Origin of the sequence: Herbihabitans rhizosphaerae, assembly GCF_004216555.1 — a bacterium.
In the GTDB taxonomy this organism is placed as follows: domain Bacteria; phylum Actinomycetota; class Actinomycetes; order Mycobacteriales; family Pseudonocardiaceae; genus Herbihabitans; species Herbihabitans rhizosphaerae.
Genome location: NZ_SGWQ01000008.1, coordinates 55,607 through 168,993, shown reverse-complemented (window position 1 = coordinate 168,993; position 113,387 = coordinate 55,607). Strand labels below are relative to the sequence as shown.

Below are 113,387 nucleotides of genomic sequence, written 5' to 3'. Positions count from 1 at the left end.
GGCTGGTGTACCGGGTGTTCGGACTGCTCCAGAAGAAGGGCGCCCGCGTCTGATCACCTGCGGCCGGTGACGTCGGCCAGCATGACCTGCTTCGCGCGCAGCGACACCACGTGCAACACCGAGCCGAGCGCCTCGTCGCGGCTGTCCACCAGCGTCGGGTTGGCGATGTGCACCGTGCGGCCCAGCCGCGTGAGGTCCGCTTCGCCGGCCGCCAGGACGTTGCGCACCCAGTCGGTCTCGCCGTAGTAGAGGACCACGGCGACCTGATCGCCGAACCGGTACGCGTTCACCGGCGTGCGGTACTCGGCGCCGGAGGTCCGTCCTTTGTGGACGATCAGGGCCAGCGGCGGCACGTACGGCGCGACGAGCCGCATCACCTTGTTGGCGTACCGCTTGTTGAATCGGGCGAGCCTGCGGGCCACTGCCATGTGACCCAGTGTCCGGCGTGGCGGCGCCGGCCGCTACTGGTATCCATGTCCGGTGACCGACGAGTTCGACTACACCACTCTGGCGACGTGCACGATGTGGCCCGAGCCCACCGATCCCGGCAGGGGCGCGGCCGCGCTCGCCGAGCACGGGGATCGGGCCGCCGCGTTGGCCGCCACGGGCCTCACGCCCGATCCGCGCCGAGGCTTCGTGCACCGGGTGGTGTGCGGGACGTGCAAGGGCGCCGGCACGGTCGGCGCGTACTCCGGGGACCTGACCGAGTGGGAGGACAACGCGTACACCTGCGGCCACTGTCACTGCTCGGGCGACGAGCCGGACTCCCCGGTGGACGACGTGCCCGACGAGGCGCACGTGATCGCACTGGGCGACCGGGTGGACGCGGTGACCGAGGTCGAGGGGTTCGCCTGGGAGCTCGTGGATCGGCTCGGTGCGCTCGGCTGCGCGGTAACGCGGCTGGCCTGGCAGGTCGGGCGGCCGAGGAACACCGGGTGGTACCTGGTCCCCTATCCGGTGACCGCGGCGACGTCGACCGTTCCGAGCAGGCTGCTGGGCAAGGACGACTTCGAGGTCGTCAAGCCGGTCTACGCGATCAAGGGTGAGGGCGACAGTCCGCTGTCCATGACCGGCCACGGCGGCAACCTGGCCCAGCACGCGCGCTGGCAGGAGGTCACCAGGCGTGGGCTGCGCTATCCGGACGCCGACGAGTTGCCGAAGATCTACAAGACGTTGGCGGGAAACCCGGCGGCGGGCAAACCGTTCACCGAACTGCGCAATCCGTACACGCCGCTGCTGCACATTTGGCGCGCCGGATTCGGCGTGGACTACATCGACGACACGATCAAGCTGCGGGTCCACGCGAAGTAGCCGACCGACCTGGTCCGTTCGAGTGATTCGGTTGTAGGCATCGCAACGTGCTCGCTACCGTCGCTGTTGCACGGTGGGCCGTGCGGTCACTGGGGGTTCACTATGCCGGACGCAGCGGACATGCCGACCAACGCCGAGTTGGAGCACATCAAGCAGCAGGGTGCCCAGTTCAAGGCACTCGCCGAAGCAGGCGGCTTCGGCGTCAACGAGGCCATGGGCAACGCCTACATCGGCGCCATCAACCGCATGCTCGACCGAATCGACCAACGAATCGGAACAGCCGGACGCTCGATGGCCAACGAGCCGCAACTCGGCCACAGCTACGCCGCGCGGGAGGTCCGCAAAGTAGCCGTCGAGGCCGCTACGGACCCCAATGGCCTGGTCACCCGCATGACGCAGGTCCAACAGACGTTGATCGACTTTCGCGCCGCAGTCGAGATCGCCAAACGCCAGTACCACAACATCGAGGAAGAGCAGGCCCGCCAGATGAAGCGCCTGGGACCGCAATGAATCGAACACGCACCCGTTTGGCCGCGACAGCGCTCACCGTGGCTGCGGTCTCCGTCGTGGCGGCAGGATGCTCCTCGGACGCCAACGGACAACCCGGACCGCCTTCGACCTCCGTCACGGCACCGACCGATAACCCCGCGCTGCCACCCGACATCACGGGGCCAACCGAACCCCACAAGCCGCAGCCCGACCCTCGACTCGTTGGCGTCAACCCGTGCACCATCCTGCCGGAGGCTGAACTCGCGGCCATCGGGTTCGACGCTCGCGGCCAGGCGGAGCCACGAAACCATGCGTGCAGTTGGCCAATGACTGGGTACCTCGGAGGATTGCAGATCCTTGAGCGCATAGGCCCGAAGGATCTACCACTCCATTCAATGACCGAGCCCGCTAAACCCTTACCGCAAATAGGGCGACACAATGCGGTTCAATACTTCATCGCCACGAGTTGCCGCGTCAGGATAGAGGTTTCGGAGACGTCCAGCGTCGATACTGACGGCGGCGCGCAGGGAGACAAAGGGCGGGCTTGTGATATTGCGATGAAGTTGGCGCGGGCAGTGGAGCCGAAGCTGCCATGAACGACTGTCTGGGGGCGTGACATGAATCCGGGTGATCCAGTACCCATTCCTGGGGCGATGAACGCGCACGGGATCGTGGTGCGGAAGAGGCCGTACATTCCCGGTAATGACGCTGGGGAGTTGAAGGCGCTCCGCGACGAGTCGAGGCAGACAGGCGTGCCTGTCGAGCAGTTGATCAACGCCGACGGGCAGATGCGGGAGCACCTCGCCGGCCAGACCGTCCGGCCGATCAACACCCCGGGCGCGCTCTACGACCAGCACGGCCACCAGCAGATGTACGACATGGTGCACAACGACGTCAACCCCGCAGCTGTGCGCCAGACAGGCGATGACTGGGTCGGCTTCGGGAACGATCTGATCACCTTCCAGGAGGAGATCTCCCGCGCCATCGGCACCGAAGGCGGCCAGTGGAACGGCAAGGCGGCGAATGGTGCCAGGGATTTCTCCGTCGGGGTCGGGAACTGGTTCGGGCAGACGGGTTCGGGGGCACTGGCGACCGGTATGGCGTTGCAAAAGTCGTCGGACGCGGTCGCGAATGGGCAGAAGAAAATGCCTCCGGTCGTGCAGTACGACCGGGCGGCTTTTCTCGCACGAATGAATGCGGCGCCACCGCAGGACAAGCAGGCGATCGCCGACGAGGCGCAGCGTGTCTACAACCAGGCGAACGAACAACGGCTGATCGCGGCCGGTGTGATGTCGGGAATGGATCAGCAACTGACCGGTACGGCGATGCCGACCTACACGCCACCGCCGACGCTGAACGCCCCGGCGGGCACCTCGACGCCGAGCGGCACCGGAGACGGCACCGGCCGGCCGACGACGCCCGGCGTGCGGCCCGGTGGCGGCCGACCGGCCAGGAGCGGCGACCCCACTGGTGGCACCGGTCAGCAGGTCGCACCGCCACCGCCGATCAGCGGTGACGCCGGCCGACACGATCAGCCCGGCCGGCAGCCCACTCCCGGCCCAGGTTTTGAGCCTGTCCCAGTTCCAGGTGGCCACGGCGGCATCACCAATCCTGGCCAGTGGACACCCGTGCCAACCGACGCTCCGGGCGGTGTGGACCGCTTCGGGCCTACTGGTGGCCAAGGCGGTGGGCAGGGTCCCGGCGGGATGGTGCCGCCCGTCGCCGGCGGGTACGGCGGTGGCTACGGCCCCACGGGCAGCGATGGCGGGCGTGGTGGCACGGGCGGTCGCGCGCCTGGCGCCGGGAATGCCGTGGGCGCCGGCCCGCGTGCGGGCGGGATGCCCGGCGTGGACCCGCACGGCGGCGCGGGGCGGGCCGGTGGTGGAGCACGTCCTGGCATGGCCCCTGGCGGGATGCCGCTCGGTGCGGGCGCGGGCCGTCAAGGCGACGACGACAAGGAACACGACCGGCCGAGTTGGCTCGTGGACGGCGATCCCGACGAGACCTGGTTCGGAGACGACTATCCGGCGCTTCCGCCGACCACTATCGGCGAAGACTGATGCCGGCGACGTTCACCGTTTCCCTCGCGGCGCTGAACATCCTGTCCGAGCATCTGAACACCAGTCTGCGCACCTTCCCGTTCGAACCGCCACTCGTCGGCCAGTTCATCGAGGAGCGCGAGCGGATCGCGGACGCGGTGTGGAACGACCTCGTGCAACGGGACCTCGCCATCCGGCCCGGTGAACTCCACGAGAACGTGGCCCTCGCGCTGCGCCTGCTGACTACCGCCACGACCGGCATCGCCGTGCTCGGCACCGCTCACGACCTGACGATCGCGGCCCGAGCCTGCGGGAAGGGCAAGCACGCCGTGCTCGCCGTGGAACACGACACGCGACTCAGGTTCACGACGATCTTCCCGACCGCGCTGGCACGCGAAGCCGTCGGGCTGCTGCCCCAGTTGCCCGCCGGCCCTGGCAGGTCGATCACCGTGACGAACCGATCGGCGGACCGGAAACCGTTGGAGGACAACGAAGACCGGTCGTTCCTCCGGCAGCCGCGCGCCGCACGGGGCGCGACCAGAGAGGACCGGGAACTCGCCAGCCTGATGAGCCGGCCGTCGACCGGCGGCGGCTTCTTCGCGGTGACCCATCGCGATCAGATGGGCCGGCAACAGACCTCGTCCGAGCTGACCTGGATGGACACCGAGGCAGGTCGCTACCTGATCAGACACCACCCTGAGCAGGACGGCCCGGGACGGACAACGGTGTCACCCGCCGACACCGGGCGTCTTGTCGAGGCGCTGCGATCCCTCGCTTGCCCTACTGCATGAGCCTGGTGGCGATACGGTGCGCGAGCGGTGTCAGCATCGTGATCGCGCTGGCCGGATTGGACTGGCCACCAGGCTTCCATTCCTGCAGGAGCACGACAGTGCGGCCAACGCGAAAGACAAGATTAGGGCTCCTGAGGATCGTATTCACGCATACTAGTCCGTCACCAATTCGTTGCACCACGGGAACCGGCTGGCCACCTGGACGAGGAATCGGAGCCGATGGATCGCAGTTGAGGTATTCGCCCGTCGTAGCCTGCGCCGGATCGCGATAGACATCGAACTGGACCACGAGTCCGCGCGTATCGAGATCGTGCCGTTTCTCGCTACGCTCCCCGCGCGCACACGAAGTCTCCAGCCAGAACGAACGAGGATGCACGGGGTCAGTCGGCTCGTACGTTTCAAGCTCACCGATGTGGTGCCGGGTCACGGTCCGGCCGCTGTCCTCGATTCCGTACACTTCACGGAACATCTCGGGCGTAAACACCTCGCACGGATCAGGCGTAGCGGCCTGAGGCTCACGATAGCTGAATCGCATCGGCGCAGTCGGCGCTCGCAGCAGATTTTCCAGGACTCGATTCGTGATCGCGTCCTCGATCTGTGTCGGATCAGGCAAGCCCGGTCGTGGCGCGAGCGGAACGCCGATCCCGACCACGGCGGTGAAGCGGTCAGCGATGATCGTCGCTTCACGACCATTGCGTACCCGCGCCAGGTAGACCTTCATCCCATGGAAGTCTGGCAGCCGCCGCGCGTCGCGCGCGAGCGCGTTCATGATCCGCTCGCGCCCATGGCTTGGGTCATCGTTGAACGGAGGCTGGGCGATCGTCACGTCGAGCCACCGAATCTGTGTCCCATCACGTACCGGATAAGCGCAACTGCTCCCCTGCGCCCCGAGAAAGTCAATGGGCGCGCGGCTCCCCGTTCCCGGCCGTTCCATGCGACTCGTACGCACGGACTGGGTCGAATCCAACTCGAGGCCAAATTCGGTGAGCAGGCTCATCGGGAGCACCGTGCACGCGTCGATGGCCGGCTCGCCGCCTATGGTCGGCACCGGCCCGGAGCCCGCTGACTGCACGAGCAATGGCACGGGTTTCATCGAAGGCACCGCTGGTCGATCCGATCCCGGCAATGTGGGCAGGGTGTCCGACGAGATCTCTGCGAACGCCGTACCGGCAACATGCCAACCGCGATACCCGACCACCACAGTCACCACTGCGGCGACCGTCACGACAATGCAGGCGACACAGCCGAAACGAACCTGCCTATCCCCACGCAAAAATCTGCCCACCTGATCCCCCAACTCAAGACACCGCCACGCTGACGGGTGGTCACCAAGAGTGACGCGCACGCAGGAGCGCACGCCACCCGCGCTCCCCCACCTGGAGAACCGGCCCGCTCACGTTCTTGGAATCCCGCACCGATACGTCGTCACTCCTGAATGCCACCTCGACACAGCTACCCTCAGGTTCGCTGTAGCTGCTCTTCCGCCATTCGGTCGGGGGCATCGCGGGGGTCCTCCGGTCGGTCGAACTCGCTTGCGAGCGCCGCAAGCACCTCCCGCGATTGTCCCACGGTCAGGGCAACCTCCTTGATCCTGTCCAGCTTCGCCTGGTACGTGGCCACAAAAGGCTTCTCTTCGAGGAAGAGCCCCGGTTCGATATCCACCGACACGAGTGGCCGGTGCCGCTCGTATTCCCACCGGATGAAGGTCGGCCCGAAATGGGATCGTTCACCCAGATCGGCGGGGACGACCCTGATGGATATACCCGCCTGGTCAGTGAGCAATACGAGCTTGAGCAACTGCTCGTTCATCACACGATTCCCGCCGACCCGCAGCCGGAGCGCCTGCTCGTGAACGTAGAAGGTGAATCCGCCGTGGTTGAGCTGGCGTTGCCGTTCCATCCGAATGCCGACGTAGTGGTGCGTCAGCCCTGGGCTGACACCAGCACCCGTGCTCAGCGCCGTGGCGTATTCCTGGGTCTGCAGGATCCCGGGCACGACCAACGAGTCCCAACTCGATGAAGTGATCGCAGTGCTCTCGTAGTACAGCAGCGATCGCAACCGCTGTGTGAGCCAGTAGCCAGGGTTGCGCGCCTCGCGGCACAGCAACTGCAGGATGTCCATGTCGTTGGGCGTAGCGCCGCAGTAGGCGGCATAGCGCACGACCTGCGCCTCAGCGAGGTTCCTGTCACCGGATTCTATGCGTGACACCTTGGACGCCGACCAGCCGAGCCGGTCGGCCAAGTCGTAGGCCGGCAGCCCGGCCTTCTCTCGGAGCGCACGCAGTTTCTGACCCAGTTCCCGCGCCCGCGCGGTGTATTCGCGATCTCCCATGTGAGAACCGTAGTTCGCACCACCCGCAATCTTCGCCACAAACACTGAATGCCACCCGAAGGGCGCACGCCACCCCTTTCGTTGCGAGGGTCGAAACCGAGGTTGCTGGCGCGGCCAGCACATCACTACCCTGGGGTTACGCAATCACTGGGGGTGCTCACGTGGAGCAGCAACCACTCGTTGTCGCCTCGCCGGAGACCTTGACCAAGGTCGGCAGGGCGATGGACGAGACGGCGCACGGTCTGAAACGTGACCTGGTGACTCTGACGAGCGGCTCGGGTACGTCCGAGCCGGTCACGCCAGGGTTCGCGGCGTCGGTGGCGTTGGACGAGTGCGAGAAGTCGTGGGACACCACCCTGCGTGCTGAGGCCGCGCAGTTGGCGGCTCGTGGGGACGACCTGGTGTTGAACGCCAAGACGTACTTCGAGACCGAGATCGCGAACGTCGGCAAGTTCGTCGCCCGGTGAATCGACGATGGTGACTTACCACGAGTTGCGTGCGGTGGACCCGGACGTGTATTCGCGACAGGCGCAGCGGTGGTCCACGTTCGCGCACGCGATCAACAATCGCGGCACCGAGTTGCAGGGGCACATCAACGCCCTGGCCGACTGGCGGGGCCGGCCGCTGATGCCGCCAAGCAGGTGCTTTCCGCACGTCAGAAGGCGCTGTGGGACATGGTTCCCGCGTTGCGGAAGATCCCCAGCGTGTTGACGGACCTGCACGCGACAGTGACCGCGTGCCAGAACGTGATCTTCGCCGAGATCCCGGAGAAACTGCGGAACCTGGGAAAACCAGTCGTGATCGACCCCGACGGCCGAATCCTCGAACCGGTGTCGCTGATGAAGGCGAACGACACCGTCATGGGAGCGGTTCGCCGCGCCACGGAGGCCGATGGAACTGCCGCCGCCGAACTCCGCAAACTCACCGCCGAGGCACAGGGATTCGCTCAGACCGCCGACGACCAGCGACGCACCTGGGAGTCCATGCAGACCGTCCCGGCCGCGGGCGCCCCGCCCGGCGACGTCAAACGCTGGTGGGACGGGTTGACCGACCGGCAACGCGAAACACTGCTTTTCCTGCGCACCGAGCAGATCGGCTCACTCGACGGCGTGCCGGTCGAATGGCGCGACCGCGCCAACAGGATGCAGCTGCCCGGCGAAATGGAACGGATCCGGGAAGACATCGCGCGTATGACCGAACAGCAAGCCACGCGGAACACCCACGGCTCGATGGCGGGAGTCCCTTTCATCAAGCAAGAAGAGATCGAGAAGCTCAAGCAGAAACTCGCCGGCCTGGAAGCAGTCCTCAGCCGGCTGAACAAGCCAGTCGACCCGACCGCGCCACAGGCTCACCTGCTCAAGATCAGCACCGATGGGGCCGGCAAAGCGATCGTCGCCATGGGCAACCCAGATACCGCCACCAATGTCGCCACCTTCGTGCCCGGTACCGGGGCTGGCCTGAACCTCATCGGTACCGACATGAACCGCGCGGACAAGATGGCCGAAGCGGCAAGTGTGTATGGCCAATCACCCTCCACAGCGGTGATCGCCTGGACCGGCTATGACGCGCCTCAGGAGATATTCCCGGGTGGGGCGTCGAAAGACTCCTACGCCGACAACGCGCGGGCGGACCTCGACCGGTTCCAGGACGGCCTGCGCGCGACCCACCAGGGCACGCCGTCACACAACACCCTGATCGGCCACAGCTACGGCTCCACCGTCATCGGCCACGCCGCCCGTGACGGCAGCCTCGCCGTGGACAACATGGTGTTCGTCGGCAGTCCCGGCGTCGGCGTCGATCACGTACGCGATCTCCACCTCGACGGCGTGCCGCCAGACCAGATGTCCCAACGCGTCCACGCGACCACCGCGCTGCACGACATCATTCGCACAACACCACCAGGACTCCACTCGGCACAACCCATCTGGCAGCACTTCGGCGCGCACGTCTTCGAATCCAACCCGGGAACCAACAGCGTGACCGGTTTCTCCACCGAGGCGCACAGCGAATACTGGAACAAGCAAAACAGATCACTGGAGAACATGGGCAGGATCATCGCCGGCCAGCCAACCAAATAGTCGCGAGGAGCGGGAATGCGTGCGACAGCAGTAGTCGCTGCCATCGTGGTCGTTCTGGTCGCGATCGCCTCATGTGGCGAGGAGCCAGGTATGCACAACACCATCACCCAAGACGAAGCAGCCAAACGCGGCGAGGACTACCTGCGTCAAGCCATAATGGCCCTGCCGCCACAGGCGCGACCAGAGCCCTTCGGGCCCATCACATTCGATCCGTGCGACGATCCCACGGACCGCGGCCCACGGGGGCGGGTGGAGGTGTCTCACCGCTACAAGATCAACGGGTTGCCTCCGGCCGAGAATTCACGCCACATCGATCTGGTGAAACAATGGTGGGAATCGCACGGCTGGCGGGTGCTCTCGGATGACCGGCGGACGAACGGCAGGCATTTGTGGGTCGAGAATACGGCCGACAGTTTTCACATGAGCATCACCTCCAACCCTGGCAATGAGTTGTACATCGGGGTGACTTCGCCGTGCGTGTGGCCGAAGGGGACGCCAGAACCCACAGGCACCGCGTTGCCGGAGCCGGCAAGCTCCGGTGATCAGCCCGCGGTGGCACAGCCTCCTCAACCCAAGCCGGTGGCACGGCGACGGCGACCAACCCACGACGAGGACGAAGAAGACCTGTCACTGCGGGAAACCTGGAAGAAGCGGCCGCGCCGGCAACAATGATCGTTCGAGGTCGAAACCCGGTGTTCACGCGGCCGCGGTTGATCACGTTGTGCGCTCCTGGTGACGATGGATCGGATCGTCCGAACCAATGGAGGTCATCCGTGACGAAGACCCGCGGGGCCGCTGTGCGCGGCCTGTCCCTGCTCGCCTTACTGTTCGCACTGTGTGCGGCCACCGTGTCCAGCCCGGCGCCGGCCGCCGCCACCGAGGCGGGCATCAACTCGGTCTACCCGACCTGCACCATGTCCCGCTGTGCCGACGCCAAGAAGGCGTACGACGGCTGGCGCCAGCTCAACTTCCCGACCAGCCGCAACTGGTACAGCTGGCCCTACGGCCAGTACAACTTCGCCGGCGGCCAGTTCTACAACCGCGAGGGCCAGCTTCCCAAGGACCACAAGTTCTACGAGTACGACGTGTACCCCCGCGCGAAGGGCGCCTCGCGCGACGCGCACCGGATCGTGCGCGACACGAACACCGGCACGGTCTGGTACTCCCCCGACCACTACGAGAACTTCTACAAGATCGTCTGATCGTCGGCGCGGCCACGGCGGGTTTCCTTGCGCGGCAAGGAACCCGCCGTTTTATCGCACCTGGTACCGCAGCGAAGCCGCACCGGCCTCGTACTGCTTGACCTCGACCAGTTCCAGCCCGATCGTGCTCTCCGGGAACGGCCGGACACCCGAGCCGAGCACGATCGGCGCGACGATCAGCTGCACCTCGTCCACCAGTCGAGCGGCCAGCAGCGAGCGGCCGAGCGACAGGCTGCCCCACACGATCATGTCGCCGCCGTCGACCTGCTTGAGCGCCGCGACCTCGTCCTCCGCGCGGCCGCGCACCAGCCTGGCCGGCTCCCACGAACCCCACGGCGCACTGTCCAAAGTGGACGAGAACACGACCTTGCCGATCGTGTTCACCCGGTCCGCCACCGGTTCGTCGGCCGCCGTCTGCGAAGGCCAGTACTCGACGAACATCCGGTAGGTGGTCGCGCCGAGCAGCACCGTATCGAACCGCTCCAGGAATTCGACGTTGTCACGGTCCAGCTCGCGATAGTCCCGAATCGCCTCGAAGAAACCCAGCTCACCGTCCGACTCGGCGGCGAACCCGTCGACACTGACCAGCTCTTGCAGCACGACTTTGCGCATGGTCAGACCTTCGCACGGACACTTGCGCATTCGCCAGCGCCAGGTGCGCCGCCGCTCTACGATCCCCGGCATGCACTGGATCTCCCGCCCGTACCCACGGCTCGCGATCGCCGCCGCAGCTCTCGCCGTCGGCACGGTCGCCGCGTGCACCTCGACCGTCGCCGGTCAGCCGAGCGCCGCCGGCGGCGCGCTCAGCAGCGGAAACGCACCGACCACCGGCAGCGCGCCCCAGACGCCGGTCAAGCCGGTCGCCAAGCTGCCGTTCAAGGCCGCTGAAACCGAGGCGGCCTACGTCAGGGTGATGCGCCCGCTGCAACAGTGGGACCTGTGCGCCATCCATGACGTCCAGGCGGCCGAACGCGCCACCGCCGCCAAGGCTCGTTTCGTGAGGCCGGGGGCGCTCAATGAGTGCGAACTCAGCGTGGACACTCCCGACGGCAAGACCAGCTTCTCGGTCAACGTCGAGGTGTCCTACGAAGCCACGGAGCACAGCGCCGCCGAGTTCGGCCGACCAGGACCGAAGGCGCCGAGGTACCAGAAGGGCGATATCAACGGCGTGGTGCTCTACAAGGAACTCCCGCGCCCGGCCCATTTTCCCAAGCTCCCCGAATTCGGCACCTCCTGCCATTTCCTCTTTCCGATCGAGTATCCGCTGGGCGCCAAGGTCGAAGTGCACAGCGCGAGCAATGTCATGCCGTCCAGGGACGCTATGTGCGGCATGGCCGACACCTACATCACCGCACTGCTGCCGACGCTGCAGAAGCCGCCGCTGATCGCGAACAGCGCCACCACGCCGCAGATCTCCTTGTACGGCAAGGATGCGTGCGTTTCCATGGAACCCGTGTTCAGCGCGCCGGGAAGTGGTGCCGGAACAACCAAGTTCCTCACTATCGAGCACCTCTACAAATGCGGGTTCGGCGACGGCTACGGCTCCCCGGCGGTCGAGTTCACGACGGAACGAACCGACATGTTCGAAGGCAAGGAGCCCATCCAGTTCGGCGCCATCCGGGGTTTCGTCGAGCGGCGATCCCGCGAATGCAATTACTTCGCACCGGTCGATCAACCATTCTCGATCGACGCCAAGCTCGCCCCGTTCACGGCGGTCATCCGCTTCGAACCGGGCAACTGCGATGACGAGCTGGCCCGCAAGGTGGTCGCCGCGACCGTCGACCAGCCCGTGGCACCGCGCGGCGGCACCACGGGCAAGCCGGTCAAGCTCGGAGCACTCGGCCGCTGACGGCTATCGCCGGGTGACAGCCACCGTCACCTTCACACCCTCGCCGACCGTGCCGTCGAACCCGGACTCCACCGGGCCGTAGTCGATCGAGTCCGCCAGGGTCTCCCCCGCGACGAACTCCTGGTGCGCCCGCGCGGCCGCGACGACCTCGTCCGGCGCTTGCACGGTGAGCCCGATCCGGTCCGACACCTCCAGGTCGGCGTCCCGCCGCGCCTGCTGCACCACACGCACCAGATCGCGCGCGATCCCTTCGGCCGCAAGGGTTTCCGTGACCTCGGTGTCCAGCACGACGAGCCCCGAGCTGGCCGGCAACTCGGCGGTGGCGCCGGCGTCCACGGCGACCAGCCGCCGGTCGTACTCGCCCTCGCGCAGCTCGATCCCAGCCGCGATGATCACACCGTCCACAGTGGACCATTCGCCCGCCTTGACGGCCTTGATCACCTTCTGCACGTCACCACCGAGCCGTGGCCCGGCCGCCCGCGCGTTCACCGCCAGTTCGAACCGGCCGTGTGCCGCGACCTCCGTGGTCAGCTCGACCGACCTGACGTTCACCTCGTCGCGCACGATGTCCGCGAACGGCGCCAACGCCTCCGCGTCCGACGCGGCCACCAGCAGCTTCGCCAGCGGCAGCCGCACCCGCAGCTTGTTCGCCTTGCGCAGCGACAGCGCCGACGAGCACACCTGGCGCACCCGGTCCATCGCCGCCACAAGCTCGTCGTCGGCCGGCAGCTCGTCGTCGGCCGGCCAGTCCGCCAGGTGCACCGAGCGACCGCCGGTCAGCCCGCGCCACACCTCCTCGGTGGTCAGCGGCAGCAGCGGCGCGGCCAGCCGGGAGACCACCTCCAGCACGGTGTGCAGCGTGTCCACCGCATCCTTGTCACCCGCCCAGAAGCGATCCCGGGAACGGCGCACGTACCAGTTCGTGAGCCCCTCGAGGAACTCGCGCACCGACGAGCACGCACCGGAGATATCGTAGTCGTCCATCGCCGCGGTCACGTCGCGCACGAGCCGGTTCGTCTTGGCGAGCACGTACCGGTCCAGCACGTGCTCGCTGTCGGTGCGCCAGGTGCCCTCGATTCCCTCCGCATTCGCATACAGGGCAAGGAAGTACCACGAGTTCCACAGCGGCAGCACGGCCTGCCGGACGGCGTCGCGGATGCCGCGCTCGGTGACGATCAGGTCGCCGCCGCGCAGGATCGGTGAGGCCATCAGGAACCACCGCATGGCGTCGGACCCGTCGCGGTCGAACACCTCGCTCACCGACGGGTAGTTGCCGCGCGACTTGGACATCTTCTGCCCGTCGTCGCCCAGCACGATGCCGTGGCACACGCAGTTGCGGAACGCGGGACGGTCGAACAGCGCGGTGGCGAGCACGTGCATCGTGTAGAACCAGCCACGGGTCTGCGCGCTGTACTCGACGATGAAGTCGCCTGGGTAGTGGTGCTCGAACCACTCCGCGTTCTCGAACGGGTAGTGCACCTGGGCGAACGACATCGAGCCGGACTCGAACCAGCAGTCCAGCACCTCGGGCACCCTGCGCATGGTCGACTTCCCTGACGGGTCGTCCGGGTTGGGCCGGGTCAGCTCATCGATCACCGGCCGGTGCAGATCCTGTGGCCTGACACCGAAATCGCGCTCAAGGTCGTCAAGCGAGCCGTACACGTCGACGCGCGGGAACTCCGCATCGTCGGACATCCACACGGGGATCGGCGAGCCCCAGAACCGGTTACGTGAGATCGACCAGTCGCGGGCGTTCTCCAGCCACTTGCCGAACTGCCCGTCACGCACATGCGACGGCACCCAGTTGATCTCCTGGTTCAGCTCGACCATGCGGTCGCGGAACTTGGTCACCGCGACGAACCATGAAGACACCGCACGCTGGATCAGCGGGTTGTCGCAGCGCCAGCAGTGCGGGTACGGGTGCAGGTAGGTGTCGTGGCGCAGCAGAAGACCGCTTTCCTTCAGGTCGCGGATGATCTGCTTGTTGGCGTCGAAGACCTGCATTCCTTCATACGGCGGCACTTCCGCGGTGAACTCACCGCGTGCGTCGACCGGAACGACGACCTCGATATCGGCGGCGTCGGTGACGACCTTGTCCTCCTCACCGAAGGCAGGCGCGATGTGCACGAGGCCCGTGCCGTCCTCGGTGGTGACGTAGTCGGCGGCCAGGATCTGGTGGGCGTTGGTACGGCCCTCGAAGAAGTCGAACACCGGCTTGTACCGGGTGCCGACAAGCTCGGATCCCTTGCGGCGCAACAGAACTTCGGGATTCTCGCCCAGTTCCTTCGCGTACGCGCCCAGCCGCGCCTCGGCGAGCAGGTAGCGCTCTTCGCCGGACTTCACCATCACGTAGTCGACATCGGGGTGTACCGCGGCCGCAAGGTTGGACGGTAGCGTCCACGGGGTCGTCGTCCACACCAGAGCCAGCGCACCGTCCACTTCGGACTCGGGCGCGACGAGGCGAAGGCCGACCGTCACGGCGGGGTCCTGCCGGTTCTGGTAGACGTCGTCCATCTTGGTCTCGGTGTTGGACAGCGGCGTCTCGCAGCGCCAGCAGTACCAGAGCACCCGGAAGCCCTCGTAGACCAAACCCTTGTCCCACAAGGTTTTGAAGGCCCACATGACGCTTTCCATGTAGTCCAGGTCAAGCGTCTTGTAGTCGTTGTCGAAGTCGGCCCAGCGGGCCTGACGGGTGACGTACTCCTGCCAGTCGCCGGTATAGCGCAGCACCGAGGTCCGGCACACGTCGTTGAACTCGGCGATGCCCATCGCCTCGATCTCGTTCTTGTGCGTGATGCCGAGCTGCTTCTCGGCGGCCACCTCGGCGGGCAGGCCGTGGCAGTCCCAGCCGAACCGGCGCTCCACGTGCTTGCCGCGCATGGTCTGGTAGCGCGGGACGACGTCCTTCACGTAGCCGGTGAGCAGGTGCCCGTAGTGCGGCAGGCCGTTGGCGAACGGCGGACCGTCGTAGAAGACGAACTCGTTCGCGCCGTTCTCGCCGGCCGGACGGGTGTCCACGCTGGCCTGGAAGGTCCTGTCGGCCGACCAGTAGTCGAGCACGGCCTTCTCGAGAGTGGGGAACGACGGCTGCGAGGGCACGCTCGTGCCGTCAGTGGTGCTCACCTTGGGGTAGCCCATGGGGTCGTGCTCCTCGTGTGTTCAGATCCGCTGATCCACACGGGGACGACTCACGCCGCGGTACCACCCCGCTTGCCGCCGCTGTGTCTGTCCACAGTGGACGGCCACTCATTCGTACGGCTGTGACGGGCCGCACCCGTCCGGTTCTACTAGGGCTCGCGCCCGTTCTTCCGGAAGCTCCCCGGTGATGGCCGGATCAACGCCGTGTACCTCAAGAGTAGCGCCCGCGCGCAAATCGGTTACCGGGCACCACGCTTTGGCCTGCGCCCGGCGCGGTGACGCTCCGCCAGCACCGCGTCCGGCCCGCAGTAGGCGCACGGGGTGAAGCCCAGCGAGCGGGCCTCGTTCACCGGCAGCGGGATGATCTCGCGCGCACCCAGCCAGGTGCAGCGCGCCAGGTGGTAGCGCGGCCGTTCGTCGAGCACGACCACCTCGGCGGACAGATCCGACACCACGAGCAGATCGGCCGCGTCGGTCGGCTCCTCCGGCGGCTCGGCGTCCGGATCGATCGGCGGACGCCTGCTGGTGGCGGTCGCGGCTGTCGTCTCGGCCGCCGTCGGGGGCGGTGGCGGCGCCATCGCCCTGGTCGGCTGCTCGTCCGGTTCCACGGCGGCGTGCGCCCCGGTGGACTCGGCCGGCGGTATGTCGAATACCGGCTCGTCCAGCCGGACCGCCTCCGGCGTGTGCTCCACGGGCACAGCTCCCGGCGGCGGAATCCGCTCACCGGGAGCCTGTGTGGCCTCGTCAGCCTTCTCGTGCCGGCCGTGCTGCGATTCGTCGAACCGGTCGTCGCCTACCGCCGCCCCCTCGTCAGGTTGCGACGCGCGGCGGTTGCGCGACCAGTCGAGCACCAGCAGCCCGGCCGCTGCCACACTCACGATCACCGAGAGCCAGGCCCACAGCGTGTTCGCCGTGGTCAGGGCCGCGATCAGCAGACCGAGGGCGCCAAGCGCCAACACCAGGATGATGTAGAGCAACGATGCCCTCTCCTGTGACCGTGCGTGCTACGCGTCAGCCTGCCTCGGCGGCGCGTGGGCCGAAGGAGTAGCCCTGCTGGCCGGAGGAACGGCCGCCGCCCTCGGACGACGACGAGCCGGCCGGCGCGGCCGAACCACGGTCGCCGAGCTCGCGCAGGCTGGACTCGAGGAAGGTCTTGAGCCGGGTGCGGTACTCACGCTCGAACGTCCGCAGCTCGTCGATCTTCTTCTCCAGCGCCGAACGCTCCTGCTGCGCCTGGCCGATGACCTCGCTGTGCTGGGCCTTGGCTTCGCGCTCCAGGGTGGTGGCCTTCTCCTGCGCCTGCCGCTGCAGCGTCTCGGCACGGGTCCGCGCGTCGTTGAGCATGGTCTCGGCACGGGTGCGCGCCTCGTTCACCATGCTGTCCGACTTCGCACGCGCGTCACTGAGCAGCTGCTCGGACTTGGTGCGTGCCTCGGTGAGCATGCTGTCCGACTCGGACTTGGCCTCGCTGGTCAGCCGGTCGGCCATCTCCTGGGCCAGACCGAGCACCTTCGCTGCCTGCACGTGGTGGTCACCACCACCGGCGGCACCAGGCGAGGTCTGCTCCAGCGCGGTTGGCGGTGGCACCGGGGTGAGCCTGCGCGGCTCCTCCACCGGACGCGTGGAGGTCGACGTGCTGGTCGCGGCGGGCGCCGGACGAGAGCTCTCGCGGTCGGCACGAGCCGACTCGAGCTGCTGGTCCAGCTGCTCCACCTGCTGACGCAGGTCGTTGTTCTCCTCGATCAGGCGGGCGAGCTCAGACTCGACCAGGTCGAGAAAGGCGTCCACCTCGTCCTCGTTGTAGCCCCGCTTGCCGATGGGAGGCTTGCTGAACGCAACGTTATGTACGTCAGCGGGGGTCAACGACATCAGATCACCTCACGCACTCAGGGGCTGCGGTCGCCCAGGTCCCCGTTACCCGGGATACGCCAGTTGCATCAGTATGAACACAACCAGCAACAGCACCATAATCGATAGGTCTAGCCCCACACCGCCAATTCTGATCATCGGGATCAGCCGGCGTGCAAGACGAACCGGTGGGTCCGTCACTGTGTAGATGGTCTCGAGCGTCACCGCAACCCCACCCGCCGGCCGCCACTCGCGCGCGAACGCGCGAACTAACTCGACCACAACACGCGCGGTCAGCAGCAGCCAGAACGCGAACAGGACGTAGTACAGGACGATCAGGACCGGGCTCACTCTTCAACTCTAGCGTCGGGTGAGGAATCCGCCCTCAGCCATTCGTTTCTTGTCCTCCGCGGTCGGGTCGACGTTGGGGGGTGAGATCAAGAACACCTTGTTGGTGACCTTGTCCATCGAGCCGCGCAGGGCGAACGCCAGCCCGGCGGCGAAGTCCACCAGCCGCTTGGCGTCGGCGTCGTCCAGCTCGGTCAGATTGATGATCACCGGTGAACCCTCGCGGTAGCGTTCGCCGATCACCCGAGCCTCGTGGTAGCTGTTCGGATGCAGCGTGACGATCCGGCCGAGCGGATAGCCGGCCTGCGGAGAGGACTGCATCGGAGGCTCGGGCGTGGGACGCAGCCTGGCGACCGGCTCACGCTGGGTTTCCATGGCCAGCGCTCCCCTGGTCGCGGTCTCATTCGACCAGGAAGGACGAACCGGTCCGCGGCTCACCGGAGACAGGTCGTCCACCTCGTCGGCCGGCTCGTCGCGGTAGCGGCGGCGCCCCGAAGCGGGGGCGTAGTCGTAGTCGTCGTCGTACTCCGGGCGGTACCCACGGCGGTACCCGTCGTCCTCAACGGCGTCGTAGTCGTCCAGGTCGTCGGCGGGGACCATGCCGAAGTACGCCTTCAGCTTTTGCAGCGCGCTCATGCCTCTCCTCCGCCCGGTATCACTCAAGGTGAGGCTAACCGCCGTCCGCCTAGCAGAGCGGTTCCGACACGCACGCTTGTAGCCCCGTGAGCGATCGCTTGTTCGAGATCAGCACTCATACCCGAAGAGAGTTCAGCCGCCTCCGGATGATCGTCTCGGACCCGCCGGGCAGCGTCCGCGAGGCGCTCGAAGGCCTCGTTCGGAGCCATCGTCAGAGGTGCCACGGCCATGATCCCGAGGAGATGCAAATCACCCGAAAGGGCTACATGGTCCGCGAGTGTCGCAAGATCAGGAAGAGGGCAACCGCCTCGTTCGGGGTCACCGTCGATGCTCGCCTGGACCATCACGTCCAGCGGTTCGGCGCGCGTGCCGTCCTCCCGCGCGGTGTGCACGGCCTTGGCCAGCGCGTCGGCCAGCCTGGTCGAGTCGACCGACTGCACCTCGGCCGCCCAGCGCACCACCGACTTGGCCTTGTTGCGCTGCAGGCGGCCGACCATGTGCCAGCGGACGGGCGCCTCGGGACGGAGTTCGCGCAGCTCATCGGCCTTGGCCGAGGCCTCCTGCTCGCGGTTCTCGGCCAGGTCGGACTGGCCGAGGTCGATCAGCAGCGCGGCGTCGGAGGCCGGGAAGGTCTTCGTCACGGCGATCAGCCGCACCTCGGACGGGTCGCGGCCGGCGGCGGCGCACGCGGTGGCGAGCCGTTCACGCACGGCGGCCAGCGATTCGGCGATCTCGAGACGTCGCGCTTCGGTCCGATCGCTCACGGTTACTCCGGCTCGATCCAGGTCAGCGCGGCCAATCGCCCAGTGGTCCCATCCCTGCGGTGACTGAACAGTGAGCGGTCTTCCACCGTGCAGCGCGGGTCAACTCCGATCTTCGCGACACCGGCCGTGGCGAGCTGCTGCCACAATCCGGCGCGAAGATCGAGGCCAGGTGTGCCCTTGCGGGTGATACTGGCGCTGCCCGGCAGGTGCTGTTCGACATCGGATTGCATCTGGGCCGGGACCTCGTAGCACTCGCCGCACACCGACGGGCCGAGCAGGACCTCCACCCGCTCCACGTCCGCGCCCGCGTTGACCATCGCCTCCAGCGCGGCGGGCAGCACTCCGATGCGGGCGCCGACCCGGCCGGCGTGCACCGCGGCGGCGACTCCGGCCTCGGGATCGGCGAGCAGCACCGGCACGCAGTCGGCGACCAGGGCGATCACGGCGATGCCCGGCTCGGCGGTGACCAGCGCGTCGGTGGCCTCGGCCGGCTCGGTGCGCGGCTTGTCCACCACGGTCACCGTCCGGCCGTGCACCTGCTCCATCCAGATCAGCCGGTCCCGGTCGAGCCCGAGATCGTCGGCGAGCCTGCGCCGGTTGGCCTCGACCGCCGCCGGGTCGTCGCCGACGTGGTCACCGAGGTTGAACGAGTCGTACGGCGCGGCGGAGCGCCCGCCGGCACGCGTGGTCACTACCCGACGAATCCGCACGGGTCCGAATCTATCGGTGTCACCTACGCATGAACGGAGGCACGTCCACCTCGTCGTCCGGGTCCTCGGTCACCGGAACCGCGCGACCGCTCGGGAACCCGCTGCCGGCCCGCTGGCCGGTCAGCCCCTGCGACCCGGAGCCGCTGGTCGGGCGCGTGCTGCCGTAACCGTTGCCCGCCGAGGTCGTCGCCGGCATCTGCTGGGTGGTCTCCTGCTGGCTCGGCGGCGGAGGCGGCGGCGTGGTCGGCCGCTGCGGCTCGGCCGGCTGCTGGGGGCGTGTGCCACCCACCTGGCCGGCCTGCCCGGACGCCATCCCCGAGCCCATCCTGTTGCGCGATCCGACCGCGGACGGCTCCAACTTCTTGTGCGTCGGCGTGCCGCTGTCGAACCCGGCGGCGATCACGGTCACCCGCACTTCGTCGCCGAGCGAGTCGTCGATCACCGTCCCGAAGATGATGTTCGCCTCGGGGTGCGCGGACTCCTGCACGAGCGAGGCCGCCTCGTTGATCTCGAACAGCCCGAGGTCCGAACCTCCCGCGATGGCAAGGAGAACGCCGTGCGCGCCGTCCATGGACGCCTCCAGCAGCGGCGAGTTGATCGCCTTCTCCGCCGCCTGCACCGATCTCCCCTCGCCGCGCGAGGAGCCGATGCCCATCAGCGCGCTGCCCGCGCCGGACATGACCGACTTCACGTCGGCGAAGTCCAGGTTGATCAGGCCGGGCGTGGTGATCAGATCGGTGATGCCCTGCACACCGGACAGCAGCACCTCGTCGGCCGAGCGGAACGCGTCCATCAGAGACACGCCGACGTCGCCGAGCTGCAGCAGCCGGTCGTTCGGGATCACGATGAGCGTGTCGCACTCGTTGCGCAGCTCGGTGATCCCGTCCTCGGCCTGCTTGGCGCGGCGCTTGCCCTCGAAGTTGAACGGGCGGGTCACCACGCCGATGGTGAGCGCGCCGAGCTTGCGGGCGATCGAGGCGATCACGGGCGCGCCACCGGTACCGGTGCCACCGCCCTCACCCGCGGTCACGAAGACCATGTCGGCGCCCTTGAGCACCTCTTCGATCTCCTCGCGGTGGTCCTCGGCCGCCTTGTGCCCGACCTCCGGATTCGCGCCGGCGCCGAGGCCGCGAGTCAGCTCGCGGCCGATGTCCAGCTTCACATCGGCGTCGGACATGAGTAGTGCCTGCGCGTCGGTGTTCACCGCGATGAACTCGACACCCTTGAGGCCGACCTCGATCATGCGGTTCACGGCGTTCACGCCACCGCCACCGATGCCGACGACCTTGATCACCGCGAGATAATTGTGCGCGGACGTCATCGGTTCCGCCTTCCTGATCGTGGTCTTGCGTCCTGACGCACTGGGCAACTCTCAACCACAGGTTTAGAGTTATGTCAACCCCGCGCGTCAAATGAGGACGGTAGGCAGGAGGACGGCGGGAATCCAGCAGCCACGCCGCGTGTCGCGAATCTGTTTGGCCACAACACAAGGCCGAGTTGGTGAGCCCTCGGTCGATGGGCTTCGTGATCGAGGTGGTTCCTGACAAGGCGGAGGGCAGGTCTCGTACCTGGGTTTGTACTTGGCCTGTCCGACAACGCAGTCAGGGGCCGCCTCGGCACGGAGACCGCGACCACGGGGCTCGCCAGCGCGGCCTCATTCGCCGGTGACGCCGTCCAGCATCTCGCGGAGCAGATCGAGATGGCCGACGTGCCGCGCGGTCTCCTCGATCATGTGCGCGATCACCCACCCCAGGTTCACCCGCTCCTTGCCGCGCGGCACCTCGTGATCGAGGTCGAACTTCGCCGCGACCGCACGGCTGCGCTCGCACTCCCGCTCGTACTCGGCGATCAACTGCTCGACCGGCGTGCGCACGCCGTACCGGAACTCGGCGTCGATGTCGGTCTCGAACGCGTCCTTCCACGGGTCCGGCGCACCGTCGAACAGGATCGCGAACCAGTACTGCTCGTTGTAGGCGAGGTGCGCCAGCAGCCCGGAAACCGTTGTCAGCTCGGAGGTAACGAGCTGCTTGCGGGCCTGCTCGTCGGTCAGGCCGGAGGCCTTCCACACCACGGTGGCGCGCTGGTAGTCGAGAAAACCGGTCAGTTGCTCCCGGATGTCGCCGGTCATCGGCGGGTCGGGGCGATTCGGAGTCGTCATGGCGCACAGTGTGGCGGTGGGGTCCGACAACGCGAACCTGTTTAGAGGTGAACCGGATTACCGCTGCGCGAGCACCTTCACCAGATCCTGCACGAACTTCGCGAGCAGCTCCTCGGACTGCCGCACCGGCGTCGGCACCGCCCTGTTCGTCGGCCCCGGCGCGTGGTACTTCACCTCGAGCACCAGGTTGCGCACCCTGATCGCGTAAGTGATCGACGCGATCACCGGGTCGTCCGGCTTGCGGACGCCCACCTCGTCCGCGCCGGCCACCTGCGCCGGCACGAACCCCGAGGCGGCGTTGCGGGTGAAGCTCTGCGCGAAGTACTCCCGCGCGCGCTCGATGCCGGAGCGACCGATCGCCTTCATCAGCGAGCCGGTGATGTCCAGGTCGTAGGTGACATACCCGACCCCGGGCGGGTTCACCTCCCCCCTGGCACGCCAGGTCACCATGCCGGTCGGGGAAACCCCGCCGCCGGGGACGATCATGACCTTGTCCTTCAGCAGTTCGGTGACCCTGGCCTGGTTGAGGACCGAACTGAGATCGGGCAGCGCCTTGATGTCGTCCTTGCCGGGGTCGTCGCGACTGGTCGTGGTCCGGGGCCGGGAGGTGGTGGTCTGCTCGACTGTCCCGGCCGTGTCAGCAGGCGACGCGGTACCGCTCACCTGCTCGGCGCACCCGGCGAGCAGCAGGCCACCCGCGATGGCGATCACACCGAATCGCTTGTAGGACAACGGGTTCACCTCCGGTAGAGCGCGACGAAGTCGGCCACGAAGCGCGCCATGATCGCCTCGGACTGTGCGGTCGGAGTCGGAACGAGCTTATGGCTGGGCGAGGGCGGGCTGTACTCCAGGTCCAGCAACGCGTTCTTCACGCGCACCGCGTACCGGATGAAGGTGGTGTTCTCCATGACATTCCAGTGCTTCTTCGCCGCGTCCGCGCCCGGCACGGTCACCGGCTCGAAGGCGACCGGCTGGCCGTTGGTGTACCGCAGGTCCATCTGAGCCTGCGCCGCCTCGGCACCGGTACGGCCCGCGCGCGCGGTGATCAGCATCGCCGTGATCTTCATGTCGAACGTGGCAATGCCCGTGCCCGGCGGATCCACGACCCCGCCGCCGGACCACATGAAAGTGGCGTCCGTCGAAGCCGGGTTGGGCCTGGCGTAGATGTTGTTCTTCAACACCTCGGCGAGCCGGTTGGCGTTGAGCACTCGCGGAAAGTCCGGGTGCTCCTTGAAGTCGTCGTTCGGCGGCTTTGTGGTGCTCGGGGCGGTGGTTACCGTCTGGCCGGTGTCACCGGCCGGGGACGCCGTGCCCGCGACGGTCTGGCCGCATCCGGCCAACGTCAAACCGCCCACGACCAGGACGGCCGTGAGTGCCGTTCGCATTCGTCTCCTCGTCTGTCGCCGCCGCCGCGGGGCCATCCCAGCACAGATCCCGGCGGCTCGCTGGCGGAACCGGTTCAACGGTCAGGAAACCGTGGCCATCTCCGGGGTGGCGACGTCGAACACCTTCTTGTCCTTCAACGTGAGCAGTGGCACCAGCACGGCGACCTTGCGGTCGGAGTTGTTCTGGTCGCCCCACTTCACCGTGCGACCGTCCACAAGGGACAGTTGGACGTTGCCAGGGGTCTGCGCCGTCACGGTGGCCACGGCGGCGCGCAACGAATCCGGCAGCTTCGCCAGCACCTGGACGGCCGCCCTGGTGGCCGGGTCGGCGACGGTCGGGTTGGCCACCTTCAACTCGGGCAGGCCGGCCGGCGGCTCGTCGGCCAGCGCGAAGTTCACCCCGGACGCGTCCACCAGGCGCGTGCCCTCGGCGCTCTTCACGATCGCCACCGCGGCCCGCTCCGTCACCCGAATGTCCACAGTGGACGGCCAGGAGCGCTCCACCTCCACCTCGGCCACCCTGGGCAGCTTCGCCACCCGGGCGCGCACTTCGTCGGTGGACAGCCGCAGCATCGGGGTGCCGTCCTCGATCGCCGCCGCTGCGCGCACCTCGTCCGCGGTGAGCGAGACCGTCCCGGTGACGTCGATCGACCGCACGCCGAGTACCGAGGTGAACATGCCGACGCACACCAGCGTGGTGACCACCGCGAGGCCGATGATCACCTTCATCTTGCTCGACCGGCGCGGCGGCTCGTCGTCGGCCGCACGGCGCGCGCGGGCACGATCACGAGCGGAGCCACGGACGGTCGTCATCAGCCGGCCCTCTCCTCGAGCGTGGCGAGGATCTCCGGCCCGAGCATGGTCACGTCACCGGCGCCCATGGTGAGCACCAGATCGCCTTCCCGCACCAGCGAGGCCACCAGTCCCGGCACCTTCTCGAACGACGGCTCGTAGTGCACCCGCTCGGCCGGCGGCGGCACCGCGTCCACGACCAGCTTGCCGGACACACCCGGCCGCGGCTGCTCGCGCGCGCCGAACACGTCCAGCACCACGATCTCGTCGGCCAGCCCGAGCGCCTCGCCGAACTCGGTGGCGAACGTGCTCGTGCGCGAGTACAGGTGCGGCTGGAAGACCACCAGCAGCCGGCCGCCGGACACGGTCGGCCGCACCGCGCGCAACTGTGCCTCGACCTCGGTCGGGTGGTGCGCGTAGTCGTCGTACACCCGAACGCCCGCCGCGCGGCCCTTGAACTCGAACCGCCGGCGTACCCCGCCGAACGCGGCCAGCCCCTCCAGCATGCCCTCGATCGGCGCGCCCAGTTCCAGTCCGGCCAGCAGCGCGGCCAGCGCGTTCAGCGCCATGTGCTCGCCGGGCACCGCCACGTCGACGTCGAACTCGGTGCCGGACAAGGAGATCCGGGCCACCCCGGCGCCGTCGGCCGGCCGGTAGTCGATCAGCGTGGCGTCGTCGTCGCCGGCCGCCGCGCGCCCGTAGCCGCGCACCCGCACGCCTCGCGCACGGGCCAGCTTCTCCAACTCGACCGCGCCCGCGTCGTCCGCACAGGTGATCAGCACGCCGTCCGGAGTGATCCGGTCGAGGAACTCGGTGAACACCGACACGTACGCCTCGGCCGTGCCGTGGTGATCGAGGTGATCGGCCTCCACGTTGGTCACCACCGCGACCGACGGCGAGAACACCAGGAACGACCCGTCGCTCTCGTCCGCCTCCGCGACGAAGATCCCGCCGCTGCCCTGGTACGCGTTCGCGCCCGACTCGTTGAGGTCACCGCCGATCGCGAACGACGGGTCCAGCCGGCAGTGCTGCAGCGCCACGGTGAGCATCGACGTGGTCGACGTCTTGCCGTGCGTACCAGCGACGCACGCCACCCGGTGCCCGAGCATCAGCCCGGCCAGCGCCTCGGACCGGTGCAACACCGGGATCCCGCGCTCGCGCGCCTCGACCAGCTCCGGGTTGTCCTCCTTGATCGCGGTGGACACCACGACCGCGGTGGGGCCGTCGGTCAGAAGGTCCACATTGGACGGATCCTGGCCGACGGCGATGTGCGCGCCCTGCGCCCGCAGCGCGAGGAACGCCCGCGACTCCTTGGCGTCCGAGCCGGACACCTTCTTCCCGCGCGCCAACAGGATCCGGGCGACGCCGCTCATGCCGGCGCCGCCGATGCCGATCAGGTGGGCCCGCTCCAGCGCCCCGGGAGTCTCGGGAATCGTCACCGCTCGATGTCCTTCTTCGCGTGTTCGTCCGCCACCTCGAGCACCATCCTGGCGAGCACGTCGGCCGCCTCACGGTGCCCGGTGCCGCTGGCGGCCGCACTCATCCGGTCGCGCTTGGCGGCGTCGGTCAGCAGCGGCACCACGGTCTCGGCCACCGAGTCCGGGGTCAGGTCCGCGTCATTGATCATGAACGCGCCGCCCGCGTCCACCACCGGCTTCGCGTTCAGCGCCTGCTCGCCGTTGCCGATGGGAAGCGGCACGAACACCGCCGGCAGCCCGACCGCGGACACCTCGGCCACGGTCATCGCGCCGGACCGGCACAGCACCGCGTCGGCCGCCGCGTAGGCCAGGTCCATCCGCTCCAGGTACGGCACGGTCGCGTACTTCGGCGCACCCGGAACCTCTTGCACCGCAAGGGAATTCTTCGGACCGTGCGCGTGCAGGACGCCGATGCCGGCATCGGCCAGCCGGCGGGCCGCGCCGGACACCGCGTTGTTGATCGTCCGCGCGCCCTGGGAGCCGCCGAACACCAGCAGCGTCGGCGCGTCCGGATCCAGCCCGAAGTGCTCGCGGGCCTGCGCGCGCAGTGCGGCCCGGTCCAGCTCGATGATCGATGTCCGCAGCGGGATGCCGATGACCTCGGCGTTCGGCAGCCCCGAGTCGGGCACCGCGACGGCCACCCTCCTGGCGAACCGCGCGCCCACCTTGTTCGCCAGGCCGACGCGCGCGTTGGAGTCGTGCACCACGATCGGCGTGCGGCCGCGCGCGGCCAGGTACGCCGGGAGCGCCACGTAGCCGCCGAAGCCGACCACGACGTCCGCGCCGACGCGGTCGAGCACCTCGCGGGTCTGCTTCACCGCGGCGCGCACCTTCAGCGGCAGCTTGAACAGATCGGCGGTGGGCTTGCGCGGCATCGGGACCGGCGGGATCAGCTCCAGCTGGTAGCCGCGCGCCGGAACGATCTTGCCCTCCAGTCCGCGCTCGGTGCCCAGTGCCACGATGCGCGCGTCAGGACGGATCCTGCGCACCGCGTCGGCCAGTGCCAGCGCCGGCTCGATGTGTCCGGCGGTGCCGCCTCCGGCGACGACCACACACGGTCCGTCGTGCTGTGGGGCGCGCACGGGTTCCTGGCTCAACGTCTTCCTCCCTCACCTGCCGCGGGCGCGTCTGTCGCCGGTCCGGCCGCGCTGGCGCGCGGGTGCCGAGCGTCGCACCCCACGCCGGTCGGCGGTAGAGGGCGACGGCGAACTCGACTGCGATCCTGGCAGTGATCCTGTTTGGGGCCGCGCGGACTTTCGCTTGGCCGGTGTTTGGTAAACCTCGGGCGCCGGCAGCCGCATCAGACCACCGAGCCGCCCGGGTCCCTGAGATCGTAGTGCGGCAACGGATTCCGGCTCATGGCGCGCACAGTTAGCCAGGATTCCGAACACCAGCATGGTGATCACCACCGAGGTGCCACCCGAGGAGACCAGCGGCAACGTGATTCCGGTGACCGGCAGCAGGCCCACCACGTAGCCCATGTTGACCGCCGCCTGGGCGACCAGCCACGCGGTCAGCGTGCCGGCAACGATCCTGATCCACGGGTCCACGTTGCGGGTGGCGATGCGCATGCCGACGATCGCCAGCATCACGAACAGCCCCAGCACCAGCGCGCAGCCGAGGAAGCCCAGTTCCTCGCCGATCAGCGCGAAGATGAAGTCGTTGTGCACGTTGGGCAGGTACTTCCACTTGGACGGCCCCTGCCCGAGGCCCTTGCCGAACAACCCGCCGTCGGCCAGCGCGTACAACGCCTGGTTCGCCTGGTACGCGGCGCCGGCGGTGTCGTCGGTCGGGCTGAGGAAGCTCAGCACGCGGGACAGCCGGTAGCCCGAGCCGATCGCCAGCACCACCACGCCGGCCAGCGCGCCGGCGGCGATCGCGCCGAACAGCCGGAACGGCGCGCCGGCGAACCACAGCAGCGCGATCAGCACCACGCCGAGGGTGACCGTGCCGCCGAGGTCCGGCTGCAGCATCACCAGCGCGAACATCAGCAGCGCCACCGGGACGACCGGCACGAGCAGGTGCCGGTACTGGTGCAGCACCGCCCGCTTCACCACGAGCACGTGCGCGCCCCACAGCGCGAGCGCCAGCTTGGCGAACTCGACCGGCTGGAACGCGCCGAGCGAACCGAGGCTGAACCAGCCCTTGGTGCCGTTGAACCGGCTGCCGAGCGGGGTGAGCACGAGCACCAGCAGCAGCACGCTGAGCGCCATCGCGACCGGGCTGATCATGCGGATCCGCTTGAGCGGCAACCGAAGCCCGAGCCAGAACAGCACGAACCCGACGAGCACGAAGATCAGGTGCTTGCGGAACACCGCGTACGCCGAGGCGCCGCCGCTCAGCGACTCCACCGAGGACGCGGACAGCACCATGGTCGCCCCGAGCACGGTGAGCAGGCCGAAGATCGCCAGCACCAGGTGGAACGACGCGAGCGGCCGGCCGAGCCAGGCGGTCAACGCCATGCGTATCGTCGTGATCCGCCCGCGCGCCCGGCCCGTGCCGCTCCCCCGTTCGCGCTTGGGCTCACGTCTGGGCTCGCGTTTGGGCCGGTCGACCACCGCCATCAGGGTGCTCCGGGCAGCGTGCGCACCGCCGCCTCGAACGCCTCGCCCCGATGCGGGTAGTTGCGGAACATGTCCCACGACGCCGCGGCCGGCGCCAGCAGCACGACGTCACCGGGACGTGCCATCGTCGCAGCCGCGTACACCGCTGTCTCCATGGCGCCATGGTCTCTTGACTCGACCGTGTGAACGGGTACATCCGGCGCGTGTCGCGCAAGCGCAGCGGAGATCACGTCCGCGTCCTGGCCGATCAGCACCACGCCGCGTAGCCGGTCGGCGACCGTGGTGACCAGCTCGTCCACCTCGGCACCTTTGAGCTGGCCGCCGGCGATCCACACCACCGAGTCGTGCGCGAGCACCGAGCCGGTGGCCGCGTGCGGGTTGGTCGCCTTGGAGTCGTTGACGTAGCGGACGCCGCCGATCTCCTCGACGAGCTGTGCGCGATGCGGCTCGGGCCGGTAGGCGCGCAGCCCCTGGCGCACCGCCTCGGCCGGCACGCCGTGCAGGCGCGCGAGTGCGGCGGCGGCGAGCGCGTTGCCCACGTTGTGCGGGCCGGGCGGGTTCACCTCGGCCGTCGGGCACAGCGGCTCGTCGTCAGCCAACCAGCCGTCCCGAACGCCCCACCGGTGCTCCCCCGGCTCGCCCAGCGTGAAACTGGCCCGCGCGCCGTGCGACTGTCCGATGTGGACGGACGCGGGGTCGTCGGCGTTGTACACGCCGGTGGTCGCGCCGTCGAAGATCCGGGCCTTCGCGGCGGCGTACTCCTCGCCGGTGCCGTGCCAGTCCAGGTGGTCGTCGGCCAGGTTCAGCAGCACGGATGCCGTGGTGCGCAAGGAGGTCTGCCAGTAGAGCTGGAAACTCGACAGCTCGACGGCGAGCACCGCGTGCCCGGCCAGCACCGCGTCGGTCACCGGAAGGCCGATGTTGCCGCAGGCGATCGCGTCCACCCCGGCGGCGCGCAGGATCACGTCCAGCATGCCGACCGTCGTGGTCTTGCCGTTGGTACCGGTGACCGCGAGCCACACCGGCGGCTCGGTGAGCATCGCCGAGATCCGGCAGGCCAGCTCCACCTCGCCGATCACCTCGATGCCGGCCTCGGCGGCGGCCACCAGCACCGGGCTGGACGGGCGCCAGCCGGGACTGGTCACCACCAGGTCGACACCGTCCGGCGGGGTGGTCAGCCCGGCGGCCAACTCCGCGCCGGTGTCGGTCAGCTCGGCCAGCCGCTCGGCGTTCCCGTCGGTCACGGTGACCTCGGAACCCATGTGCCGCAAGGCTTTCGCCACCGACCGGCCGGTCACGCCGGCGCCGGCGACGAGAACCCGGCGCCCGGAGTACGCGCCCGCGAGCTGCTCGGCCCGCCAGTCGTCCGGGCCGCCGGTCACCTGATGCCGCCCGCCGCCAGCCACTCGCTGTAGAACACGCCGAGGCCGAACATCGCGCAGATTCCGGACAGCAGCCAGAACCGGATGATCACCGTGGTTTCCGCCCACCCGGCGAGCTCGAAGTGGTGGTGGAACGGCGCCATCCGGAACAGCCGGCGCCGCGTCGTGCGGAACACCGCGATCTGCAGCACGACCGACATCATCTCCACCACGAACAGCCCACCGATGATGATCATCAGCATCTCGGTGCGGGTGACCATCGACAGGCCGGCGACCAGGCCACCGAGCGCGAGCGATCCGGTGTCACCCATGAAGATCTTCGCCGGAGCCGCGTTCCACCACAGGAAGCCGATGCACGCGCCCATCGCGGCCGCGGCGACCACCGCCACGTCCAGCGGGTCGCGCACGTAGAAGCAGCCGTTCTCGATGCCGCGGGTGCAGTCGTTGGAGAACTGCCAGAACGCGATCACCACGTACGCGCCGGACACCATCGCCGACGCGCCGCCGGCGAGGCCGTCCAGCCCGTCGGTGAAGTTCACCGCGTTCGACCAGGTCGCCACGATCAGATAGCAGAAGACGATGAAGCCGATCGCGCCGAACTCGATCACCTTGATGTCGCCGATGAACGACAGCCGGTCACTGGCCGGGGTGAGCCCGACGGCCGAGTTGTCCGGGAACTGCATCGCCAGGATCGCGAACACCACGGCCACACCGAGCTGGCCGACCAGCTTCGCGGTCTTGTTCAGGCCGAGGTTGCGCTGCCGGCGGATCTTGATGAAGTCGTCGAGGAAGCCGACGAGCCCGAGGCCCGAGGTCAGCAGCAGCAACAGCAGGCCGGACGCGGTGGGCGCCTCGCCGCGCGGCGTGGACATCGCGCTGACCAGGTGCGAGACCAGGTAGCCGGACCACATCGCGACCAGGATCGCGACACCGCCCATGGTCGGCGTGCCGCGCTTGGACTTGTGGCCCTCCGGGCCCTCCTCGCGGATCTCCTGACCGAAGCCCTGCTTGGAGAACACGCGGATCAGGTACGGCGTGAACAGGATCGACACCAGCATCGCGACCGCGGCCGCGAACAGGATGCTCTTCACGCGGCGCCACCCTCCGCCTCGAGCAGCGCCTCGGCCACCCGCCACAGCCTCGCCGCGTTGGACGCCTTCACGAGCACGACGTCACCGGGCGCGATCTCCTTGCGCAGTAGGGAAATCGCGGCATCGACGTCCGGCACCTGCACCGACTCCTCTCCCCACGAGCCCTCCAGGCTCGCGCCTTGATGCATGGCGGACACGTCCGAGTCCGCGCCACCGACGACCACGAGCCGGTTCACGTCCAGCCGGACGGCCAGCCGCCCGATCTCGTCGTGCGCCACCACACCTTCCCCGCCGAGGTCGGCCATGATCCCGAGCACCGCCCAGGACCGCCGGCGCGGCTCGACACGGGACATGGTGGCAAGCGCCTTGAGTGCCGCGCGCATCGACTCCGGGTTCGCGTTGTAGGCGTCGTTGATCACCGTGATGCCGTCCGCGCGGGTGCGCACGTCCATCCGGTGCGCCGAAACCCGTTGCGCCCCACCGAGTCCGGCCGCGACCTGGTCGACGGACGCGCCCAGCTCCAGCGCGACGGCGGCCGCGGTGAGCGCGTTGCCGACGTGGTGCGCGCCGTGCAGCGCCAGCCGCACCGGCGCGCTGCCCGACGGCGTCACCAGTTCGAAGCTCGCCCGTACCTGGTCGTCCAGCTCGACCTTGTCCGCGCGCACCGTGGCGTCGGGGTGCGTGCCGACGCCGACCACCCGCGCCGGGGTGCGCTCGGCCATCGCGGCGACCAGATCGTCGTCCAGGTTCAGCACCGCGACACCGTCGGCCGGCAGTGCCTCGACCAGCTCGCCCTTGGCGACCGCGATCCCTTCCCTCGAGCCGAATTCGCCGACGTGCGCGGTGCCCACGTTGATCACCGCGCCGATCCGGGGCGGCGCGACGCGGCACAGCTCGGCGATGTGCCCCGGCCCGCGCGCGGACAGCTCGAGCACGAGGTACCTGGTGTGCTCGTCGGCCCGCAACACGGTCCACGGGTGGCCGAGCTCGTTGTTGTACGAACCGGGCGGCGCCACCGTCGGGCCGAGCGGCTCCAGCAGCTGCGCGATCAGGTCCTTGGTGGACGTCTTGCCGGACGAGCCGGTCAGCCCGACCACCGTCAGGCCGTCCGCGATCAACCGCTCGGCCACCGCGTGCGCGATCTTCCCGAGGCCCTCCAGCACGGCCGCGCCGGAGCCGTCGGTGTCGCCGGTGAGCGCGAAGGCGCGGCTGCGCGTGTCGGCGGCCGGCGGCACGATCACGGCCGGCGCGTCCACCTCCCTGGCGGCCAGTACACCCACCGCGCCGGCCTCGATCGCCTGTGCGGCAAAGGAATGCCCGTCCACGCGCTCGCCGGGAACGGCGACGAACAGGCCGCCGCCGGTCAGCTTGCGGGAGTCGAACTCCACGCTGCCGGTCACCGTCTCGGTGCCATCGGCCTGATGCAGGCGGCCACCGGTGATCTCGGCGATCTCACCGAGCGTCAACGGGATCACCAGCGGCTCCCGCCGGGCTCGAGCCGCTCGCGGATCGCGGCGGCCAGCTCCTCGGTGTCCGAGAACGGGTGAACCACGCCCTGGATCTCCTGTCCTGTCTCGTGTCCCTTGCCGGCGACGATCACGATGTCCCCCGGCTCCGCGCGGGCCACCGCGGTCTCGATCGCGTCGCGCCGGTTGCCGACCTCGATCACCTCGCCGCGCTGGTCCTTCGGCACCTCGAGCGCGCCGGCCATCATCGCGGCCCGGATCTCCGCCGGGTCCTCGGTGCGCGGGTTGTCGTCGGTGATCACCAGCAGATCACTGCGCCGGGCCGCCTCCGCGCCCATCATCGGCCGCTTGCCGGTGTCCCGATCGCCGCCGCAACCCAGGACGGTGATCACCCGGCCCTTGGTGCGGGCGCGCATCGCGTCCAGCGCGCCGGCCACGGCGGCCGGCTTGTGCGAGTAGTCCACGACCGCGGTGAAGTCCTGGCCCATGGTGACCCGCTCCATGCGGCCGGGCACCTCCACCGTGGACAGCCCGGCGGCGACGTGCTCCTCGCTCACCCCGACCGCGGTCAGGCACGCCGCCGCCAGCAGCGCGTTGGCCACGTTGAACTCGCCGGGCAGCGGCAGCGTCACGCCGAAGTGCTGCCCGTCCGGCCCGTCGACGGTGAACGACTGCTCGCCGGTCGGGTGCGCCACCAGGTCGGTCGCCGTCCAGTCGCCGGGGACGTCGGGCGAGCCGGCCAGCGCCACGGTGATCGTGTGCGGGGTGACCAGCCTGCGGCCCCAGTCGGTGTCCACGCACACGATCTCCGTGGTGGACCGCCCGTCGAACAGCAGCGACTTGGCCGCGAAGTAGTCCTCCATGTCGGAGTGGAAGTCCAGGTGGTCCTGGGACAGGTTGGTGAACGCGCCGATGGCGAACCGGGTGCCGTTCACGCGGCCGAGTTTCAGCGCGTGACTGGACACCTCCATCGGCACGTGTGTCACGCCGCGCTCCACCATCACGGCGAACAGCGCCTGCAGATCGGGCGCCTCCGGGGTGGTGAACCCCGAGGCCAGCCGCTCGTCGCCGATCCGGGTCTCCACGGTGCCGATCAGGCCGGTGTGGTGGCCGGCCGCGGCCAGGCCGGACTCGATCAGGTACGACGTCGTGGTCTTGCCCGAGGTGCCGGTCGTGCCGATCACGCTCAGCGTCAACGACGGCTCGCCGTAGATCCACGCGGCCATCTCGCCGATCACCGCGCGCGGGTCCTCGTGCACGATCACCGGCACCTCGCCGGCGGCCAGCGCCGGGCGGACGGCGCCGGCCTCGTCGGTGAGCACCGCGACCGCGCCGGCGTGGATCGCGTCGCCGGCGAAGTCCGCGCCGTGCGCCTTCGCGCCGGGCAGCGCGGCGAACAGGTCGCCGGGCAGCACGTGCTGCGCGCGCAGCGTCGCGCCGGTGGCCGAGACCTCGATCTCGGGGTCGTGGTCGGCGGCGGGCACGAGGCGCGCACCGGCCCTGGCCACCAGGGTGGTCAGCGGCACGGGTTCGATGAGGGAGGGGCGAGGCGGTGCGGTGAAGGCCTTGCCCTCGATTTTCGCGGGCACGTCGCGGAAGGCTACCCGCGCACCCACGGCGATCATGCACGCCCCATGGCGTTTCGCGCGTGTCGCGGCCGTATTCTCAGTCGTTGGCCGGCAGGGTGCAGCACACCTCGTAGTCGCGGCCCGAGCCGCACCAGCAGGGCTCGTCGCTCTCCGGCGGCCAGCTCACCGGGTCCTCGTCGGGAATCGACATCGCGTACACGGCGAGACTGCGACGGTCGGGCTCTCCCCGCAGTTCGGCCAGGTAGTCGTCCGGGTCCGCCATGAGGATCAGCGGCCAGATGCCCTGGGCCTGAAAATCGGCGAGCGCGCATTCGACGTTGCGGCGGTGTTCGTCCCAGTCCTCGCCGAGCCACTGAGCCAGGTGCGGCCAGCGGCGCAGCGCCTCGGCGTGTTCCGCACGCGGCCAGAACAGCGCAAGGCCGGCCGCGTCGAGCAACTGCTGTGCGTGATCATCCCCGTCGGCTTCGGCGGGCTCCACCTTCTTCCGCAGCCGCTCCAGCCCGGCGCGCAGCGAGTCGCCGTGCCAGGTGTCGCCCTCGCGTTCGGCGATCCGGATGCCGATCAGGTACGTGGTCTCGGCCTTCTCGAACTCGTCCGCGGACTCGTACGCCCCGGCGTAGATGTCGTACTCGCCGGGGCCGGCCTCGTTGTCGAGCCTGACGTCCGCGAACACCTGCGTGGCGTCGTCGTAGCGGTCCTGCTGCACCAGGAAGCCGGCCAGCCACGCGCCCGGGTGCGGCTCGCCCTCGGCCTTCTCCATCGTGACGGCGTCGGTCATCGCCTCTTCGGCTTCCGCCAAGCGGCCCATGCCGCCGAGGACTTGGCCGATCATCACCAGAATTGTGCTGGGCAGCATGCCGGGACCACACAGGTTCGGGTTGTCGATCACCCGACGCACGCGGCGGAGGTAGGCCTCCTTCTCCGCCTCAGGCATGTTCGTTCGGTACGAGTCCAACTCTTCCAACGTGAGCACGCGCGGCACGGGACCACGGTAGCGGCTTTCGCGCGTCACGGTCGGATACGCCGGTTGACCGCCTGTCACCTGATATGTAAATGTCTGCACGTTCATGTACCAATCAAGGGGGCTTCATGGACAGTGCATTGCGACACGGAGTCGCCCCACTGCTCGGCTACGCGGCGTTGACCGCGGCACTGGACGTCTACGCCGGCAACCTGTTCAGCACCGTCGACCCGACCGGCGTCGCCGCCGTGGCGTTCACCCTCTCGGCGGTGATCTTCATCGGGTTCACCCTCGTGCGCACCGGGCCGGCAGAGCTGCTCGCCAGGGCGCGGGCCGCCCCCGGCGACGTGCTGGCGCTCAACGTGACCACCGCGGTGACCTGGCTGTCCATGCTGTACGCGTTGAAGTACCTGGAGCCCGCGATCGTCAACGTCGTCGGGCTGGCGCTCGGCCCGGTGTTCGCCGTCGTGCTCGGGCCGTTGCTGCGCAAGGGAAAGCCGGTGCTGGCGGCCGAGGCCATGGTCGCGGCCGGCATCGGTGGCGTGATCGTCGTCCTCGGCTGGGCCAGCCTCACCGGCCGCAGCGGCATCGGCGACATCAGCGGCGAACACGCCCTCGCCGGCATGGCGCTCACCGTGCTGTGCGGCCTCGGTGTCACCACGAACGTCGTGTTCGCCAAGCGGCTCAGCGACGCCGACCTGCCCGCGCACACGGTGCTCGCCCTGCGCCTGCCGTTCACCGTCGTGGTGACCTGGACGATCGTGATCACCAGCGGCGCGCGCGTCGAAGCCGACAGCTACCTCGGCGGCACGCTCGTCGGACTGCTCGGCCTCTCGGTGCCGATCTACCTGCTGCAGATCGGCATCAGGCACACCGAGCCGGTCACCACCTCGCTGCTGTGCACCCTGTCGCCGGTGTTCGCGCTGCTGATCCAACTGCCGGACGGCAGGCTCACGCCGTCCACGCTCACCATCGCGTGCGTCGCCACGATCACCGCGCTCGTCGCGGCCGGCACGCTGTCCCGGGCCCGCCACGAGCGAGCGTCGATCACTGCACCAGTGGCACTACCGGACTCGGTACCGCAGACAGCGGAATGTTGTACCGCTGCGCCAGGAACGACGCCACATCGTGGAACAGCGGCGCCGCCGACCGCCCGTCCGGCCCGCCGTAGTTGGGCGCGTCGAGCATGATGCCCACCACGAATCGCGGGTTGTCGGCCGGCAGGATCCCGGCGAAGGTGATCCAGTACTTCGAGTCGCTGTACCTTCCGGTGGCCGGATCCGGCTGCTGCGCCGTGCCCGTCTTGCCGGAGATCTGGTAGCCGGCGACCGCCGCCGCCGGGCCGGTGCCGCTGTTCTGGCCCGGCGCCTTCTGCACCACGGCGCGGAACATGTCGCGCACGGTCCGCGCGGTCTGCTCGGTCACCACGCGCACGCCCTCCGGCCGCTCCTCGGCCACCCGGGTGCCGTCCGGCTTCACCTGCGCGCGCACGATCCTCGGCGGCACACGCACGCCGTCGTTGGCGATCGCCTGGTACATGCCGGCCATCTGCAGCACGGTCATGGACAGCCCCTGGCCGATCGGCAGGTTCGCGAACGTGGTGCCGGACCACTGCCCGCGCGGCGGCACCGAGCCGGGCGCCTCGCCGGGCAGCCCGACGCCGGTGCGCTCGCCGAGACCGAACTTCTTCAGTACCTCGGAGAACCGGTCCTCGCCGACCTTGCGCGCCATCAGCAGCGTGCCGATGTTGGACGACTTGCCGAAGATGCCCGCGGTGGTGAAGTTCTGCGTGCCGTGCGGCCAGGCGTCGTGCATCACGTGGTCGGCCACCCGCAGCGTGCCGGGCACCGGCGTCACCGCCTCCGGCGTGGTCACCCCGGCCTCGATCGCCGCGGCCGCGGTCACCAGCTTGTTCACCGAACCCGGCTCGTACGGCGTGGTGACCGCCGGGTTGCCCATGGTCTTCGGGTCGCGGAACTGGCCCGCGGTCGGATCGAACGTCTTGTCGTTGGCCAGCGCGTACACCTCGCCGGTCTTCGCGTCCATGATCACCGCGCTGCCGCCCTTGGCGCCGCTGCGCTCGACGTAGCCGGTCAGCCGTTGCTGCAGGTCGTACTGCAGGTCGGCGTCGATGGTCAGCTCCAGGTCCGAGCCGTCGGTCGCGTGCTGCAACTCCCGCGCGGTACCGGGGATCACCACGCCGTCCTTGCCCTCCGCGGTGTCCACGACCTGGCGGCCCGGCTCGCCGGTCAGGACGTTGTCCCGGGAGTTCTCCAGGCCGATCAGCCCGTGCAGGTTGTGCTTGTGCGGGTTCGGGTCGTCGGTGCGCCAGTTGGCCAGCCCCACGATGTTGGCGGCCAGCGACTTGCCCGGGTACTCGCGAGTGGCCCGGTAGTCGGCGATGACCTCCGGGAACCTCTCGGTGATCGCGCGCGCCTGAGCCGGCTCGACGCCGTTGTTCACCAGGTAGGTGAAGGTCACGTCGGAGCGCAGCTTGTCCAGCATCTCCTTCTCGTTGACCTTGTCGCCGAGCAGCTGCTTGAGGTACGCGACGATCTCCGCGGCGCGCGCGTCGTACCCGCCGGGCTTGTCCGCGTACTTGGCACGCTCAGCCTGCGGCCGGTACGACAGCGCGCGCGACTCCACGCTGAACGCGAGCTGCACGCCGTTGCGGTCGGTGATCGACCCGCGCGAGGCGGGCAGCTCGATCTCCGTGGAGCGCTGCTTGGAGGCCAGCTCGGCGAGCGCACCCGCCTTGAAGCCCTGCACGTTGACCAACTGCAGCAGCGCGGCGACCAGCGGCACGATCAGTAATAAGCGCATCACCACGACGCGCTTGCGGTGGTCGTGCGCCTGCGGACGCCGGGACAGCCGCATGCCGCGGTTGGCCACCGGACGGGCGTTCCCCCGCCGTGGCTGGCCCTTCCCCGGCGCCTGCCTGCCGCGGGCGGGACGCCGTCCCTGTCCTCCGGCCGGCGGGCGCATCAGCGGGCTCCCTGCCGAGGCGGCTGCTGGGTCTGGGTCGGCTGCTGGGTCTGCCGCTGAGTCTGGCGCTGGGCCTGCTGTTGTGTCTGCTGAGCCGGCGGCGCCTGCTGCTGGGTCTGGGCCGGCGGCGTCTGCTGCTCCGGTGGCGCCGGCGGGGCGGGCGGCGGTGGCGGCGGGGCCGGACGCACCGGCTTGGCGTCACCGACCACGGAGATCGACCCGTCCGGCCGCACCACCATGCGCGCCGGATCGTTCGCCGGGATCATGCCCTGCGCCTTGGCCCGCTCGGACAGTGCCTGCGCCGAGTCGAGCTGGGCGACCTCGCGCCGCAGCCGCTCGGCCCGCTCGGCGAGGTTGGTCGCGGCCGTCTTGGCCTGGTCGAGCCGGTAGGAGTCGGCCACAGCCTGGGTGGACAGCCACAGCGTGCTGACCACACCGACCGCGAGCAGCCCCATGATCAGGACCACGAACGGCACCTTCGAGCCGGCACGCCGCGTCTCCGCCTTCGCCTTGACGGCCGGCGCCTCGCCCATGCGCTGCGCGCGCTTGGCGTAGGCGCGCTCCGCGGCGGCCGACCGGGTACGCCGCGCCGGCCGCTCCTCGAGCGGCGCCGGAGTGGCTGGAATCGTTGTGGCGGAACGGTTCGTGACCCGTGTGGGCACCCGTGTCCGTGTGCGTGTAGGCGCTGTCATGACTCTCCCCGAACCCGTTCATGCAAGTCTGTGATCGCGTGCCGCCGATGTACCGGTCTGCTCATGCCGCCTCCCCGATCCGTTCGGCGGCGCGCAGCCGCACCGAGGCGGCCCGCGGGTTACGCGCGACCTCCTCCTCGTCGGCCTGCTCCGCTCCCCTGGTCAGCAGCCGCAGTTGTGGGCCGTGTCCGGGCAGCTCGACCGGAAGGCCTTCCGGCGTGCGGGACTTGGCCAGCTCCGCGAACGACCGCTTCACCAGCCGGTCCTCCAGTGACTGGTACGACTCGACGACGATCCGGCCGCCGGCGTGCAGCGCGGCGAGCGCGGCCGGCAGTGCGGCGGCCAGCACGTCCAGTTCCCCGTTCACCTCGATGCGCAGCGCCTGGAACGTGCGCTTGGCCGGGTGGCCGCCGGTGCGGCGAGTCGCGGCCGGGACGGTCTTGTAAAGCAACTGAACAAGTCGCGCGCTGGAGGTGAACGGCTCGCGGTCCCGCTCGGCGGCCACCGCGCGGGCGATCTTGCCGGCGAACCGCTCCTCCCCGTACTCGCGCAGGATCCTGGCCAGGTCCTTCACCGGGTAGGTGTTGAGCACGTCCGCGGCGGTCTTTCCGGCCGTCGGGTCCATCCGCATGTCCAGCGGAGCGTCCTTGGCGTAGGCGAACCCGCGCTCGGCCCGGTCCAACTGCAGCGAGGACACCCCGAGGTCGAACAGCACACCGTCCACAGTGGACATTCCGAGCCGGCCGAGTACCTCGGGCATCTCGTCGTAGACCGCGTGCACCAAGTGCACCCGGTCGCCGTGCCGGGCCAGCCGCCGCCGCGACGCGTCCAGCGCCTGCGGATCGCGGTCGAGCCCGACGAGCGTCAGGTCGGGGTGAGCCGACAGCAGCGCGTCGGCGTGCCCGCCGAGCCCGAGCGTGGCGTCCACGAGGATCGACGGGTGATCGGCGAGAGCCGGGGCGAACAGTGCGAGGATCCGGTCCAGCAGCACGGGAACGTGTTGTGCCGCCCCATCTTTCTCGTTCACCGTCGACCCCCTCTCGCTCGACTCGATCGTTGAGACGGGTGCCGCCAGGTCCCCGCCCGCTCGTCGAACCTGGCGCCGGGGAAGGTGCGCCAGGGCCGAAAGCGAGCGGACCGAGGCCTCACGGCACCCGTGTCTCCACACGGCCCAACAAGCCGGGTCGCTCAGAACACACCGGGCAGAACTTCCTCTGCCGCCTGGGAGTAGCTGTCCTCGTGTTCGTCGAGGTAGCTCTGCCAGGACTGTGCGTCCCAGATCTCCAGCCGGGTGATCGCACCGATGACCACGCACTCCTTGGTCAGCCCGGAATAGCGCCGAAGCTCCGGTGCGATCGCGATCCGCCCCTGCCCGTCCGGCCGCTGCTCGTCGGTTCCGGCGAACAGATACCGCTGGTAGGCGCGAACCGCCTCGTTCGTCAGGGGCGCCGCGGCCACCTTGCGGGCCATCTCCTCGAACTCCGCCCTCGGGAAGACGTACAGGCAGTGGTCTTGTCCCTTGGTGACCATCAGCCCGCCCGCGAGCGCGTCTCGGAACTTGGCCGGCAGCGTGAGCCGCCCCTTGTCGTCCAACTTCGGGGTGTGCGTGCCCAGGAACACGGCGCACTCACCTCCCCACCGATCCGGTCGGACCGGCCATAGGGCCCCCGTTCGCCCCACTGATCACCACAGTACCCCACAAATCTCCACCGTCAACCGCAAACGCGACGAATTCACGGCTGTAAGGGCACTGTTTTCGCAGGTCAACCCGATGGGGTGAACGTGGGGGGCGGTGGGGGGCGCCTGCCCTGGATCTCCCCGGCCGGGGTGATCCCACGGCCGGGATCGAGCCCTCGGTACCGTCGAATCCACCGATCACGACCGCCCCGGGCGAGGCGTGGGGCATGGTGGGGAGACGGGCTCCTGGGGAACTTCGCCCAGGTTTGACACACTGGATGAAACAGTGGCGCCCGGCACAGCCGCGCCATGATGGAAGGCGCCACGAGCGCCAGCGAGGAGATCCCGAGTGACGCCGAGCACCCCGCCATCCGCGCTGTCCGGTCAGTACGGCGGCGCGTACGGCGACGAGCATGCGCAGTGGCCGGCCGCGCACCCGGACAACCACGTGGCCGGCAACGGCGGCGTGTACGACCGCCCGGCCGGCCTGGACGAGCTGCACGCCACCGTGCAGCGGATCGCCGGCAACGTGGAGCGGGTGCTCGTCGGCAAGCCGGACGTGGTGCGCCTGGCTCTGGTCACCCTGCTCGCCGAGGGGCACCTGCTGGTCGAGGACGTGCCCGGGGTCGGCAAGACCTCGCTCGCCAAGGCGCTCGCCCGCTCGATCGACTGCACGGTCAGCCGCATCCAGTTCACTCCCGACCTGCTGCCCAGCGACGTCACCGGTGTGTCGATCTACAACCGCTCGGACAACAACTTCGAGTTCCGCCCCGGCCCGGTGTTCGCCAACATCGTGGTCGGCGACGAGATCAACCGCGCCTCCCCCAAGACCCAGTCCGCGCTGCTGGAGTGCATGGAGGAACACCAGGTCACGGTGGACGGCACCACCTACGAACTGCACGCGCCGTTCATGGTGATCGCCACCCAGAACCCGATCGAGATGGAGGGCACCTACGCCCTGCCCGAGGCGCAGCGCGACCGGTTCACCGCGCGCGTGTCGATCGGCTACCCCGACCCGCACGCCGAGCTCGCCATGGTCGACGAGCACGCGTCGCACGACCCGCTCTCCACCATGAAGCCGGTGTCCGACGCCGACCAGGTGCGCTCGCTGGTCACCTCGGTGCGCGCGGTGCGCACCACGCCCGAGATCCGCCGCTACGCCGTCGACCTGGTGTCCGCCACGCGCCGGCTGCCCGAGATCCGCATCGGCGCGTCGCCCCGCGCGACCCTGCACCTGGTGCGCGCCGCCCGTGCGCAGGCCGCCCTGTCCGGCCGCGACTTCGTGGTGCCGGACGACTACCACGCGGTCGCCGTGCCGGTACTGGCCCACCGGCTGGTGCTCACCGCGGAGGCGCAGGCGTCCCGCCGCTCCCCCGCGGACCTGATCAACGCGCTGCTGCAGCGTGTGCCGGTGCCGCAGGGCGCCGGCCGGCAGCGCTGACGGTGCTCTACTGGGACGGGACGGGGACGGAGCCAGATCCATGCTCAGTGCGCTGTCCGGCCTGACCACCCGCGGCCGGTGCCTGCTCGCCGCGGGGCTCGCCGCCGCGCTCTGCGCGATCGTGCTCAACGAACGCGATCTGCTGCGCGTGTCGGTGTTCGTGATCGCCCTGCCGCTGCTCGTCGCGACGTTCACCGCGATCGCCCGGGTCGGCGTGCGGGCCGAGCGGCAGGTGCTGCCGCACCGGGTCGCGGTCGGCGCCCGGGCCGAGGTCGCGCTGATCGTGCACAGCGCCGGCCGGGTACCCACCGGCGGGCTGCTGCTGCAGGACGGCGTGCCGTACATGCTCGGCAGCAAGCCCCGCTTCTTCGTCGAGCACCTCGGCCGGCACGGCGGGGCGCAACTGCGCTACCCGATCGCGCCGTCGCTGCGTGGAGTGCACGTACTCGGGCCGCTGCGCGCCACCGTCACCGATCCGTTCGGGGTGGCCGAGTTCGACCGTGAGCTGGCCGGCACCACGCGGGTGGTCGTGGTGCCGAGAACCGTGCCGCTGTCCGGGCTGCCCGGCGGTTCCGGCCTCGGCTCCGGCGACGACGGGTCCGTCCGCATGCACGCCGGCCAGGGCGAGGACGACGCCGTGGTGCGGCCGTACCGGCAGGGCGACGACCTGCGCAAGGTGCACTGGCGCTCGACGGCCAAGCGGGACGAGATGATGGTGCGCGTCGAGGAGCGGCCGTGGCGCGGCGGCACCACCGTGCTGCTCGACCACCGCGCGGTGGCGCACCGGGGCACCGGCGCGACCGCCAGCCTGGAGTGGGCGGTGTCGCTGGCCGCCAGCATCTGCGTGCACCTGCACCGCTACGGCCACCGCGTCCGCCTGGTCACCGAGAACGGCCGGATGCTGGCCGGCGACCCCGGCGAGGGCTCGCACGGCGACTTCGCGGTGCTCGACGCGCTGGCCGCGCTCGAGCCGACTCATCGCCGGGAGTTCGCCTGCGGCGCGGACCCCGGACACGGGCAGGAGCTGATCGCGATCATCGGCGGGGCCGACGCGGACGCGTACGACGAGCTGGTCCGGTTCCGCGGCCGTGGCGCGCGCAGCCTCGCGGTGGTGATGGACGTGCAGGCCTGGGGCGCCGGCGGGTCGGGCAAGGAGTTGGACGCCGACCGGGGTGCCGGCCTGCTGTCGGCCGCCGGCTGGGGCACCACGGTGGCCCGGCCCGACCTGGCCATGCCGCTGGTGTGGGGCGTGCTGTGCCGCAGCACCGGCCAGCGCGGTACGGACATCGCGGCGGGAGTCGGACTGTGAGCGGCCGCGCGGCCGTGGTGACGCCGGCTCAGTGGTCGCTCACGGTGACCCCGGTGGCCGCCGCGCTCGCCACCCTGTGCACGACCACCGCGCTGTCCGGCGTGATCGACGGGTTCCGCTGGTTCGGCTACGCGGGCATCTCGGTGATCGTCGTGATGGCGGCCGGGATGGCGCTGCGGTCGGTCCGGGTGCCCACCTTCCTGGTCGGCACCGCGCAGATGGTCGCGGTGTTGTGCCTGGTCGTCGCACTGTTCACGGACTCGGGCATCCTCGGCTTCATCCCGGGGCCGGAGGCGTTCGGCGAACTGGGTGACCGCCTCGGGCAGTCGGTCGACGTGGTGCGCAACGGCGTACCGCCGGTGAAGGCGACCGCTCCCCTGCTGTGCCTCGTGGTGATCGCGATCGGGCTGGTCGCGGTCCTCGTGGACACGCTGGCGGTGGCCGCCGGCACACCGGCCGCGTCCGGGCTCGTGCTGCTGTGCGTCTACGCCGTGCCGGCCTCGCTGGCCGACGCGATGCTGCCGTGGTGGTCCTTCGTGCTCGGCGCCACCTCGTTCGCGCTGCTGCTGGCCGTGGACGGGACCCACCGGCACCAGATGTGGCGCAACCGGACCACGCTGCCCGGCGCCGACGGCGTGCACGGTGTCGGCACGCCGTCCGTGCTGGTCGGCATCGCGCTCGTGCTCGGCCTGGTGGCCGGTGCCGGGGTGACCGCGATCGGCACCGTCGGCCAGCTCCCCGGCGGCGGGGGCGGCGGTGGTGGTGGCTCCGGCGAACTCGGGCTGAACCCGATGACCAACCTGCGCGGCATACTCGACCAGCGCGGCAACACCGAGATGTACCGGGTGCGCGGGCTCGGCCCGGAGACGCGCTACCTGCGCGCGGTGACGCTGGCCAAGTACGACAACAACCGCGGCGGCTTCGACGACGACCTGGCCCGGATGGCCGAGGGCGTGCCGGCCGAGTCGCGGCTGCCCTCGCCGCCCGGTGACGACGGCGTGGGACCGACCACCACGATCGACATCGAGCCGATCAACTCCAACGACTTCTGGGCGCCGGTCTACGGCACGCCACGCACGCTGCGGAACCTGCCGGACAACGTGAACTACGACCCGGGCAGCGGGATCGTCTACGCCAGGCAGAAGCGCAAGATGCCTCGGTACACCGAGGAGGCGGACCTGGTCGAGCCGACCGCCGCCGATCTGCGGTCGGCCGGCACCAACTACAGCGAGATCGACCGGGTCTACCGCGAAGCCGCCGGCATCGACCCTCGGGTGCGACAGCTCGCCACCGACATCACCGCCCGTCACCCGACCGTGTTCGACCGGGCAAGGGCGCTGCAGCAGCACTTCCAGGGCAACGGGTTCAAGTACGACCTGCGGACCGCGCCGGGGCAGGGCCGCGACGCGCTGGTCGACTTCCTGTTCAACGGCAAGACCGGGTTCTGCGAGCAGTACGCGACCGCGATGGCTGTGCTGGCCAGGGCGGCGGGCATCCCGGCGCGGGTGGCGATCGGGTTCACCGCGGGGTACACCGGCGGCGACTACCGCGTGATCACCTCGCAGGACGCGCACGCGTGGGTCGAGATCTTCTTCCCCCGGCGCGGCTGGGTCATGTTCGACCCGACGCCGCTGACCGACAACCGCACCTACACGCCGCCGTACATGACCAACGACGCGCCGGCGCCCAGCTCCGTGCCGTCCGGGCAGACCAGCTCTGTGCCCGCGCCGACCACGCAGAACGAGCCGACGGCGGCGCCCGAGGAGGAGGACCCGACCGCGACGCCGCAGCAGGCACAGCAGCAGGCCGACGAGCAGCCGAGCTGGATCGCCTGGGCACTCGGCGTGCTGCTGCTGCTCGCGATCGCCTTCACCGTGCTCACCTGGCTCGCCGCCCGGCACCGGGGCGCGGTACGAGCCGCCGCGCTGCGCGGTGAACCGCCGAAGGTGAAACCCACGCTGGCCCGGCTGTTCCACTACGCCGGGCCCATCGCGGCGGTGTGCTGGGTGCTGGTGATCGTGTTCACCGGCGCGCTGGTGTCGTGGTGGCTCGCGATCGGCCTGCTCGCGGTGTGCGCCGCGGTGACGCCGGCGATCGTGCGCGCGTGGCGCCGGCGGATCCGGCTGCACGCCGTGCACGCGCACCACCCGGACGCGGCCGACGCGGCGTGGCAGGAGTTGCTCGCCGAGTCGTGGGACCGCGGCACGGACATCCCGCCGAGTGAGACGGTCCGCACCACGGCGCGCCGGCTGGTCCGCGAGCACGACCTGGACGGGCCCGGCCGCGAGAACCTGCGCACGGTGGTCGGTGTGGTGGAACGCTCCTGGTACGGCGATCCCGGGCACGCCGACCCGAAGCTGTCCGGCGCGGTGGACGAGGTGCGCGGTGCCATGCGGCGCAGCCGGCCGTTGCCCTGGCGCGCGCGGCTGCTCCCCCGGTCCGTGCTGCACCCGCCCAAAGCCCGCGACGACGAATGACCGAGGAGTTCCTGGACGCCGCACGCACGGCCTACGACACCATGGCCGAGGGCTACACGGAGAGGTTCGGCAACTCGCTCGCGGAGCTGCCGATGGATCGCGCGCTGCTCACCCTGTTCGCCGAACTCGTGCGCCCGTCCGGCCGTCCGGTGGCCGATGTGGGCTGCGGATTCGGGCATCTGACGGCGTTCCTGCACGAACTGGGTGTGCCGGTGTTCGGCGTGGACCTGTCGCCGGAGATGCTGAAGATCGCCCGCCGGAGGTACCCCGGACGGCGGTTCGAGCAGGGCTCGATGACCGCGCTGGACCTGTCGGACGGCGAGTTGGGCGGATTGGTCGCGATGTACTCGGTGATCCACGTGCCGCCGGCGCACCGGCCCGCGGTGTTCGCCGAGTTCCACCGGGTGCTCGCGCCGGGCGGGCAGCTGCTGATCGCGTTCCAGGTGGGTGACGAGCCGTTGCACCTCGCGGAGGCGTTCGGGCACACGATCGGGCTGAACTTCCATCGCCTCCAGCCGGAGGTGATCACCGCGCAGCTCGCCGACGCCGGCCTCGCGGTGCACGCGACGATCGTGCGCGAACCCAGCCCGCCCCGGGAGAAGACGCGCCAGGCCTACCTGCTCGCCGGCAAGCCGGCCAGCGCCTGACCGAACTCGGATTCCCCTGCCGAACCGGCCAGATCGCCGTCCACGAGCACGCTCCACCGGCCGCACACACATCGCGCGTACCGAACCGTCCCGCTGGCACTTCGATGCGTCGAAACCGCGTCAGGCAAGGGAAGCATGCAGGTCGGGCAGCTGGGCGTTGTGCTCATGAACCCAGCCTGATGTAATGTCTCGGTGCAGTTCAATCCTTACGGTGGCGCGGCGGCGCAGATCGCCGTCGCGGTCGTGAACGCCGGACCGAACGCGGGATCAGCCGACTTCGAGAAAATCATCGAGGAGCACGACTACCGGCCGGCCAAGCCGGTCAGCGACGCGGGCGCACGCGAACTCGCCGCCTGGAGTCTCCGGCTGCGCACGGTGTTCGACGAGCCGGAACTCGACGTGCGGGTCAAGCTCACCAACCAGCTGCTCGCGATCGTCGCCGCCCCGCCGTACATCACCCAGCACGACAGCCGGTCGCCGCACTTCCACTACGCCGACACGCACGCGCCGATCGTGGCGCGGATCAAGACCTTCACCGCGATGGGGCTGGCGCACGCGATCTGCGACGACGCCGGACGGATCGGCCGCTGTGACCGGTCCGGCTGCGCCGTCGTGTACGTGGACACCTCGCGCAACGGACGCAGGCGCTTCTGCTCGGCCCAGTGCGCCAACCGCACGCACGTGGCCGAGCACCGATCACGCCGCAAAGACGGTGCGATCGCCTAGCGCAGAGCTACTGCTCGTCGAAGCGCTTACGGAAGCGCTCCTCCATCCGCTGGGAGAACGAGCTGCGGCGGTGCGCCTTGGAGGTCTGTGGCGGGCTGCCGCCCTCGGCCTCTTGTTCGTCCGTGTCGTCGCCTTGGCGCAGTGTGGTGATCGTCAACAGCGCCCCGAAGAACATCATCAGGAAGCCGAAGACGCTCAAGATCGGAATACCGGCCGGACGTAGACCGGTCACGACCACGCCCACCACGAGCAGCGCGACGCCCAGCACGAACAACGCGACACCTTGTAGACGGCGGCGACGTGACGGCTTCCGTAGTCGCGAGCCGCGCACCGTTGACGCGAACTTGGGATCCTCTGCATAGAGCGCGCGCTCGATCTGGTCGAGCAGTCGCTGCTCGTGCTCGGAGAGTGGCATCGTTCCTCCTCCGGCACAGCGGTCGCGGGCGCCGGGCGATCACGGTAACCGCCGAACCCGGCGGGCGCCCCACCCTGGGGTGCTTCATCTCCAGGATACGAGCCCCACACGGTCTGGACTACCCGATCCCGCGTTCGGCTCACTTCGATCGTCTAACGCATGAGGATCGAGGCAGTGACGACGTCCTCAGGAATGCCAAAACCGTCGACAAGAGCCGAGGTGAGCGGCCTGAGCTGACGGCAGGTCGCGTTCACCGCCCCGGTGACGGCCTTCGCACGTGAAGCGGTCAACCGCCCGTGTCCGAGGAACCACGCGGCGTCCTCCTCGATCGTGCTCAACACATACAGGTCGCAGACCCGATCGAGCACGGACGCGAGATCTTGATCACCACAGCGGTCGATCGCGGCCAGAAACGCCTCCAACACGATCCGATCCACGTGCACCCGGCCCGCCCGCAGCACGTGATCCTGCGCGTCGTTGAAGACCTCGAACGCGTCCGCCTCCTCGGCGGTGGCCCGCCGCAGCCGGGTGGCCAGCGTGTCGAGTACGTGCGATTCGCGGTCCTCGAACAGCCGCACCTGCCACGCGCGGTCGAGCAGGTCGTCGTCCTTGGTGTCGCCGGACATGCGGTCGACCAGCCGCTCGATCACCGCCTTCGCTGCCGTCCGCTCGATCACCGTGCCGACGAACTTGTCCGCCACGAACCGCGCCAGCCCGAGGCTGCCGAGCTGGAGCACCTGCTCGCGGTACCCGGTCAGCAGGCCCTTGGCGACGAGTTGCAGCAGCACGGTGTTGTCGCCCTCGAACGTGGTGAACACGTCGGTGTCGGCTTTCAGCGCGGGCAACAGGTTCTCGGTGAGGTAGCCGGCGCCGCCGCACGCCTCGCGGCAGGTCTGGATCGTGTGCGTGGCGTGCCAGGTGGCCACCGCCTTCAACCCGGCGGCGCGCGACTCCAGCTCGCGCTGCCGCCGTTCGTAGCCCTCGCCCTCCTCGCGCGGGCCGCTTTGCAGTTCGTGCAGCGTGGCGACCAGCTCCTCCTGCGCGAAGTGCAGCGCGTAGGTCTTCGCCAACGCGGGCAACAGTTTTCGTTGGTGCGCAAGGTAATCGAGGACCACCACCTCGTCGGTGGACCCCGGCCGTTCGAACTGCCGGCGGCGCTCGGCGTAGCGCAGCGCGATCGTCAGCGCGGACTTCGTGGCGCTGCCGGCCGCACCCGCGACGCTGACCCGGCCGCGGATGAGCGTGCCGAGCATCGTGAAGAACCGCCGCGAGTCGCCCTCGATCGGGCTGAGGTAGCCGCCGTCCTCGGTCACGTCGCCGTACCGGTTGAGCAGCGCCTCGCGCGGCACCCGCACGTGGTCGAACCACAGCCGGCCGTTGTCCACGCCGTTGAGCCCCGCCTTGCGGCCACAGTCGCCGATCCGCACGCCGGGCATCGCCACACCCAGCTCGTCGCGGATCGGCACCAGCAGCGCGTGCACGCCGTAGGTCGTACCGCCGGTGATCAACTGCGCGAACACCACGGCCATCCGCCCGTCCCGCGCGGCGTTGCCGATGTACTCCTTGCGCGCCGAGTCGTCCGGCGTGTCGATCACGAACTCGCGCGCGGCCGGGTCGTAGGTGGCCGTGGTGCGCAGGTGCTGCACGTCGGAGCCGTGGCCGTACTCGGTCATCGCGAAGCAGCCGGGCAGTTCCAGTTCCATGATCGCGCGCAGGTACCGCTCGTGGTGCCGCTCGGTGCCCAGCGCCTCCACCGCGCCGCCGAACAGGCCCCACTGCACGCCGGCCTTCACCATCAGCGAGAGGTCGCCGAAGCCGAGCATCTCGAACGCGGTGATCGCGCCGCCGATGTCGCCCTGGCCGCCGACCGACTCGGGGAACCCGAGCTTCGGGTAGCCGGCCGCGGCGAGCGTGCGCAGCATGGCGAACACCTGCGACCGGTACGACTCGGTGTCCAGCGCGTCGACGTCGGGCAGCCCGGTCGCCGCCATCCGCTCCCGCGCGGCGGCCCGCACACTCGCCCAGCGGCCGTCCAGCAGCTCGCACAGCGCGTCGGTGTCGATCTTGCCGGGGATGTCCGGAAGCTCCATACCGCGAGCCTATGCGCGTGTTCCGCCCTCCGCCGGACGCGCGGGCTTGGGCTCGGTGAAGCCCGATCGCCGCGCGGCCGGGCCGAGCAGCGACGCCGGGCCGATCACGCCACGGCCGAACTTGGCGCGCGCCTGATCGGCCGCCGCGTCCGCCTCGCGCCAGCCCTGCTCCGGCTCGTCCAGCGTGAGCTGCACCTGCTCGTCGTCGCCGAGTTGCTCGACGCGCACGCCGATCAGCCGGATCGCGCCCGGCGGGGTCTGCTCGTCCAGCAGGGCCGTCGCCGTGCGGTAGATCTCCTGCGTCCCGTCGGTCGCGACCGGAAGTGTGCGCGATCGGGTGATCGTGGTGAAGTCGCTGAAACGCACCTTGATCGACACGGTTCGACCACGCAATCCCTTGCGGCGCAACGTGATCGCGGTCTTGTCGGACAGCCGCAGCAGCTCGCGCCTGATCAGCTCGCGGTCGAAGTGGTCGACCTCGAAGGTCTCCTCGGCGCCGATCGACCTGTCCGGCGTGCGCGGCACGACCGCGCGATCGTCCTGCCCGGTGGCCAGTGCGTGCAGATGGTCGGCGGCGGCGTTGCCGATCAGCCGGCGCAGCCTCGGCAGCGGTGACGCGGCGATGTCGGCGACTCGCTCCAGCCCGGCGTCGCGCAGCCGCTCGGCGCTCTTCGCCCCGACGCCCCACAACGCGGACACCGGCAGCGGGTGCAGGAACGCCAGCACGTCGCCGGCGGGCACCACGATCATGCCGTCCGGCTTGGCCATGCCGGAGGCGAGCTTGGCCACGAACTTGGTCGCGGCCACGCCCACCGAGCAGGTGATCTGGTGTCGGGCGTGTACCTGCTGGCGGATCCGCTGCCCGATCTCGCCGGGTGACACGCCGAGCCGCCGCAGCGCCCCACCGACGTCCAGGAACGCCTCGTCCAGGCTCAGCGGCTCCACCAACGGGGTGATCTCGGCGAAGATCTCCATCACGCCCTGTGAGGTGCGCTGGTACTTGTCGAACGAGGGCGGCAGGTACACGCCGTTCGGGCAGAGCCGCCGGGCGCGGGCGATCGGCATGGCCGAGCGGACCCCGTAGCGCCGGGCCACGTAGTTCGCCGCGGACACCACGCCCCGGTTGCTCGTGCCGCCGACGATCACCGGACGGTCGACCAGCTCCGGACGGTCCCTGATCTCGACGGACGCGTAGAAGGCGTCCATGTCCACGTGCAGGATCGGGCAGTCGGCGTCGTCCGGCCACACGCCGTCGACGGCCTTGTACCGCTCGACCAACCCGCGCGGCAGGTCACCACTGCGCCCCATGCGGGAGACAGTAGCCGCGAGGTCCGACGATCAGACCAAAGCCGGTGCGAGTGTGGGCAGTGACTTTCGTAAGCGGGCCAGCGCGCGGTGCTGGGCGACGCGCACGGCGCCCGGTGTGGAGCCGATCGCGTCGGCGGTCTCCTCGGCGGACAGCCCGACGATCAGGCGCAGCACGAGGATTTCCCGCTGGGTGGGACCGAGCGTGTCGAGCAGCTTGGCCAGCAGCGCACGACGCTCCTCCTCGATCGCGTGCTGCTCGGGGCCGGCGTCCAGTTCGACGCTGTCCGGCAGCTCGCCGACCGGGTCGGACAGGTCGCGCGAGGCCTTGCGGTGGAAGTCGGCGACCTTGTGCGCGGCGATGCCGTACACGAACGCCATGAACGCGACGCCCTCGTGCCGGTAGCTGGGCAACGCGCGGACCACCGCGAAGCAGACCTCCTGCGCGATGTCGTCCGCCGAGCCGAAGGCGCTCTCCCGCCTGCCGAGCCGGGCACGGCAATAGCGCACGATCACGGGCCGAATGGTGATGAGCAGTTGACGCATCGCGTCGGCGTCCCCTTTGGCCGCGGCGACCACGACCTCGTCGGGGATGCCGCCGGACGACGTGCTCGCGCTGCTGTCGGTAGATCTCAACGCGCGTAAGCCGCCTCGCGACGCGGGATGTCCTGCCATCTGTCCCCCTCGGAACAACAACACACCTCGGAAGGTGCGCCGTCAGGGTCCAGGACGGCGACCACATCGTCTCCGCTGCGTGATCCGGGGAAAAGGGATCTACCGGCGATTACTCCGATTGGTCGCCGCGGAGGCAACGCACAGTGATGCTACGGCAGAACGCTCTGGAAAAGCTATAGCTCCGTTCGAGGGAATTAACACCCAGTGAGCGCGGACGTCCCGCCAAGAAGCAACGGCAAAGGTCGTGTCTGATGAACCTCGGTCGACCGCGACCATGGGTTCGTCAGACGCGGCCTGCGCTTGCCCGGGGTCGTACTCTTGTCCACGTGACTGGGGCGTCCGCGGAACAACTGGCGGAGACGTTGGTAAAGCTCGCCGACACGCTGGTCGACGAGTTCGATCTGGCTGACTTCCTCCACCTGCTCGCGGACCGCTGTGTCCAGTTGGTGGACGTCGACGCGGCGGGGATCCTGATCGTCGACCCACACGGAAAGTTACGGACGGTCGGTGCGTCGGTGGAGCAGACCCGCCTGATCGATCTGTTCGAACTGCAGCAGGACGAAGGGCCGTGCCTGGAGTGCTACCGCACGGGTGAGGCGGTCGTGGTCCCGGACATCACCAAGGCCGATCATCGCTGGCCCGAGTTCCGCGCCGCCGCGTCCGCCGCGGGCTATGGCGCGGTACACGCGCTGCCGATGCGGTTACGCACGGACGTGATCGGCGCGCTGAACCTGTTCCGAAGACAGCCGGGCGCTCTCGACGAGGCCAGCACCAAGATCGCCCAGGCGATGGCCGACGTCGCCACGATCGGATTACTCCAGGAGCGCGCGCTGCGCCGGCACGAGACGCTGGCCGAGCAGCTGCAGACCGCGTTGAACAGCCGCGTGGTGATCGAGCAGGCCAAGGGCGTGTTGAGCGAGCGGCTCGGGCTGACGCTGGCCGAGGCGTTCGACGGCCTGCGGCGGCTGGCGCGGCGGCGCAACGAGAAAATCACCCGAGTGGCCACCGCGGTGATCAACGGGACCATCGCCATCGAGGCCGCTCGACCCCGCAAGAACGCGTAGCGCCGTCACCGCGCGGCGCCGAACAATGCGGATCCTCCCCCATCGGTACCTATTTCTTGCCGAGGCACCACGTAATCGTCGGCTCGCCGAGAATTCGAGTATACCCAGCTCGCACATTCACCTTGTTCCCTTTCCGCGCGGAATCGAAAAATTGCAATGGCGCGGACGCTTGAGAAACAGGAGGCGGTAATATGCGAGGGCACACGAGATCTCGGCGGCGCGGCGTCGCCGGCGCGTTGACCGTCACGAGTATTCCCACCGCCCAGGCGGAGCAGGGGCAGAGTCGCGGCCTCGGGGCGCCGGGCGCCGTCGCCGGCAAGTACATCGTCGTGCCGCACGGGCAACCGTCCGCGACCGCGGCGTCGGAGTCGCGGGCCGAGGCCGACGCGGCCCGGTTGGTCGGCCGTTACGGCGGCACGCTCGAGTTCGTCCACTCGGCCGCCCTGCGCGGGTTCTCCGCGGACATGTCGCCAGAGCAGGCCCGGCGGGGATCGCCGTGGTCGTGGCGGCCGGCAACATGGGCGCGGACGCGTGCGACACCTCGCCCGCGCGCATTCCTGAGGTCATCACGGCGGGCTGGACCGACGAGGGTGACGGCAAGTGCCTCGACCTGTTCGCCGCCGGCGGCCAGATCACCTCGGCGAGCCACGGCAGCGACACCGGGTCGACCGGCATGAGCGGCACCTCGATGGCCTCACCGCACATCGCCGGCGCCGCCGCGATCTACCTGTCCAAGAATCCGGGTGCCGGCTCACCGAATCTGCTGCTGAATGTCACCGACCTCGGCTGACACAATTAGTATTCACGAATTCTCAAATATCGAGATTAGTTGCTCGGCTTGCGCGCGATAGCGTGCAGCTGGCTCGCCACGTCCCGCAACTGCGGGGTCGTGGCCGCCACCAGTTCCAGCTCGGCCAGCGAATCCGCCGCACCCGGCTGGGACTCCAGCACCGCACCGGGCACCAGGTCGGACAGCACGCCGTAGCCCTGCACCAGCTCGACGGCGAGCCCGGCGTCGGTGAGCACCTGCCGTAGGCCCTCGGTGTCGAACCGCCGCAGCAGCTGGTCGCCCGCGCCGGGCAACTCCCCCGCCGGGTCGTCCAGCAGCCGGCGCGCGTCCACCAGACGGCCGGCGATCGCGCGGTGCAGCACGGCCGCGAACCGGTTCGCCACCAGCACCGATACCGCGCCGCCCGGCGCGACCGTCTCGGCCATCGCGGCGATCGCGGTCTTCACCTCGTCGACCACCTCGAGCATGCCGTGCCCGAGCACCAGGTCGGCGCTACCGGCCGGCACCAGGGCGGTGAGCGCGTCGCTGTCGCCCTGGGTGGCGGTGACCCGGTCGGACACCCCGGCCTCGGCGGCCCGGCGCTGCAACGTCGCCAGCGCGTTCGGGCTCGGCTCGATCACCGTGACGGTGCACCCCGCCACGGCCAGCGGCACGGCCCACACGCCGCTGCCACCGCCGACATCCACAACTCTGGGTGCCGCGCCGCCCCTGCGTTCACGCGCGGCGACAAGTTCCGCGTCGAGCACTCGCTGCACGGCGTCCGGTCGCATGCACGGAAGCCTAGAGGCCGTACCCTGCACGGGTGCAGACGGTCGCGGTGCTGAGTCTGAAGGGTGGCGTCGGGAAGACCACGGTGGTGTTGGGCCTCGCGTCCGCCGCCTTACGACGTGGTGCCCGGACGCTGGTCGTGGATCTGGACCCACAGTGCAACGCGACCTCGTCCCTGGACCCACCGGACACCTCGACCACGCTGGCCGACGTGCTGGAATCGCCACGCCCGGCCGTGGTGAGAGAGGCGATCGCACCCAGCTCCTGGGGTCCCGAGGTGGACGTGCTGGTCGGCTCCGAGGAGGTCGAGGCGCTCAACGACCCCGACCCGGACAACCGTCGGCTGGGCAAGCTGGGCCGTGCGCTGGCCGAGCTGGCGCGGCTCGCGGAGACCGAGCTGCCCTACCAACTCGTGCTGCTGGACTGTCCACCTTCACTCGGTCGGCTGACCCGCTCGGCGCTGTTCGCCGCGAACGGCGCACTGGTGGTGACCGAGCCCACGCTGTACGCGGTGTCGGGCGCCCAGCGGGCGATGGAGGCGGTCGAGCAGACCCGGCGCGAGCACAACCCGGAGCTGAGCCCGCTGGGCGTGGTGGTGAACCGGGTGCGTGCGCGGTCCTACGAGCACCAGTTCCGCATCGCCGAGCTGCGCGAGCACTTCGGCTCGCTGATCATGCCGGTGGCGCTGCCCGACCGGCTGGCCGTGCAGCAGGCGCAGGGCGCGTGCAAGCCGATCCACGACTGGGGCACGCCCGGGTCGCGGGAGGTGGCGCTGGCGTTCAACCTGGTGCTGGCGCGCACGCTGCGCACGGCGAGCACCGCTCGCGGCCGGCACCAGGCGCTCACCGACGACGACATCGAGGACGACGGCGACAACACGGGTGAGGACGGCGGCGAGCTGGACGAGGCCGTCAACGGCTGAGGTGGCGGGTGCCCGAGGGTGACACGATCTTCCGCACGGCGCGCGAGCTGACCGCCGCGCTGGTCGGGAAACCGTTGCTGCGCGGGGAGATCCGCCACCCTCGGCTGTCCACTGTGGACCTGGCGGGGCGCACCGTGATCGAGGTGCGCCCGGTCGGCAAGCACCTGTTCCTGCGCTTCGACGGCGGCCGCAGCCTGCACTGCCACCTGGAGCTGGACGGCGCCTGGCACGTCTACCGGCCTCGGGCGCGCTGGCGGCGGCCGGCCCACCAGGCGCGCGCCATCCTGTCCACTGGGGACAAGACGGCGGTCGGGTTCGCGCTGCACGAGCTGGCCTGGCTGTCCACAGTGGACGAACACCGGCTGGTCGGGCACCTCGGCCCGGACCTGCTCGATCCGCGATGGACCGACGAGCACGCCCGCCGCGCCGCCGAGAACCTGGCGGCCGACCCGGACGCGGAGATCGGCATCGCGCTGCTCGATCAGCGCGTGCTGGCCGGCCTCGGCAACGTGTACAAGACCGAGGTGTGCTTCCTGCTCGGCGTCTCACCGTGGACGCCGGTGTCCGGAGTGGACACCGCGGAGGCGGTGCGGATCGGCCGGGAGCTGTTGCGGCGCAACGCTTCCCGAGCCGCGCGCAGTACCACCGGGTACGACGTGCGGGACCGCAGGCTGTGGGTCTACGCCCGCGAGCGCGCCGGCTGCCTGCGCTGCGGCGGCCGGGTCGTGCGAACCTCCCAGGGCGAGCGTCTGCGCGAACGGGTCGCCTACTACTGCCCCACGTGCCAGCCCGGCCCTACTCCAGTTCGCTGAGCGCCTGCTCGGCCTGCTGCACCGCCCGCCACGCCCGGTCCGAGCGCCGGCCCGCCTCGCGCACCGCCTCGCGTGCGCCCTTGTTGTCCCGGCGAGCCGTCCGCGCGTCGCGCTGCGCCGTCTCCAGCTCCCGCTCCAGCTCACGCACCCGGTCGGCCGCGGTGGTGGCCGCGTCCTCGATTTCCTCCAGCGTCCGCTCGCTCTCCGAGCGTGCCGCCTCGGCCTCCTTCACCTCGGCACGCGCCGCCTTCAGCTCGTCACGCGCCCGCTCGATCCGCCTCGCCTGCTTCGGGTCCGGCTTCTCCGGCGCGGGCTCGCGTTCCTCGCGCGGCTCCGGCGCGGCGACCAGCGACAGCGGCCAGTCCGGCGCGCCGAGGTTCTTCGCCGAGGTCATCCGGCCGGCGCTGAGCGCCCGCGCGGCGGCCGGGTCGGCCAGCGCCGTGGTGAGCATCGACTCGATGTCGCGCAACACCGTGTCGGTGAGCGTCCCGTCGGCGATTTCGCGTACCAGTGCGAGCAATTCGCGCACCTGCTCGGTGCGCTGAGCCGAGAGCGTGCGCACCGTGCCGCCGTCGAGCCGGCCGTGCGCCTCGCGCAGCCGCGCCCCGAGGTCGACGAAATCGGCGACCGCGCGCGGCTCTTGCCGGGCGAGCTGGTTGGCCAGCCACGCCGCCGTCGTCGGCTTGGCGAGCTTGCCGATCCGCGCCGCGACCTCGGGCTCCCCCGCGTCGCGCGCCTGCTTCACCAGCTCGCCGCGCCGCGCGATGAACTCCTCCTTCGGCAACGCGTACAGCTCGTCGGCCGCCGAGGTCAGATCTGGTGCACTGGTACGGGCCACGGTGCCATCATCTCTCGGATGACACGATGAGCGCGTGGCGTATAAGCAACTCGTCCGGCGTGTCCTGTTCCGGCTCGGCAAGGGTGACCCCGAGATCGCGCACGAGCGCACGGTCGCCGGACTGCGCCGGCTGTCGTCGGTGCGGCCGGCACTGAGCGCGCTGCACCGGTACTTCGCCGTGGACGCGCCGACCACCGTGTTCGGGCTGCGCTTCCCCAACCCGGTCGGGCTCGCCGCCGGGATGGACAAGAACGGTGTGGCGCTGGCCGCGTGGCCCGCGCTGGGCTTCGGGTTCGTCGAGGTCGGCACGGTTACCCAGCACGCGCAGCCGGGCAACGACAAACCTCGACTGTTCCGGCTGCCGGCCAGCGACGCGTTGATCAACCGGATGGGGTTCAACAACGAGGGCGCGGCGGCACTTGCGCAACGGTTGCGCACCCTCGGCGGGATCGGCGTGCCGCTCGGCATCAGCATCGGCAAGTCGAAGATCACCCCCGTGGGGGACGCGGTCGAGGACTACGTCTCCTCGCTGCGCGAGCTGTACCCGTACGGCGACTACTTCGCGGTCAACGTGAGCTCGCCGAACACCCCGGGGCTGCGCTCGCTGCAGGACCGCGGCGCGCTCGGCGAGCTGCTGGCCGAACTGCGTGGCGAGTCGCTTTCCCTTGCGCGCCAACACGATCTGCCCCGCCGGCCGCTGCTGGTGAAGATCGCGCCGGACCTGTCCGACGAGGCCATCGCCGAGCTGCTGGACGTGTGCGCCGAGCACGCGGTGGACGGGCTGATCGCCACCAACACCACGTTGTCCCGTGACGGGCTCGCCGCGCCGGACGCAGGTCTGGCCGACCAGGCCGGCGGGCTGTCCGGCCGGCCGCTCGCCGCGCGGGCGCGCGAGGTGGTGGCACTGGCCGGCAAGCTCACCGGTGGCGAACTGCCGATCATCGGCGTCGGCGGAATCCACTCCCCCGACGACGCGGCGCGCATGCTGGACGCCGGCGCGAGCCTGGTCCAGGTGTTCACCGGGTTCGTCTACGAGGGGCCGATGCTGGTCCGGTCGATCAACCGGTCGCTCGCCGGGCGTCCCGGCGCGCGGTGAGCCGCCTGACCACCGGGTAACCGAGCACGATCGCCGCCGAGCCCCACACCACGCCGGGCACCTGCATCCCGGCTAGCGGCACGGTCAGGTTGCCCACTCCCGCCATCACGGCCACCGCCACCACCAGCGCGTTCGCCGGCTCGGTCAGCGTCGTGCCGGTGTGCGGCCACATCCGCACGCCGATCATGGCGAGTGCGCCGAACAACAGCAGCGCCACCGCACCGACCACACCGGCCGGCACGCAGGCGAGCAGCGCGACCGCCTTCGGGCTGAACGCCAGGGCGATCGTGAACACTCCCGCCGCCGCGCACGCCGCGATCGAGAACGCCCGCGACACCGCCATCACGCCGATGTTCGCGCCCGAGGTGGCCGGGCTGGCGCCACCGCCGGCACCGGCCAGCGACGCGCCGAGGCCGCCGGCGATCAGCGCGTCGCCCGCGCTGCCGTCGAGGTTGCGGCCGGTCGTCGCCGCGATCGCCTTGACGTGGCCGACCGTCTCCGCGACCAGTACCAGGACCACGGGCACCACCAGCAGCACGGCCGACGAGCGGATCGACGGCGTGTGGAACTGCGGCAGGCCGACCCAGTCGGCGGCGATCAGCGCGTCCAGCCGGGCCCGGTCGATCCCGCCGCCGGCGGCGGCCAGCATCGTGCCGAGCGCCATCGCGGCCAGTACGGACAGCCGGGCGATCGGGCCGCGGGTGCAGGCCACCGCGATCAGCACCGCACCGGCGGTCAGCGCGGCCACCATCGGCTGGCGCTGCGCGACCGCGGCGGCGCTCGGTGCGGCGGAGAGCCCGATCAGCACGATCACCGAGCCGGCCACGATCGGCGGCATGAGCGACTCGAGAAGGCGCGCGCCGAGCGCCTTCACCGCGATGCCGACCACGACGAGGATCAGGCCGGCGGCGAGCACGCTGCCCAGCTTGGCCGCCGTGTCGTGATGGGCCGAGGCGCTGAGCGGGGCGACGAACGCGAACGAGGGCGCCATGACCGCCGGCACCCGGTTTCGGGTGACCACCAGGAACAGCAGCGTGCCGATGCCGGAGAACAGGAGCGTGGCGCCGACCGGCAGCCCGGTCGCGGCGGGAACGACGATCGCCGCGCCGAGCGTCACCGCGAGGTGCTGCACGCCGAACCCGATGGCCGACGGCCACGCGGACCGCTCGCGCACCGCGACCGTGTCGCCGGCGCGCTCACCGTGCAGCGACCACATCACCTACGCCTCCACCGGGCTCCGGAATTGCGAGGCATGGTGCCACGTCCCGTCACCGGATCAGAGGTAGCACGCGCCAGGCATCACCTGAATGGCGGAACAATAGGTGAAAGGAACACCCGATCGTTGCGCGGGTACTACGAGAAGTGGCCTAAGGCGTTGCGCCGGTCGCCGTCACGGGTTGTGTGGCGCGAGATCGCGCAGTGCCGCCGCGAGCCCGGCAAGATGGTCGGTCGCATCGGTCAGCGCGTCGCGATCCGGACCGGCCTTGGGGCTGTCCACGACGAGCCGGCCGACCGCGGCGACCAACGTGCCGTACCCGTCGAGACCCTCGTCGAGTTGCCGGCGCATGTCGCGAATCCCGTCGGACAGCACGGCACGCTCGGACGCGGGCGCCGCCTCACGGGCCCGTTCGACGGCCTGCACCCTGGCGGCCACGGATCGCAGTGCGGCCGCGGCCTCGGCACCGGTCGCCCTGGCGTGCTCGATCGACTCCACCGGCACGGCGACCTTGCCGGTCGACAACTGGGTGAGCAGCTCGCCGAGCGTCTCCTCCGCGTCGGCCAGCCGGACCATCGGCTCGCGCGCCACCGAACCGCGAGGTGGCAACACGGCGGAGGCGGCCGGCACGGCGCGGGACTTCGGCGCCTCGCCGAAGTCCCGCTGTGCACGACGGACCACCCGCAGCCGCTGGCCGGACCGGAACGCGAACGTGCCGGACACCAAGCCGACCGCACCACAGCCGAGCGCGAGAGTGACCGGCTGCTTGAAATCGCTCACGCCGGTGAGCGCGACCACGACGATCACCGTGCAGATCACCGTGATCAGCGCCCACAGCGTCATCCACCGGCTGGCCCAGGCCGCCCGACGTTCCAGCCGTGCCCACTCCCGCGCCCGGCGCACGTCGGGATCGTCCCGACGCGCGATCCGGTCGCGGATCTGCTGTGCCACGGGCCCGTTCACATGTCGTGAGACGAGCTGGGTCAGCTGGATCAGGTCACGCCCGCGCGGGCCCATGGCACACCGTCACTTCGTAGGTCAGGACCCCTGGGGGTTGGCCTTCTGCTGCTGCTCCTGCGCGACGCGCTTCTGGATCTCGGCCTGGATGTTGCTGCCCGCCGACTGCCCGGAGCCACTGGTCACCTCGCCGGCGACATTGCCGCCGGACATGGACGCGCGGATCTGGTCCAGCCGGGACTTGCCGGCCATCTCCGTGGTGGAGGCCTGGACCTCCATCATGCGGCCCTGCACCGAGTTCTGCGCCAGCTCCGCGGACCCGAGCGCGGTGGTGTACCGCTTCTCGATCTTGTCGCGGACCTCCTCCAGCGACGGGGTGTTACCCGGCGCGGCGAGCTCGGTCATCTGGTTGAGCGACTTGGAGACCTGCTCCTGCATCTTGGCCTGCTCGAGCTGGCTCATCAGCTTGGTGCGCTCGGCGAGCTTCTGCTGCAAGGTCATCGCGTTGCGCTCGACGGCCTTCTTGGCCTGCTCGGCCGCCTGCAGCGAGTTGTCGTGCAGGGTCTTCAAGTCCTCGATGCCCTGCTCGGCCTGCACGAGCTGGGTGGCGAAGCTCGCCGCCGCGTTCTCGTACTCCGTGGCCTTCTGCTCGTCACCCTTGCCGCGGGCCTCATCGGCCAGCACGAGCGCCTGACGTGCGGAGGCCTGCAGCTTCTCCACGTCGCCGAGCTGCCTGTTGAGCTTCATCTCCAGCTGACGCTGGTTGCCGATCACCGCGGCCGCCTGCTGCGACAGCGCCTGGTGCTGGCGCTGCGCATCCTCGATGGCCTGCTGGATCTGCACCTTCGGGTCGGCATGCTCGTCGATCTTCGACGAGAACGCCGCCATCAGGTACTTCCAGAACTTCACGAACGGGTTGGCCATCTCCTCCGCCTGCCTTCTCCGTGCTGCTGACTGCCGCCCCCAGTGCGCCGACTGCGGGGCCCGGTTGGGTGGTACCGCCATTCGCCGCATTCTGGCAACGTCAGTCTGGCAACGTCGGGGTACCGCTGTGGGTTCCATCGTGTCAGGTGCGACGCGCACGTTCCACAAGACCCACCGAAATCAGGGATCACTCCGGATCTACCCGGAGAAGATCACAACCCTTCGAGTGGGTGGATCTCAGGGCGATCACGGTCACCCGACGAGACGGCGAAGATCAGGCGACCAGCACCCCACCGGACCGGGAGTCGGCGATCGACCCGTCGATCCGGTGCCGCAGTGCGGGCTGGATCCGCAGGTCGGACAGCGTGTCGCCGAGCAGCGGCTCGACCAGTTCGCCACCGTCGACCGACGCGCTGGCGGTCGGGTCGCGCTCCTCGCGCTCGCCGGCCTCGGCCGGTGCGGGGACGGTGTCCATCCTGGCGGGCACAGTGGTGCCGACGGTGGACAACGAGTCGATGTCGAGTGCGACGTTGTGCAACAAATCGGACAGCGGGAGCTCGAGAGCGTCACAGATCGCGGCCAACAGCTCACTGGAGGCTTCCTTGCGGCCCCGCTCGACCTCGGACAGGTAACCAAGACTGACCCGGGCTGTGCGGGAGACCTCGCGCAGCGTGCGGCGTTTGTTGGTGCGAGCGTGACGGAGCCGATCACCGATCGCCTCGCGCAGCAGCACGGTCATCGCGCGCCTCCCTTCTCCACGGTGCGCCGTACTCACACGTTACCCAGCCGGGACGAGCAAGCGCAGCGACTTGACCTCCCGTCCGCCAAGGGCGAACGCGGATCGAGGCCGATATGTTCCTCAGTGTCACCCGAATGGTCACTCGAATGGCACCCCTATTTGGCCCGCGAGCAGGGAAAAGCATGCTCGCGCCGCCGCCGAGCGGACCTCGTGACGGCCTCCGGCGATTTGTTCGCCACGTACAGTCGCCGGCGCGCCATTCGGCCCAGCGACGGCCACGAACACCGTCCCGGGCGGCTGACCGTCCTGTCCGTCAGGCCCGGCGACGCCGGTCAACCCGAGCCCCCAGTCGGCGCCACAGCGCTCCCGCGCACCCGTGGCGAGCGCGCCCGCCACGTCCGGGTGCACAGCGCCGTGCTCGGCCAGCAGCGCCCGGTCCACCCCGGCCAGCTCGGCCTTCAGGTCGGTGGCGTACACGACCAGCCCGCCGCGCAGGACCGCGCTCGACCCGGACACCGTGGTCAGCAGCGCGCACACCAAGCCCGCGGTGAGCGACTCGGCGGCGGCGACCGTCTCCCCTCGTTCGCGCAGCGCGTCGACCAGCCGCCTCAGTGCGGCCTCCGGGATCCCGGTGTCGAGTGAACTCATCCGGCCTGCGGGTTCACGCGCTTGCCACGCGCCCTGAGCTTGACCGCCCTGATCACGTAGTCGATTCCGGTGACGACCGTGAGCACGAGCGCGATCCCCATGGCCACCCAGAGCACACCGTCCACAGTGGACGGAAGCGGCAGCAGGTAGAGCCAGATCGCCGCGATCTGCGCCAGTGTCTTGAGCTTGCCGCCCCGGCTCGCCGGGATCACGCCGTGCTTGATCACCCAGAATCGCAGCAGGGTCACGCCGACCTCGCGCGCGGCGATCACCAGCGTCACCCACCACGGCAGCTCGCCGAGAATGCTCAGCCCGACCAGCGCGGATCCGGTCAGCGCCTTGTCCGCGATCGGGTCGGCGATCTTGCCGAAGTCGGTGATCAGGCCGAGCCGGCGGGCCAGCTTGCCGTCCAGGTGGTCGGTGATCGACGCGACCGCGAACAGCCCGGCCGCGATCAGCCGCCACGTGGTGTCGTGCCCGTCCCCCGCGAACAGCGCCAGCATGAACACCGGCACCAGCGCCAGCCGGGACACGGTCAGCATGTTCGCCACGTTCAGCAGCGGCACCACGGTCGGTTCGGGCAGCGACGCCGCCGGTGCGTCCGGTGCGTCGGCGGTGTCCGGATGGTCGGCCGAGTCCGCCGACGCGGTACTCACCGGAGGACCTCGAGCGGGCGCACCACGAGGTCGACGCCCTCGGACGCCTCGACCTTGGCGCGCACCATGTCCCCGACGGCCAGCCCGTCACCGTCGACGATCACGCATTCGCCGTCCACCTCGGGCGCCTGGTGCGCGGCCCGACCGGCCAGCTCGCCGCCGTCGACGGTCTCGACGAGCACGGCGACCTCCTGCCCGATCCGGTCCTCGGCCCGCTGCGAGGTCAACTCCTCGACCAGCCCGCCGATCTCGGCGACCCGCTCGGTGATCACCTCGGGGTCGAGCTTGCCGTCCAGCGTCTCGGCCTCGGTGCCGTCCTCGTCGGAGTAGCCGAACACGCCGACGGCGTCCAGCCGCGCCCCGGTGAGGAACCGGCGCAGCTCGTCAAGATCGGCGTCGGTCTCGCCGGGGAAGCCGACGATCACGTTGGTGCGGATGCCCGCCTCCGGCGCCAGCGCGCGGATCTGCTTGGTCAGCTCCAGGAACGAGTCGGTGGACCCGAACCGGCGCATCCGCCGCAGCACCCGTTCGCTGGAGTGTTGGAAGGACAGGTCGAAGTAGTCGGCGACGCCGTCCGTGGTCGCGATCGTGCGCACCAGGCCCGGCCGCGTCTCGGCCGGCTGCAGGTAGGACACGCGCACCCGCAGGACGCCGTCCACCGCGGCGAGCCTCGGCAGCAGCTTGTCCAGCGCGTCCGGCCCGCCGACCTCGCGCGGCAGGTCCTTGCCGTAGGACGTGGAGTTCTCGCTGACCAGGAACAGCTCGCGGGCGCCGTGCTGGGCCAGCCACGCGGCCTCGGCCACGATCTCGTCCGGGTGCCGGGACACGAACGAGCCGCGGAAGGACGGAATCGCGCAGAACGAGCAGCGCCGGTCGCACCCGGACGCGATCTTCAGCGACGCCACCGGCGAGTCGTCCAGCCGGGTGCGCAGCACGCGCGGCCCCCACCCGTGTCCGGGAACGGCGACCTGCTCGGCGGCGGCCGGGCGCTGGACCGGGCTGATCGGCAGCAGCGTTCGCCGGTCGGTCGGCTGGTGCGAGGCGACGGTCCGCCCGGCGACCACGTCGTCCAGCCGCTCGCCCAGGTTCGGGTAGTGGTCGAAGCCGAGCACGGCGTCCGCCTCAGGCAGGCTCTCGGCCAGCTCGGAGCCGTAGCGCTGGGCCATGCAGCCGACCGCGACCACCTTCGCGCCGCTGGTCTCTGCCACGTCGTGCGCGGCGAGCAGCGTGTCCACCGAGTCCTTCTTGGCCGACTCGACGAACCCGCACGTGTTCACCACGATCACGTCGGCGGCACCGGAGTCGGCGTCGACCAGGTTCCAGCCGCCGTCGGTGAGCCGGCCGGCTAGCTCCTCGGAGTCGACTTCGTTGCGGGCGCAGCCGAGCGTGAGCATGGCGACGCGGCGCGAGTCGGGTTGGGTGGACACAAGGCCCTAGGGTAGCTGGAGCTTTTTTATCTCGGGCAAGGTCGCTCCGCTCTCTATCGAGGGCAGGGTCGCCTGGTTCGGCTTCGCCGAACGGGGTTGTGGTCTTTTTGGGTGGGTGGCTGGGTGCCGAGTGTGGGTGGTTGGGTTTCGTGGGTGGTTCAGTCACGCCTCCTCCGAGACAGTGGGCTCGTTCCTCGCCCTCTGTCTCTCCGGCGTCGTAAGGGCGACCGCCCTCGACAATGAATTTCGACCTCAGCGTGGTTTGCGCTCGGGGCGGTCAACACACCCGGCTGCGTGAGGCTTGGTAGGTGTAGGTGGGCCGGTCGACCTCAGTGGGTGGACAGGGCATTGCTGAGCAGAGTGCGGAGGTGCGCGGGGTCGGCCTCTCGATCGCCGAGCAGGATCGCGGCGCACAGTCCGTCCGACAGCGCGACCAGAGTCTCGATCGCGTCCTGGTCGTCGGTCTGCGTTCTGGCCAGCTCGGCCACGTTGTCCCGCCACCGCCGGGCGACCGGGCGCAGCGCGGGCCGGCGCGCGGCCAGGGTGGACAGCTCGCGCTCGGCCAACGCGCGCTCGCGCCCAGGACCGGCCGACTCGGCGAGGAGTTCGGCGAGTCCGAGCAGCTTGTCCTCGTCCGAGTCGATGATCGTGCGGATCCGCTCGGTGTACGCGTCGGCGACGCTGGTCAGCGCCGCGACCAGCAGATCGTCGAGCGTGGCGAAGTAGTACAGCGTCAGGCTGGCGGTAATGCCCGCCTCCTTGGCGACCGTCCGGTGAGTCACCCCGGCCGCACCGTCGCGGTGCACGACGGTCAGCGTCGCGTCGATGATCTGCGCCTTGCGGCGGACGCCGCGAACCTTGCGCCCGTCGACCGCGGACTGTTCACCGGCCATCGTCCCTCCCCGTCAGCTGGAGGTTAACGCCTCCGACTGCGGCTCGGGGTGACCGACCGGGCGCAGGTGTCGCAGTGTCACGAAGCAGGCGACGGCCGCCGCCGCGATGGCCGCACCGACCGCGACGGCGGCCACGTTGAGGCCATGGGTGAAGGTTGCCCGTGCGTGCTCCAGGCCGCCGGAACGACTGTCGCCCATGATCGCCGTGACGAGGCTGCCCAGCAGGGCCACCCCGGCGGCGAGGCCCAGCTCCTGGACGGTCTCGGACAGCGCGGCGGCCGAGCCGGAGTTCTCCGCGGGCGCGGCGCCCACAACGATGTCGGTGCCCAGCGCGGCGATGGCCCCGAGCGCGAGGTACACGAACGCGAACCCGGTGACGACGGCCGGCCTGCTGTCCAGCCCGGCACCCGCGAGCAGGGCGTAACCCACCAGGGACAGTGCCAGCGTGCCGGCCATGACCACACCCGGTGACACCCGGCGGGCCAGCAGCGGCGCGCCGATTCCCGCGACCAGCATGGCCAGCGCCGGCGGACCCATCCACAGTCCGGCCACCCGCGGCGTGAGCCCACCGACGAGCTGCAGGTACTGCGTGGTCAGGTACATCACGCCGCCCACACCGATCAGCCCGACGAGGAGCACCGCGAGCGCGGCCGAGAACGCCCGGTTCTTGAACAGCCGGGTGTCCAGCAGCGGCGCGTCGAGTCTGGCCTGCCGGCGCACGAACGCGACCGCCGAGACGATACCGAGCGCGGCGGCGGCCAGCGTCTGAACGTCCAGCCCGTTCGCGGCGGCGTGCTTGATCGCGTAGGTGATCGGCAGCATCGCCGCCAGCGACAGCCCGACACTCGGCAGGTCCAGCCGCCCGACTCGCGGCGCGCGGTACTCCGGCAGCAGCACCGGCGCCAGGGCGAGCACCAGCACGGCGACCGGGACGGCGATCAGGAACACCGCGCCCCACCAGAACTCGGCGACCAGCGCACCGCCGACGACCGGCCCGGCCGCCATCCCGAGGGCGAACATCGTCGCCCACACGCCGATCGCGACGGCCCGTTGCCGCACGTCCGCGAACAGGGTGCTGATCAGCGACAGTGTCGACGGCATGAGCGTCGCGCCGACCACGCCGAGCAGCGCGCGGGCCACCACCAGCAAGGACGCGCTCGGGGCGTAGGCCGCGAGGGTGGAGACGGCGCCGAACGCGGCCACGCCGATCATCAGCAGCCGGCGCCGCCCGAACCGGTCCCCCAGGGTGCCCATGGTGATCAGGAATCCGGCGACGAAGAAGCCGTACGAGTCCATGATCCACAGCGTCTGCACCGGCGTCGGGTCCAACTCCGCGGCCAGGCTCGGCTCCACCAGGTACAGCGCCGTCACGTCGAGCCCGAGCAGCACGGTGGGCAGCGCCAGCAACGCCAGGCCGCACCACTGCCGCCACCCCGCACGGTTTCCGCTCATCAACGCCCCTCGTCACAAGTTGAACCATCGTACTACTTGTACCGTAGTACAACTTGTTGTGGACGTGTCGCCTCGGCCCGGCCGGGCGGCGCTCGGCTAGGTTGATCTCCGTGGAGGACGATGTGCTCGTACGGCGGGCACGAACCAGCGACGTGCGGGCCATGAAGGCGATCATCGACACGTACGCCGGGCGAGTTCTGCTCACCAAGCCCCTGGTCACCCTGTACGAGGACGTGCAGGAATTCTGGGTGGCCGAACGCGACGGCGAGCTGCTCGGCTGCGGCGCGCTGCACGTGCTGTGGGAGGACATCGCCGAGGCGCGCACGATCGCCGTACTGCCCGGCGATCGCGGCAGCGGTGTCGGTCACGCGATCGTCGCCAAGCTGATCGACACCGCGCGCGAACTCGGCCTCGCGCGCGTGTTCGTGCTGACCTTCGAGACCGAGTTCTTCGGCCGGCACGGGTTCGTGAAGATCGACGGCACACCGGTGTCCGCCGACGTGTACGTGGAGATGAGGCGCTCGGCCGACGAAGGCGTGGCCGAGTTCCTCGACCTCCCCTACGTCAAGCCGAACACCTTCGGCAACACGCGAATGCTGCTCGAGCTATAGGCCGCTGCGGACCGCGTCATCTCGGTGCTGCTCGACCGCCTTGACCCGCGGTTCGTCACCGTGACCGGGCCACCAGGCCTTGTGCCCGATCATGGCGGTGAACGCCGGCACGAAGAACATCGACATCACGAACGCGGACAGCACGATGCCGATCGCCACGGCGAAGCCCATCTGGGTCAGCAGACTGACACCGGCGAGCATCAGCGCGGCGAACGTGCCGGCCAGGATCACACCCGCGGCGGCCACGGACGGGCCGGCGTGCTCCACGGCCAGGTCGGCCGCCGTACGCGGATCCTTACCCTCGCGTGCCTCCTCGCGCAGCCGGGCGATCATCAGGATGTTGTAGTCCGTGCCGATCGCCACGACGAACAGGTACAGGATGATCGGCAGCGAGAACATCAGCCCCGCGTTGCCGGCGAAGCCCTGGAACACGATCACCGTGGCGCCCAGCGTGGCCAGGAAGTTCACCACGACCGCGATCATCAGGTAGATCGGCGCGACGATGCTGCGCAACAGCAGCCCGAGGATCAGCGCGATCAGCACGGCGGCCACCGGGAAGATCACCGTCAGGTCGCGGTTGGTCGCCTGGCGCACGTCGGCGAACGCCGAGGTCTGCCCGCCGACGAGCACTCTGGTGTCCGGCGCGGCCGCCGCGTGCGCCGCGTTGCGGACCGGGCCGTCCTTCTCGACGAGGTCCAGCGCCGCGTTGCTGAACGGACTTTCCTTCAACAGCACGGAGATCTGCCCGACGGTGGCGTTCGGCCGCAGCGACTCGGCCATCGCCTTGCCGACGCCCTCGGCACCCCCGACCGCCGTCGCCACCCTGGTCACCGCGTCCTGGCTCAGCGGCGCGCCGTTGGTGGACACCACGATCACCTTGGTCGGGTTGAGCGCGCCGGCCGGGAAGCCCTGCTGCATGTCCTTGAACGTCTGCGACGACTCGGTGTCCGACGGGAGTTGGTCGATCTGGTCGTAGTTCGCGGTGAACCCGAGCGCGCCGACGGCGAGCCCGACCATGACCAGCCCGGACACGCCGGCGACCAGCGCGGGCCGGCGGCCGACCAGCTTGCCGGTCTTGGCCGAGAGCGTTCCTTGGTGCTCCTGCTGCCACTGCTTCTTCGACGGCCAGAACACCTTGGTGCCGAGCAGCGACACGATCGCCGGGATCAGCGTCAGGCCGGCGACGAGCATGGTCGCCACCGCGATCGCCAGGCCAGGGCCGAGCGTGGCGAACGAGCCGAGCGTGGACAGCACCAGCGCGGAGAACGCGACGATCACCGCGCCGGCCGCGGACGCGATCGCCTCGCCGACCCGGGCCACCGCGGTGGCCATGGCCTGCTTCGGATCGTCGCCGGCACGCAGCCGTTCTCGATATCGGAACAGTAGGAACAGGATGTAGTCGGTGCCGATGCCGAACATCACCACGGTCAGCAGTGAGCCCAGCTCCTGACCGACCTGGAAGTCGAATGCCTTGCCCGCCAACGCGATCAGCGACGTGGACACGGTGAACACGAGACCGACGGAGACCACCGGCAGCAGTGCCGCGACCGGCGAGCGGAAGATGAACAACAGCAGCCCGATGATGATCACGATCGTGGCGATGCCGATCAGCTTCTCGCCGTCTTTGAACGAGTCCTGGTTGTCCAGCATCAGTGCCGCGTCACCGGTGACACCGGCCTTGAGACCACTGCCCTGCAACGACGCGGACAGCTTCTCGCGGACCTTCTTCACCGCGTCGACCACCGGCTGGTCCTGCGCCTGCCCGTCCAGCGCGATGTTCGCCAACTGCACGGAATGGTTGGGGGACAACGATTCCGGGCCGGACACGACTCCCTTGACCCGGTCGATGCCGGCCGCGTTCAGCTCACCGGCGACCTGGGTGACCCGCCCCTGGTCGGGCACGCCGAGTGGAGCGCCGTCCTGGCGCTTGAACACGACCAGCGCGGTCGCCTGTTTGCCCGTGGGGAACGCCTTCTCGGCGATCTTGGTCGCCTCGACGGACTCGTAGCTGTCCGGCAGGAAGCTGGTCTGATCCGAGTTGGTGATGTCGGTCAGCTTCGGCGAGAACGCCACGATGGCGAACGCGGCGAGCACCCAGATGCCGATGACCTTCCACGGATTGTGGACGACGACGCGTCCGATGCGCTCGAACATGATCTCCCCTGACTGGACATGCCCCACTTACCGGCCGTAAAGTTAGCGAGCTTACTTGCCGGCCGTCAAGTAAGTTGTCGGCCGTCACATCAAGGTCAAGACTGCATCGCGTCCGATGTGCCCGCTGGAGAGAGGAACGGATGTCCACTCGAAGGGAGGACACCGCCGGACGGATCCGCGAGGTGGCCCTCGTGTTGTTCTCCGAACACGGCTACGAGGGCACGTCGCTGCGCCAGATCGCCGAGACGCTCGGGTTCACCAAGGCGGCGCTGTACTACCACTACCGGTCCAAAGAGGACATTCTCGAAGCGCTGCTCAAGCCGATCTTCGACGAGATGCGGCACCTCATGGACGCAGCGCCGACGACGGTCTCCGATCCGGTGAAGCTGCGTGAACTGCTCGAGCGGCACACCGAGATGCTGCTGCGGCACCGGCACGTCGCGCTCCTGCTGAGCAACGACATCGCGATCTTCACCAAGACGGCGATCGGCGACCGGATCAGGGCGCAGTTCGACGAGTTTCAGCACATCCTGGTCACCGACGACGCGCCGCTGGAGCAGCGGGTGCGGATGATCGCGGCGTTCGGGGCGCTGCAGTTCGCCGTGGTGTCGTTCCCGGACGCCTCCGAGGACGAACTGCGCGAGCCGGCGCTCGCCGCGGCGCTGGCGGTTCTCGGCCAACCAGGGGGCGCGGCGCGCGAATAGGGGTCGATCCCTTGTCGGGCAACGTTAGAGGTCACGCGGGTTGGGCAGAAGCCTGCTGCCCCAACCCGCGCAACCCCTTAACCACGATTCAACCAAACAGGGGTTGGCAAAGTCGATCACGTGGTGCGGAATGGGTTGTCCGCGTTCGCCTCACGAGGGAGTGACACCCGTGGCCACCTCAACCCTGCGTCGCACCATCCGTGCGTCGGTCGCCACCGCCGCTGTGGCTGGCACCCTGTTCGTCGGAGCCGGGACGGCCTCCGCCGATCTGACCCCCGACCAGCTTCGGTCCACCACCGACAACTACCTGTACAGCAAGTCGCTGTCGGCGTTCCAGACCCTGCGCGGCGACAAGCCGTACGCCAACCAGCTCGACTGGTCCTCCGACGGGTGTTCGAACTCGCCGGACAACCCGTTCGGGTTCAACCTCGTGAAGGCGTGCTACCGCCACGACTTCGGCTACCGCAACTACAAGAAGCAGAGCCGGTTCAGCGAGGACAACCGCAAGCGCATCGACGACAACTTCAAGAAGGACATGTACACGGTGTGCGACGGGAACTGGGCGTGCAACCGGTTCGCCGACGTGTACTACGCGGCCGTCCGCCAGTTCGGTGGCGGCAGCTGACGACCGTCCACTGTGGACAGCCGGGCCGGCCTGGCACCACTCGCGGTGCCAGGCCGGCCCGGCGATCTCGGGCGGCTCGGTCGATGTGAGCCTGATCGGGCACCGTGCGGCTCGCTATTCCCGCGGCGCACGCGCCAATGTCTTGCACACCTCGCGCGCCAGTTCCTCGGGTGCGCGGCCGCGCCACGGCGTGTCGACGAACACCTGAGAGTCGTCGGACCGCAGGACCACCCGGAACACCTCGGCGTTCCGATGGTCGTTCGCCGCCCAGTCGACGTGCAGGCCGTTGTCACGCAACCGCTCGTGATCCACGCCGGTCAACACGAGCCGCCCGGCGGTTCGGTCCGGCGTCTCCCACGAGTGGTCGGCCGCCACGCGCGCGACCTCGTCGTCGTACCGGTCGGCCGGGAAGGTGACCCCGCGACGCATGGGCACCTCAATCAGCCAGTCCCAGTGCACCCGATCGCCGTCGCGAGTGATCCTGATGTCTGTGGACCCGCAGCCGTACACACCACAACCGCAGCGGGCGATCGGCACGGTGTGCGGCTCGTTGCCTGCGATCAGACGGTTGGCGGGAATGAGAATGTCGTACGGGTCCATGCCGAGGCCCGCTGCCGCGGCCGTCATCTCCTCGTCGTTGACGGAGATCAGCACCTGGAAGCCACCCACCTCGCTGGGCGCCGGAGCTACATCCAGCCGCAGCGAGTCGACACCCGGGCGACGGGCCACTCCCCCGCCCGCCGCGACGACGAAGCCGGGCAGAATCGTTCCCGGCTGGGGAATCCCCAGTTCGGCGAGCATCTGATCGACCAACTCGCGGATTTCCCAGTACGGGTCGCGCGCCGAGGCGCCCGCGAGGTCCCGTAGCGCCGGCGAGTCCAAGCCGGCGATCAGCGCGTCGCACGCCGTGTCGACCAATTCGGCGGGGCCGGCCGCGCCCCACCGGTCCACGGCGTCATAAAGACGCTGTTCGATGATCGCGTCATCCGGCTTGGTCACGCCGCTCATCATCCTTGATCGGCATCCCCGGCCACAGCGAATTCGCGGGCATCTACTCTCTGCGCCATGAACTACCCGGGACCGGGCCAGCCCTGGGGCGGACAGCCGCAGCAGCAGCCCCCGTACGGCCAGCAGTATCCGCAGCAGCAGTACATGCCGCCGCAGCAGCAGCCGTGGACACTGCCGGGCTGGGGCGCGATCCCGGCGGTGATCGGCACGGTGCTGATAGTGATCGGGATCTTCGCGATCGACTGGACGGACGGCGGTGGGAGCTACGTCGACGCGGCCAAGCCGTACGTGCAGGCCTACGACAAGGACCTGGTGCCGCCGGACAAGGAGAACGGCTTCGTCTTCTTCTATCTGAAGTTCGGCATCTTCGGCTTCGCCGCCGCCCAGGCGATGCTCGCGCTGATGTGGTCGCTCGGTTCGGTGCGCGGCCGGGTCAGCGCGTTCCTCACATTCGGCATCTGGGGCGCCGGGCTGCGCGCGGGGCGGCTGAACGGCGCGAGGATCGCGCTCACCGTGGTCTGCGTCCTGTTCACCGCTCTGCACGTCACCGCGTGGGTCATGTGGACGGACCTGGTCGGCGCCGACATCGGCGACCTCGAAGCCGGCGCGTGGCTCACTCTCGCCGGACTGGTCCTCACCACGATCGGCTGCGCCGTCGGCCCGCGCTCCGGGTTCGCCCAGCCGCCGCTACAGCCGATGCCACCGGGCCCATACGGCTACCGCTGATCCCCAAAGCACAGCACCTAACAACAGACAGACATTTCGACTACCCATTCAATAGATCCTCGACTAGCTGCCAAACCCCAGTTGCCGGGTTCAACCTCCAAGCATTTAGGTGATCTGGCGTTCGCGCTTTCGCTCGAGATATAGCGGCATGGATCCCCGGCTCGTACATTTCGAACCGAAATTCGCCACGACTCTTGCCATAGTTGGGCACATGCGCACGTAGCTGAGGTACAACATGCGCAAAAGAGGCCATGGGGCGAACACAGGCGACAAAGTGCAGCAGAAGCCAGTATTCGAAACAGGGATTAGAGACCGCTAGACCGATACCTCGATCGCGCGCGAGGGCAACAACGCTCTCAAGATCGAAGTCATCTACATCTACAACGCACCAAGCCCGATCGTAAGTTTCATTTTCGGCAACTCTAGCGGTATATTGCACCAGCGATATCGGAGCTTCGCCTCTTCCGCGCACGTCGATGCGCAGCGCCGGATTGCGCGCAGCTTTCTTTAGGCCACGAAAGTAGCTTGGCTCCGTTACTTCACCGCCACAGACAATCAGTACCTGTTGTCGTTCTTCAAGCTGTGGACCACGGCGGCCGCGACGATTTTCGCGACGAGTCATGATTTCAGCACTGCGTCGGCAAACTCTTGCGAGTCCAGCACCGGCACCGCCCCGTAGCTGCCACCGAGATACCGACGTTCGGTATTCTGGCCCGAGCGCGGCTTAAAATCAGTCAATGCATAAAGACTGCTGGCACCTAGACGGCCTTTCTCAACGAACCAGATCTGATCACGCTCCAAGACACTGTCGCCCACCATTGTCCCCAACAACGTCGTGTCATGAGTCGTGAATATCAGCTGGGCGTTATTCTGATTCGTATCTGCATCTTGAAACAGCCCTACTAGCTGTGCTGTCAGTAGTGGGTGAAGACTCGTATCTATCTCATCCACCACGACGACGCTGCCCAACTCAAGCGCCTCGAGGACTATAGGAAGGAGTTCAAGCCACGATCTAGTCCCTGCAGATTCTTCCGCAAGTCCGAACAGTTCACCACCTGAGCCATGGATAAATTTCAGCTCAGCCCGGCGGTCCTCTATCTGCCTAATGAGATACTCGCGTTCAGTGCGCAAGTTTTCCATTTTGGCCGTCGATAGCAGATTACCTTGAGGGTCATCCTCCTCCGCCTCTACCAGCCGTGTCTCGACTCGACTAAGACGAGCCACAAGCGTTGGATCATCTGCCTCTTCGACGCGAAGACCAGTGATACCAACATCAGCCGCAGCAAGCAACGCAAGGAGGCGGTTGATGTTGCCGTCTCGGCGGTTGATGAACCGTTGAACGGCCTCTGCTAGGCGAAAGGTTCGACCAACCTGCCATCTAATGCGGAGGCTCGACCGAAACCAATCGTAAACCGGCATAATCGGCGCAAGCTTCGTTCGTGCCGCAGCGCTGAGAAACAGAGCATTTGGACGAGTAAGCTCTTCGAGCACCTCAAGCCTCGATTTCAGGTCAGCTACCGTTGACCCAAATTTAATGTCACTGCCTACACGTTCAAACAGTACGCGTCTACGCTTCTCAGGGTACGAATAAAGCCACTCTTCATGAATGGAATCGTCATCAAGAGTAAATCCGTAGGTATAGGCTACTCCGTCTACCACTATTTCAATCACAAACGACGATGGCAATTCTCGACATTCACTTCGAAGTCGAAACGGTTGCCGTGGAATGTTCCCTTCGATCTCCCAGCGGGCAAACGACTGCAAGACGGCTGAGTGCATGAACATGAGGCCGCTCAATAGATTGGACTTGCCCGAGGCGTTTGCACCATAGATGGCGGTCACTGGCACGACCGACCGGCTGCTCTTCGTCGCGGGCATGAGGAGCAACTCCTGCTCGTCAGCGAACGAGCGGTGGTTGACGAGCCGGAAGCTACGGAGCATCGCGAGCTCCCTCCTGGAGATGTTTCACCGCGTTCTGTGCCAGTAAACCGCACGGAACGTGCTGTAGCACTGTTAGAAGCGGTTTTTGATGCTCACTCGTCGTCATCGGACGGCGGGCCGCCGCCGCGGATCGAGTAGAGCAGGCCGTCCAGCTCGTCCGGCTTGACCAGGACCTCGCGCGCCTTGGAGCCCTCGGACGGGCCGACCACGCCACGTGATTCCAGCAGGTCCATCAGCCGGCCCGCCTTGGCGAACCCGACCCGGAGCTTGCGCTGCAGCATCGAGGTCGACCCGAACTGCGAGGTGACCACCAGCTCGGTCGCCTGCAGCAGCACGTCGAGGTCGTCTCCGATGTCGGAGTCGATCTCCTTCTTCTCCCCCGCCTTCGCCGCGGTGACGCCGTCCGTGTAATCCGGCTGCGCCTGGTCCTTGGTGAAGTTGACGATCGCGGAGATCTCGTCGTCGCCCACGAACGCGCCCTGGACACGCACCGGCTTGGACGCACCCATCGGCAGGTACAGCCCGTCGCCCATGCCGATCAGCTTCTCCGCGCCCGGCTGGTCCAGGATCACCCGCGAGTCGGTCAGCGACGACGTCGCGAACGCCAGACGGGACGGCACGTTCGTCTTGATCAGACCGGTGACCACGTCCACCGACGGCCGCTGGGTTGCCAGCACCAGGTGAATACCAGCGGCACGGGCCTTCTGCGTGATCCGCACGATCGCGTCCTCCACGTCGCGCGGCGCGGTCATCATCAGGTCGGCCAACTCGTCCACGATCGCCAGGATGTACGGGTACGGCCGGTATTCCCGCTCGCTGCCGGGCGGCGTGGTGATCTGGCCGGACTTCACCTTCTTGTTGAAGTCATCGATGTGCCGCACCCGGTTGGCCTGCATGTCCTGGTACCGCTGCTCCATCTCCTCCACCAGCCACGCCAGCGCCGCCGCCGCCTTCTTCGGCTGCGTGATGATCGGCGTGATCAGGTGCGGGATGCCCTCGTACGGCGTCAACTCGACCATCTTCGGGTCGATCAGGATCATCCGGACCTCGTCCGGCGTGGCCCGCGCCAGCAGCGACACCAGCATCGAGTTGACGAAGCTGGACTTACCGGAACCGGTGGAGCCCGCGCACAGCAGGTGCGGCATCTTCGCCAGGTTCGCGGTGACCATGTGGCCCTCGATGTCCTTGCCGAGGCCGATCACCATCGGGTGGGTGTCCTTGACCGCCGTCTGCGAACGCAGCACGTCGCCGAGGCGCACCATCTCGCGGTCGGAGTTGGGCACCTCGATGCCGACCGCCGACTTGCCGGGGATCGGCGCGAGCAGGCGCACGTTGTCGGTGGCCACCGCGTAGGCGATGTTCTTGGTCAGCGCGGTGATCTTCTCGACCTTCACGCCGGGGCCCAACTCGACCTCGTACCGGGTGACCGTCGGACCGCGGGTGAACCCGGTGACCTGAGCGTCGATCGAGAACTGGTCCAGCACGCCGGTGATCGCCTCGATCATGGTGTCGTTGGCGCGGCTGCGGGCCTTGGGCGGATCACCGTCGGCGAGCAGGGTCGGATCGGGCAGCCTGTAGTCGCCGTCCACCACCCTGGTGAGCGCCAGCTGTCCGCCACTGTCCTTTTTGGACTTCGGCGCGGCCTCCACGTCGGGCGGCGGGGTTGCCTTGACCTGCAACGGTTTCTTCGGCTTCGCCGGTACGGGCTCCGGCTCGGCGGGCGGCTCCTCGCTCATCGCGGCCTGCCTGCGGCGCGACGGACGGCGCAGCTTCACTTCGGGCTCGGCCTTCGGCTCGGCCAGCTCACCGGCGAGGTCGTCGTCGTACTCGGCGTCGTCCGGGTCCATGCCGAGATCGCGCAGCCGGTTCGGGATCTCGCGGATCGGCGTGCCGGTGAACACGAGGATGCCGAAGCCGAGCGCGAGCACCAGCAGCGGGATCGCGACCCAGGCGGTCACCCCCTTGGCGAGCAGGCCGCCGGAGACGTACCCGATCGCGCCGCCGGCGTAGCGCCAGCCCTTGTCGTCGACCGGTTCGCCGGTGAACACATGCAGCATGCCGAGCAGGGCCAGGGTGAACAGCAGCGAGCCGATCACCAGCCTCGGCCGCTTGTCCGGCTGCGCGTCGGACCGCATCAGCGCGACGCCGATCACGAACAGGGCCAGCGGCAACGCCACGGCCGCCGCGCCGATCACCTCGCGCACGCCGAACTCGACGTAACGCCCGACCGGACCGGCCGCCCGCCACCACACCGCGGCGCCGAGCACCACGGCGACGGCGATCAGCCCGAACGCGAGGCCGTCGCGTCGGTGCGCCTGGTCCAGGTCCTTGGTGCGGCCGATGGTGCGGGCGAGGCCGCCGGCACCACGGGCGATCAGGTTCCAGGTCCGGGCGAACGCGCCCGGACGCCGGGCCGCCGGCTTACGCGCGGGAGCCTTGCGCCGGGTCGAGGACGGCTTGCTGTTGCTTGCTCTGGTTGTGCGGGTACCGCCTCGGCTCCCTCGCGAGGTCCCACGCTTCGAGGCTGTCGTCCGCCCTGCCATGCCCAACACGGTAGTCGGCCCTGTCCTCTCGTCACACCAGTCACTCGAGTCACGCTCGTCAGCGCACAGCGAACGACGGGGGCCCGCCCCCTGGTCTCCGTCTCTGACCTGGGACGTGCCATGCTCCCCCCATGGTTGCGCTGCACAGCGACGAACCCGAGCCGACACGCCGAGGTTGGGGCAAGGACGGGAGCGTACGGGTGAACAGGGACGTGGCCGTTCCCTTCCACTGGCGTTGGATGACGGCCGTGGACCGCGCGTTCGTGCGCATGGTCGGCAAGATCGAGATCACCGGCGAGTTCCCGGACGAGCTGCGCGGCCGCCCGGTGCTGATCGCGGCCAACCACATCGGCATGTTCGACCCGTTCGTGCTGATCGCCGCCTGTCGCCAGCTCGGCGTGACCCCGAGGTTCATGCTCACGGCCGGTCTGCTGGACGCACCGGTCATCGGGTACTTCCTGCGCAAGAGCGGCCAGCTGCGGGTCGATCGGGGCAAGAGCAACGTGGCCGAGGCGTTCGGCCGGGCCACCGAGTCGCTGCGCACGATGGAAGTGCCGCTGCTGGTGTACCCGGAGGGCCAGATCAGCACCGAGCGGGGCCTGTGGCCGGAGCGCGGCAAGACCGGCGTGGCCCGCATGGCGCTCGGCGGGAACATCCCGGTGATCACGATCAGCCAGTGGGGCGCGCACGAGGCAGTGTACTGGGGCTGTGACACCGTGCGCGGCTGGTCGGACTTCCAGCCGTACCTGACCTCGTGGCTGAAGGCGATCGTGCGGCGGCCCACGTTCAAGGTCCATTTCGGGCCACAGGTCGATCTCAGCGGCCTCGAGCACGGGCGTCCCGGCGACGCGGTGCGCGCGCACAAGCGGATCATGCAGGCGATCACGACCAACCTGGTGCCGCTGCGCACCGACGAGCCGGACGTGCCGCGCTTCCACGACCCGACCCGGCCCACGGACGGCAAGAGCCCCTGGCGGCCGTAAACGGCCTGGCCGAGCGCACTATGACGGGTGCTCACGCACGGGCACGAAGCTGCCCGTGCGCTCGGGGCTGAGCACGAACATCGAGGTGTACTTGCGCACGTTCGGCGCCTCGGCGAACAGCCGCTCCCCCACCTCCCGGTAGTGCGGCAGCCCGGACGCGGTGATGATCACGACGTAATCCCACTCGCCGGTGACGTCGTAGGCCTGCTGCACCTCGGGTGCCGCGAGCAGGCGCTTGCGGAACGCGGCGTGGTGTCGCGGCGACTCGCGTTCGAGCGTGACCAGCACGACCGCCATCACCATGTTCGGGATCAGCGACGTGTCGAGCACGGCCACCTGACGCGCCAGCACGCCGCTGGACCGGTAGCCCTCGATCCGGCGCTGCACCGCGCTCGGCGACAGGCCGACCACGTCGCCCAGCTCGCGCAGGGTTCGACCAGCGTCGGTCTGCAGTTCCTCGAGCAGGTCTCGGTCGATCTCGTCCAGGTTCAGCGTTCGCTTCGGCACGCAACTATTTTGCGTCAGCGCGGGACAGAATTCAATCGGGACCCGACTCGATCCGGATAGCCTCAGGACTGAAAATACCTTGTCAGGAGGCGAGATGCAGAACGTCGAGGCCATCGGTTCGCACGGCACGCCCGCGCCGGTTACGCCTGATGCGCGTACACCGGTTAGCAACCGGGCGCGCGGCACGCTGCTGATCGTGCTCGCCTCGGTGGCGTTCGGCTCGTCCGGTCCACTGGCCAAGCCGGCGATGACCGCGGGTCTGAGCCCCGAGCACGTCGCCGCCGCGCGCATCGGCATCGCGGCGGTGCTCATGCTCGTGGTGCTCGCCGTGGTGCGACCGGCGTTGCTGCGTGTGCGCAAGGCCCAGATGCCGCTGCTCCTCGGGTACGGGCTGCTCGGCGTCGCCGGCGTTCAACTGTGCTACTTCGCCGCCGTGGCACGGATTCCGGTCGGTGTGGCGATGCTGCTGGAGTTCACCTCGCCGGTGCTCGTCGCGCTGTGGGTGCGATTCGTCCGGCGGACCGTGCTGCCGGCGATGATGTGGATGGGCACGGTGCTCGCGCTGGCCGGGCTGGCGATGGTGGCCCAGTTCTGGCAGGGCTTCACGCTGGACGCGCTCGGCCTGCTGTTCGGCATCGGCGCGGCGCTGTGCTCGGCGGCGTACTTCCTGCTCGGCGAGCACGGCGCGCGGGCGCACGATCCGCTCGGGCTGGTCACCTGGGGGCTCGTGGTCGGCGCCGTCGCGGTGTGCGTGATCGCGCCGCCGTGGACCATGCCGGCGGAGATCCTCACGCTGGAGGCGGACCTCGGCCCGTGGCATCCGCCGGTGTGGACGTTGCTGGTGGCGGTCGCGGTGCTCAGCACGGCCATCGCGTACCTGCTCGGCACGAACGCGCTGCGGCACCTGCCGTCCAACGTCGCCAGCGTGCTCGCGCTGCTGGAGCCGATCGTGGCGATCACGCTGGCGTGGGCGCTGCTCGGGCAGTCGCTGACCGTGGCGCAGATCGTCGGCGCGCTGGTACTGCTGGCCGGCGCGACCCTGGTCCAACGGGCCGCCAGCGCGCAGCCGACACCGGCCGATCCGCAACCGTAGCCGGCGCCGGTTATACCGGGTTATACTCGTTACATGAAAACGGCGATCTCCGTCCCGGACGACACGTTCTCGCGCGCCGAGGAACGTGCGGCCCAGCTCGGCATCTCCAGATCGGAGTTCTTCGCGCGCGCCGCCGAGGACTACCTGACCAGGTTGGACGAACACCAGCTCACCGAGCAGATCGACGAGGCAGTCGCGCTGATCGCCGACCACCCGGAAGGCGCCGACTCGAATGAGGACGCGGTGCGCGCCGGCCATGCCGTACTCGCCGCGAACGACGAATGGTGATCGAACGCGGCGGCGTTCACTGGGTCGATCTCGGAAAACCACAAGGCAGCAAACCCGCCAAGAAGCGGCCGGTACTGGTCGTGCAGGCCGCGCCCTACAACTCCAGCAGGCTGGCCACCGTGATCGTGGTGGTGATCACGTCCAACACCGCGCTGGCGACGATGCCGGGCAACGTCTTCGTGCCCGCCGTCGCGACCGGTCTCCCCAAGGACTCCGTGGTCAACGTGACGGGCGTCGTCACCCTCGACAAGACCGACCTCGGTGAGCGCGTGGGCAGCGTGCCCGACTCCCTCATGCAGAAGGTCGACAAGGGCCTGCGCCGCGTCCTCGGCCTGTGACCTTGTCAGCGGAGGTCGTCATCCAGATCGCGCCAGTTCCAGGCCAGAGCCGCCGAGGGCAGCAGAACAGCCGTGCCGAACGCTCCGAACAGCGGCGCCTTCCAGTCGACGGCGTGCAGCAGCTGCCCGTCGACCGCGGCGAGTAGCGCGACGATTCCAAGAACGATCACCAGCGCGCCGTAGGCGATCTTGAGTGCCTGGTTCCGGTCCGCCAGTTCCCGCTCATCGAGTTCGGCCTCGGCGGTCTCGGCCAATTCCCTGGTGACTCGCCGCAGCAGGAACAAACCCATCAGCATTTCCACCCCGCCGATCGCGTACAGGACGGAAACCTCGAGAGACCCAGCGGGCAGATAGGCGCCGACCACGCCGCACACGAACGGAACGGCGGTGAAGAGCGCGAGCGCCCGACGACTCCCGCGCGACGCCAACGACCGGGGAACGGGCCGGGCGAGCCGCCGGTCTCGCGCCTGTCGCCGGGCGTCTTTCAGCAACTCCCGCCGTTGCTCCGGGCTGGCGTTCTTGGCCGCCGCCAGGACCTCACGGTGGTGCTGTAAGCCACCCTTGCGTCCGCTGCCGGTAGACGGGGTCATGGTCGTCCTCCCTGATTCGATGCGCCGTACAGCTGGCTCGACATCGGGGTGAACGGTCGAAGCGAGAACACGGCCTCGACCGGGAGCTGGAAGAACTCGCAGATCTTCAACGCCAGCTCCGCCGACGGGCCGTAGTCGCCGCGCTCCAGGAAGCCGATGGTCTGCGTATTCACAACGACGCCGCAAGCGGAGCACCAACCGCGTCCTTGGTGTGTGAACGAATCAGGACGGCGCCGACCAGTCACCGAAGACCGCGGCAATGCTCTCGCGATCGCGCTCTCCCTTGGCGATGTCCAGGATCAGATCAGCCGCCGCACGATCCGACGGTGGCTTCAAACGCGCGCCGTTGAGCGCGAAGAGCAGCCGAGCGGCGACCCAGGCAAGACGTTTGTTCCCGTCCACCAGTGGATGGTTGACGCACAACGAATGGGTGAGTGCGGCCGCCTTGTCCGCCAGCGTCGGATAGGCGTCCTGTCCGAACACGGTCGCGGTCGGTCGGCCGAGCGCGCTGAGCAAAGCGGATCGGTCCCGAATCGCGGGCGGTTCCCCGAGGAATCGCTCGGCGGCGTACAACAGATCCGCATCGGTAACGTGCTCGGTCATTTCAGCAGGTCGAGAATGCCGGCGTCCTCAGCGAGGATGTCATCGATGACGGCCTTGGTGGTATCCACGTTGACGCGGCGCTCCGCGACCAGGCTCAGGGGCACCACGGCCGCGGCGGGCCGCCCGTTGCGGGTGACGACCGTGATCTCGCCACGGTGCTCGGCGGCATCCACGACGTCGGCCATGCGCGCGCGCACGTCCCGCATGGGCAGCTCGTTGTCGTCGACAGTCATGTGTATATGTGTACATGTTGTACACACCCTTGGCAAGCGGGTTAGACCGGAATGACCGTGGGGACGATCATCGGGCGGCGGCGGTAGGTAGCCGCCACCCAGCGGCCGACCACCCGGCGCACCGCCTGCGCGATCCGGTGCGTGTCGGTGATCCCCTCCGACTCGATGTGCGACAGCTCCATCTCCACCAGCGAGACGACCCGGTCCAGCGCCTTCGGGTCGTCGGAGAACCCGCGCCCGGAGATCGTCGGGGGCGCGACTGCCCGGCCGGTGTTGGAGTCGATCGCGACGGTGATCGCGATGAAGCCGCCCTCCCCCAGGATCAGCCGGTCGGAGAGCGTCGACTCGCCGACGTCGCCGACGGACAGCCCGTCCACGTACACGTGACCCACCTCGACCCGCCCGACGATCGACGCAAGGCCGTCCACCAGATCGACCACGACGCCGTCCTCGGCGATCACCACCCGTTCCCGCGGCACACCGGTGCGCACGGCCAGCTCGCCGTTGGCCCGCAGGTGCCGCCACTCCCCGTGCACCGGCATCACGTTGCTCGGCCGCACCGCGTTGTAGAGGAACAGCAGCTCCCCCGCCGGCGCGTGCCCGGACACGTGGACCTTCGCATTCCCTTGGTGCACAACGGAAGCGCCGAGCCGGGACAGCCCGTTCACCACACCGAAGACCGCGGTCTCGTTGCCCGGGATCAGCGAGCTGGCCAGCACCACGGTGTCGCCCGGCCGGATCGAGATCGACTTGTGCTCGCCGCGCGCCATCCGGGACAGCGCCGACAACGGCTCGCCCTGCGACCCGGTGGACACGAACACCGCACCGTTGTCGGGCAGCGCGAGCGCCTCGTCGATGTCGACAAGCAGGCCCTCCGGCACGTTCAGCAGCCCGAGATCCGTCGCGATGCCCATGTTGCGCACCATCGACCGGCCGACCAGCGCCACCTTGCGGCCGTGCGCCTGCGCCACGTCGAACACCTGCTGCACGCGGTGCACGTGGCTGGCGAAGCACGCCACGATCACCCGCTGGGTGGCCGCGCCGATCACCGTGTCCAGCACCGGCCCGATGTCCCGCTCGGGCATGACGAACCCGGGCACCTCGGCGTTGGTGGAGTCGACCAGGAACAGGTCGACGCCCTCGTCGCCGAGCCGGGAGAACCCGGCCAGGTCGGTGAGCCGCCCGTCCAGCGGCAACTGGTCCAGCTTGATGTCGCCGGTGTGCAGCACCAGGCCGGCCGGCGTGCGGATGGCCACCGCGAGCGCGTCCGGAATGGAGTGGTTGACCGCGAAGAACTCGCACTCGAACTCGCCGTAGCGCCCGTGCTCCCCTTCGGTCACCTCGATCAAGTTCGGGTTCAGCCGGTGCTCGCGGCACTTGGCGGCGAGCAGCGCGAGGGTGAACCGCGATCCGACAACCGGCAGCTCGGGCCGCATCCGCAGCAGGAACGGCACCGCGCCGATGTGGTCCTCATGACCGTGCGTGAGCACGATCGCGTCCACCTCGTCCAGCCGGTCCTCGATCGCCCGGAAGTCGGGCAGGATCAGGTCCACGCCGGGCTGCTGGTCCTCCGGGAAGAGCACCCCGCAGTCCACGATCAGCAGCCGGCCGCCGTACTCGAAGACGGTCATGTTCCGGCCGACCTCGCCGATGCCGCCGAGTGCGACCACGCGGAGGCCACCGTCCGGCAGTACGGGCGGCGCCTTGATCGGACCTGTCACGGGCGGGCCCCGGCGTTGGTGTGCGGCGTGGTCGGCTGGGTGTAGGCGGCACGCGCGTCGGCGGCGGCGACCCGTGCGGCGGCCATGTCGGAGGAGTTCGCCTCGTCCAGCGGCACCCCGGCGTCGGCCAGGTCGGCGGCGATCGCCTCCACCTGTTCCTCGGTCGCCGGCGGCAGTGGTAGCCGAGGGTCACCGACGTCGTGCCCGCGCAGCCGCAGCGCGGCCTTCACGAAGATCACGCCACCCACCCGGCTCATCGCCCGGTACACCGGCAGCAGCCCGCGGTGCACGGTGCGCGCGGTGGACACGTCGCCGGTCTCGTAGGTGTCCACCAGCCGGCGCAGCCGTCCGGCCACCACGTGCGAGATCACACTCACGAACCCGACCGCGCCGACCGACAGCCACGGCAGGTTCACCGCGTCGTCGCCGCTGTAGTACGCGAGGTCCGTGCTGGCGATCACCTGGCTGCCGGCGAGCAGGTCGCCCTTGGCGTCCTTGACCGCGACGATCCGCGGGTGCTCGGCGAGCCGGCGCAGCGTGTCCACCTCGATGGGCACGATCGAGCGCGGCGGGATGTCGTACAGCATCACGGGCAACTCGGTGGCGTCGGCGACCGCGGTGAAGTGCGCGACGAGCCCTGCCTGCGGCGGCCGCGAGTAGTACGGCGTGACCACGAGCAGCGCGTGCGCGCCCGCCTTCTCCGCGTCGCGCGCCAAATGCACACTGTGCGCGGTGTCGTACGTGCCGGCGCCGGCGACCACGGTCGCGCGGTCGCCCACGGCCTCCACCACCGCGCGGATCATGTCCGACTTCTCCTGATCGCTGGTGGTGGGGCTCTCACCCGTGGTGCCGTTCAGCACCAGACCGTCGTTGCCGAGGTCGACCAGGTGGCTGGCCAGCTCCTGGGCCGCGTCGAGGTCCAGCGCGCCGTCGGACTTGAACGGCGTGACCATCGCGGTGAGCACCTGCCCGAACGGGCGTCCTGGGGAAGCGGTGGGACATGTGGTCACGTGAGCCATGATGGTGACGCTACCTCCTCATCATGCCGTCGTGTCAGAGGCCACGGCTGAGTCCGCGCACGACTCCGATCGAGGCCTGCTCGCCGTCGAACTCGACCCGGACCTCGTTGCGCCCGAAGGAGAACAGCAGCAGTTCCCCGGGCTCGCCGACCACGGCCGCGGTGTTCGGTCCGCGCTTGGCGACGATCTCCTCGCCGTCGTTTCGGCGGAGCACCACGCCGACCGGGCTGTTGCGGAACATCATCCGCGCGGTCCTGCGGGCGGCACTCCACACGGCGGCGTCCCGCTTCGGGTCGGCGGGCCGCGGCTGCCAGCCCGGTGTGCCGCGCCGGACGTCCTCGTGGTGCACGAAGAACTCGGCGACGTTCACCAGCTCGTCGACCGGTCCGATGGACGTGGGAAACCACCACGGCGGGCCGCCGCGCACCAGGTCCACCAGCTCGGGCCACGGCTTGGCGGCCACCGAGTTCTGGATCCGCGCCAGGCGAGCCGCCAGCGGCTTGATCAGGATGCCGCCGGCCGCGTCCGGTCTGCGTTCCCGGACGACCAGGTGCGCGGCGAGGTCGCGGGCGGTCCATCCGCCGCACAGGGTCGGCACATCCGGCCCGACCTCGTGGAACAGATCGCACAACAGTCGCCGCTCGTCCCGCGCCACACCCATGCGACTGATATTACCCGGCGGTAACAACGTGCGCTCAGTCGTTGTCCTCGTTGACGATCGACTTGGTCAGCCGACTGTTGTCAGCGCGCTCCACGGCGCAGTAGGACACCCGGCCGCTGGACGTCTCGCTGGTGCTGCTGGACGGCCGCTTGTTCCAGCTCGCCTCGCTGGGCAGCAGCGGAGTCACCTTCAACTGGACGCCCGGCTCCTTGACCACGACGTCCGAGGAGTACAGCAGCGAGCAGTACCGGGTGACCATGCTCGCCATGTCGCCCTTCGGGTAGGCGATGTTCGGGAACTTGTCGTAGGACTCGCCCGGCCTCGGGTAGATCGTCATCGCGCCGAACACCTGAACGTTGTGCGGGTTCTTGCAGTCCACACTGTCCGAGTCCACCAGCGGCTGACCGTTGGTGACCGAGCCGTTGAAGCACAGGCCGCCGGTCGTGGAGCCGGACGTGTACATCTCCGGGATGTCGCCGCCCTCGCCGACGGTCCTCGGCTTCTGGATCACCTCGCCCGCCTCGACCTCGTCACTGCCGGGTGTGAGGTACCGGGTGAACCAGCCGGCGGTGAACAGCGCGCCGGCGGCGAGCACGGCCGCGACGATCGCCAAGACCTTGCGGCTCTTGGGTTCGGGCCGCGGACCGGTGTCACCGACACCGATCCTGGTAGCGCCCGGCCGCTGGCGCGCGGTCACGGCGAGCGGGCTCGTCAGGTCGATGTCGTGGGCGTGCCGAACCGTCTGGCGCTGAGCCTGCTGGAGCAGCGCACGGGCCTGCGGCGCGGTCAGCCGGGCCTCCGGAGGCGCGATCAGCAAGCCCATGATCGCCGCGGCCAGCGGTCCCTGGGCGGTCGTCAGCTGCGGCGTCTCGTTCATGATCGCGTGCATGGTGGACGCGGTGGTCGGGCGCTCGAAGGCGACGATTCCCTCGACCGCGAAGTACAGCGTCGCGCCCAGCGCCCACAGGTCCGACGCGGGGCCCGCGTCCTCGCCGTGCAACCGCTCCGGCGCGATGTAGGTCGGCGAGCCGACCAGGATCCCGCTCGTGGTCAGCCGCGGGTCGTCCAGCGACTGGGCGATGCCGAAGTCGGTCAGCTTCACCCGCCCGTTGGGGTCCAGCATCACGTTGCTGGGCTTGACGTCGCGGTGCACCACGTCGGCCGCGTGCGCCGCCTCCAGCGCGGACAGCAGCTGCTCGCCGATCACCGCGACCCGCTCCGAGGCGATCGGCCCCTCGACGTTCACCTCGTCGGTGAGCGTCGGCGCCTCGATCAGCTCCATCACGATGTATGTCGTGCCGGCCTCCTGCACGATGTCGTACACGGTGACCACGGCCGGGTCGTTGAGCCGGCCGGCGGTGCGCGCCTCGCGCAGCACCCGCTCCTCGAACACCGCGCGCTCAACGGGCGGCACGCCGTCGGACAGGTGCAATTCCTTGATCGCCACGCGCCGGCCGATCGTGCGGTCCTCGGCGAGCCACACGATGCCCATGCCACCGCGGCCGAGCTCGCGGCGCACCTCATAGCGCCCGGCGATCACTCGCACTGGTGTCACCGCGCTTTCCTGGTCCTGCTGCACGTCCGTCGCCGCCTCCTCCGACCCGATGCGGGATGCTACTGAACGCCTCCGCGCGCCGTACCGGACTCCGGTCAACGCGGCCGAATGTGCCGTTCCCACGCGTCGTGCAGTTCACCAATGGGCATGGCCTTCCGGCTCTCCGGTTCGGCCAGCGCGCACACGCTGTCGCCCGAGGTCCAGTACGTGGTCGAGGTGACACCGCCGGACATCTCGGGCGGCAGGGTGAAGTCGGCCCACGTTCCCGTGCGCCCGCCGCCGGACCAGGTGCCGCTGCCGGCCAGGGTGGCGCCGCCGGCCGGAAAGTAGTTGCGCATCTGCGCGCACACCGAGGGGTCTCGACCCGACACGAAGCTGACCGCGTAGGTCTCACCGGAGAACTTGAGCTGGCACCGGACCGCGGACTTCAGGTCGAGCATCGCGACGACGCCGGTGCGCGCGTCCCGGCAGCCGCTGGCGCGATTCTGCAGATCGCCGGCGAACACCGCCATGTCCGGGTCGGCCGCGAAGAATTTCCGCTTGTCTCCGTCGTACTCGCCCGACTGGCCGGACGACGTGGTGGGCGCGGACGAGGTGCGCCCGGCGGAGGTCGGCTTCGCGGCACCGGTCGTGACTCCCGCCGACTCCGGCGGGGGGCCGGACTGCGAGGCGTCCTTGTCTCCATCGGTCAGCACGACCACCAGCGTGACCAGGAACGCCACCAGCGGCACGGCCGCCGCGGTCACCCACACGACGAGATTTCCCTTGCGCCGCACGGGAACTGGGCCGGTCATCACCGGCGTGCCACCGGTCTGATGTACCGGTGAGTCCACTGTGGACAGAAGAGCGCGCACCCGGTCCGGAGTCGGCCGCGACCGCGGATCGCGCTCCAGCAGCCCCATGATCGCCTCTGCGAGCGGTCCGTGTGCCCGGGTGAGCACCGGGGTGTCGTTCAGGATCGCGTTCATGGTCGCCGCGGTGGACGTGCGCTCGAACGGCGAGCGACCCTCGACCGCGAAGTACAGCACCGCGCCGAGTGCCCACAGGTCCGACGCCGGCCCCGCGTCCTCGCCGTGCAGCCGCTCCGGCGCGATGTAGGTCGGCGAGCCGACCAGGATCCCGCTGGTGGTGATCCGGGGATCGTCGTGCGCCTGCGCGATGCCGAAGTCGGTGAGCTTCGCGCGATGGCTGGACGGCAGCATCACGTTGCTGGGCTTGACATCCCGGTGCACCACGCCCGCCGCGTGCGCCGCCTCCAGCGCGGACAGCACCTGCTCGCCGATCGCGGCGACCTGGCTCGGCGGCAGCGGCCCTTCGACCTTGATCTCGTCGTCCAGCGTCGGCGCCTCGACGAGCTCCATCACGATGAACATGCCGCCGTCGGTCCGCAGCACGTCGTACACGGTGACGACGGCCGGATCGTTGAGCCGGCCGGCGGTGCGCGCCTCGCGCAGCACCCGCTCCTCGAACACGCCGCGCTCGGCCGGTGGCACGCCGGGCGGCACGTGCAGCTCCTTGATCGCCACGCGCCGGCCGATCGTGCGGTCCTCGGCGAGCCACACGATGCCCATACCGCCGCGCCCGAGTTCGCTCACGATCTCGTAGCGGTCGGCGATCACCCTGGGGTCGTCCACGGCGTGGACCCTACTGGGCGATCGAAGATCAGTTGTCGACTCCGTGGACTTCGTGCCCCGCCTCCACCAGCGCGGCGACCGCCCGCGCCAGATCGGTGGCCGGCACCAGCATGTGGTCGGTGTCGTAGGTGGACACCGCGAACAGGCTCACCCCGGCGGCGGCCAGCTCGCCGGACAGCGCGGCCATGATCCCGGTCAGGGTGAACTCCAGCGGCCCGCGCACGGTGAGCAGCCGCCAGCCCGGCTTGCTCAGCTCGGCGGCGGGCGCCACGGCGGCCGGGCACACGACGGACAGCTCGTCCGGGGTTCGGGTCACCGACACGAAACCGTTGGCGCGCAACAGGTTCTCCGGCACCGTGGCGTCGGCGGCCAGCCGCAGCACGGTGTACTCCCCCGGCCGCACGTCCAGCGACAGTCGCTTCACCCGGGCACCTCCTCGATGGTCAGCAGCGCCACGTCGGCCTCGCCACTGGTGAACTTCACGCGCTCCCGCCAACCCCAACGCCGGTACGCGGGTAACGCCGCGCTGGCCAGCCAGCTCAGCAGCCAGGCCGACGTGCCGTCGACCAGGTGCGTCAGCAGCGCCCGCCCGATGCCCGCGCCCTGGTGGTCGGGGTGCACGAACAGCGAGGACACCTCGAACCGTCCGACCAGGAGCCGCTCGGCCGCGTCGGCACCACCGAGCGCCACGCCGATCCCGTCGTAGAGCCGGCGCGGGTACGGCCCGTCCTCGGCGCACAGGCCGGGTGGGGTGCGCCAGCCCCACGCGCCGCCGACCAGTTCGCCGTCCATCCTGGCCAGCACCGCACGGGCGCCGGGCTGGACGGCGATCGTGGGCAGCAGGGCCATCGCCCGCTCGGTCTTGTCCCGCTGCTGGCTGTAGGGCGGCTCGGCGAAGGCCGCCGTGTAGACCTCGGCGATCGCGTCACCGGGCAGATCGGCGACGGCCACGGTCTTCAGGTCCAGGGCTCAGCCCTCGGTGACCAGCGGGCTGGACGCCACTTCGGTCCCGTCGTCCAAAGTGGACAGACTGAAGTCGTCGAACACGTTCGGCGCGACCTTCTGCAACTGGCGCAGGCATTCCACGGCGAGCGCGCGGATCTCGACGTCGGCCGCCTCGGTGGCGCGCATGGCGATGAAGTGCCGCCAGGCGCGGTAGTTGCCGGTGACCACGATGCGCGTCTCGGTCGCGTTGGGCAGGATCGCGCGCGCGGCCTGACGAGCCTGCTTGCGGCGCAGGGTGCCGTTCTCGACGTCGGCGAACTCCTTCTGCAGACCGGCGAGCAGCTCGTTGTAGGCGGCGACACTGGCCTCGGCCGCGGCCATGAACTTGGCGTGCAGCTCCGGGTTGTTCGCGATCACGTCCGGCTCGACCATCGCCGCTTCCTTCTCCGGCACGTAGCGCTGCGAGAGCTGCGAGTAGGAGAAGTGCCGGTGCCGGATCAGCTCGTGGGTCAGCGAGCGCGAGATGCCGGTGATGTAGAAGCTGACGCTGCCGTGCTCGAGCACGGAGAGGTGGCCGACCTCGAGGATATGTTGGATGTACCCGGCGTTCGTCGCGGTCGCGGGGTTGGGCTTTTTCCACGACTGGTAGCACGCGCGGCCGGCGAACTCGGCGAGCGCCTGGCCGCCGTCGGTGTCGGTCGACCACGGCACGTCGACCGGCGGGAAGAATTCGGTCTTGGCGATGAGCTGGACTTTGGGCGACACGGTTTCGGTCACGCCACGGACCCCTTTCTTCCTGCACGCACTGCCTCGAGGAGGGTAACCGGGGCGGCTCCGGTCGCAGCGAACGACATGGCGTGACACCATCGAGACATCGCGACTTCCTTGACAGACACCACGAATGACGTCACATTGGTGTCATGGACCTGACGCCGTACCTCGCCGCGCTTCGCGAGGACCTCAGCACCACCGCCTCCGCGGGCGACGAGAGCACCCGGCGAGCCGCCGCGCTGTTGTCCGCCGCGCTGGAGCCCGCCGCCCGCCTCGCGATCATGAACGCGCTGGCCGACCTCGCCGCCGAGGTGACCGCCTCGCTGGACGGGCAGGTCGTCGAGGTCCGGCTGGACGGCCGGGACGTGTCGGTCGTGGTGACCGGCGCGCCCAGCCACGTCGAGCCCGATGAGCCCGAGATCGACCAGGACCCGCCGATGTCCGCGCCGACCGGGGACAGCGGCGACGTCAGCCGGATGACCCTGCGGCTGTTCGAGGAGCTCAAGGGCAAGGCCGAGCAGGCGGCCGCCGCCCAGGGCGTCTCGCTGAACACCTACGTCACGCAGGCCGTCCAGGGCGCGCTGCGCGGCAAGGGCGGCAAGGGCGGACCGTGGGGCGGCAAGGGCCCGTGGAACTGGGCCGACGAACAGCGCAAGCGTGGCGGCGAGCCCGGCTCCGGCGGCGGCTCGCGCGTGCGCGGCTGGACGGAGGGGTGACGTGAGCGAGACCAACGAGTCCACAGTGGACAATGGCGGGGACAACGGCGACGCCGAGGTCGTCCGGCGGGACGAGTTCGACATCGACGGCGTGCTCGAACTGGACATCACGCTCGGCTCCGGCCGGGTCGCCGTGAACCTGGTCGACAAGCCCGGCGCCCGAGTGGAACTGCGGCACGACCCGCACGACGCGAACCCGTTCGCGCAGAGCCTGTCCAGCCTGATGACCTGGATCGGCGGCCAGTTCGGCGGCGCCGAGCAGCAGGAGGCGAGCCCGGCAGACGCGGTGCGCCAGTCCCGGATCGACCTGACCGGCACTCGGCTCGTGGTTCGCACGCCGACTTCCCTGGCACTGCGCGGAGTTCCGATCTCCGTGACCATCGAGGCACCGGCCGGATCGCACATCAACGTGCGCGCCGGCTCGGCGAACGTGACGACCTCCGGCGAGGCAGGGCGGCTCGACCTGTCGACCGCGACCGGCGACGTCACCACCGCGAGCGCCACCGGTGTCGCCACCGTGCGCACCGGCTCGGGGACGATCCGGTTGGGTGAGATGACCCGCGGGCTGCGGGCCCGGTCCGGCAGCGGCGACGTGGACGTGGCCGCCGTCGGCGGGACCACCTCGGTCGGCACCGGCACCGGCGGCATCTGGTTCGGCGCGGTGGACGGCGATGTCATGGTGCGCACCGGCAGCGGCGACGTGACGATCGCCAGCGCGCGGGCCGGTCAGATCGACATGACCACCGGCTCCGGGCGGATTCGAGTCGGCGTCAAGGCCGGCACACGGGCCGAGGTGGACCTGTCCTCCGGAGCCGGCACCGCACGCAGCGAGCTGGACCTGTCCGACACACCGCCGACAGAGGAACCGGGCCTGCGAGTACGCGGCCGCACCGGCTCCGGCAGCGCCGTGATCACCCGCGCAAGCTGAGCACCCGTCTCAGACTTCACTGCACAACGCCCCAGATGTCCGAAACTTAGCGATCGCTCCGTTCATGTTTTGCGTACTTTAGCCCGCTAAAGTACGCGGCCAAGACAAAAGTGCAGGTCAGCGCGTCGCCGGAACGTGAGGCTATGTCGTGAGTGTGACAGGTGGGACTGCGAGCGGCGGCGCGCCCATACTCACGGGGTGGCCAAGCGCGCCTGGGCTGGCACCACCGCGGCGAGTGGGCCGGCAAGATCGCCCTTCTCCCCCACCACCACGCCGTCCAGGCCCAGCCAGTCAGCCATCAGGCGCAGCTCCTCGGCCAGCTCCACGCCCACCCGTCCGGTGTCCACGCCCGGCTCGGCGAACGCGCCCGGCACCCGCAGCACGCCGGCCGCCCGGTCGGCCTTGAGGTCCACCCGTGCCACCAGCTCGCCGTCCAGCAGGAACGGGAACACGTAATAACCGTAGACGCGCTTCGGCTCCGGTACGTAGATCTCGATCCGGTAGTGGAAGTCGAAGAGCCGCTCGGTACGCGGGCGCTCCCAGATCAGCGGGTCGAACGGGCACAGCAGCGCCCGGCCGGTGATCTTCCTCGGGGTGCGCGCGTCGACGTGCCGGTAGGTGCGGCTGCGCCAGCCCGGCACGGTGACCGGCTCCAGCCGTCCGGCGTCCACCAGATCGTCGAAGGCCGGCGCGGCGAACTTGGGCTTGATCCGGTAGTAGTCGCGCAGGTCGGACTCGGTGGCCACGCCGAGCGCGATCGCCGACCGGTCGATCAGCTCGCGCACCGCGTCCTCGGTGGAGACCTCCGGCCCGCCGTGCACCTCGGGCGGCAGCACTCGCTCGGGCAGGTCGTACAACCGCTGGAAACCGGTGCGCGAGCCGGTGGTCAGCTCGCCGATCGCGAACAGGTACTCGCACGCGATCTTCACCTCGGACCGGTCCCACCAACCGCCGCTTGCCTTGGGGCGCTTGCGATCCAGCTCCGCCTCCAGGGTGCCCGCGCCCACCGGGCCGAGCTCATTGACCGCGGCGAGCACGTCGTCCTGCAGCGGCAGGTTCGCCTTCGCGACCTTCCAGTACTGCCCGGTCCGCGACTCGTAGTCGCGCATGCGCCAGCGGAACAGCGGCCAGTCCTCCACCGGCACCAGGCTCGCCTCGTGCGCCCAGTACTCGACCAGCAGCCTCGGCGAGCGTGCCGAGTGCGACCAGGCCGCACTGTCCACAAGGGACGACGAGTACGCGCCGAGCCGGCTGAACAGCGGCATGTAATGCGCGCGCACGGCCACGTTCACCGAGTCGAGCTGCAACAACTGCACGCGGTCCAGCACCCGGTTCAGGTGCCGGCGAGTCGGCTCCCCGGACGGGCGCGGATCGGCGAAACCCTGTGCGGCCAACGCGGTTCGGCGCGCCGCCGCCACGGTCATCGTGCGCACGGTTCGACCTCCAGTTCCTTGGTGCGCTTCTTGCCCTGCTCGGCCCGCACCACGAGCACGACGGCGAGCAGCACGACCAGGCCGCCGCCGAGCTGCGCCCAGCCGAAGACCTCGCCCGCCAGCAGCACGCCGAGCAGCACCGCGATCACCGGGTTCACGTAGGCGTAGGTGGCCACCGTGGACACCGGCAGCTTGCCGAGCACGTACACGTAGGAGCTGAACGCGAACAGCGAGCCGACCACGACGAGGTAGCCCCACGCCCACCACGACTGGGTGGTGATCGTGCCGAAGTCGACCTTCTCGCCGATCGATGCGCCCACCACGAGCTGCCCGGCGCCGCCGGCGATCATCTCCACGGCGGACAGCGCGAACGGGTTGGCCGGCACCGGGAGCCGGGTGCTGAGGACGGAGCCGAGGCTCCAGCCGAACGCGGCGATCAGCACCACCCACGGCCCCCACCACGCCGATCCGTGCGCGCCCTCGACCGGACCGCCGAACAGCAGCAGCCCGAGCCCGACCATGCCCACCCCCACGCCGGCGAGCGTGACCGGGGGCGGGCGGTCGCCGAACGCGGCGCGCATCAGCACCACGTACAGCGGCACACACGCGACGAGCAGCGCGGCCAGCCCGGAGGCGACGTGCAGCTCGGCGAATCCGACCAGCCCGTTGCCCCAGCCGGGCAGCAGCAAGCCGATTAGCACGGCGGTGCCGAACTGCGCGCGGGTCATCCGCAGCGCCGACCGACCGGCCACGACCATCACGATCAGCGCGAGAATCGTGCCGCCGATCAGGAACCGGGTGCCGGCCGCGAGGAACGGCGGCATCGACTCGACGGTGAAGCGGATCGCCAGGTAGGTCGAGCCCCACACGACGTAGACCACGCCGAGCGCGGCCCAGGCGAGCCAGCCGGGATGCGCCTTCTGTTCGGCGGGTGTCAGTACGGATTGCGCCACGGTCGCACTCTCGCACGAACCACCGACAATCGATGAGCGGTTATTGGCCACCGCGTTGCCGGGTGGCCCACATCACACTCGACGGAAGGTCGCACGCCACTGTGGGACCTGCTCCACGGACTCGGCGCGCAGCCCGTCGACGGCGAACGAGTCCAGCTCGGAGCGGGTCAGCGGCCACGGTGGGCCGTCCACCTGCTGGCCCTCCTCGCGCACGCCGGAGACCACCAGCAGCGTCCCGCCCGGCGCCACCATCTGTCCACAGTGGACGATCGCCTTCTCGCGCACGGACAGCGGCATGGACTGCACGGTGATCGACTCGACCACGAGGTCGAACGCGTGCGTCCACTCCGCCGGCGGCGCGAGCAGATCGGCCACCACGTAGTCCACCGTCGACTCGGGGAACCGTTCGCGCACGGCACTGATCGCGGTATCGGAGATGTCGAACGCGGTGGTGGAAAACCCAAGGGAGGCAACGAATTCGGAGTCCATGCCGTACCCGCAGCCGATCACCAGCGCGCGCTTGCCGGCGCCGTCCAGGTCACGCGCCCACTCGACGATCAGCGCGTTCGGCTCGGCGCGGTCCCACGGCACGATCGCGCCACCGACGGCCGCCTCCGCGTAGAGGCGCTCGAACCAGCCGGTCGGATCGTCCTGGGCGATCGACTCGGCGGCCAGCCGGCTCGCGTCGGCGTCACGGTCTGCGGTCATGGCGCCAGTCTGGCACGAAGTACGGTACGGCCATGGCAGAGGCCGCCGTGCGCATCGCACGCCCCGACGACGTGGACGAGATCACCGAGATCCAGGCGCGTACCTGGCGGTTCGCCTACGCGAAGGTGCTCCCCGAGGCTGTGCTGGCCGAACTGGACACGGAGGCGGCCCGGAGCGACTGGGCGGACGCTCTCGCCGGTGGCGCGGCCGAGGTGCACGTCGCGACCGAGGGCGACTGGACCGTCGGCTTCTGCGCGGCCGGACACGCGCCGGAGTCGGAGGTGGCCGACGCCAATGGCGCGCTGCCGGCCGACGCGGCCACCATCGGGTTGATCGCGACGCTGCTCGTCGAGCCGCGGTGGGCCCGGCGCGGCCACGGCGGGCGGCTGTTGCACGCGGCGGCCACCGGGCTGCGGAATGCCGGCGCCACAAGGGGAATCGCCTGGTTGCCCGAGGCGGATACGGCGTCCAGGAAGTTCTACACCCGCGCCGGGTGGGCCGAGGACGGCACGGTCCGCGTGCTCGACGCGGGCGGCACGCCGGTCCGCGAGCTGCGGGTCACCGGTCCGCTGACCGTCACTCTGCAGGACTAGGGGTTCCCCTGGTTTTCCCCGGACTACCACCGGCTGACGAGCGGGGTTCAGTACGCTCGGGTCGGGGCGAGAGAGGGGACAGGGGCGTGCTGGGTTGGCTTGGCGTGACGCTTGGCGTCGCGTTCGGCTCCGCACTGCTCCCGTTGATCAGTGTCGAGGTGTTCGTCGTGGCACTGGTCGCCCGCGAGCCCGGCATCCCGATTCTGCTGATCGCCGCGGTGGTCGCGGTCGGCCAGGTGGCCGGCAAGCTGCTGTACTACCTGGCCGCGCGCGGGGACCTGCACCTGCCGGCGTTCATGCACCGCAAGCACGCCGACGAGAAGCCGCCGTCCGCGCGCCGCGAGCGCTGGCGGGCCAGGACGAAACGACTGCGCGCCAAGGTCGAGGCACTGACCGAGCGCTGCCACCGCCACCCGGGCTGGATGGTCGGGACCTACGGGGTGAGCGCGGTGGTCGGCCTGCCGCCGTACATGGCGACCGTGGTGCTGGCCGGGCTGGTGCGGATGTCGCTGGCGGCGTTCCTGTCCGCCGGATTGATCGGCCGGTTCGTCCGGTTCACCGTGCTGGCGGCGTCACCGGCGCTGCTGACCGGCTGGTGGCTTCACTAGATGAGTAACCGCACGTCCCTGCTCCCCTAGGAACGTCGCCGGACCGCGACCGCCGCGACCCCGGCGAGCAGGATGGCGAAGCCGATCAGGATCGCGGCCTCGGTCCACTGGAAGCGCCAGTACCAGTCCTGCGGCAGGATCTTGAGCGCGGTGATCTCGCCGGTGGCGTCCCGGACCATCTCCACTACCCGCCCACCGGGGTCCTGACCTCCGCTGCCCACGGTGACGAGTTGCGGTTCGGCGTAGAGGTCGCGAACGTTGGTGACGCCGATCATGAGTCCCACGGTCACCGCGATGGTGACGGCGATGGCGGGGAGCGTCTTGCGGACGAGCGCACCGGCGGCGGTGCCGAGCACGAAACCGAGGAGCCACCACGCACCGGGCGCGACGCCGGTCATCGCGAACAGGGCGGGATTGTCGAACCTGTTGGTAAAAGAGGTATCCCCGCGATTGGTGGGAAAGACTTCCAGCCAGCGCTGCATCATCGCACCGAACGCGAGGCCAGCGAGCGTGGCGAGAACGGCGAGGAACCCCAGTTTCGTGCCGAGCCAGCGGAACCGCGAGACCGACTGGGTCCAGGCGAGTTTCGTGGTGCCGCGCTCGTATTCGTTCGCGAGCAGCGGGGCGCCCCAGAATACGCCGATCGCGACCGGAACCACCTGCAACCAAGACAAGTAGGTGTACAGGTCACGAAAGTGCGCCGCCGGGTCCCGGCTGCTCGCCGCGGAACTTCCGTTGACCAGCAACAGGGTTCCCACCACGATCAGGGCGGCGACGGTCACCAGTAGCTGCATCCGGTGCTGGCGGTAGGTGAGCCAGAGCATGGTTTCCTTCCCCTTACGCCGTGGCCAGCGTCGGACGCGGCAAACTCGCGGAATCGGGTCGCCGGAGATAGGCGAGCACCATTTGCTCGAGGCTCACCGGCCGCTCGCTCCACTGTGGACTCAACGGGACCGGCTCAGTGCGGGCGAACAGCGTCGCCTGCCTTCCGGACCGGGTGTCCTCGACGATCGGCACGCGCCGGCTGACGGAATCCGCCTCCTCGGCCGGACCGGTCAGGATCCGGTGTCCGGCAACGAGTTCGTCGATGTCACCGCTCACCTGGACCCTGCCGCCATTGAGCACGATCAGCCAGTCACAGGTGTTCTCCAGATCGGAAACCACGTGGGAGGAAAGAAGAACCGTCATCCCGGTTTCCGCGACCGCCTCCATCAGCCCACGCATGACTTCGTGCCGGGCCAGCGGATCGAGGTTGGCCAGCGGTTCGTCGAGCACCAGCAGATCCGGCCGTTTCGCGAGCGCCAGGGTCAGCGCGACCTGCGCCCGCTGGCCCCCGGAAAGCTTGCCCACCTTGTGTTTCAGCGGTAGTTGAAGTGAGTCGATCCGTTTCAGTGCGAATTCGTCGTCCCAGCCCGGATTGAGCCGCTTACCGAACTTGAGCATCTCGGCGATGGTGAATCCGGTGTACAAGGGCTTGTCCTGCGCCAAGAACGCGGTCGCCCCCTTGATCGAGACCGAACCGAGCGTCGCGTCGAGCAGCCCGACGGCCAGGTGCAGGAAGGTCGTCTTGCCCGCACCGTTGGGTCCGACGAGTGCGACGACACGCCCCGTCGGAATGGACAGCGAGCAGTCCCGCAATGCCCACGTGCGGCGATACCTCTTGCCGAGACCCGTTGCCTCGACGATGGCCGATTCAGTCATGCCGTTCGCTCCCCTCGAAAGGAATCGACCACCACGGAGGCGAACAACGCTTCGACATCCTCTTGGTCGAGCCCGGATTTCCTCGCGTCCCGCACCCAGCCGCCCAGGCTCTTGCGCAACCGCGCATGCTCGGTGAACGACGCACCACCAAGCGTCTTCTTGACGAACGTGCCGAGTCCCGGCTTGCCCTCGACAAGGCCCTCGCGCTCCAGTTCGCGATACGCCTTGAGGACGGTGTTCGGATTGATCGCCAGTTCGGCGACCACCTCCTTCGCCGTCGGCAACCGATCCCCCGGTTCGAGCAACCCCAGACGAAGGGCGTGTTTGACCTGTTGGACGAGCTGGACGTACGTCGCGACGCCTGACCCCTTGTCCAGGTGGAAGGTGACCACGTGCAACACCCTTTCACTAATGAACTAGTGAAAGGGTGAAGGGCGGAAGGCCGGTTGTCAAGCGTCGTACTGTCGAACCCGTCACCGAGGAGGACTCTGATGCGCAGCGTGACTTATTCGATGACCGTCTCACTGGACGGCTACATCGTGGGGCCGGACGGCGGTTTCGACTGGGGGGCGCCGGAAGAGGAGGTCTTTCGCCTCGCCACCGACGAGGTGCGAGGGGCCGGCGTCCACCTGTTGGGCCGGCGGCTGTACGAGACGATGCTGTACTGGGAGACCGCCGACCAGAATCCATCGCTCGACTACTCGACGGTCGAGTTCGCCGCGATCTGGAAGGCGCTCCCGAAGGTGGTGTTCTCCACCACGCTGTCGGCGGTGCGGGGCAATGCCCGTCTGGCCTCCGGTGGCCTGGCGGAGGAGATCGAGCGGTTGCGGGCCGAGCCGGGGGAAGGCGACATCGCGATCGGCGGCGCGACTCTCGCCGCCGAGGCGGCCGCGTCGGGTCTGATCGACGAGTACCGGGCGAGGGTCTACCCGTTGCTGGTCGGCGGCGGCATTCCGTTCTTTCCCCAGCACGAGCGCCGGGTGGATCTCGACCTCGTCGAGAGCCGCGCGGTCACCTCACGAGTCGTCTATCTCCGCTACCGCGTGGCGCGCTAGTCCTTGGCCGAGTTGGCGGGCTCGTCGGGCTCGGCGTCGGACTTCTGGCCGAACTTGTTCCACACCTTGTTGGCCGTGCCGGAGATCGCGTCGCCGACCTCGCCGAGGATCTTGGCCAACGGGTCGGTGGAGGACGACCAGGAGTCCTTGTACGACTTGGCGGCCGAGCGCACGTCCTCCGACCAGGTGTTGTGCGGCTCGTCGTCGGTGCGCCTCGGGTAGTCGCCGGCGAGGATCGAGCGGTACTCCTCGGAGGCGGCCCACTTCTGCAGTTGGGCGGCGCGGACGACGGCCAGCGGGTGGCTCATGGCGGAGACGTACTTGAGCTTCAAGATGCTGTCGCGGATGTCCTCGACCGACTCGTACTCGTTGGCCTGCTGCAGGAACGACGGAATGTCCACATCGGACGGTGAGAGCCCGCCGGCGAGCAGCATGTGCACGCGCAGCGCGGCGGCCGGGTCCTGGCCGCACAGCAGGCCGGCGCGGTCGCAGGAGAGTTCGGCCTTGCGGAACCACTCCATGAGCGCGGCGATGATCGCGCGCAGGCCCCAGTAGCCGGCCGGCATCCAGGCCATGCCCTGTTGCAGGTTCAGCAGGCGGATGAGCATCGTGCGGTACACGGCGTGGCCGGACAGCACGTGGCCCATCTCGTGCCCGATGGCGAACCGCAGGCCCTCGGTGTCGAGCGAGTCGACCAGGCCGGTGGTGAGAACGATGAACGGCTCGTCCAGGCCGATCGTCATGGCGCTGAACGCGGGGTCGCGCGCGACGAAGAGCTGCGGAGGTGTGTCGAGGTCGAGCGTCTCGGTGCACTCGTTGCGCAGCCGGTGCAGGGTCGGGTACTGCTTCTCCCCCACCCTGATCGCCGAGGCCAGCGCCATGAGCCGCTCCCCGCGCTCGGTGAACGCGCCGGAGACCGCCTTGAGGACGGCGGCGAACCCGGGCACAGTGCGCAGCGTGGCGAGCGCGCCCCGATCGGCCGGGTGCTCGTAGGCACGCGGGCTGATCCCGGGGAACCGCACCCGGCTCGTGGACTCGTCGACCGTGGTGGAGTTGTTCGTGTCGTCGCTCACGACGCCACACTACGGGTGTCGGGCGTGTGGGTATGGCGTTTCGGTGAATCGACGGCGATGGGCTCGGCCCGTACGGCGACTGTGCTGCCGAGTGGGCTGGTCGTGATCACCAGGTCGGGTTCGGGTTGTTCGACGTGCAAGCCGGGGCGCTCCTTGCACAGGTTGTGCCGTTCGCAGCGCGGGTTCAGATTGCAGACACACGTGTGAGTGCACCGCGGATGCCACAGCCGCACACTTTCGACCATCGTGGCCGGTGGATAACGTTTCCGGCCGACATCGGTCACCATTCCCGACACCGGATCGGCGAGCAGTCTTCGCCAGGTCGATTTCGAATCAGCAGCCAACTCGCGACACACCTGCGCCGGCAGCGAATCCACCCCGAACAACTGGCCCGGCTTGTCGTCCACACCCAACAACGTCGTGTGCGGCACGGTCACCCACACAATCGTCTTAACGTGTGACTGATTCTCTCCACAAAAGTGATCCATGGCCGTGTCGAACCGCAACTGATCCAACGTGCGCGTGTCACCCGCTCTTCAACCTCGCCGGCATGCTCCACACTCAACGGCTTGGTCACCTCATACATCGCACGAGCCTTGCCCAGTCCAACTCACCCCGCTCCAACGCATCCACCGTCTTCGGCACGCGGTCGACCATGCCTTCGGCGATCGAAAACTGGTTCTCCGCTCCTCGGACGCATTCTCCGTCTTCCGCCGCTTCGCGAACCGGTCAAGCAACCGCACCCGAATTGCTTGACGCAGCGCTATTTCCTCCTCCACGAAACTCGACATTTCCAGAAGCATGATTTCTTCCATAACCCAATCTTACCGACACCTTCACGCGAAAACGTCACCCAATAAGGTGACCCACAAAGCAAAAGGCGTGCCCTAATCCCGTTGGCAAGGCGGTCGCCGGAACAGCCGCGCAATGTGTCACACCAAACCGGCGACCGCCGCGGCAGCCAAACGCCAAACCGTGCACAAGAGAACGCCGTGCACCACGAAGAGCCGACCACTAACCTGACAACCATGAGCCTCGATCGCCCAGTCACCCCCGACCCGTACCCCCTGCTCCCGTCCGCCAGCACGTTCACCGTCACCTCGACGGACATCAACGCCGACCAGAAGCTCGACCTGCGCCACGTCCACGGCAGCGCCGGCGGCGACAACGTCTCCCCCCAACTCGCCTGGTCCGACTTCCCCAGCGAGACCAAGAGCTTCGTCGTCACCTGCTTCGACCCCGACGCACCGATCCCGTCCGGCTTCTGGCACTGGGTCGCCGTGAACATCCCGGCCACCACCACCGAACTGCCCGCCGACGCCGGCGCGTCCGACGACTCGCTGCCGGACGGCGCCTTCCACGTGCGCAACGACATGGGCGAGAACAACTACGCCGGTGCCGCCCCGCCGCCCGGTGACCAGAACCACCGGTACTTCTTCGTGGTGCACGCGGTCGACGTCGACCGCCTCGAAGTGGACGGAACCGCCACCCCCGCCGTCGTCGGCTTCAACCTGGCCTTCCACACGCTCGCCCGCGCGATCATCACGCCGACCTACCAGCACTGAGCGGTCAGCACCCGCCGCCGAACGTTCGGTCGGGCCGCCCGGTCCCCGGGTCCAGGGTGATGCGGACCGATCCCCGCCCGGGCGGCCCGAACTCGGCCAACACGGTGTTCGCCCCGCTCCACTCGACGCGACTCGGCGGGGCGTCGATGTCGCTGTTCACACAACCGATCGCCCACTCCCGGGAAGCGAGCCCAGCGTTGGTGCGCACCCGGTACTCGTAGACGATGTCCGGCGCGAACGTCGCCGAACGGGACAGGAAGACCAGCGCCATCCGTCCGTCCGGTGAGCCCACCCGGCGCGACTCCGACGGCTCATCCCTGAGCGAGTTCATCATCCCGGCGAAGACGCCGAACGCCGCCGCCACAACGAGAATCGCCACCGTGGCGAACCAGCGAACCGGTCGCCGCGAAACGCCGAACCAGCACGCCGCCGCACCCGCCATCAGGCCGGCGACCATGAACAGCCACCCGGCCGGCAACGCGTCCACGGCCACGTGATGACCGGGATTGAACTGCCGGTACACCCCAGCCGCGACCAACAGCCCGGCACCGACGACCAGCCCGATCACGAGCCCTCGCCTCGATCGCGTGTCCACGCCAGAGATGACGCCCGCCTTACGGCCGAGGTTCCCCCGGAATGCCACTGACCGCCGTCAGGTTTGATGGACACGTGCGCCACTTCGATCTCGTCATCATCGGCACCGGCTCGGGCAACTCCATCGTGGACAAGCGCTTCGCGGACTGGAACGTCGCGATCGTGGAGAAAGGAACGTTCGGCGGCACCTGCCTGAACGTCGGCTGCATCCCGACCAAGATGTTCGTGCACACGGCGGATCTCGCCGCGGTGCCGGCCAACGCGGCCAAGTTCGGCGTGGACGCCGAGCTGACCGGCGTGCGCTGGACCGACGTCCGCGATCGCATCTTCGGCCGCATCGACCCGATCGCGAACAGCGGCCGCGAGTACCGAACCTCCCACCCCGACAACGAGAACGTGACCGTCTACACGGGACAGTCACGGTTCGTCGGACCGAAGACGCTGGACACCGGAACCGGCGAGACGATCACCGCTGACCGGTTCGTGCTCGCCGCCGGCAGCCGCCCGATCACCCCCGACGTGCCAGGCCTCAACGAGATCGACTTCCACACCAGTGACACGGTCATGCGCCTCGAGGAGCTGCCGCGCACGATGATCATCCTCGGCGGCGGGTTCGTCGCTGCGGAGCTGGCGCACGTGTTCTCCTCGTTCGGCGTGGACGTCACGGTCATCGCCCGATCCGGCGCGCTGCTGCGACACGAGGACGCCGACGTGTCCGCACGGTTCACCGAGCTGGCGTCCCAGCGGTGGGACGTGCGGCTGAACCGCCTGGCCGTCCGCGCGGAGCGCACCGGCGACGGCGTGACCCTGCACCTGGACAACGGAGAAACCGTTGCGGCACAAGAGCTTCTGGTCGCCACCGGCCGCCGCCCGAACACTGATCTGCTGAACCTCGCAGCAACCGGCGTCGAGCTGGACGACGACGGCTACGTGATCGTCGACGAGCACCAGAAGTCCACTGTGGACGGTGTGTACTCGTTGGGCGACATGTCCTCGCACCACCAACTCAAGCACGTCGCGAACCACGAGGCACGCGTCGTCCAGCACAACCTGCTGCACCCCGACGAACCCATCGCCGCCGACCACCGATTCGTGCCACACGCCGTGTTCTCGTCGCCGCAGATCGCCTCCGTCGGGCTGACCGAAGAGCAAGCGCGCGATGTGCCGCACGTGGTGTCCACACAGGACTATGCCGGCATCGCGTACGGCTGGGCGATGGAGGACACCACCGGATTCGCCAAGCTGATCGCCGACCCGTCGACCGGATTGCTGCTCGGCGCGCACATCATCGGCCCGCAGGCGTCCACCCTGATCCAGCCGGTGATCCAGGCGATGAGCTTCGGACTGGACGCGCGGACCATGGCGCGCGGGCAGTACTGGATTCACCCGGCGATGCCCGAGTTGATCGAGAACGCGCTGCTGAACCTGCCGCTCGGCTGACTGTTTTGTCCGTTCGACAGGATCGATGATCTCGCGTTACATGGAAATCGTGCGCGTACTCTTCGTGACCTCCCCCGGCCTCGGCCATGTGTTCCCGACGATCTCCCTGGCACACGCGCTGCGTGCCGCCGGCCACGAGGTGCTCGTGGCGACCGCCGGTGGCAAGGACGCCGCGAACGCCGGCCTGCCCGTCGTGGATTCCGCGCCGGGCGTGGACATCAGCGCGGTGTTCGAGCAGGCGGCCAGCGAGCAGCCCGAGGAGTTCGACTTCAGCACCAACATCGACACCGAGAAGGGACTGGCCTTCATCGGCGCGATCTTCGCCAGGGTGTCTGGTATATCCGTGGACGTGACCGTGTCGGCGGCCGAATCGTGGCGGCCGGACGTGGTGGTGCACTCACCGCTGCAGGGCGCCGGCCCGCTGGTCGCCGCGAAGCTCGGCGTGCCCGCCGTGACGCACGGCATCGGGTTCGCCGACGAGGCGGCGGCGACCGAGGCGATCTTCGAGAAGATGGTCGACGAGCGTGAGCGGCACGGTGTGACCGCGTTGCCCGAGGTGCGCGAGTCGATCGACGTCGCGCCGCCGAGCATGGTCGACCGGCCGGTGCGCGGCTGGCCGATGCGATACGTGCCGTACAACGGCGGTGGCGTGCTGCCCGAGTGGGTGCTCGAACGGCCCGCGCGCCCTCGCGTCGCGGTGACACTCGGCACGGTGCTGACACAGTTCGGCGCGCTCACGTCGTTGACCAAACTCGTTGACGTGGCACGGAATCTGGACGCCGAGTTTGTCCTCGCACTCGGTGACGCCGACCCGTCGCCGCTGGGAGAACTGCCGGACAACGTGCGGGCGGCCGGGTGGGTGCCGCTGTCCGCGCTGCTGCCGACAAGTTCCGCGCTGGTGCACCACGGCGGTGCCGGCTCGACGCTGACCGCGATCGCCGCCGGAGTGCCACAGCTTGTGTTGCCGCACGGTGCGGACCAGTACCTGAACGCTGACGTAGTGGCCCGGCGCGGCCTCGGTCTGCGTTCGGAACCGGATCAGGTGGACGCCGAACTGATCAACCGCCTGCTCACCGATACTGGGCTTTCTTCGGCCGCCTCCGAGGTAGCCGAAGAGATCATCGGCCTGCCCACACCGGCTGATCTGGTGCCGAAGATCACCGGCCTGGTCTGACGTTGCCAGGGGTGCAAACAATGGCGTGCACTAATCCCTTTGGCTGAGTTTGGCGCGTGGCAGGTGGATTATCGGCGTGACGCCCGTACGTTCGTCCGTATGGCGAAGAAGCGGGCGTACGCCTGTTATCGAGAACTTGGCGCGGAACTCCGGAAGCGGCGGATCGCTGCCCAATTGAGCATGAGCCAACTCGGGTACAGCCTTGGCTGGTCGACGACCAAGGTCTCCCGGGTCGAGTCGGGCCACATCGGGCTGCCCACCACGGAGGTGTTGCACTATCTGGGGCCCTGCGAGGTCCTCCTGCCCCAGGCGCTGGACCTGCTCGACCTGTGCCGCACGGCGGAACGGAAGCTCGGCTACTGGCTCAGCCCACACGGCGAGTGGATCAACAACCAGCTCCACTCACTGATCTTCCACGAATCGACCGCAAACGAGTCGGTGACGTATGAATCACTGCTGGTGCCGGGTCTCCTCCAAACACCCGAGTACGCCAGAGTACGAATTTCACGCGAGAAGACGCTCACACAAGCGACCGTCGAGCAATATGTGCAGGTACGTCTTCGACGTCAGGAGATTCTGCATCGACCGAAACCCGCACGATTCGAGTTCTACATCCACGAGCAGGCACTGCGGCTGCCGGTAGGCGACGCGACTGTCAGGCACGAACAGGCCCTGCACCTCGCTCTCCTCTCGACCCTGCCGCACATCACGATCCGAGTGGTTCCGACCCAGGCAGGCGAGCGGTCGGCGTTCGGCGGGTCGTTCGCGGTGTACGGCTTCGACCGCCACACCCCCTTGGTGTACCTGGACAATCACATCACCGGGATGTTCCTGGAGAAACCTGGCTTGGTACAGCCCTATCAGACGCTGGTGCCAGAGATTGCCGATGTCGCACTGGATGCGAAAGACTCTAGGGAGTTCGTCGCCACCCTGGCCGACGAGTACGACCTAGGGAGCAGCCAGTCCAATGACCAGCACGTCGTGGCGGAAGAGCAGCTATAGCGACGCTGGTGGCAGTAGCTGCGTCGAGGTGGCACTCGACGCTCACGCGGCTGCGGTGCGGGACTCCAAGAACACCGCCGGTCCGATTTTGACCTTCGGCGGCGGCGCGTGGCGCGCCTTGCTTGCGGCGCAAGGGGAATCAGCCAACCAGGTGTAGGACGCGTCCGAGGACGCAGGCCGCCGGTGGATCGAGGTCGAGCATTTCGGTTCGAAGGTGCTCGACTCCGGCTTCGGTGAGCAGCGCCGCCAGTTCCTCGGCGACCTCCGCCGAGGTGGCCGCGGTCGCACCGGGACGGCGTGGCTGGGTTACCAGAGCGATGCGCCCACCGGGCCGCAGCAGCCGGGTGAGTTCACGCAGCCGAGCGGTCGGCTCGGGCCACATGCCGACGGTGTTGACCGCGAGTGCGGCGTCGAACGGCCCGTCGTCGACGGCCAGGCTCTCGACCGGTCCGTGAATCAGGCGTACCCGTCCAGCTTTGATCGCGGCCCGGTTGCGGCGGCTGGCCTGGCGAATCATGACCCGCGAGTGGTCGACGCCGACCACCAATCCTCGGGTCGCTCGGGTGGCGAGCGCGGCGATGGCCACGCCCGGACCACAACCGAGTTCGATCACCCGATCGTTCGGCTGGACGTCCAGAAGCCTTACCACCCAACGGTTGCGCGCCACGTTCGAGGAGCGCCGGCTCATGATCCACCCGGCGACGCGCCCGCCGACTCCGGTCGGCTTGTAGAACTGTGCCAGCCCTCCGCGAGGGCCCCACCATCGGATGACGCGATCCAGTACCCGCTCCTTGATCTCCATGAGGCGAGCAAAGCACTTCGAGTAGACTCGAAGTCAATGAGCGACGCGCCGAGGTTGTTGGCTATCGGCGAGCTGTCCGAACGGACCGGCGTGCCGGCGACCACCCTGCGGTATTACGACGAACTTGGACTGGTGCGGCCCGCTGCCCGGGCGGCGGGACGACGGCGTTACGCCGAGTCCGCAGTGAGAGACGTCGGCTTGATCGTGTTCTTCCGCGAGATCGGGTTCACCTTGGCCGAGATCGAGCATTTCATCGCGGGCGAGCGGCAATCCCGACGCGCGATGATCGATCACAAATTGGCCGAGTTGGCCGAACAGCAGCACCGTATCGAGGTGGCCCGTAGCGCACTCGAACACGGTCGGCGATGCCCCGCCACGGACCACCTGGAATGCCCCCGATTCTGGTCGATCATCGAAGGGCGACAGCGCGGCCTCTCGGTGGACGAAAGCCACGCGCGAGCGCATGACTAGGCACCGGGTGGGAGCGCCGGCAAGCCGGACGGCGGGCCGGAGTCGATCAGCCGCCGCACGGCGTCTGTGTCCAGGTGATCGGCCACGAGGTCGCCGAGCAGGTCGAGCTGCGCCGCGCGGGCGGCCGCGAAACTGACATTCGGCGCGGCGATGAAGCCGTCACGGCCGGCGTGTTTCGCCGCCCACGCGAGGAACGCGCGCCGGAGTCCGTCGTTCTCCAGCAGACCGTGCCAGTGGGTGCCGGCGACCGCACCGTCCAGCGCACCCTCGGGCTCGCCGCCGTCCAGGGTGATCAGCGGCGCGAGACCGTCAGCGCGCCGGGACACCCGCGCGTGGTGGATCTCGTACCCGTCGACCCGCTCCCCCATCGCCACACCGGTCGGACGGCTCAGCGTCTTCTCCGCATGAAAGGTCACCTCGACGTCGAGCAGGCCCAACCCTGGCACCTCGCCGGCCCGCGCCCGCGACTCCACCGTGTCGTGAATCAGCGCACCGAGCATCTGGTACCCGCCGCAGATCCCGAGCACCGGCCGGCCGGCGCGTGCGTGGGCCAGCACCGCGTCCGCCAAACCGTTGTCCCGCAACCACTGTAGATCGTCCACAGTGGACTTCGAGCCGGGCAACACCACCACATCAGCATCAGTGACGCTGGCCGGATCGGAGACGAATCGCACCGCGACCCCCGGCTCGCAGGCCAGCGCCTCCAGGTCGGTGGCGTTGGACATGCGCGGCAGCCGCACCGCCGCCACCCGCAGCCACTGCTCCCCCACCGCCGGGCGCGGCGCGCCGAGCAACCCGTCCGGCGCGAACGACAGCGCGTCCTCCGCGTCCAGCCACAATTCCTTGCGCCACGGCAGCACGCCGAGCACCTCACGGCCGGTCATCTCGGTCAGACTGCGCAGGCCGGGCTCCAACAACCCGAGGTCACCCCGGAATTTGTTGATCACGAATCCGGCGATCAGCGCCTGATCGGCCGCGTCCAGCAGAGCCAGCGTGCCGTACAGGTGCGCGAACACCCCGCCCCGATCGATGTCACCGACCACGAGCACCGGCAGCTCGGCCGCACGCGCCAGCCCCATGTTGGCGATGTCGTGCGCGCGCAGGTTGATCTCCGCGGGCGAACCGGCGCCCTCGCAGATCACCACGTCGTACTCGGCCCGCAGACCGTCCAATGTGGACATCACGGTGTCCCGGATCTCGGCCTTGCGGTGCGCGAAGTAGCGCGCGTCCGCGTGCCCGATCGCCTTGCCCAGCAACACGATCTGCGATCGGCGGTCCGATCCCGGCTTCAACAGCACCGGGTTGAACCGCACGCTCGGCTCCAGCCCGCAGGCCGCCGCCTGCATCGCCTGTGCCCGGCCGATCTCCCCGCCGTCCGGTGTGACGACCGAGTTGTTGGACATGTTCTGCGCCTTGAACGGCGCCACCTTCACACCCTCACGAGCCAGCCACCGGCACAGGCCGGCGACCACGACGCTCTTGCCGGCGTCCGAGCTGGTGCCGGCGACGAGCAGCGCGCCGCCCATGTGCCACTCCCCTCGTGTCGATCGTGCGGACAGTGACATCATCGCGGTTGTGTCCGCACCCCCGTCTGTGCCACCCGTCACCGTCGTCCTGGTGCACAGCCCGTTCCTCGGGCCGGCCAGCCTTCGCCCGCTGGCCGACGCGCTCGCCGAACGCGGACAGCAGACCGTGATCCTCGACCTGCGTCCGAGCGTCGTCGCGCCGCCGGTGCACCAGACGCTGGTCGGCTCGTTCGCCGACGTCACGGCGGACGCGGCACTGTCCGGCCCGCTGTTGCTGATCGGCCACAGCGGCGCCGGCCCGCTGCTGCCGGCCTTCGCGGACACCTTCGAGGAGGGCGCGGCCGGGCTGATCTTCCTGGACGCCGGCCTGCCGACACCGGGCCGGAGCTGGCGCGACACAGTGCCGGCCGACCTGTACTCGCACCTGCGGTTGGTGTCGCGCGACGGGCAACTCCCCCGCTGGCAGCAGTGGTTCACGCCGGACCCGCTGGTCGAGCTGGTCGCCGACGAGCAGCTGCGCGCGGAGATCGCCGACGAGGCGCCCGAGGTGCCGCTCGCCTTCCTCAAGGAGGCGCGGCCGGACGTCGAATGGGACGGCCCCGCCGGCTACGTCCAGCTCTCCGAGTCCTATGTGGACGATGCGGCCGCGGCGGAAGCACTGGGCTGGCCGGTGCGCCGGCTCGACGCGCACCATCTCGCCACCGCCACCGACCCGAAACCCGTCGCCAACGCGATCGTCGAACTGCTCACCGAGATGTTCACCCCTCCAGCGTCCGTACTTTAGCGGGCTAAAGTACGGACGCACATCACGAGCCACACGTCAAATCCGTTGTCCACAGGCCGTTGACCTGCATCTCCAGTGATTCGCGCACGCGGAAGCCCCTGAAACGCGCGTACTTTAGCCCGCTAAAGTCCCAGCCTCCCGAAAGGTGATGGACGCATGGGTCGCCGGTTGTGCACACGACACCTCGCCACACCGCCACGACGCGAGGCGCATCGCGAACGCGATCATCGGACTGCTCGGCGAGATGTTCCGCTGGCTCAGCCCAGTCGAGTTGAAGCGTCCTCTTCGCCGTAGAACATCTCGGCGATTTCCTGGTCAGCGTCGTCGCAGTCAGGCGAGTACCACACCTTGCCTTCCCAACCGCCGAGCTTCCGCTTGCGATTGGTCTGAGCCTCCGCGTCGTTGCCGTCCTCTTGGTTGTTCACGGCAGGGTGAGGATCTCCGCGCCGTCGTCGGTCACCACGATGGTGTGCTCGAACTGGGCCGTCCACTTCTTGTCCTTCGTGGTGACCGTCCAGTCGTCGTCCCAGATGTCGTAGTCGATCGAGCCGAGGGTGATCATCGGCTCGATCGTGAACGTCATCCCCGGCTCGATCGCCGTGTTCACGGACGGCTCCTCGTAGTGCAGGATGACCAGCCCGCTGTGGAACGACCGCGCGATCCCGTGCCCGGTGAAGTCGCGCACCACGCCGTAGTCGAACCGCTTCGCGTAGGCCTCGATCACCCGGCCGATCACGTTCAGCGCGCGCCCGGGGCGCACCGCGCGGATCGCCCGCTCCGTGGCTTCGCGAGTGCGCTCGACCAGCAGCCGTGCCTCCTCGGACACGTCGCCGGCCAGGAACGTCGCGTTCGTGTCACCGTGCACGCCGCCGATGTACGCGGTCACGTCGATGTTCACGATGTCGCCGTCCTCGATCAGCGTCGAGTCCGGGATGCCGTGGCAGATCACCTCGTTCAGCGAGGTGCAGCACGACTTCGGGAAGTTGCGGTACCCGAGCGTGGACGGGTACGCGCCGTGGTCGCACAGGAACTCGTGCACCACCGCGTCGATCTCGTCGGTCGTGGCACCGGGCTTGACCGCGTCACCGCCGGCCTGCAACGCCTGCGCGGCGATCTTGCCGGCCACCCGCATCGCCTCGATGATCTCCGGCGGCTGCGCCCACGGATCGGTGTTCTTCGCGGGCGCGGGCTTGTCCACGTACTCCGGGCGCACGATGGACGCGGGCACGGCTCGGCGCGGCGTCTGCACGCCAGGGGTCAACGGTGCACGAACGGGCATGCCGTCCACCCTACGACGACGATGTGAACGTCAACCCAGCGCGCCCAGGAACTTCGCCGCCGCGTCGGTCGCCGGCGCCGACGAGCCCGCGTCGGTGACCAGCACGGCGAGCGCCAGGTCACCACGGAATCCGACGAACCAGCCGTGCGAGTGAGTACCGTCACCGAACTGCGCGGTGCCCGTCTTGCCGTGCGCGCCGTCGAACCGGGCCACCGCGCCACCTGTGCCGGACGGGCTGACCACCACGTCGCGCATCATCGACCGCATCGCCTCCAGCACGTGCCCCGGCACCGGCTCGGGTGTCACGTTCGCCGTGGTCGGCGTGCCGCGCAGCAGGGTCGGCTTGGGCATCGCGCCACTCGCCACGGAGGACACCGCGACCGCCATGCCGAACGGCGAGGCGAGCACCTTGCCCTGGCCGAAGCCGTCCTCGGCACGCTCGACCACGTTCGTCGCCGGCGGCACGGATCCGGTGACCGTGGTGATCCCCGGCATCACGAAGTCCACGCCGACGCCGAGCTTGCGCGCGGCCGCGGTGAGCGCGTCCGGTCCGAGCCCTTCGGCGAGCTTGGCGAAGGTGGTGTTGCACGACGCCGCGAACGCCTGACGCAGCGGCACCACACCCAACTCGGCCCGGTTGTTGTTCGGGATGAGGCGGCCGCCGATCGTGGTCGTACCCGGGCACGGCTGCGGCGTGTCCGCCGTGACCGTGCCCGCCTCGAGCGCCGCCACACCTGTGACGATCTTGAACGTGGAGCCCGGCGGGTACCGGCCGGTCAACGCGAGCGCGCCCTGCGCGTCGGCCGCCGGGTTCTGCGCGACCGCCAGCACCTCGCCGCTGGACGGCTGGATCGCGACCAACATCGCGGGCGTCGCGTGCGGGTCGATCGCGCCCTCAGCCGCGGCCTGCACCGAGCGGCTGAGCGTGGCACTCACCGCACGGGCCGGCTCCGGCTGCTGCGCGTGCAGCTCCTCCACCTCGGCCCCCGCCGAGTTGAGCGTCACGACCCGCCAGCCCGACTTGCCGGCAACCTGCTCCTCGACGATCTTGCGAATCCCCGGAAGCAGTTGCGGCGCAAGGGCTCTGTCCGTGGCCAACAGCCGCCTGGCCGCGCTGAACCGCACCCCGGGCAGCTCGTAGATGTGCGGCTTGACCTGCTGGTAGTCGGTGTCACGCAGGCTCACCACCTGGTATGGCTGACCCGGCTTGGCGTTCACACTGTCCACAATGGACTGTTGGGTGATGCTCGGGTCGAACCGCCCGATCGCCGAGGCCAGCGCGCCGGCCACCTTCGGCACGTCGCCCGCCTTGGCCGGATCGAGGACCACCGAGACCACGCGGTCCGGGGACAGCAGCGGGCCGCCGTCACGGTCCAGCACCGGCGCCAGTTCCGGCTCGACGTCGCGCACCGCGATCGTCTGTTGCGCGGCCAGCTTCGGGTGCAACGCGGTCGGCGCCCAGCGCACCTTCCACACGTCGGACACCGTGCGCAGCTCCAACTCCGACGGGTACTGCCAGCGCCGGTTACGGCCGAGGTCCCAGTTCAGCGTGACCTTCGCGCGCGCGGTGCTCGCGCCGTCGGTGTGCTCGACACTGTCCACGTTCGCCGTCAGCGACGCCGGTTTGAGCACCTTGCGCACGTCGTCGAGCAGCGGCCGAGCCGAGTCGGCCGCGTCCGTGTGCCCCGCGGCGGTGGCACTGTCGCCGCCGGCCAGCGCGGCGAGGAACTGCCGCGCCACGTCCTGCGGAGTCGGCTCGTCGTCCCACAGTGAGCACGCGGTGGCCGAAAGGACAAGTGCGACAACGGAAAGCGCGCAGAGCACGCGGCGAGCGACTGACACGCGCCGCAGTATGCCGGGTCGCACCGACGGCCTGTCGGGCTGCTCAGAAAAGCACAGTGGCGTACTGGCCCACCTGGGTGAACCCGATCCGTCGATAGGTGGAGCGCGCCGCCGCGTTGTACGCGTTGACGTACAGGCTCGCCGTGCGTCCCATGCCGTGCACCAGGCGGTCCACCACCGCGGCCGTGCCAGCCCCGCCGAGGCCGCGCCCCCGCCGGTCCGGTCGCACCCACACGCCCTGGATCTGCCCGACCGTCCCGGACAGCGCGCCGATCTCCGCCTTGAACACGACCTCGCCGCCCTCGAACCGGGCGAACGCGCGCCCGCTCGCGATCAGCTCGGCGACCCGCGCGCGGTAGCTCGTGCCGCCGTCGCCGAGGCACGGGTCGACGCCCACCTCCTCGGTGAACATGGCGATCGCCGCCGGCAGATAGCGGTCCAGCTCGTCCGGGCGCACCTGGCGCACGTGCTGGTCGGCCTTCACCCGGGACGTCTTGGTCGCGGCCATCAGCGGCTGGTCCGGCCGCACCTCGCGGGCCGGGCCCCAGTCCATGCGCAGCTCGTCCCACATGCCGATCACCTGATCGGAGGGGCCGACCAGCGAGGAGCACATCCGTCGCCGGCGCAGCGCGCGGTCGGCGAACGAGCGCATCGCGGACTTGCCGCCGCGCAGCGGGATCAGGTTGGGGCCGGCGAAACACAGCGCCTCGAGCCCGCCGCCGCGGATCGGCCGCGCGTCGCGCCCCCACATCTCGCCGCCGAGCCGCCACGGGTCCATGCCGACCGTTTCCACCCGGGAGGCGACCATGCACGACGCGACTGGGTCAGCGGTGAGCACTGTCTTCACCGCCACGAGGTCCCGGTCGTCCAGCAGGCGTGCGCCCGCGAGCCGCAGCACCCCTCCAGCCTGCCAGATGAACCCCGCACTACGAACACGCGACCCACCGGTCACGCCTGGTGAAGCGCGCGGGTGACCCGAACGAGTGCCACGGCGGCGATCGTCCCCACGAGCACCAGGACGGCGGTCACCGCGGTGGTGATCATGATCGCCTGACCGGAGGCGCGCGGATCGCCCGGTTCGGTGATCGACAGGAACAGCGTGCCCAGGATCGCGACCCCGAGCACCTGGCCGAGTTGCAGCGTCGTGGTCAGCACGCCGCTGGCGTCGGCCGCCTTCGCCGCCGGCACCCCGACCAGCGCGCTGGTCAGCATCGGGCTGAACGCGACGCCGAGCGCCACACCCCAGCCGAGCAGGCCGGCGAACAGGAGCACACCGCCGGATGTGCCGTCCAGCATGGCCAGTCCGACCACGAGGTAGGTCGCCGCGGCGGCGACGAACCCGACCGGTGTCAGCAGGTGGTGCCAGCGTGCGGGCAGCCGGTTCCAGAAGAACCCGCACAGCCCGAACGTCACGCCTCCGGCCGCGAAGGTCAGCCCGGCGCGCAGCGGCGAGTAGTCCAGCCCGCTCTGCAGGTGCAGCGCAAACGCGAACAGGAAGCCGCCGTAGGCGATCAACGCGAGCAGCAGCGCCACCATGCCGACGGCGACGCCAGGCGCGCGCAGCACCGAGGGGTCCAGCAGCGGATCACCGCCGCGTGCCGCCGTGCGCACCTGCACCCGGACGAAGACGACGGTCAGCACGATCCCGACGGCGAGTACCGGCCAGGTCCACGCCGGCCAGTCCTGCTCGTGCCCGAGGACCAGCGGCATCACGACGGCGAAGACGGCGGGCACCGCGAGCGTCAGCCCGACGAGGTCCAGCTTGCGGGTGCCGCGCGGGCCGTCCGCGGGGACCAGTCGCATCGCGGCGACCGCGACGATCAGCCCGATCGGCACGTTCACCAGG

118 protein-coding genes and 2 pseudogenes (2 of these 120 running past the window's edge) are annotated in these 113,387 nt (G+C 69.4%); 42 read left to right on the top strand and 78 right to left on the bottom strand.

All coding sequences use genetic code 11. From position 1 onward, the window contains the following. Nucleotides 1-53, top strand: partial view of an SRPBCC family protein gene (locus tag EV193_RS22920; protein ID WP_130346275.1) — the 3' portion only. Its footprint begins 454 nt before the window's first position; 53 of the gene's 507 nt are visible here — the last part of the coding sequence; its start codon lies off the left edge, out of view; its stop codon occupies nt 51-53. Here EV193_RS22920 and EV193_RS22915 read toward each other — a convergent pair whose 3' ends face one another. Then, nucleotides 54-428 (bottom strand): nitroreductase family deazaflavin-dependent oxidoreductase, encoded by a 375-nt coding sequence (locus EV193_RS22915; protein WP_130346274.1) that lies wholly within the window; start codon nt 426-428, stop codon nt 54-56. Between the two features lie 52 nt (nt 429-480). Here EV193_RS22915 and EV193_RS22910 point away from each other — a divergent pair, with 52 nt between their 5' ends. The 5 genes from EV193_RS22910 (at nt 481) to EV193_RS22890 (ending at nt 4,630) form a co-directional block, all read left to right on the top strand. Beyond that, a complete protein-coding gene (locus EV193_RS22910) occupies nt 481-1,311 on the top strand; it encodes a hypothetical protein (protein ID WP_130346273.1) in 831 nt (276 codons plus the stop codon). Between the two features lie 120 nt (nt 1,312-1,431). Next, complete coding sequence (locus EV193_RS22905; RefSeq protein ID WP_130346272.1) at nt 1,432-1,821, top strand: hypothetical protein; 390 nt, start codon at nt 1,432-1,434, stop codon at nt 1,819-1,821. After that, nucleotides 1,818-2,396 carry a DUF3558 domain-containing protein gene (locus tag EV193_RS34795; protein WP_130346271.1) on the top strand — a complete coding sequence of 193 codons (579 nt, stop codon included), beginning with the start codon at nt 1,818-1,820 and terminating at the stop codon, nt 2,394-2,396. Before EV193_RS22905 ends, EV193_RS34795 begins: the two co-directional genes overlap by 4 nt. Nucleotides 2,397-2,552: 156 nt before the next feature. Continuing rightward, nucleotides 2,553-3,860: a chromosomal replication initiator protein DnaA gene (locus EV193_RS34485; RefSeq protein ID WP_130346270.1), complete on the top strand. Its 1,308-nt coding sequence runs from the start codon at nt 2,553-2,555 to the stop codon at nt 3,858-3,860. Then, nucleotides 3,860-4,630 carry an ESX secretion-associated protein EspG gene (locus tag EV193_RS22890; RefSeq protein WP_130346269.1) on the top strand — a complete coding sequence of 257 codons (771 nt, stop codon included), beginning with the start codon at nt 3,860-3,862 and terminating at the stop codon, nt 4,628-4,630. Before EV193_RS34485 ends, EV193_RS22890 begins: the two co-directional genes overlap by 1 nt. On the opposite strand, the gene EV193_RS22885 is transcribed toward EV193_RS22890, so the two are convergent. The 3 genes from EV193_RS22885 to EV193_RS22875 form a co-directional block, all read right to left on the bottom strand. Next, nucleotides 4,620-5,855: a hypothetical protein gene (locus EV193_RS22885; RefSeq protein ID WP_130346268.1), complete on the bottom strand. Its 1,236-nt coding sequence runs from the start codon at nt 5,853-5,855 to the stop codon at nt 4,620-4,622. The genes EV193_RS22890 and EV193_RS22885 overlap by 11 nt on opposite strands. A gap of 100 nt (nt 5,856-5,955) precedes the next feature. Further along, entirely contained in the window at nt 5,956-6,132 is a 177-nt protein-coding gene (locus EV193_RS22880; RefSeq protein WP_130346267.1) for a DUF397 domain-containing protein, read from the bottom strand. Next, the gene (locus tag EV193_RS22875; RefSeq protein ID WP_165401469.1) at nt 6,089-6,961 is read right to left on the bottom strand and encodes a helix-turn-helix domain-containing protein; all 873 of its coding nucleotides are present in this window, start codon (nt 6,959-6,961) and stop codon (nt 6,089-6,091) included. Before EV193_RS22875 ends, EV193_RS22880 begins: the two co-directional genes overlap by 44 nt. Before the next feature lie 161 nt (nt 6,962-7,122). On the opposite strand from EV193_RS22875, the gene EV193_RS22870 reads away from it, so the two are divergent. From EV193_RS22870 to EV193_RS22855, 4 genes are all read left to right on the top strand, one after another. Next, entirely contained in the window at nt 7,123-7,428 is a 306-nt protein-coding gene (locus EV193_RS22870; RefSeq protein WP_130346265.1) for a hypothetical protein, read from the top strand. Nucleotides 7,429-7,665: 237 nt separating this feature from the next. Further along, complete coding sequence (locus tag EV193_RS22865) at nt 7,666-9,039, top strand: alpha/beta hydrolase (RefSeq protein WP_165401468.1); 1,374 nt, start codon at nt 7,666-7,668, stop codon at nt 9,037-9,039. A 15-nt stretch (nt 9,040-9,054) separates the two neighbouring features. Then, nucleotides 9,055-9,711, top strand: a complete 657-nt coding sequence (locus tag EV193_RS22860; protein ID WP_130346263.1) for a hypothetical protein — start codon at nt 9,055-9,057, stop codon at nt 9,709-9,711. A 101-nt stretch (nt 9,712-9,812) separates the two neighbouring features. After that, nucleotides 9,813-10,241: a ribonuclease domain-containing protein gene (locus EV193_RS22855; protein WP_207222756.1), complete on the top strand. Its 429-nt coding sequence runs from the start codon at nt 9,813-9,815 to the stop codon at nt 10,239-10,241. 51 nt (nt 10,242-10,292) lie between these two features. On the opposite strand, the gene EV193_RS22850 is transcribed toward EV193_RS22855, so the two are convergent. Then, on the bottom strand, nt 10,293-10,853 hold the full coding sequence (locus EV193_RS22850) for a dihydrofolate reductase family protein (RefSeq protein WP_130346261.1): 561 nt from the start codon (nt 10,851-10,853) through the stop codon (nt 10,293-10,295). Between EV193_RS22850 and EV193_RS22845 the strand changes: the two genes are divergently transcribed. Continuing rightward, nucleotides 10,846-12,090: a hypothetical protein gene (locus tag EV193_RS22845; protein WP_130346260.1), complete on the top strand. Its 1,245-nt coding sequence runs from the start codon at nt 10,846-10,848 to the stop codon at nt 12,088-12,090. The genes EV193_RS22850 and EV193_RS22845 overlap by 8 nt on opposite strands. Nucleotides 12,091-12,093: 3 nt before the next feature. On the opposite strand, the gene ileS is transcribed toward EV193_RS22845, so the two are convergent. The 20 genes from ileS to EV193_RS22745 form a co-directional block, all read right to left on the bottom strand. Further along, complete coding sequence (gene ileS, locus EV193_RS22840) at nt 12,094-15,228, bottom strand: isoleucine--tRNA ligase (RefSeq protein WP_130346259.1); 3,135 nt, start codon at nt 15,226-15,228, stop codon at nt 12,094-12,096. A gap of 239 nt (nt 15,229-15,467) precedes the next feature. Then, nucleotides 15,468-16,205 carry a hypothetical protein gene (locus EV193_RS22835; protein ID WP_130346258.1) on the bottom strand — a complete coding sequence of 246 codons (738 nt, stop codon included), beginning with the start codon at nt 16,203-16,205 and terminating at the stop codon, nt 15,468-15,470. Between the two features lie 34 nt (nt 16,206-16,239). Continuing rightward, nucleotides 16,240-17,097 carry a DivIVA-like cell division protein Wag31 gene (gene wag31 / locus EV193_RS22830; RefSeq protein ID WP_130346257.1) on the bottom strand — a complete coding sequence of 286 codons (858 nt, stop codon included), beginning with the start codon at nt 17,095-17,097 and terminating at the stop codon, nt 16,240-16,242. Nucleotides 17,098-17,142: 45 nt separating this feature from the next. Next, on the bottom strand, nt 17,143-17,412 hold the full coding sequence (locus EV193_RS22825) for a YggT family protein (protein WP_423202214.1): 270 nt from the start codon (nt 17,410-17,412) through the stop codon (nt 17,143-17,145). A gap of 24 nt (nt 17,413-17,436) precedes the next feature. Then, nucleotides 17,437-18,060: a cell division protein SepF gene (locus EV193_RS22820; protein WP_130346255.1), complete on the bottom strand. Its 624-nt coding sequence runs from the start codon at nt 18,058-18,060 to the stop codon at nt 17,437-17,439. Between the two features lie 23 nt (nt 18,061-18,083). Then, nucleotides 18,084-18,824, bottom strand: coding sequence for a YggS family pyridoxal phosphate-dependent enzyme (locus EV193_RS22815; protein WP_130346254.1), 741 nt, complete (start codon nt 18,822-18,824; stop codon nt 18,084-18,086). 2 nt (nt 18,825-18,826) lie between these two features. Further along, complete coding sequence (gene pgeF, locus EV193_RS22810) at nt 18,827-19,534, bottom strand: peptidoglycan editing factor PgeF (protein ID WP_130346253.1); 708 nt, start codon at nt 19,532-19,534, stop codon at nt 18,827-18,829. A 19-nt stretch (nt 19,535-19,553) separates the two neighbouring features. After that, entirely contained in the window at nt 19,554-20,855 is a 1,302-nt protein-coding gene (gene ftsZ, locus EV193_RS22805; protein ID WP_130346252.1) for a cell division protein FtsZ, read from the bottom strand. A gap of 333 nt (nt 20,856-21,188) precedes the next feature. Further along, entirely contained in the window at nt 21,189-21,692 is a 504-nt protein-coding gene (locus tag EV193_RS22800; protein WP_130346251.1) for a DinB family protein, read from the bottom strand. 57 nt (nt 21,693-21,749) lie between these two features. Then, nucleotides 21,750-22,424 (bottom strand): hypothetical protein, encoded by a 675-nt coding sequence (locus tag EV193_RS22795; RefSeq protein ID WP_130346250.1) that lies wholly within the window; start codon nt 22,422-22,424, stop codon nt 21,750-21,752. A gap of 5 nt (nt 22,425-22,429) precedes the next feature. Next, entirely contained in the window at nt 22,430-23,077 is a 648-nt protein-coding gene (locus tag EV193_RS22790; protein ID WP_130346249.1) for a hypothetical protein, read from the bottom strand. An 81-nt stretch (nt 23,078-23,158) separates the two neighbouring features. Next, nucleotides 23,159-23,890, bottom strand: a complete 732-nt coding sequence (locus EV193_RS22785) for a cell division protein FtsQ/DivIB (RefSeq protein WP_130346248.1) — start codon at nt 23,888-23,890, stop codon at nt 23,159-23,161. Further along, on the bottom strand, nt 23,890-25,308 hold the full coding sequence (murC, locus tag EV193_RS22780; RefSeq protein ID WP_423202209.1) for a UDP-N-acetylmuramate--L-alanine ligase: 1,419 nt from the start codon (nt 25,306-25,308) through the stop codon (nt 23,890-23,892). The genes EV193_RS22785 and murC overlap by 1 nt, the downstream gene beginning before the upstream one ends. Further along, nucleotides 25,305-26,444 carry an undecaprenyldiphospho-muramoylpentapeptide beta-N-acetylglucosaminyltransferase gene (gene murG / locus EV193_RS22775; RefSeq protein WP_130346247.1) on the bottom strand — a complete coding sequence of 380 codons (1,140 nt, stop codon included), beginning with the start codon at nt 26,442-26,444 and terminating at the stop codon, nt 25,305-25,307. The genes murC and murG overlap by 4 nt, the downstream gene beginning before the upstream one ends. A 12-nt stretch (nt 26,445-26,456) precedes the next feature. Continuing rightward, nucleotides 26,457-27,911, bottom strand: a complete 1,455-nt coding sequence (gene ftsW / locus EV193_RS22770; RefSeq protein WP_130346246.1) for a putative lipid II flippase FtsW — start codon at nt 27,909-27,911, stop codon at nt 26,457-26,459. Then, nucleotides 27,911-29,293: a UDP-N-acetylmuramoyl-L-alanine--D-glutamate ligase gene (gene murD, locus EV193_RS22765; RefSeq protein WP_130346469.1), complete on the bottom strand. Its 1,383-nt coding sequence runs from the start codon at nt 29,291-29,293 to the stop codon at nt 27,911-27,913. Before murD ends, ftsW begins: the two co-directional genes overlap by 1 nt. Continuing rightward, nucleotides 29,290-30,384 carry a phospho-N-acetylmuramoyl-pentapeptide-transferase gene (gene mraY / locus EV193_RS22760; RefSeq protein WP_130346245.1) on the bottom strand — a complete coding sequence of 365 codons (1,095 nt, stop codon included), beginning with the start codon at nt 30,382-30,384 and terminating at the stop codon, nt 29,290-29,292. Before mraY ends, murD begins: the two co-directional genes overlap by 4 nt. Then, a complete protein-coding gene (locus EV193_RS22755; protein ID WP_130346244.1) occupies nt 30,381-31,859 on the bottom strand; it encodes a UDP-N-acetylmuramoyl-tripeptide--D-alanyl-D-alanine ligase in 1,479 nt (492 codons plus the stop codon). The genes mraY and EV193_RS22755 overlap by 4 nt, the downstream gene beginning before the upstream one ends. Next, complete coding sequence (locus tag EV193_RS22750; RefSeq protein WP_130346243.1) at nt 31,856-33,475, bottom strand: UDP-N-acetylmuramoyl-L-alanyl-D-glutamate--2,6-diaminopimelate ligase; 1,620 nt, start codon at nt 33,473-33,475, stop codon at nt 31,856-31,858. Before EV193_RS22750 ends, EV193_RS22755 begins: the two co-directional genes overlap by 4 nt. A 40-nt stretch (nt 33,476-33,515) precedes the next feature. Beyond that, entirely contained in the window at nt 33,516-34,373 is an 858-nt protein-coding gene (locus tag EV193_RS22745) for an SEC-C domain-containing protein (RefSeq protein WP_130346242.1), read from the bottom strand. Between the two features lie 119 nt (nt 34,374-34,492). On the opposite strand from EV193_RS22745, the pseudogene EV193_RS34215 reads away from it, so the two are divergent. Further along, nucleotides 34,493-34,945 (top strand): annotated as a pseudogene (locus EV193_RS34215) (EamA family transporter); the annotation flags it as partial. Between the two features lie 502 nt (nt 34,946-35,447). On the opposite strand, the gene EV193_RS22735 reads toward EV193_RS34215, so the two are convergent. The 4 genes from EV193_RS22735 to mraZ form a co-directional block, all read right to left on the bottom strand. Then, nucleotides 35,448-37,385, bottom strand: coding sequence for a peptidoglycan D,D-transpeptidase FtsI family protein (locus EV193_RS22735; protein WP_130346241.1), 1,938 nt, complete (start codon nt 37,383-37,385; stop codon nt 35,448-35,450). Continuing rightward, the gene (gene ftsL / locus EV193_RS22730; RefSeq protein WP_130346240.1) at nt 37,385-38,047 is read right to left on the bottom strand and encodes a cell division protein FtsL; all 663 of its coding nucleotides are present in this window, start codon (nt 38,045-38,047) and stop codon (nt 37,385-37,387) included. Before ftsL ends, EV193_RS22735 begins: the two co-directional genes overlap by 1 nt. A 91-nt stretch (nt 38,048-38,138) precedes the next feature. After that, complete coding sequence (rsmH, locus tag EV193_RS22725) at nt 38,139-39,104, bottom strand: 16S rRNA (cytosine(1402)-N(4))-methyltransferase RsmH (protein WP_130346239.1); 966 nt, start codon at nt 39,102-39,104, stop codon at nt 38,139-38,141. A 161-nt stretch (nt 39,105-39,265) separates the two neighbouring features. Next, complete coding sequence (gene mraZ, locus EV193_RS22720) at nt 39,266-39,697, bottom strand: division/cell wall cluster transcriptional repressor MraZ (protein ID WP_130346238.1); 432 nt, start codon at nt 39,695-39,697, stop codon at nt 39,266-39,268. Between the two features lie 505 nt (nt 39,698-40,202). Here mraZ and EV193_RS22715 point away from each other — a divergent pair. From EV193_RS22715 to EV193_RS22695, 5 genes are all read left to right on the top strand, one after another. Next, nucleotides 40,203-41,195, top strand: a complete 993-nt coding sequence (locus EV193_RS22715) for an AAA family ATPase (protein WP_423202213.1) — start codon at nt 40,203-40,205, stop codon at nt 41,193-41,195. A 40-nt stretch (nt 41,196-41,235) separates the two neighbouring features. Next, nucleotides 41,236-42,504 (top strand): DUF58 domain-containing protein, encoded by a 1,269-nt coding sequence (locus tag EV193_RS22710; protein WP_130346237.1) that lies wholly within the window; start codon nt 41,236-41,238, stop codon nt 42,502-42,504. Further along, nucleotides 42,501-44,981, top strand: a complete 2,481-nt coding sequence (locus EV193_RS22705; protein WP_130346236.1) for a transglutaminase TgpA family protein — start codon at nt 42,501-42,503, stop codon at nt 44,979-44,981. The genes EV193_RS22710 and EV193_RS22705 overlap by 4 nt, the downstream gene beginning before the upstream one ends. Continuing rightward, nucleotides 44,978-45,628: a class I SAM-dependent methyltransferase gene (locus tag EV193_RS22700; RefSeq protein ID WP_130346235.1), complete on the top strand. Its 651-nt coding sequence runs from the start codon at nt 44,978-44,980 to the stop codon at nt 45,626-45,628. The genes EV193_RS22705 and EV193_RS22700 overlap by 4 nt, the downstream gene beginning before the upstream one ends. Nucleotides 45,629-45,820: 192 nt before the next feature. Beyond that, entirely contained in the window at nt 45,821-46,354 is a 534-nt protein-coding gene (locus tag EV193_RS22695) for a CGNR zinc finger domain-containing protein (protein ID WP_130346234.1), read from the top strand. Nucleotides 46,355-46,361: 7 nt separating this feature from the next. On the opposite strand, the gene EV193_RS22690 is transcribed toward EV193_RS22695, so the two are convergent. The 4 genes from EV193_RS22690 to shbA form a co-directional block, all read right to left on the bottom strand. After that, nucleotides 46,362-46,769 carry a DUF3040 domain-containing protein gene (locus EV193_RS22690; protein WP_130346233.1) on the bottom strand — a complete coding sequence of 136 codons (408 nt, stop codon included), beginning with the start codon at nt 46,767-46,769 and terminating at the stop codon, nt 46,362-46,364. Nucleotides 46,770-46,921: 152 nt separating this feature from the next. Next, nucleotides 46,922-48,859, bottom strand: coding sequence for an acyl-CoA dehydrogenase family protein (locus tag EV193_RS22685; RefSeq protein ID WP_130346232.1), 1,938 nt, complete (start codon nt 48,857-48,859; stop codon nt 46,922-46,924). Between the two features lie 9 nt (nt 48,860-48,868). Further along, complete coding sequence (locus EV193_RS22680) at nt 48,869-50,167, bottom strand: DNA polymerase IV (RefSeq protein ID WP_130346231.1); 1,299 nt, start codon at nt 50,165-50,167, stop codon at nt 48,869-48,871. A gap of 30 nt (nt 50,168-50,197) precedes the next feature. Further along, nucleotides 50,198-50,800 carry an RNA polymerase sigma factor ShbA gene (shbA, locus tag EV193_RS22675; RefSeq protein WP_423202208.1) on the bottom strand — a complete coding sequence of 201 codons (603 nt, stop codon included), beginning with the start codon at nt 50,798-50,800 and terminating at the stop codon, nt 50,198-50,200. A gap of 365 nt (nt 50,801-51,165) precedes the next feature. Here shbA and EV193_RS22670 point away from each other — a divergent pair, with 365 nt between their 5' ends. Together EV193_RS22670 and EV193_RS34595 are read left to right on the top strand one after the other, a co-directional pair. Further along, nucleotides 51,166-51,903 carry a GAF and ANTAR domain-containing protein gene (locus tag EV193_RS22670; RefSeq protein ID WP_242613586.1) on the top strand — a complete coding sequence of 246 codons (738 nt, stop codon included), beginning with the start codon at nt 51,166-51,168 and terminating at the stop codon, nt 51,901-51,903. Nucleotides 51,904-52,111: 208 nt separating this feature from the next. Then, on the top strand, nt 52,112-52,693 hold the full coding sequence (locus EV193_RS34595; protein ID WP_341273191.1) for a S8 family serine peptidase: 582 nt from the start codon (nt 52,112-52,114) through the stop codon (nt 52,691-52,693). A gap of 35 nt (nt 52,694-52,728) precedes the next feature. Here EV193_RS34595 and EV193_RS22660 read toward each other — a convergent pair whose 3' ends face one another. Continuing rightward, on the bottom strand, nt 52,729-53,463 hold the full coding sequence (locus tag EV193_RS22660; protein ID WP_130346228.1) for an SAM-dependent methyltransferase: 735 nt from the start codon (nt 53,461-53,463) through the stop codon (nt 52,729-52,731). A 32-nt stretch (nt 53,464-53,495) separates the two neighbouring features. Between EV193_RS22660 and EV193_RS22655 the strand changes: the two genes are divergently transcribed. Together EV193_RS22655 and EV193_RS22650 are read left to right on the top strand one after the other, a co-directional pair. After that, nucleotides 53,496-54,383, top strand: coding sequence for a ParA family protein (locus EV193_RS22655; protein WP_130346227.1), 888 nt, complete (start codon nt 53,496-53,498; stop codon nt 54,381-54,383). A gap of 8 nt (nt 54,384-54,391) precedes the next feature. Then, the gene (locus tag EV193_RS22650) at nt 54,392-55,195 is read left to right on the top strand and encodes a DNA-formamidopyrimidine glycosylase family protein (protein ID WP_130346226.1); all 804 of its coding nucleotides are present in this window, start codon (nt 54,392-54,394) and stop codon (nt 55,193-55,195) included. Here EV193_RS22650 and EV193_RS22645 read toward each other — a convergent pair. Next, on the bottom strand, nt 55,179-56,033 hold the full coding sequence (locus EV193_RS22645) for a hypothetical protein (protein ID WP_130346225.1): 855 nt from the start codon (nt 56,031-56,033) through the stop codon (nt 55,179-55,181). The two genes, EV193_RS22650 and EV193_RS22645, sit on opposite strands and share 17 nt — an antisense overlap. 34 nt (nt 56,034-56,067) lie before the next feature. Between EV193_RS22645 and EV193_RS22640 the strand changes: the two genes are divergently transcribed. Next, the gene (locus tag EV193_RS22640; RefSeq protein ID WP_130346224.1) at nt 56,068-57,129 is read left to right on the top strand and encodes a quinone-dependent dihydroorotate dehydrogenase; all 1,062 of its coding nucleotides are present in this window, start codon (nt 56,068-56,070) and stop codon (nt 57,127-57,129) included. Here the strand turns inward: EV193_RS22640 and EV193_RS22635 are convergent. The 9 genes from EV193_RS22635 to EV193_RS22595 form a co-directional block, all read right to left on the bottom strand. Next, nucleotides 57,092-58,345, bottom strand: coding sequence for a uracil-xanthine permease family protein (locus EV193_RS22635; protein ID WP_130346463.1), 1,254 nt, complete (start codon nt 58,343-58,345; stop codon nt 57,092-57,094). The genes EV193_RS22640 and EV193_RS22635 overlap by 38 nt on opposite strands. 174 nt (nt 58,346-58,519) lie before the next feature. Then, nucleotides 58,520-59,362 (bottom strand): phage shock envelope stress response protein PspM, encoded by an 843-nt coding sequence (pspM, locus tag EV193_RS22630; protein WP_130346223.1) that lies wholly within the window; start codon nt 59,360-59,362, stop codon nt 58,520-58,522. Nucleotides 59,363-59,383: 21 nt separating this feature from the next. Further along, a complete protein-coding gene (locus EV193_RS22625) occupies nt 59,384-60,226 on the bottom strand; it encodes a PspA/IM30 family protein (RefSeq protein WP_130346461.1) in 843 nt (280 codons plus the stop codon). A gap of 274 nt (nt 60,227-60,500) precedes the next feature. Then, nucleotides 60,501-60,965, bottom strand: a complete 465-nt coding sequence (locus EV193_RS22620) for a helix-turn-helix domain-containing protein (RefSeq protein ID WP_130346222.1) — start codon at nt 60,963-60,965, stop codon at nt 60,501-60,503. 138 nt (nt 60,966-61,103) lie between these two features. After that, entirely contained in the window at nt 61,104-61,613 is a 510-nt protein-coding gene (locus EV193_RS22615; RefSeq protein WP_130346221.1) for a CinA family protein, read from the bottom strand. Further along, nucleotides 61,610-62,269, bottom strand: coding sequence for a CDP-diacylglycerol--glycerol-3-phosphate 3-phosphatidyltransferase (gene pgsA, locus EV193_RS22610; RefSeq protein ID WP_165401467.1), 660 nt, complete (start codon nt 62,267-62,269; stop codon nt 61,610-61,612). The genes EV193_RS22615 and pgsA overlap by 4 nt, the downstream gene beginning before the upstream one ends. Next, the gene (rimO, locus tag EV193_RS22605; RefSeq protein WP_130346457.1) at nt 62,266-63,663 is read right to left on the bottom strand and encodes a 30S ribosomal protein S12 methylthiotransferase RimO; all 1,398 of its coding nucleotides are present in this window, start codon (nt 63,661-63,663) and stop codon (nt 62,266-62,268) included. Before rimO ends, pgsA begins: the two co-directional genes overlap by 4 nt. A gap of 362 nt (nt 63,664-64,025) precedes the next feature. After that, on the bottom strand, nt 64,026-64,589 hold the full coding sequence (locus tag EV193_RS22600; RefSeq protein ID WP_130346220.1) for a TetR/AcrR family transcriptional regulator: 564 nt from the start codon (nt 64,587-64,589) through the stop codon (nt 64,026-64,028). A 12-nt stretch (nt 64,590-64,601) separates the two neighbouring features. Continuing rightward, the gene (locus EV193_RS22595; protein ID WP_130346219.1) at nt 64,602-66,041 is read right to left on the bottom strand and encodes an MFS transporter; all 1,440 of its coding nucleotides are present in this window, start codon (nt 66,039-66,041) and stop codon (nt 64,602-64,604) included. Between the two features lie 110 nt (nt 66,042-66,151). On the opposite strand from EV193_RS22595, the gene EV193_RS22590 reads away from it, so the two are divergent. Continuing rightward, nucleotides 66,152-66,652, top strand: a complete 501-nt coding sequence (locus EV193_RS22590; RefSeq protein WP_130346218.1) for an amino-acid N-acetyltransferase — start codon at nt 66,152-66,154, stop codon at nt 66,650-66,652. On the opposite strand, the gene EV193_RS22585 is transcribed toward EV193_RS22590, so the two are convergent. Continuing rightward, the gene (locus tag EV193_RS22585; RefSeq protein WP_130346217.1) at nt 66,647-68,806 is read right to left on the bottom strand and encodes an MMPL family transporter; all 2,160 of its coding nucleotides are present in this window, start codon (nt 68,804-68,806) and stop codon (nt 66,647-66,649) included. The genes EV193_RS22590 and EV193_RS22585 overlap by 6 nt on opposite strands. 140 nt (nt 68,807-68,946) lie before the next feature. Here EV193_RS22585 and EV193_RS22580 point away from each other — a divergent pair, with 140 nt between their 5' ends. Both EV193_RS22580 and EV193_RS22575 read left to right on the top strand, forming a co-directional pair. Beyond that, nucleotides 68,947-69,510, top strand: a complete 564-nt coding sequence (locus EV193_RS22580) for a TetR/AcrR family transcriptional regulator (protein WP_130346216.1) — start codon at nt 68,947-68,949, stop codon at nt 69,508-69,510. Nucleotides 69,511-69,679: 169 nt separating this feature from the next. After that, a complete protein-coding gene (locus EV193_RS22575; RefSeq protein ID WP_242613585.1) occupies nt 69,680-70,135 on the top strand; it encodes a phospholipase in 456 nt (151 codons plus the stop codon). 114 nt (nt 70,136-70,249) lie between these two features. Here EV193_RS22575 and EV193_RS22570 read toward each other — a convergent pair whose 3' ends face one another. Further along, a complete protein-coding gene (locus tag EV193_RS22570; RefSeq protein WP_130346214.1) occupies nt 70,250-71,134 on the bottom strand; it encodes a hypothetical protein in 885 nt (294 codons plus the stop codon). Nucleotides 71,135-71,200: 66 nt separating this feature from the next. On the opposite strand from EV193_RS22570, the gene EV193_RS22565 reads away from it, so the two are divergent. Continuing rightward, nucleotides 71,201-71,869, top strand: a complete 669-nt coding sequence (locus EV193_RS22565) for a hypothetical protein (protein WP_130346213.1) — start codon at nt 71,201-71,203, stop codon at nt 71,867-71,869. Nucleotides 71,870-71,909: 40 nt separating this feature from the next. Here EV193_RS22565 and EV193_RS22560 read toward each other — a convergent pair whose 3' ends face one another. The 3 genes from EV193_RS22560 to EV193_RS22550 form a co-directional block, all read right to left on the bottom strand. Continuing rightward, nucleotides 71,910-72,491 carry an RloB family protein gene (locus EV193_RS22560; RefSeq protein WP_130346212.1) on the bottom strand — a complete coding sequence of 194 codons (582 nt, stop codon included), beginning with the start codon at nt 72,489-72,491 and terminating at the stop codon, nt 71,910-71,912. Continuing rightward, entirely contained in the window at nt 72,488-73,810 is a 1,323-nt protein-coding gene (locus EV193_RS22555) for an AAA family ATPase (RefSeq protein ID WP_130346211.1), read from the bottom strand. Before EV193_RS22555 ends, EV193_RS22560 begins: the two co-directional genes overlap by 4 nt. A gap of 92 nt (nt 73,811-73,902) precedes the next feature. Further along, nucleotides 73,903-76,353 carry an FtsK/SpoIIIE family DNA translocase gene (locus EV193_RS22550; RefSeq protein ID WP_130346210.1) on the bottom strand — a complete coding sequence of 817 codons (2,451 nt, stop codon included), beginning with the start codon at nt 76,351-76,353 and terminating at the stop codon, nt 73,903-73,905. Nucleotides 76,354-76,484: 131 nt separating this feature from the next. Between EV193_RS22550 and EV193_RS22545 the strand changes: the two genes are divergently transcribed. Then, on the top strand, nt 76,485-77,336 hold the full coding sequence (locus EV193_RS22545; RefSeq protein ID WP_130346209.1) for a lysophospholipid acyltransferase family protein: 852 nt from the start codon (nt 76,485-76,487) through the stop codon (nt 77,334-77,336). Nucleotides 77,337-77,354: 18 nt separating this feature from the next. Here the strand turns inward: EV193_RS22545 and EV193_RS22540 are convergent, their stop codons facing one another. After that, a complete protein-coding gene (locus EV193_RS22540) occupies nt 77,355-77,843 on the bottom strand; it encodes an Lrp/AsnC family transcriptional regulator (RefSeq protein ID WP_242613584.1) in 489 nt (162 codons plus the stop codon). A gap of 94 nt (nt 77,844-77,937) precedes the next feature. Between EV193_RS22540 and EV193_RS22535 the strand changes: the two genes are divergently transcribed. From EV193_RS22535 to EV193_RS22525, 3 genes are read left to right on the top strand one after another with little or no spacing between them, the layout of a single operon-like run. Continuing rightward, a complete protein-coding gene (locus EV193_RS22535) occupies nt 77,938-78,936 on the top strand; it encodes an EamA family transporter (protein ID WP_130346207.1) in 999 nt (332 codons plus the stop codon). A 33-nt stretch (nt 78,937-78,969) separates the two neighbouring features. Continuing rightward, nucleotides 78,970-79,224 (top strand): ribbon-helix-helix domain-containing protein, encoded by a 255-nt coding sequence (locus EV193_RS22530; RefSeq protein WP_130346206.1) that lies wholly within the window; start codon nt 78,970-78,972, stop codon nt 79,222-79,224. Continuing rightward, on the top strand, nt 79,218-79,562 hold the full coding sequence (locus EV193_RS22525) for a type II toxin-antitoxin system PemK/MazF family toxin (protein WP_130346205.1): 345 nt from the start codon (nt 79,218-79,220) through the stop codon (nt 79,560-79,562). Before EV193_RS22530 ends, EV193_RS22525 begins: the two co-directional genes overlap by 7 nt. Nucleotides 79,563-79,567: 5 nt before the next feature. Here EV193_RS22525 and EV193_RS22520 read toward each other — a convergent pair whose 3' ends face one another. The 12 genes and pseudogenes from EV193_RS22520 to thyX form a co-directional block, all read right to left on the bottom strand. Then, nucleotides 79,568-80,152 carry a hypothetical protein gene (locus tag EV193_RS22520; protein ID WP_130346204.1) on the bottom strand — a complete coding sequence of 195 codons (585 nt, stop codon included), beginning with the start codon at nt 80,150-80,152 and terminating at the stop codon, nt 79,568-79,570. After that, nucleotides 80,149-80,331 (bottom strand): annotated as a pseudogene (locus EV193_RS33470) (helix-turn-helix transcriptional regulator); the annotation flags it as partial. The pseudogene EV193_RS33470 and the gene EV193_RS22520, both read right to left, overlap by 4 nt. A gap of 43 nt (nt 80,332-80,374) precedes the next feature. Next, complete coding sequence (locus tag EV193_RS22515) at nt 80,375-80,755, bottom strand: type II toxin-antitoxin system death-on-curing family toxin (protein ID WP_130346203.1); 381 nt, start codon at nt 80,753-80,755, stop codon at nt 80,375-80,377. Continuing rightward, entirely contained in the window at nt 80,752-80,988 is a 237-nt protein-coding gene (locus EV193_RS22510; protein WP_130346202.1) for a type II toxin-antitoxin system Phd/YefM family antitoxin, read from the bottom strand. The genes EV193_RS22515 and EV193_RS22510 overlap by 4 nt, the downstream gene beginning before the upstream one ends. 41 nt (nt 80,989-81,029) lie before the next feature. Further along, a complete protein-coding gene (locus tag EV193_RS22505) occupies nt 81,030-82,709 on the bottom strand; it encodes a ribonuclease J (RefSeq protein ID WP_130346201.1) in 1,680 nt (559 codons plus the stop codon). Beyond that, nucleotides 82,706-83,728 carry a 4-hydroxy-tetrahydrodipicolinate synthase gene (dapA, locus tag EV193_RS22500; protein ID WP_130346200.1) on the bottom strand — a complete coding sequence of 341 codons (1,023 nt, stop codon included), beginning with the start codon at nt 83,726-83,728 and terminating at the stop codon, nt 82,706-82,708. The genes EV193_RS22505 and dapA overlap by 4 nt, the downstream gene beginning before the upstream one ends. Nucleotides 83,729-83,762: 34 nt before the next feature. Further along, on the bottom strand, nt 83,763-84,389 hold the full coding sequence (locus EV193_RS22495) for a TIGR03085 family metal-binding protein (protein WP_130346199.1): 627 nt from the start codon (nt 84,387-84,389) through the stop codon (nt 83,763-83,765). 34 nt (nt 84,390-84,423) lie between these two features. After that, nucleotides 84,424-85,944, bottom strand: a complete 1,521-nt coding sequence (locus EV193_RS22490) for a serine/threonine-protein kinase (protein ID WP_242613583.1) — start codon at nt 85,942-85,944, stop codon at nt 84,424-84,426. 95 nt (nt 85,945-86,039) lie between these two features. Beyond that, nucleotides 86,040-87,578 carry a serine/threonine-protein kinase gene (locus EV193_RS22485; protein ID WP_242613582.1) on the bottom strand — a complete coding sequence of 513 codons (1,539 nt, stop codon included), beginning with the start codon at nt 87,576-87,578 and terminating at the stop codon, nt 86,040-86,042. 28 nt (nt 87,579-87,606) lie between these two features. Next, entirely contained in the window at nt 87,607-88,002 is a 396-nt protein-coding gene (locus tag EV193_RS22480; RefSeq protein WP_130346198.1) for an ACT domain-containing protein, read from the bottom strand. Next, nucleotides 87,999-88,529: a GNAT family N-acetyltransferase gene (locus EV193_RS22475; RefSeq protein ID WP_130346197.1), complete on the bottom strand. Its 531-nt coding sequence runs from the start codon at nt 88,527-88,529 to the stop codon at nt 87,999-88,001. The genes EV193_RS22480 and EV193_RS22475 overlap by 4 nt, the downstream gene beginning before the upstream one ends. 18 nt (nt 88,530-88,547) lie before the next feature. Beyond that, nucleotides 88,548-89,300: an FAD-dependent thymidylate synthase gene (thyX, locus tag EV193_RS22470; RefSeq protein WP_130346196.1), complete on the bottom strand. Its 753-nt coding sequence runs from the start codon at nt 89,298-89,300 to the stop codon at nt 88,548-88,550. A gap of 143 nt (nt 89,301-89,443) precedes the next feature. On the opposite strand from thyX, the gene EV193_RS22465 reads away from it, so the two are divergent. Then, nucleotides 89,444-90,010: a toxin-antitoxin system HicB family antitoxin gene (locus tag EV193_RS22465; protein ID WP_130346195.1), complete on the top strand. Its 567-nt coding sequence runs from the start codon at nt 89,444-89,446 to the stop codon at nt 90,008-90,010. A gap of 1 nt (nt 90,011) precedes the next feature. Continuing rightward, the gene (locus EV193_RS22460; protein WP_242613581.1) at nt 90,012-90,938 is read left to right on the top strand and encodes a DUF4097 family beta strand repeat-containing protein; all 927 of its coding nucleotides are present in this window, start codon (nt 90,012-90,014) and stop codon (nt 90,936-90,938) included. A 191-nt stretch (nt 90,939-91,129) separates the two neighbouring features. Here the strand turns inward: EV193_RS22460 and EV193_RS22455 are convergent, their stop codons facing one another. From EV193_RS22455 to EV193_RS22445, 3 genes are all read right to left on the bottom strand, one after another. After that, complete coding sequence (locus tag EV193_RS22455) at nt 91,130-92,362, bottom strand: DNA glycosylase AlkZ-like family protein (RefSeq protein ID WP_207222767.1); 1,233 nt, start codon at nt 92,360-92,362, stop codon at nt 91,130-91,132. Then, entirely contained in the window at nt 92,359-93,324 is a 966-nt protein-coding gene (locus EV193_RS22450; RefSeq protein WP_242613580.1) for an EamA family transporter, read from the bottom strand. Before EV193_RS22450 ends, EV193_RS22455 begins: the two co-directional genes overlap by 4 nt. A 72-nt stretch (nt 93,325-93,396) precedes the next feature. Continuing rightward, nucleotides 93,397-94,032 carry a class I SAM-dependent methyltransferase gene (locus EV193_RS22445; protein WP_130346193.1) on the bottom strand — a complete coding sequence of 212 codons (636 nt, stop codon included), beginning with the start codon at nt 94,030-94,032 and terminating at the stop codon, nt 93,397-93,399. 32 nt (nt 94,033-94,064) lie between these two features. Between EV193_RS22445 and EV193_RS22440 the strand changes: the two genes are divergently transcribed. Both EV193_RS22440 and EV193_RS22435 read left to right on the top strand, forming a co-directional pair. Continuing rightward, nucleotides 94,065-94,625: a GNAT family N-acetyltransferase gene (locus EV193_RS22440; RefSeq protein ID WP_130346192.1), complete on the top strand. Its 561-nt coding sequence runs from the start codon at nt 94,065-94,067 to the stop codon at nt 94,623-94,625. Between the two features lie 86 nt (nt 94,626-94,711). Continuing rightward, on the top strand, nt 94,712-95,233 hold the full coding sequence (locus EV193_RS22435) for a hypothetical protein (RefSeq protein ID WP_130346191.1): 522 nt from the start codon (nt 94,712-94,714) through the stop codon (nt 95,231-95,233). Between the two features lie 26 nt (nt 95,234-95,259). On the opposite strand, the gene EV193_RS22430 is transcribed toward EV193_RS22435, so the two are convergent. Genes EV193_RS22430 through EV193_RS22420 form a run of 3 tightly spaced genes read right to left on the bottom strand, consistent with a single transcriptional unit; the run spans nt 95,260 to nt 97,326 of the window. Further along, nucleotides 95,260-96,057 carry an ABC transporter permease gene (locus EV193_RS22430; protein ID WP_130346190.1) on the bottom strand — a complete coding sequence of 266 codons (798 nt, stop codon included), beginning with the start codon at nt 96,055-96,057 and terminating at the stop codon, nt 95,260-95,262. 13 nt (nt 96,058-96,070) lie between these two features. Then, on the bottom strand, nt 96,071-96,934 hold the full coding sequence (locus EV193_RS22425) for an ABC transporter ATP-binding protein (RefSeq protein ID WP_130346189.1): 864 nt from the start codon (nt 96,932-96,934) through the stop codon (nt 96,071-96,073). Further along, on the bottom strand, nt 96,931-97,326 hold the full coding sequence (locus EV193_RS22420) for a GntR family transcriptional regulator (protein WP_130346188.1): 396 nt from the start codon (nt 97,324-97,326) through the stop codon (nt 96,931-96,933). Before EV193_RS22420 ends, EV193_RS22425 begins: the two co-directional genes overlap by 4 nt. A gap of 99 nt (nt 97,327-97,425) precedes the next feature. On the opposite strand from EV193_RS22420, the gene EV193_RS22415 reads away from it, so the two are divergent. Further along, entirely contained in the window at nt 97,426-97,989 is a 564-nt protein-coding gene (locus EV193_RS22415) for a dihydrofolate reductase family protein (RefSeq protein WP_130346187.1), read from the top strand. Here the strand turns inward: EV193_RS22415 and EV193_RS22410 are convergent. Both EV193_RS22410 and EV193_RS22405 read right to left on the bottom strand, forming a co-directional pair. Continuing rightward, nucleotides 97,986-99,062 carry a M48 family metallopeptidase gene (locus EV193_RS22410; protein ID WP_242613579.1) on the bottom strand — a complete coding sequence of 359 codons (1,077 nt, stop codon included), beginning with the start codon at nt 99,060-99,062 and terminating at the stop codon, nt 97,986-97,988. The genes EV193_RS22415 and EV193_RS22410 overlap by 4 nt on opposite strands. Further along, nucleotides 99,059-99,499 (bottom strand): hypothetical protein, encoded by a 441-nt coding sequence (locus EV193_RS22405; protein WP_130346186.1) that lies wholly within the window; start codon nt 99,497-99,499, stop codon nt 99,059-99,061. The genes EV193_RS22410 and EV193_RS22405 overlap by 4 nt, the downstream gene beginning before the upstream one ends. A gap of 591 nt (nt 99,500-100,090) precedes the next feature. Between EV193_RS22405 and EV193_RS22400 the strand changes: the two genes are divergently transcribed. Next, entirely contained in the window at nt 100,091-100,627 is a 537-nt protein-coding gene (locus EV193_RS22400; protein WP_130346185.1) for a YbhB/YbcL family Raf kinase inhibitor-like protein, read from the top strand. A gap of 4 nt (nt 100,628-100,631) precedes the next feature. On the opposite strand, the gene EV193_RS22395 is transcribed toward EV193_RS22400, so the two are convergent. Further along, nucleotides 100,632-101,222, bottom strand: coding sequence for a hypothetical protein (locus EV193_RS22395; RefSeq protein WP_130346184.1), 591 nt, complete (start codon nt 101,220-101,222; stop codon nt 100,632-100,634). Nucleotides 101,223-101,296: 74 nt separating this feature from the next. Here EV193_RS22395 and EV193_RS22390 point away from each other — a divergent pair, with 74 nt between their 5' ends. The 4 genes from EV193_RS22390 to EV193_RS22375 all read left to right on the top strand — a co-directional run bounded on the left by EV193_RS22390 (nt 101,297) and on the right by EV193_RS22375 (nt 104,994). Further along, nucleotides 101,297-102,661: a mycothione reductase gene (locus tag EV193_RS22390; protein ID WP_130346183.1), complete on the top strand. Its 1,365-nt coding sequence runs from the start codon at nt 101,297-101,299 to the stop codon at nt 102,659-102,661. A gap of 49 nt (nt 102,662-102,710) precedes the next feature. After that, entirely contained in the window at nt 102,711-103,835 is a 1,125-nt protein-coding gene (locus EV193_RS22385; protein WP_165401465.1) for a nucleotide disphospho-sugar-binding domain-containing protein, read from the top strand. A gap of 99 nt (nt 103,836-103,934) precedes the next feature. Next, complete coding sequence (locus EV193_RS22380) at nt 103,935-104,837, top strand: helix-turn-helix domain-containing protein (RefSeq protein WP_130346181.1); 903 nt, start codon at nt 103,935-103,937, stop codon at nt 104,835-104,837. Beyond that, nucleotides 104,803-104,994, top strand: coding sequence for a DUF397 domain-containing protein (locus EV193_RS22375; protein ID WP_130346180.1), 192 nt, complete (start codon nt 104,803-104,805; stop codon nt 104,992-104,994). The genes EV193_RS22380 and EV193_RS22375 overlap by 35 nt, the downstream gene beginning before the upstream one ends. Here the strand turns inward: EV193_RS22375 and EV193_RS22370 are convergent. Continuing rightward, complete coding sequence (locus tag EV193_RS22370; protein WP_130346179.1) at nt 104,977-105,639, bottom strand: class I SAM-dependent methyltransferase; 663 nt, start codon at nt 105,637-105,639, stop codon at nt 104,977-104,979. The two genes, EV193_RS22375 and EV193_RS22370, sit on opposite strands and share 18 nt — an antisense overlap. 36 nt (nt 105,640-105,675) lie before the next feature. On the opposite strand from EV193_RS22370, the gene EV193_RS22365 reads away from it, so the two are divergent. Next, the gene (locus EV193_RS22365) at nt 105,676-106,110 is read left to right on the top strand and encodes a MerR family transcriptional regulator (RefSeq protein WP_130346178.1); all 435 of its coding nucleotides are present in this window, start codon (nt 105,676-105,678) and stop codon (nt 106,108-106,110) included. On the opposite strand, the gene EV193_RS22360 is transcribed toward EV193_RS22365, so the two are convergent. After that, a complete protein-coding gene (locus EV193_RS22360; protein WP_130346177.1) occupies nt 106,107-107,636 on the bottom strand; it encodes a cobyric acid synthase in 1,530 nt (509 codons plus the stop codon). The genes EV193_RS22365 and EV193_RS22360 overlap by 4 nt on opposite strands. A gap of 91 nt (nt 107,637-107,727) precedes the next feature. On the opposite strand from EV193_RS22360, the gene EV193_RS22355 reads away from it, so the two are divergent. After that, nucleotides 107,728-108,420 (top strand): alpha/beta fold hydrolase, encoded by a 693-nt coding sequence (locus tag EV193_RS22355; RefSeq protein ID WP_242613578.1) that lies wholly within the window; start codon nt 107,728-107,730, stop codon nt 108,418-108,420. 257 nt (nt 108,421-108,677) lie between these two features. On the opposite strand, the gene EV193_RS33465 is transcribed toward EV193_RS22355, so the two are convergent. The 5 genes in view from EV193_RS33465 to EV193_RS22335 are tightly spaced (at most 50 nt apart) and all read right to left on the bottom strand, a layout consistent with a single transcriptional unit that may run on beyond the window. Next, nucleotides 108,678-108,845, bottom strand: coding sequence for a hypothetical protein (locus EV193_RS33465; RefSeq protein ID WP_165401464.1), 168 nt, complete (start codon nt 108,843-108,845; stop codon nt 108,678-108,680). Continuing rightward, nucleotides 108,842-109,699: a type I methionyl aminopeptidase gene (map, locus tag EV193_RS22350; protein ID WP_130346176.1), complete on the bottom strand. Its 858-nt coding sequence runs from the start codon at nt 109,697-109,699 to the stop codon at nt 108,842-108,844. The genes EV193_RS33465 and map overlap by 4 nt, the downstream gene beginning before the upstream one ends. Before the next feature lie 30 nt (nt 109,700-109,729). Next, nucleotides 109,730-111,541: a penicillin-binding transpeptidase domain-containing protein gene (locus tag EV193_RS22345; RefSeq protein ID WP_130346175.1), complete on the bottom strand. Its 1,812-nt coding sequence runs from the start codon at nt 111,539-111,541 to the stop codon at nt 109,730-109,732. A 43-nt stretch (nt 111,542-111,584) separates the two neighbouring features. After that, a complete protein-coding gene (locus tag EV193_RS22340; RefSeq protein ID WP_130346174.1) occupies nt 111,585-112,439 on the bottom strand; it encodes a GNAT family N-acetyltransferase in 855 nt (284 codons plus the stop codon). A gap of 50 nt (nt 112,440-112,489) precedes the next feature. Beyond that, on the bottom strand, nt 112,490-113,387 hold the 3' portion of the coding sequence (locus EV193_RS22335; RefSeq protein ID WP_242613577.1) for an MFS transporter. It continues 542 nt past the right edge of the window; only the last 898 of its 1,440 coding nucleotides appear in the window; the start codon falls outside the window, past its right edge — the gene reads right to left on this strand; its stop codon occupies nt 112,490-112,492.

Bases quoted from the DNA above. Each gene is read 5' to 3' on its own strand.
- EV193_RS22915 (WP_130346274.1), bottom strand. From the start codon at position 428: ATGGCAGTGGCCCGCAGGCTCGCCCGATTCAACAAGCGGTACGCCAAC.
- EV193_RS22905 (WP_130346272.1), top strand. From the start codon at position 1,432: ATGCCGACCAACGCCGAGTTGGAGCACATCAAGCAGCAGGGTGCCCAG.
- EV193_RS34795 (WP_130346271.1), top strand. From the start codon at position 1,818: ATGAATCGAACACGCACCCGTTTGGCCGCGACAGCGCTCACCGTGGCT.
- EV193_RS22890 (WP_130346269.1), top strand. From the start codon at position 3,860: ATGCCGGCGACGTTCACCGTTTCCCTCGCGGCGCTGAACATCCTGTCC.
- EV193_RS22880 (WP_130346267.1), bottom strand. From the start codon at position 6,132: ATGCCCCCGACCGAATGGCGGAAGAGCAGCTACAGCGAACCTGAGGGT.
- EV193_RS22875 (WP_165401469.1), bottom strand. From the start codon at position 6,961: ATGGGAGATCGCGAATACACCGCGCGGGCGCGGGAACTGGGTCAGAAA.
- EV193_RS22860 (WP_130346263.1), top strand. From the start codon at position 9,055: ATGCGTGCGACAGCAGTAGTCGCTGCCATCGTGGTCGTTCTGGTCGCG.
- EV193_RS22850 (WP_130346261.1), bottom strand. From the start codon at position 10,853: ATGCGCAAAGTCGTGCTGCAAGAGCTGGTCAGTGTCGACGGGTTCGCC.
- ileS (WP_130346259.1), bottom strand. From the start codon at position 15,228: ATGGGCTACCCCAAGGTGAGCACCACTGACGGCACGAGCGTGCCCTCG.
- wag31 (WP_130346257.1), bottom strand. From the start codon at position 17,097: ATGTCGTTGACCCCCGCTGACGTACATAACGTTGCGTTCAGCAAGCCT.
- EV193_RS22820 (WP_130346255.1), bottom strand. From the start codon at position 18,060: ATGAGCGCGCTGCAAAAGCTGAAGGCGTACTTCGGCATGGTCCCCGCC.
- ftsZ (WP_130346252.1), bottom strand. From the start codon at position 20,855: ATGACGTCCGCGCACAATTATCTCGCGGTGATCAAGGTCGTCGGCATC.
- EV193_RS22800 (WP_130346251.1), bottom strand. From the start codon at position 21,692: ATGACGACTCCGAATCGCCCCGACCCGCCGATGACCGGCGACATCCGG.
- EV193_RS22790 (WP_130346249.1), bottom strand. From the start codon at position 23,077: ATGCGAACGGCACTCACGGCCGTCCTGGTCGTGGGCGGTTTGACGTTG.
- EV193_RS22785 (WP_130346248.1), bottom strand. From the start codon at position 23,890: ATGACGACCGTCCGTGGCTCCGCTCGTGATCGTGCCCGCGCGCGCCGT.
- ftsW (WP_130346246.1), bottom strand. From the start codon at position 27,911: ATGGCGGTGGTCGACCGGCCCAAACGCGAGCCCAGACGTGAGCCCAAG.
- EV193_RS22750 (WP_130346243.1), bottom strand. From the start codon at position 33,475: ATGATCGCCGTGGGTGCGCGGGTAGCCTTCCGCGACGTGCCCGCGAAA.
- EV193_RS22745 (WP_130346242.1), bottom strand. From the start codon at position 34,373: ATGCCTGAGGCGGAGAAGGAGGCCTACCTCCGCCGCGTGCGTCGGGTG.
- EV193_RS22735 (WP_130346241.1), bottom strand. From the start codon at position 37,385: ATGCGCCCGCCGGCCGGAGGACAGGGACGGCGTCCCGCCCGCGGCAGG.
- EV193_RS22710 (WP_130346237.1), top strand. From the start codon at position 41,236: ATGCTCAGTGCGCTGTCCGGCCTGACCACCCGCGGCCGGTGCCTGCTC.
- EV193_RS22700 (WP_130346235.1), top strand. From the start codon at position 44,978: ATGACCGAGGAGTTCCTGGACGCCGCACGCACGGCCTACGACACCATG.
- EV193_RS22690 (WP_130346233.1), bottom strand. From the start codon at position 46,769: ATGCCACTCTCCGAGCACGAGCAGCGACTGCTCGACCAGATCGAGCGC.
- EV193_RS22685 (WP_130346232.1), bottom strand. From the start codon at position 48,859: ATGGAGCTTCCGGACATCCCCGGCAAGATCGACACCGACGCGCTGTGC.
- EV193_RS22680 (WP_130346231.1), bottom strand. From the start codon at position 50,167: ATGGGGCGCAGTGGTGACCTGCCGCGCGGGTTGGTCGAGCGGTACAAG.
- EV193_RS22660 (WP_130346228.1), bottom strand. From the start codon at position 53,463: ATGCGACCGGACGCCGTGCAGCGAGTGCTCGACGCGGAACTTGTCGCC.
- EV193_RS22635 (WP_130346463.1), bottom strand. From the start codon at position 58,345: ATGTGGTCGCTGCACGGTGAGCGCGCCGGCGACACGGTCGCGGTGCGC.
- pspM (WP_130346223.1), bottom strand. From the start codon at position 59,362: ATGGGCCCGCGCGGGCGTGACCTGATCCAGCTGACCCAGCTCGTCTCA.
- EV193_RS22625 (WP_130346461.1), bottom strand. From the start codon at position 60,226: ATGGCCAACCCGTTCGTGAAGTTCTGGAAGTACCTGATGGCGGCGTTC.
- EV193_RS22620 (WP_130346222.1), bottom strand. From the start codon at position 60,965: ATGACCGTGCTGCTGCGCGAGGCGATCGGTGATCGGCTCCGTCACGCT.
- EV193_RS22615 (WP_130346221.1), bottom strand. From the start codon at position 61,613: ATGAGTTCACTCGACACCGGGATCCCGGAGGCCGCACTGAGGCGGCTG.
- rimO (WP_130346457.1), bottom strand. From the start codon at position 63,663: ATGCTCACGCTCGGCTGCGCCCGCAACGAAGTCGACTCCGAGGAGCTA.
- EV193_RS22600 (WP_130346220.1), bottom strand. From the start codon at position 64,589: ATGGCCGGTGAACAGTCCGCGGTCGACGGGCGCAAGGTTCGCGGCGTC.
- EV193_RS22595 (WP_130346219.1), bottom strand. From the start codon at position 66,041: ATGAGCGGAAACCGTGCGGGGTGGCGGCAGTGGTGCGGCCTGGCGTTG.
- EV193_RS22585 (WP_130346217.1), bottom strand. From the start codon at position 68,806: ATGTTCGAGCGCATCGGACGCGTCGTCGTCCACAATCCGTGGAAGGTC.
- EV193_RS22580 (WP_130346216.1), top strand. From the start codon at position 68,947: ATGTCCACTCGAAGGGAGGACACCGCCGGACGGATCCGCGAGGTGGCC.
- EV193_RS22565 (WP_130346213.1), top strand. From the start codon at position 71,201: ATGAACTACCCGGGACCGGGCCAGCCCTGGGGCGGACAGCCGCAGCAG.
- EV193_RS22560 (WP_130346212.1), bottom strand. From the start codon at position 72,491: ATGACTCGTCGCGAAAATCGTCGCGGCCGCCGTGGTCCACAGCTTGAA.
- EV193_RS22555 (WP_130346211.1), bottom strand. From the start codon at position 73,810: ATGCTCCGTAGCTTCCGGCTCGTCAACCACCGCTCGTTCGCTGACGAG.
- EV193_RS22550 (WP_130346210.1), bottom strand. From the start codon at position 76,353: ATGGCAGGGCGGACGACAGCCTCGAAGCGTGGGACCTCGCGAGGGAGC.
- EV193_RS22545 (WP_130346209.1), top strand. From the start codon at position 76,485: ATGGTTGCGCTGCACAGCGACGAACCCGAGCCGACACGCCGAGGTTGG.
- EV193_RS22535 (WP_130346207.1), top strand. From the start codon at position 77,938: ATGCAGAACGTCGAGGCCATCGGTTCGCACGGCACGCCCGCGCCGGTT.
- EV193_RS22530 (WP_130346206.1), top strand. From the start codon at position 78,970: ATGAAAACGGCGATCTCCGTCCCGGACGACACGTTCTCGCGCGCCGAG.
- EV193_RS22525 (WP_130346205.1), top strand. From the start codon at position 79,218: ATGGTGATCGAACGCGGCGGCGTTCACTGGGTCGATCTCGGAAAACCA.
- EV193_RS22520 (WP_130346204.1), bottom strand. From the start codon at position 80,152: ATGACCCCGTCTACCGGCAGCGGACGCAAGGGTGGCTTACAGCACCAC.
- EV193_RS22515 (WP_130346203.1), bottom strand. From the start codon at position 80,755: ATGACCGAGCACGTTACCGATGCGGATCTGTTGTACGCCGCCGAGCGA.
- EV193_RS22510 (WP_130346202.1), bottom strand. From the start codon at position 80,988: ATGACTGTCGACGACAACGAGCTGCCCATGCGGGACGTGCGCGCGCGC.
- dapA (WP_130346200.1), bottom strand. From the start codon at position 83,728: ATGGCTCACGTGACCACATGTCCCACCGCTTCCCCAGGACGCCCGTTC.
- EV193_RS22495 (WP_130346199.1), bottom strand. From the start codon at position 84,389: ATGGGTGTGGCGCGGGACGAGCGGCGACTGTTGTGCGATCTGTTCCAC.
- EV193_RS22465 (WP_130346195.1), top strand. From the start codon at position 89,444: ATGGACCTGACGCCGTACCTCGCCGCGCTTCGCGAGGACCTCAGCACC.
- EV193_RS22455 (WP_207222767.1), bottom strand. From the start codon at position 92,362: ATGACCGTGGCGGCGGCGCGCCGAACCGCGTTGGCCGCACAGGGTTTC.
- EV193_RS22445 (WP_130346193.1), bottom strand. From the start codon at position 94,032: ATGACCGCAGACCGTGACGCCGACGCGAGCCGGCTGGCCGCCGAGTCG.
- EV193_RS22440 (WP_130346192.1), top strand. From the start codon at position 94,065: ATGGCAGAGGCCGCCGTGCGCATCGCACGCCCCGACGACGTGGACGAG.
- EV193_RS22430 (WP_130346190.1), bottom strand. From the start codon at position 96,057: ATGCTCTGGCTCACCTACCGCCAGCACCGGATGCAGCTACTGGTGACC.
- EV193_RS22425 (WP_130346189.1), bottom strand. From the start codon at position 96,934: ATGACTGAATCGGCCATCGTCGAGGCAACGGGTCTCGGCAAGAGGTAT.
- EV193_RS22415 (WP_130346187.1), top strand. From the start codon at position 97,426: ATGCGCAGCGTGACTTATTCGATGACCGTCTCACTGGACGGCTACATC.
- EV193_RS22400 (WP_130346185.1), top strand. From the start codon at position 100,091: ATGAGCCTCGATCGCCCAGTCACCCCCGACCCGTACCCCCTGCTCCCG.
- EV193_RS22380 (WP_130346181.1), top strand. From the start codon at position 103,935: ATGGCGAAGAAGCGGGCGTACGCCTGTTATCGAGAACTTGGCGCGGAA.
- EV193_RS22375 (WP_130346180.1), top strand. From the start codon at position 104,803: ATGACCAGCACGTCGTGGCGGAAGAGCAGCTATAGCGACGCTGGTGGC.
- EV193_RS22370 (WP_130346179.1), bottom strand. From the start codon at position 105,639: ATGGAGATCAAGGAGCGGGTACTGGATCGCGTCATCCGATGGTGGGGC.
- EV193_RS22365 (WP_130346178.1), top strand. From the start codon at position 105,676: ATGAGCGACGCGCCGAGGTTGTTGGCTATCGGCGAGCTGTCCGAACGG.
- EV193_RS22360 (WP_130346177.1), bottom strand. From the start codon at position 107,636: ATGGGCGGCGCGCTGCTCGTCGCCGGCACCAGCTCGGACGCCGGCAAG.
- map (WP_130346176.1), bottom strand. From the start codon at position 109,699: ATGCCCGTTCGTGCACCGTTGACCCCTGGCGTGCAGACGCCGCGCCGA.